At 74.2% G+C, this 84,300-nt stretch carries 78 protein-coding genes and 2 pseudogenes (1 of these 80 only partly in view); 38 read left to right on the top strand and 42 right to left on the bottom strand.

Annotated elements, in window-relative coordinates:
- Positions 1-313, bottom strand: the 5' portion of a protein-coding gene (locus ACFY04_RS20090) for a rodlin (RefSeq protein WP_389118385.1). Its footprint begins 98 nt before the window's first position; 313 of the gene's 411 nt are visible here — the first part of the coding sequence; its start codon is at positions 311-313; its stop codon lies beyond the left edge, outside the window.
- A gap of 93 nt (positions 314-406) precedes the next feature.
- A complete protein-coding gene (locus tag ACFY04_RS20095; protein ID WP_389118386.1) occupies positions 407-1,153 on the bottom strand; it encodes a class I SAM-dependent methyltransferase in 747 nt (248 codons plus the stop codon).
- On the opposite strand from ACFY04_RS20095, the gene ACFY04_RS20100 reads away from it, so the two are divergent.
- The gene (locus ACFY04_RS20100) at positions 1,152-2,705 is read left to right on the top strand and encodes an AMP-binding protein (RefSeq protein WP_389118388.1); all 1,554 of its coding nucleotides are present in this window, start codon (positions 1,152-1,154) and stop codon (positions 2,703-2,705) included. The two genes, ACFY04_RS20095 and ACFY04_RS20100, sit on opposite strands and share 2 nt — an antisense overlap.
- A 79-nt stretch (positions 2,706-2,784) precedes the next feature.
- Here ACFY04_RS20100 and ACFY04_RS20105 read toward each other — a convergent pair whose 3' ends face one another.
- The 4 genes from ACFY04_RS20105 to ACFY04_RS20120 all read right to left on the bottom strand — a co-directional run bounded on the left by ACFY04_RS20105 (position 2,785) and on the right by ACFY04_RS20120 (position 6,035).
- The gene (locus ACFY04_RS20105; protein WP_389118389.1) at positions 2,785-3,942 is read right to left on the bottom strand and encodes a serine hydrolase domain-containing protein; all 1,158 of its coding nucleotides are present in this window, start codon (positions 3,940-3,942) and stop codon (positions 2,785-2,787) included.
- A gap of 104 nt (positions 3,943-4,046) precedes the next feature.
- Positions 4,047-4,229, bottom strand: a complete 183-nt coding sequence (locus tag ACFY04_RS20110; RefSeq protein WP_266607836.1) for a hypothetical protein — start codon at positions 4,227-4,229, stop codon at positions 4,047-4,049.
- A 79-nt stretch (positions 4,230-4,308) separates the two neighbouring features.
- On the bottom strand, positions 4,309-5,622 hold the full coding sequence (locus ACFY04_RS20115; RefSeq protein WP_389118391.1) for an RNA polymerase sigma factor: 1,314 nt from the start codon (positions 5,620-5,622) through the stop codon (positions 4,309-4,311).
- On the bottom strand, positions 5,616-6,035 hold the full coding sequence (locus tag ACFY04_RS20120) for a YciI family protein (protein WP_389118392.1): 420 nt from the start codon (positions 6,033-6,035) through the stop codon (positions 5,616-5,618). Before ACFY04_RS20120 ends, ACFY04_RS20115 begins: the two co-directional genes overlap by 7 nt.
- Positions 6,036-6,236: 201 nt before the next feature.
- On the opposite strand from ACFY04_RS20120, the gene ACFY04_RS20125 reads away from it, so the two are divergent.
- The 4 genes from ACFY04_RS20125 (at position 6,237) to ACFY04_RS20140 (ending at position 8,181) form a co-directional block, all read left to right on the top strand.
- The gene (locus ACFY04_RS20125) at positions 6,237-6,668 is read left to right on the top strand and encodes a GNAT family N-acetyltransferase (RefSeq protein ID WP_389118394.1); all 432 of its coding nucleotides are present in this window, start codon (positions 6,237-6,239) and stop codon (positions 6,666-6,668) included.
- A 106-nt stretch (positions 6,669-6,774) separates the two neighbouring features.
- Positions 6,775-7,128, top strand: coding sequence for a VOC family protein (locus tag ACFY04_RS20130; protein ID WP_389118396.1), 354 nt, complete (start codon positions 6,775-6,777; stop codon positions 7,126-7,128).
- On the top strand, positions 7,113-7,349 hold the full coding sequence (locus tag ACFY04_RS20135; protein WP_389118398.1) for a hypothetical protein: 237 nt from the start codon (positions 7,113-7,115) through the stop codon (positions 7,347-7,349). The genes ACFY04_RS20130 and ACFY04_RS20135 overlap by 16 nt, the downstream gene beginning before the upstream one ends.
- A gap of 118 nt (positions 7,350-7,467) precedes the next feature.
- A complete protein-coding gene (locus ACFY04_RS20140) occupies positions 7,468-8,181 on the top strand; it encodes a hypothetical protein (protein WP_389118399.1) in 714 nt (237 codons plus the stop codon).
- Positions 8,182-8,191: 10 nt separating this feature from the next.
- On the opposite strand, the gene ACFY04_RS20145 is transcribed toward ACFY04_RS20140, so the two are convergent.
- Both ACFY04_RS20145 and ACFY04_RS20150 read right to left on the bottom strand, forming a co-directional pair.
- The gene (locus ACFY04_RS20145) at positions 8,192-8,431 is read right to left on the bottom strand and encodes a hypothetical protein (protein WP_389118401.1); all 240 of its coding nucleotides are present in this window, start codon (positions 8,429-8,431) and stop codon (positions 8,192-8,194) included.
- 112 nt (positions 8,432-8,543) lie between these two features.
- A complete protein-coding gene (locus ACFY04_RS20150; protein ID WP_373045231.1) occupies positions 8,544-9,206 on the bottom strand; it encodes a lysophospholipid acyltransferase family protein in 663 nt (220 codons plus the stop codon).
- A gap of 229 nt (positions 9,207-9,435) precedes the next feature.
- On the opposite strand from ACFY04_RS20150, the gene ACFY04_RS20155 reads away from it, so the two are divergent.
- On the top strand, positions 9,436-11,838 hold the full coding sequence (locus ACFY04_RS20155; RefSeq protein ID WP_389118403.1) for a serine hydrolase: 2,403 nt from the start codon (positions 9,436-9,438) through the stop codon (positions 11,836-11,838).
- Between the two features lie 54 nt (positions 11,839-11,892).
- Here ACFY04_RS20155 and ACFY04_RS20160 read toward each other — a convergent pair whose 3' ends face one another.
- Positions 11,893-12,711, bottom strand: a complete 819-nt coding sequence (locus tag ACFY04_RS20160) for a hypothetical protein (protein WP_389118404.1) — start codon at positions 12,709-12,711, stop codon at positions 11,893-11,895.
- A complete protein-coding gene (locus ACFY04_RS20165) occupies positions 12,711-13,988 on the bottom strand; it encodes a VWA domain-containing protein (RefSeq protein ID WP_389118406.1) in 1,278 nt (425 codons plus the stop codon). Before ACFY04_RS20165 ends, ACFY04_RS20160 begins: the two co-directional genes overlap by 1 nt.
- Positions 13,989-14,160: 172 nt before the next feature.
- Between ACFY04_RS20165 and ACFY04_RS20170 the strand changes: the two genes are divergently transcribed.
- Positions 14,161-14,529, top strand: a complete 369-nt coding sequence (locus ACFY04_RS20170) for a DUF6204 family protein (RefSeq protein WP_389118408.1) — start codon at positions 14,161-14,163, stop codon at positions 14,527-14,529.
- 4 nt (positions 14,530-14,533) lie between these two features.
- On the opposite strand, the gene ACFY04_RS20175 is transcribed toward ACFY04_RS20170, so the two are convergent.
- Positions 14,534-16,225, bottom strand: coding sequence for an FAD-dependent monooxygenase (locus ACFY04_RS20175; RefSeq protein ID WP_389118409.1), 1,692 nt, complete (start codon positions 16,223-16,225; stop codon positions 14,534-14,536).
- Positions 16,226-16,301: 76 nt separating this feature from the next.
- Entirely contained in the window at positions 16,302-16,712 is a 411-nt protein-coding gene (locus tag ACFY04_RS20180; protein ID WP_030770995.1) for an organic hydroperoxide resistance protein, read from the bottom strand.
- Between the two features lie 128 nt (positions 16,713-16,840).
- Between ACFY04_RS20180 and ACFY04_RS20185 the strand changes: the two genes are divergently transcribed.
- On the top strand, positions 16,841-17,326 hold the full coding sequence (locus ACFY04_RS20185; RefSeq protein WP_314247286.1) for a MarR family transcriptional regulator: 486 nt from the start codon (positions 16,841-16,843) through the stop codon (positions 17,324-17,326).
- Positions 17,327-17,398: 72 nt separating this feature from the next.
- Positions 17,399-18,433, top strand: a complete 1,035-nt coding sequence (locus tag ACFY04_RS20190) for a PHP domain-containing protein (RefSeq protein WP_389118410.1) — start codon at positions 17,399-17,401, stop codon at positions 18,431-18,433.
- Positions 18,434-18,488: 55 nt separating this feature from the next.
- Here ACFY04_RS20190 and ACFY04_RS20195 read toward each other — a convergent pair whose 3' ends face one another.
- Positions 18,489-19,169 carry a response regulator gene (locus ACFY04_RS20195; RefSeq protein WP_389118411.1) on the bottom strand — a complete coding sequence of 227 codons (681 nt, stop codon included), beginning with the start codon at positions 19,167-19,169 and terminating at the stop codon, positions 18,489-18,491.
- Positions 19,166-20,551, bottom strand: a complete 1,386-nt coding sequence (locus tag ACFY04_RS20200; protein WP_389118413.1) for a sensor histidine kinase — start codon at positions 20,549-20,551, stop codon at positions 19,166-19,168. The genes ACFY04_RS20195 and ACFY04_RS20200 overlap by 4 nt, the downstream gene beginning before the upstream one ends.
- Positions 20,552-20,752: 201 nt before the next feature.
- Here ACFY04_RS20200 and ACFY04_RS20205 point away from each other — a divergent pair, with 201 nt between their 5' ends.
- Both ACFY04_RS20205 and ACFY04_RS20210 read left to right on the top strand, forming a co-directional pair.
- A complete protein-coding gene (locus tag ACFY04_RS20205) occupies positions 20,753-21,469 on the top strand; it encodes an ABC transporter ATP-binding protein (protein ID WP_389118415.1) in 717 nt (238 codons plus the stop codon).
- Entirely contained in the window at positions 21,466-23,847 is a 2,382-nt protein-coding gene (locus tag ACFY04_RS20210; RefSeq protein WP_389118417.1) for an FtsX-like permease family protein, read from the top strand. The genes ACFY04_RS20205 and ACFY04_RS20210 overlap by 4 nt, the downstream gene beginning before the upstream one ends.
- A gap of 97 nt (positions 23,848-23,944) precedes the next feature.
- Here the strand turns inward: ACFY04_RS20210 and ACFY04_RS20215 are convergent, their stop codons facing one another.
- The gene (locus ACFY04_RS20215) at positions 23,945-24,829 is read right to left on the bottom strand and encodes a UbiA family prenyltransferase (RefSeq protein ID WP_389118419.1); all 885 of its coding nucleotides are present in this window, start codon (positions 24,827-24,829) and stop codon (positions 23,945-23,947) included.
- 76 nt (positions 24,830-24,905) lie between these two features.
- Between ACFY04_RS20215 and ACFY04_RS20220 the strand changes: the two genes are divergently transcribed.
- The 3 genes from ACFY04_RS20220 to ACFY04_RS20230 are packed head-to-tail and all read left to right on the top strand — an operon-like array spanning position 24,906 to position 27,585.
- Complete coding sequence (locus ACFY04_RS20220) at positions 24,906-25,967, top strand: type III polyketide synthase (protein ID WP_389118421.1); 1,062 nt, start codon at positions 24,906-24,908, stop codon at positions 25,965-25,967.
- Between the two features lie 41 nt (positions 25,968-26,008).
- The gene (locus ACFY04_RS20225; protein WP_389118511.1) at positions 26,009-26,563 is read left to right on the top strand and encodes an isoprenylcysteine carboxyl methyltransferase family protein; all 555 of its coding nucleotides are present in this window, start codon (positions 26,009-26,011) and stop codon (positions 26,561-26,563) included.
- Positions 26,560-27,585, top strand: a complete 1,026-nt coding sequence (locus ACFY04_RS20230; RefSeq protein WP_389118423.1) for an NAD(P)/FAD-dependent oxidoreductase — start codon at positions 26,560-26,562, stop codon at positions 27,583-27,585. Before ACFY04_RS20225 ends, ACFY04_RS20230 begins: the two co-directional genes overlap by 4 nt.
- Before the next feature lie 104 nt (positions 27,586-27,689).
- On the opposite strand, the gene ACFY04_RS20235 is transcribed toward ACFY04_RS20230, so the two are convergent.
- Positions 27,690-28,658 carry a hypothetical protein gene (locus ACFY04_RS20235; protein ID WP_389118424.1) on the bottom strand — a complete coding sequence of 323 codons (969 nt, stop codon included), beginning with the start codon at positions 28,656-28,658 and terminating at the stop codon, positions 27,690-27,692.
- A 175-nt stretch (positions 28,659-28,833) separates the two neighbouring features.
- On the opposite strand from ACFY04_RS20235, the gene ACFY04_RS20240 reads away from it, so the two are divergent.
- Positions 28,834-30,456, top strand: a complete 1,623-nt coding sequence (locus ACFY04_RS20240; protein ID WP_389118426.1) for a carboxylesterase/lipase family protein — start codon at positions 28,834-28,836, stop codon at positions 30,454-30,456.
- Here the strand turns inward: ACFY04_RS20240 and ACFY04_RS20245 are convergent.
- The gene (locus ACFY04_RS20245; RefSeq protein WP_389118427.1) at positions 30,440-31,111 is read right to left on the bottom strand and encodes a hypothetical protein; all 672 of its coding nucleotides are present in this window, start codon (positions 31,109-31,111) and stop codon (positions 30,440-30,442) included. The two genes, ACFY04_RS20240 and ACFY04_RS20245, sit on opposite strands and share 17 nt — an antisense overlap.
- A gap of 127 nt (positions 31,112-31,238) precedes the next feature.
- Positions 31,239-31,940, bottom strand: coding sequence for an MOSC domain-containing protein (locus tag ACFY04_RS20250; protein WP_389118429.1), 702 nt, complete (start codon positions 31,938-31,940; stop codon positions 31,239-31,241).
- 75 nt (positions 31,941-32,015) lie between these two features.
- Between ACFY04_RS20250 and ACFY04_RS20255 the strand changes: the two genes are divergently transcribed.
- On the top strand, positions 32,016-32,501 hold the full coding sequence (locus ACFY04_RS20255; RefSeq protein WP_389118431.1) for an HAD domain-containing protein: 486 nt from the start codon (positions 32,016-32,018) through the stop codon (positions 32,499-32,501).
- A gap of 73 nt (positions 32,502-32,574) precedes the next feature.
- On the opposite strand, the gene ACFY04_RS20260 is transcribed toward ACFY04_RS20255, so the two are convergent.
- Positions 32,575-33,435 (bottom strand): alpha/beta fold hydrolase, encoded by an 861-nt coding sequence (locus tag ACFY04_RS20260; RefSeq protein WP_389118433.1) that lies wholly within the window; start codon positions 33,433-33,435, stop codon positions 32,575-32,577.
- Between the two features lie 114 nt (positions 33,436-33,549).
- Between ACFY04_RS20260 and ACFY04_RS20265 the strand changes: the two genes are divergently transcribed.
- A complete protein-coding gene (locus tag ACFY04_RS20265; protein WP_389118434.1) occupies positions 33,550-34,005 on the top strand; it encodes a MarR family winged helix-turn-helix transcriptional regulator in 456 nt (151 codons plus the stop codon).
- Here the strand turns inward: ACFY04_RS20265 and ACFY04_RS20270 are convergent.
- From ACFY04_RS20270 to ACFY04_RS20290, 5 genes are all read right to left on the bottom strand, one after another.
- A complete protein-coding gene (locus ACFY04_RS20270; RefSeq protein ID WP_389118436.1) occupies positions 33,992-35,863 on the bottom strand; it encodes a hypothetical protein in 1,872 nt (623 codons plus the stop codon). The genes ACFY04_RS20265 and ACFY04_RS20270 overlap by 14 nt on opposite strands.
- Complete coding sequence (locus ACFY04_RS20275) at positions 35,860-39,948, bottom strand: DUF5682 family protein (RefSeq protein WP_389118438.1); 4,089 nt, start codon at positions 39,946-39,948, stop codon at positions 35,860-35,862. Before ACFY04_RS20275 ends, ACFY04_RS20270 begins: the two co-directional genes overlap by 4 nt.
- A complete protein-coding gene (locus ACFY04_RS20280) occupies positions 39,945-41,105 on the bottom strand; it encodes an AAA family ATPase (RefSeq protein WP_389118440.1) in 1,161 nt (386 codons plus the stop codon). Before ACFY04_RS20280 ends, ACFY04_RS20275 begins: the two co-directional genes overlap by 4 nt.
- 106 nt (positions 41,106-41,211) lie before the next feature.
- A complete protein-coding gene (locus tag ACFY04_RS20285) occupies positions 41,212-46,113 on the bottom strand; it encodes a DNA-binding protein (RefSeq protein ID WP_389118513.1) in 4,902 nt (1,633 codons plus the stop codon).
- A gap of 23 nt (positions 46,114-46,136) precedes the next feature.
- Positions 46,137-47,003, bottom strand: coding sequence for a DUF4132 domain-containing protein (locus tag ACFY04_RS20290; RefSeq protein ID WP_389118442.1), 867 nt, complete (start codon positions 47,001-47,003; stop codon positions 46,137-46,139).
- Between the two features lie 202 nt (positions 47,004-47,205).
- On the opposite strand from ACFY04_RS20290, the gene ACFY04_RS20295 reads away from it, so the two are divergent.
- Positions 47,206-47,970 (top strand): DUF1524 domain-containing protein, encoded by a 765-nt coding sequence (locus ACFY04_RS20295; protein WP_389118443.1) that lies wholly within the window; start codon positions 47,206-47,208, stop codon positions 47,968-47,970.
- On the top strand, positions 47,967-48,236 hold the full coding sequence (locus ACFY04_RS20300) for a hypothetical protein (RefSeq protein WP_389118445.1): 270 nt from the start codon (positions 47,967-47,969) through the stop codon (positions 48,234-48,236). The genes ACFY04_RS20295 and ACFY04_RS20300 overlap by 4 nt, the downstream gene beginning before the upstream one ends.
- A gap of 9 nt (positions 48,237-48,245) precedes the next feature.
- Here ACFY04_RS20300 and ACFY04_RS20305 read toward each other — a convergent pair whose 3' ends face one another.
- Entirely contained in the window at positions 48,246-49,385 is a 1,140-nt protein-coding gene (locus tag ACFY04_RS20305) for a YncE family protein (protein ID WP_389118446.1), read from the bottom strand.
- Positions 49,386-49,670: 285 nt separating this feature from the next.
- Positions 49,671-50,204, bottom strand: a complete 534-nt coding sequence (locus ACFY04_RS20310; RefSeq protein ID WP_389118447.1) for a GNAT family N-acetyltransferase — start codon at positions 50,202-50,204, stop codon at positions 49,671-49,673.
- Positions 50,205-50,352: 148 nt separating this feature from the next.
- Between ACFY04_RS20310 and ACFY04_RS20315 the strand changes: the two genes are divergently transcribed.
- Positions 50,353-51,633 (top strand): sulfite oxidase, encoded by a 1,281-nt coding sequence (locus ACFY04_RS20315; protein WP_389118449.1) that lies wholly within the window; start codon positions 50,353-50,355, stop codon positions 51,631-51,633.
- 19 nt (positions 51,634-51,652) lie between these two features.
- Here ACFY04_RS20315 and ACFY04_RS20320 read toward each other — a convergent pair whose 3' ends face one another.
- Positions 51,653-52,831, bottom strand: coding sequence for an alpha/beta hydrolase family protein (locus ACFY04_RS20320; RefSeq protein WP_389118451.1), 1,179 nt, complete (start codon positions 52,829-52,831; stop codon positions 51,653-51,655).
- 90 nt (positions 52,832-52,921) lie between these two features.
- Entirely contained in the window at positions 52,922-53,899 is a 978-nt protein-coding gene (locus ACFY04_RS20325; protein ID WP_389118453.1) for an isopenicillin N synthase family dioxygenase, read from the bottom strand.
- 244 nt (positions 53,900-54,143) lie between these two features.
- Here ACFY04_RS20325 and ACFY04_RS20330 point away from each other — a divergent pair, with 244 nt between their 5' ends.
- The 3 genes from ACFY04_RS20330 to ACFY04_RS20340 all read left to right on the top strand — a co-directional run bounded on the left by ACFY04_RS20330 (position 54,144) and on the right by ACFY04_RS20340 (position 55,692).
- Positions 54,144-54,890: a VOC family protein gene (locus tag ACFY04_RS20330; RefSeq protein WP_389118515.1), complete on the top strand. Its 747-nt coding sequence runs from the start codon at positions 54,144-54,146 to the stop codon at positions 54,888-54,890.
- Positions 54,891-55,014: 124 nt separating this feature from the next.
- Positions 55,015-55,203: a DUF6381 family protein gene (locus tag ACFY04_RS20335; protein WP_030718106.1), complete on the top strand. Its 189-nt coding sequence runs from the start codon at positions 55,015-55,017 to the stop codon at positions 55,201-55,203.
- Between the two features lie 147 nt (positions 55,204-55,350).
- Positions 55,351-55,692 (top strand): hypothetical protein, encoded by a 342-nt coding sequence (locus tag ACFY04_RS20340; RefSeq protein ID WP_389118455.1) that lies wholly within the window; start codon positions 55,351-55,353, stop codon positions 55,690-55,692.
- A gap of 251 nt (positions 55,693-55,943) precedes the next feature.
- Here ACFY04_RS20340 and ACFY04_RS20345 read toward each other — a convergent pair whose 3' ends face one another.
- Positions 55,944-57,002, bottom strand: coding sequence for a VWA domain-containing protein (locus ACFY04_RS20345; RefSeq protein ID WP_389118456.1), 1,059 nt, complete (start codon positions 57,000-57,002; stop codon positions 55,944-55,946).
- Between the two features lie 99 nt (positions 57,003-57,101).
- Positions 57,102-58,490 (bottom strand): M64 family metallopeptidase, encoded by a 1,389-nt coding sequence (locus ACFY04_RS20350; protein WP_389118457.1) that lies wholly within the window; start codon positions 58,488-58,490, stop codon positions 57,102-57,104.
- Positions 58,491-58,628: 138 nt separating this feature from the next.
- Here ACFY04_RS20350 and ACFY04_RS20355 point away from each other — a divergent pair, with 138 nt between their 5' ends.
- Positions 58,629-60,008: a tetratricopeptide repeat protein gene (locus tag ACFY04_RS20355; protein ID WP_389118459.1), complete on the top strand. Its 1,380-nt coding sequence runs from the start codon at positions 58,629-58,631 to the stop codon at positions 60,006-60,008.
- On the opposite strand, the gene ACFY04_RS20360 is transcribed toward ACFY04_RS20355, so the two are convergent.
- Both ACFY04_RS20360 and ACFY04_RS20365 read right to left on the bottom strand, forming a co-directional pair.
- Positions 59,971-61,518, bottom strand: coding sequence for an MFS transporter (locus ACFY04_RS20360; protein WP_389118461.1), 1,548 nt, complete (start codon positions 61,516-61,518; stop codon positions 59,971-59,973). The genes ACFY04_RS20355 and ACFY04_RS20360 overlap by 38 nt on opposite strands.
- A gap of 24 nt (positions 61,519-61,542) precedes the next feature.
- Positions 61,543-62,127: a TetR/AcrR family transcriptional regulator gene (locus tag ACFY04_RS20365; protein WP_389118463.1), complete on the bottom strand. Its 585-nt coding sequence runs from the start codon at positions 62,125-62,127 to the stop codon at positions 61,543-61,545.
- A 109-nt stretch (positions 62,128-62,236) separates the two neighbouring features.
- Here ACFY04_RS20365 and rpmG point away from each other — a divergent pair, with 109 nt between their 5' ends.
- The 3 genes from rpmG to ACFY04_RS20380 all read left to right on the top strand — a co-directional run bounded on the left by rpmG (position 62,237) and on the right by ACFY04_RS20380 (position 63,850).
- On the top strand, positions 62,237-62,401 hold the full coding sequence (rpmG, locus tag ACFY04_RS20370) for a 50S ribosomal protein L33 (protein ID WP_375933416.1): 165 nt from the start codon (positions 62,237-62,239) through the stop codon (positions 62,399-62,401).
- A 61-nt stretch (positions 62,402-62,462) separates the two neighbouring features.
- Entirely contained in the window at positions 62,463-62,711 is a 249-nt protein-coding gene (locus ACFY04_RS20375; protein ID WP_389118465.1) for a type B 50S ribosomal protein L31, read from the top strand.
- On the top strand, positions 62,708-63,850 hold the full coding sequence (locus ACFY04_RS20380) for a CobW family GTP-binding protein (RefSeq protein WP_389118466.1): 1,143 nt from the start codon (positions 62,708-62,710) through the stop codon (positions 63,848-63,850). Before ACFY04_RS20375 ends, ACFY04_RS20380 begins: the two co-directional genes overlap by 4 nt.
- Positions 63,851-63,939: 89 nt before the next feature.
- Here ACFY04_RS20380 and ACFY04_RS20385 read toward each other — a convergent pair whose 3' ends face one another.
- Together ACFY04_RS20385 and ACFY04_RS20390 are read right to left on the bottom strand one after the other, a co-directional pair.
- Positions 63,940-64,182 (bottom strand): DUF6158 family protein, encoded by a 243-nt coding sequence (locus tag ACFY04_RS20385; RefSeq protein ID WP_389118467.1) that lies wholly within the window; start codon positions 64,180-64,182, stop codon positions 63,940-63,942.
- A 32-nt stretch (positions 64,183-64,214) separates the two neighbouring features.
- Positions 64,215-64,912, bottom strand: a pseudogene (locus ACFY04_RS20390) (GlxA family transcriptional regulator); the annotation flags it as partial.
- Positions 64,913-64,924: 12 nt separating this feature from the next.
- Here ACFY04_RS20390 and ACFY04_RS20395 point away from each other — a divergent pair.
- The 3 genes and pseudogenes from ACFY04_RS20395 to ACFY04_RS20405 form a co-directional block, all read left to right on the top strand.
- Positions 64,925-65,254, top strand: coding sequence for a zinc-binding dehydrogenase (locus tag ACFY04_RS20395; RefSeq protein WP_389118517.1), 330 nt, complete (start codon positions 64,925-64,927; stop codon positions 65,252-65,254).
- An 83-nt stretch (positions 65,255-65,337) separates the two neighbouring features.
- Positions 65,338-65,937, top strand: coding sequence for a TetR/AcrR family transcriptional regulator (locus ACFY04_RS20400; RefSeq protein ID WP_389118468.1), 600 nt, complete (start codon positions 65,338-65,340; stop codon positions 65,935-65,937).
- Positions 65,934-67,232, top strand: a pseudogene (locus tag ACFY04_RS20405) (MFS transporter); the annotation flags it as partial. The gene ACFY04_RS20400 and the pseudogene ACFY04_RS20405, both read left to right, overlap by 4 nt.
- On the opposite strand, the gene ACFY04_RS20410 reads toward ACFY04_RS20405, so the two are convergent.
- Positions 67,200-68,108, bottom strand: a complete 909-nt coding sequence (locus tag ACFY04_RS20410; protein WP_389118470.1) for a LysR substrate-binding domain-containing protein — start codon at positions 68,106-68,108, stop codon at positions 67,200-67,202. The pseudogene ACFY04_RS20405 and the gene ACFY04_RS20410 overlap by 33 nt on opposite strands.
- Positions 68,109-68,300: 192 nt before the next feature.
- Between ACFY04_RS20410 and ACFY04_RS20415 the strand changes: the two genes are divergently transcribed.
- Positions 68,301-68,840, top strand: a complete 540-nt coding sequence (locus ACFY04_RS20415; protein ID WP_389118471.1) for a DUF6817 domain-containing protein — start codon at positions 68,301-68,303, stop codon at positions 68,838-68,840.
- Positions 68,841-68,898: 58 nt separating this feature from the next.
- On the opposite strand, the gene ACFY04_RS20420 is transcribed toward ACFY04_RS20415, so the two are convergent.
- A complete protein-coding gene (locus tag ACFY04_RS20420; protein WP_389118473.1) occupies positions 68,899-71,787 on the bottom strand; it encodes a TIM-barrel domain-containing protein in 2,889 nt (962 codons plus the stop codon).
- A 166-nt stretch (positions 71,788-71,953) separates the two neighbouring features.
- Here ACFY04_RS20420 and ACFY04_RS20425 point away from each other — a divergent pair, with 166 nt between their 5' ends.
- Positions 71,954-72,223, top strand: a complete 270-nt coding sequence (locus ACFY04_RS20425; RefSeq protein WP_389118475.1) for a hypothetical protein — start codon at positions 71,954-71,956, stop codon at positions 72,221-72,223.
- The gene (locus ACFY04_RS20430; RefSeq protein WP_389118477.1) at positions 72,214-72,576 is read left to right on the top strand and encodes an FAD-dependent monooxygenase; all 363 of its coding nucleotides are present in this window, start codon (positions 72,214-72,216) and stop codon (positions 72,574-72,576) included. The genes ACFY04_RS20425 and ACFY04_RS20430 overlap by 10 nt, the downstream gene beginning before the upstream one ends.
- On the opposite strand, the gene ACFY04_RS20435 is transcribed toward ACFY04_RS20430, so the two are convergent.
- The 3 genes from ACFY04_RS20435 to ACFY04_RS20445 all read right to left on the bottom strand — a co-directional run bounded on the left by ACFY04_RS20435 (position 72,551) and on the right by ACFY04_RS20445 (position 74,702).
- Positions 72,551-72,772: a hypothetical protein gene (locus ACFY04_RS20435; RefSeq protein WP_373040305.1), complete on the bottom strand. Its 222-nt coding sequence runs from the start codon at positions 72,770-72,772 to the stop codon at positions 72,551-72,553. The two genes, ACFY04_RS20430 and ACFY04_RS20435, sit on opposite strands and share 26 nt — an antisense overlap.
- Before the next feature lie 143 nt (positions 72,773-72,915).
- Positions 72,916-73,584: a response regulator gene (locus ACFY04_RS20440; RefSeq protein WP_373040304.1), complete on the bottom strand. Its 669-nt coding sequence runs from the start codon at positions 73,582-73,584 to the stop codon at positions 72,916-72,918.
- A 17-nt stretch (positions 73,585-73,601) separates the two neighbouring features.
- The gene (locus ACFY04_RS20445; protein WP_389118480.1) at positions 73,602-74,702 is read right to left on the bottom strand and encodes a sensor histidine kinase; all 1,101 of its coding nucleotides are present in this window, start codon (positions 74,700-74,702) and stop codon (positions 73,602-73,604) included.
- A 353-nt stretch (positions 74,703-75,055) separates the two neighbouring features.
- On the opposite strand from ACFY04_RS20445, the gene ACFY04_RS20450 reads away from it, so the two are divergent.
- Positions 75,056-77,260, top strand: a complete 2,205-nt coding sequence (locus ACFY04_RS20450; protein WP_389118482.1) for an MMPL family transporter — start codon at positions 75,056-75,058, stop codon at positions 77,258-77,260.
- Between the two features lie 84 nt (positions 77,261-77,344).
- Here the strand turns inward: ACFY04_RS20450 and ACFY04_RS20455 are convergent, their stop codons facing one another.
- From ACFY04_RS20455 to ACFY04_RS20465, 3 genes are all read right to left on the bottom strand, one after another.
- Positions 77,345-79,138, bottom strand: coding sequence for an ABC transporter permease/substrate binding protein (locus ACFY04_RS20455; protein WP_389118484.1), 1,794 nt, complete (start codon positions 79,136-79,138; stop codon positions 77,345-77,347).
- Positions 79,138-80,199: a betaine/proline/choline family ABC transporter ATP-binding protein gene (locus tag ACFY04_RS20460; RefSeq protein WP_351162064.1), complete on the bottom strand. Its 1,062-nt coding sequence runs from the start codon at positions 80,197-80,199 to the stop codon at positions 79,138-79,140. The genes ACFY04_RS20455 and ACFY04_RS20460 overlap by 1 nt, the downstream gene beginning before the upstream one ends.
- A 366-nt stretch (positions 80,200-80,565) precedes the next feature.
- Complete coding sequence (locus ACFY04_RS20465; RefSeq protein WP_389118486.1) at positions 80,566-81,339, bottom strand: GntR family transcriptional regulator; 774 nt, start codon at positions 81,337-81,339, stop codon at positions 80,566-80,568.
- A 185-nt stretch (positions 81,340-81,524) separates the two neighbouring features.
- Here ACFY04_RS20465 and ACFY04_RS20470 point away from each other — a divergent pair, with 185 nt between their 5' ends.
- The 4 genes from ACFY04_RS20470 (at position 81,525) to ACFY04_RS20485 (ending at position 84,214) form a co-directional block, all read left to right on the top strand.
- A complete protein-coding gene (locus ACFY04_RS20470) occupies positions 81,525-82,043 on the top strand; it encodes a MarR family winged helix-turn-helix transcriptional regulator (protein WP_389118488.1) in 519 nt (172 codons plus the stop codon).
- Positions 82,044-82,203: 160 nt separating this feature from the next.
- Entirely contained in the window at positions 82,204-82,683 is a 480-nt protein-coding gene (locus ACFY04_RS20475) for a hypothetical protein (protein WP_389118489.1), read from the top strand.
- A 65-nt stretch (positions 82,684-82,748) separates the two neighbouring features.
- A complete protein-coding gene (locus ACFY04_RS20480; RefSeq protein WP_389118491.1) occupies positions 82,749-83,615 on the top strand; it encodes an NmrA family NAD(P)-binding protein in 867 nt (288 codons plus the stop codon).
- Between the two features lie 14 nt (positions 83,616-83,629).
- Positions 83,630-84,214: an amidohydrolase family protein gene (locus tag ACFY04_RS20485; RefSeq protein ID WP_389118493.1), complete on the top strand. Its 585-nt coding sequence runs from the start codon at positions 83,630-83,632 to the stop codon at positions 84,212-84,214.
- Positions 84,215-84,300: the final 86 nt, after the last annotated feature.

Below are 84,300 nucleotides of genomic sequence, written 5' to 3' on the forward strand. Positions count from 1 at the left end.
ACTGCTGGTTCTGCGGGTTCGACAGGACGTTGATGTCCTGGACACCGATGTTGACGAAGGCCAGGATCGACTGGGCGTTGAGCTTGGCGGGCAGGGCGATGCAGGGCTTGTTCAGGGTGCCCTGGATCACGCCGAGCTGCGGGCTCATGTCACCGCGGGTCTCCTGGTTCCCGTAGATCTGCTGGGAGTTGTTGCCGTTGACGGTGTTGACCCCGTTGTCGTTGCCGATGGCCATGGCCGGGGCGGCCATGGCCGCGCCCGCGCCGACGATCGACGCGGTGGCGGCGGCGGTGGCCATGAACTTCTTAATCATCAGTGGTCCTTCTGTCGCACGAGCGCACGGTGATAAGCACCTTGATCAACGGTCGTTGGGAGCACAGGTTGCGACGCTTCACCCGAACAGCCCCTACCGCGTCTCACGCCCCCGGACAGCCACGCTCAGCTCGGCGACGTAGTGCTCCTCCACCCAACCGTCCGGGAACCGGTCCATGAGGAGGGCGCGTTCCTCCTCCAGGAAGTCATCCGTGCCGGGCTCGCCGATGAGGAACAGGGAGTGGGTGGACAGCTTGGCCAGATGCGTGTCGACCGGGACGCGACGCGACCACGCCAGCCGGCGGTCGGTGAAGCGCAGCCCCTCCTGCGAGAGGGCGCGCTCGTTGATGTACCAGCCCGGGCCGAACCGTTCCTCGATCCGGTTCTGCTGATCGGCGATCCAGCCGACCCCGGTGTCCGGGTCGTTCTGCCACACCGCCAGGGCCCCGCCGGGGCGCAGCACGCGCAGGGCCTCGGGGACGGCGTGCGCCGGGTCCGTCCAGTGCCAGGACTGCGCGTACGTCAGCAGGTCCAGGCAGCCGGAGGCCAGCGGCAGCCGGTTGCCGTCCGCACGGACCAGCGGGGTGCCGGGGTTGCGGCGCCGGAACTCCTGCGCCATGCCCTCGCCCGGCTCCACCCCGACCACCAGGGCCCCGCGGGCCTCCAGGAGGGCGGTGGCGATCCCCGTTCCCGCTCCGACGTCGGCGACCCGTGCTCCGGCCAGCGGAAAGCCGGCCATCTCCGCCAGCGTGTCGAAGAGCGCGGGCGGGTACGCGGGGCGATGGGCGGCGTAGCGTGCGGCCGCGGAGCTGAAGGAACGAGCACGGGATTCGTTCGTCATGGCGTCCATGATGCCGGTGTCCCGGAGCGGCGCGGAGAGGCAGTCCCCCATGGTGGCCGCGCGGTATGTCACGTCGCTGGTAGGGGCGTTGGAGCGGTACGCCGGGCAGCCCGCACTCGGCGTCGGCCCGGTCGTCCTCGGATTCCAGGACGTGCTCGACGGGGCCTGCCGACTGGCCGGGGCGCTCTCCGGGGCGGGGATCGGGCGCTGCTCGGGACTGGCCTGCGTCACGGGTTCGAACCGGCCGGAGGTGCTGCTGGTACGGATCGCCGCGCACCTGCTGGGCGCCCGGCTGACCCAGGTACTCGCCGGACCCGCCCTGTACGGGCTCGACTTCGTGCTGCGGGACTGCCGGCCGGACCTGGTCGTGCACGATGTGCCGGTGCCCGCGACCGGGGCGCCCCGGCTCGGCCTGGCCGAGCTGCTCCGCCGGGCCGGCCGGCAGCAGCCCGGGCTGGTGCCGGTACGGGCGCGGGAGGACGACGTGGCGCGGGTGACGTACACGGGCGGGACCACGGGGCGGCCCAAGGGGGTGGCCTTCACCTTCGGGGCGCTGGCCGCGCGGAACGCCGTACGGCCGGCGGCCTGGTCGGAGGCGGTGTACCTGTCGGTGACCTCGCTGGCGCAGCGGTCGGGCGGGCGGTGCCTGGAGCAGTGGCGGGCCGGGGGCCGGGTGGAGATCCTCGAACCGTTCACGCCGGCGGAGTTCGCGGCGGCCTGCGGCCGCCTGGGGCCGGTGGCCACGTACCTGACGACCTCGATGGTGTACCGGTTGCTGGACGACCCGGCGACCGCCCACGGTGTACCGGGGCTGGCGGCGGTCTCCTACGGCGATTCGCCCGTCCACCCCGAGCGGCTGCGCGAGGCGGTGACCCGCTGGGGCGGCCGGTGGCGGCAGGGCTACGGCACCAACGAGGCGGCGGTGATCTGCCGGCTCTCACCCGCCGATCACGATGCGGCGGTGGGCGGGCGGCCTGAGCTGCTGGCGTCGGTGGGGCGGCCCGTCGCGGGGGTGGCGGTGGAGGTGCGCGACGGGCGGGGCACGACGGTGGCGGCCGGCCGCACGGGCGAGGTGTGGATGCGGTCGGGGGCGATGATGACCGGGTACTGGGGCCGGCCCGGGCCGACGGCCGGGGTACTGCGGGACGGATGGCTGCGGACGGGGGACCTCGGGCACTTCGGGGCGGACGGCTACCTGTACCTGGACGACCGGATCCACGACGTGGTGATGGTCCACGGGGACAACGTGTACTGCGTGCCCGTCGAGGCCGCGCTCGCCCGGCATCCCGCGGTCGCCCAGGCCGTGGTGGTGGGGCGGCACAGCGACGTGACCGGCGAGGAGGTGTGCGCCTTCCTGGTACCTGCGGCGGGGTACGAGCCAGGCGCCGGGCTCGCCGCCGAGGCCTGTGACCTGGTGGAGAAGGAGCTGGCCCCGGCCCACCGGCCCACCGCGGTCTTCTGGGAACGGGCGATCCCTCTGACTGCGCGGGGCAAGCCGGACAAGCGCCGGCTGCGGGAGCGGGCGGCGGGGGCCGCCGGCCGGCGTGCGTAGGAGCTCCGGGTCGGCCGGGCGGTCGGGGACGGGCGGAGCGGTCAGGGACGGGCGGAGCGGTCAGGGACGGGCGGAGCGGTCAGGGACGGGCGGCGGCGTAGGTCCAGAACTCCCGCATCACCGCGGGCGAGGCCGGGCCGGCCAGCTCCCTCTGGGTGAGGAGCAGGGTGAGCGCCCCGGTGGCGGGGACGATGTGGGCGGCGGTGCCGGTGCCGCCGATCCAGCCGTACCGGCCCGGTACGTTCCACGGGTCGAGGCGCGCCACGTCGACCGATCCGCCGAAACCCCAGCCCTGGCCCTCCAGGAAGAGGGCGCCCGCCGCGCGCTGGGGCGCGGTGAGGTGATCGGTGGTCATCTGCCGTACCGAGTCCGCCGAGAGCAGCCGCCGGCCACCCCCGTACGCGCCTCCCGCGAGCAGCATCCGGCCGAAGGCGTACAGGTCGTCGACGGTGGAGACGAGGCCGCCCGCCCCGGACGGGAAGGCGGGGAGGGTGCTCCACTCGCCGTCGGGCGCGTCCACGAGCTCCAGGGCTCCGCCGTCGGGGGCGGCCCGGTAGTAGCCGGTGAACCGGTGGAGCTGCTCCCGCGGTACGGCGAACCCGGTGTCCCGCATGCCGAGCGGCTCGAAGACGCGCTCGGCGAGAACGTCCTGGAAGGGCTGTCCGGTCGCTCGGGCGATCAGCACCCCGAGGATGTCGGAGCAGGTGTTGTAGAGCCACGCCTCGCCGGGCTGGTGGAGGAGCGGGATCCGCCCCAGGGCCGCCATCCACGCGTCCGGCTCCGCCACCTCCTGCGGCCTGGGCGGCCCCTGCTTCAGCCTGCCGAACAGCGGGGCCACGGCGGGCAGCGAGAAGTCGGCGGGGAAGCCGTACCCGGCGCGGAAGGTGAGGAGGTCGGCGACGGTGATCGGACGCTCGGCGGGCACCACGTCGTCGAGCGGCGCGGACGGGGTACGGACCACCGTCGGCGCCGCGAGTTCCGGCAGCCAGCGGGCCACGGGGACGTCGAGGGCCAGCAGTCCGTCCTCGACCAGCATCATGATGGCCGCGGCGGTCACGGGCTTGGTGACGGAGGCGATCCGGAAGAGGGAGTCGCGGGCCATGGGTGCGGTGCCAGCCGTGTCGGCGGAGCCGACGGCCGCGACCTCGATGTCATCGCCCTGTGCCACCAGGGCCACCGCGCCGGGCAGTGATCCGTCACCGACGTGGGTCTCCAGGAGACTGCGCAGGTCGCTCATGGTCCACCTTCTCGTACGTGCGGATGCTCGTAGGGAAGACTGCCGCCGGGCGCCGGATTCATCGGTCCGACACGGCCGGACACGGCCGTGCCCGGCCGGGACCGCTATGCGGCCGGGACCACCGACGCGCGTATCGCCGAGGCCCACTCGCCCAGCAGGGCGGCGTGGCGGATCCGCTCCGCGTCGGAGAGGCGGCCCTCGGCTCGTGCGAAGAGACAGCGGATGTCGGCGTTGATCTCGGCGAGGGAACGTTCGGGGACGAGGTGATCGTCAGAGGTCGGGCTCACGTGATCAAGAGTAGGCGGCGCCTCTGACAACGGTGGACCATGTCCGTCATGCGGACGCCCGGAGCGGGACTCTGCCCGCTCATTCCACGAGCCGGGCGGCCCGGAACCGGAGGTAGCGGCGCTCCGGAACGCTGAGCGTGAGCCCGGCGGCCTTCGCGTAGGCGGCCTGCGCCGCCGCCCGCTCGCCCGCCATCTCCAGCAGGTGGGCCCGTACGGCTTCGAGGCGGTGGTGGCCGGCCAGGCGCTCGTCCTCGTCCAGGTCCGCGAGCAGTTCCAGGGCCTGCCGCGGCCCGTGCACCATGGCCACCGCGACCGCGTGGCCCAGGCGCTCCACGGGGCCGGGGACCAGGCGGATCAGGACCTCGTACAGGGCGAGGATCTCCGCCCAGTCGGTGTCCTCGTCGCTCGCCGCCTCGTCGTGCACGGCCGCGATCGCGGCGCGCAGCTGGTACGGGCCCAGCGGCGCGTGGGTGAGGGCGCCGCTGACCAGGGCGACCCCTTCGGTGACGGCGGCGCGGTCCCAGCGCGTGCGGTCCTGCTCGGCGAGGGGGATCAGGTCGCCGTCGGGCGTGGTGCGGGCAGCACGACGGGCGTCGGTGAGCAGCATCAGGGCCAGCAGGCCGGCCACCTCGCCGTCGGCCGGGAGCTGCGCGTGGACGGCGCGGGTGAGGCGGATCGCTTCGGCGGCGAGGTCGGCGCGCTGCAGATCACTGCCCGAGGTGGCGGTGTAGCCCTCGTTGAAGATCAGGTAGAGCACGTGGAGCACGTCGGCGAGCCGTGCGGCATGCTCCTCGGCCGGTTCCGGGCCGGTCCCGTCGGCGCCGTCGGGACCGTGGGTGCCGTGGGTGCCGTGAGGCCTGCTGCCGAACGGGGCCCCGGAGGCCTTGATGCGCCGTTTCGCCCGGCTGATCCGCTGGGCCATCGTGGCCTCGGGCACGAGGAGAGCGCGGGCGATCTCCGCGGTGGTGAGGCCGCCGACGGCCCGCAGGGTGAGGGCGATCCGGCCGGCCGGAGGCAGTTCGGCCCGGCAGCAGAGGAAGAGCAGGGAGAGCGTGTCGTCCTCGGCGGGGGCCCGGCCCTCCCCCGGCGGCGGAGCCACGAACTCGTCGCGCGGGGTCAGCGCGGCGGCCGTCTCCTCGCGGCGCCTGCGCGCGTCCTCGCTGCGCAGCTGGTCGGTGAGCCGGCGGGAAGCGACCCGGATCAGCCAGCCGCGCGGGTTGGCCGGGCGGCCCTCCTCGGGCCACTGCCGGGCGGCGGCGAGCAGGGCCTCCTGCACGGCGTCCTCGGCCGCGTCGAAGTGCCCGTAGCGGCGGACGAGCGCTCCGAGAACCTGCGGCGCCAGTCGGCGCAGCAGGTCCTCGCTCGCGGGTGCGGGTCCGGGGGTGGTCAGCACATCTCGGTCCCCGAACGGCTGTCGACGGGGTGGACGACGACCGGGTAGCTGGGGGCGCCCTCCGGCACCGGGCAGGCATAGGCGCGGGCGGCGATCTCGGCGGCGCGGTCGAAGTCCGCCACGTCGACGATCCAGTACCCGGCGAGCACCTCCTTGGCCTCCCCGTACGGCCCGTCGGAGATCACGGGGCTGCCGTCGGCGGCCGCGGTGACCAGGCGGGCGTGGCGGGGGTCGGCCAGGCCCTGCCCGTCGACCCACTCGCCCGACTCGGCGAGGTCGTCGTTGAGGGCGCCCATGTAGTCGAACATCGCCTTGAGGTCCGCTTCGGACCATCCGGGGCTGTCGCTGCTCGCGGCGCCGCCCATGGCGTCGTAGTCGGCCTGCTTGCCGAGAACCATCAGCATGTACTTCATGGGTGCCACTCCTTCTGTGCTGCGTACGCGGCGGCTCCGGGACCGGAATCGGGATCGGGGTCGGGGTCGGGAAGGGGATCGGTACCGGGAACCTTTCGTAGGGGACGTCGGAGCCGTCCCTCCCATTTCGACACGTCGGCCGCGGCCGCGCGCGACGGCTTCGGCCCAGGGCTGCCCCGTACGGCCCAGTAGGCTCGTCGCATGAAGATCATCGACCTTGAGCCCGCCGATCCCCGGCTCACCGCGGACCTGCTTCCCGTGCTGCTCGAACTGCGTCCCCACCTCACCGAGGAGCTGTTCCTCAGGATCCTCACGGAGGGGCACGGCCAGGGGCTGCGCTTCACCGCCGCCTACGACGCGGACGGCCGGTGTGTGGGCGCGGCCGGCTGGCGGATCGTCGTCAACACCTCGGCCGTCCGCTCGCTCTACGTCGACGACCTGGTCACCGCCGCCACCGCCCGTTCCACCGGGGTGGGCCACGAGCTGCTCGCGTACCTGGAGCAGCACGCCCTGGCCGTCGGCTGCACCGCTCTCACGCTGGAATCCGGCACCCAGCGGACCGACGCGCACCGCTTCTACTTCCGCGAGCGGATGGCCGTGACCGCCTTCAGCTTCGAGAAGCCGCTGGGCTGACGCGTTCACCCGCGAGGGAGTCGTGGACGTCGGGCGGGTGTGGGCGCGGGTGTGGGTGTGGGTGTGGTGCCTGCCCGTCCGGTGGCCGTCCTGGCACCATGGCGGCATGGAACGTGTGCTTGGAATCGGCGGGTACTTCATGCGGGCGGCCGACCCGGCGGCGCTCGGCGCGTGGTACCGCGACTGCCTCGGCCTGGACGCCGACGAGCACGGCCTGTGGCAGCAGGGCGCCGGCCCGACGGTGTTCGCGCCGTTCGAGGCCGAGACCGACTACTTCGGCTCCCGGGCCCAGCAGAGCATGCTCAACTTCCGGGTCCGCAACCTGGATGCGATGCTCGCGCAACTGCGTGCCAAGGGCGCGGAAGTGGACGAGGAGACGCAGGACATGGAAGGTGTCGGTCGCTTCGGCTGGGTCACGGATCCCGCGGGCAACCGGGTCGAACTGTGGCAGCCCGCCTGACCGCGTCTTCACATCGGCGGTCACCTTGCTCGGACGAGGGGGTTCCGCTGCCGGACGAGGCCGCCGTACGGGTCCTGCGGCCCGACTTCGAGGCGATCGCGGCCCTGACCCTGCGCGAAGAGGCGCGCGAGGCCATCGTCACGGCGGCGGCGCGGCCGGGGCGCGCCGACGCCCTCACCGGGAGCGCGGTCCCCGTCCTGGAGGCGAGGCTCCGTGTCTGACCGGCCCCCGAGGGAACCGTGACCGAACCGTCGCCGCCTCGAAGCGTGATCGACCTCGTCGGCAGGGGCGCCGCCTTGCTAGCTTCCTGGCGAAGCCGACCCCTGGAGGACCGATCCCATGCCAGTATCCCGAGGCCCCCGCAGCGCACTGGGCGCGGCGGCCGTGGCCGCCGTCCTGCTGGCGGGCGCCACCGGGTGCGGGGACAAGCACGGCACGGCCCCGGCGGCGGCCCCGGCTTCGCCCGCCGCCGAGGTGTCGACGTCGGCGTCCGCCTCGGCGTCGGCTCCCGCCTCGCCGTCGGCCCCTGCCTCCTCGCCGCCCGGGTCCTCCGCATCCGCGACCCCGACCGCGGCCGTGACCCGGCCCGTGACGCCTCCCCCGGCTCCGACCCGGCTCACGGTCGCGGTCGACACCCGGGGCGGTCGGCTCGCCCTCGTACGGGGCGGCGCCCCGCAGGAGTTCACCGTCACCCTGCGGAACGGCAACTCCGCCGCGTACCGGCATGTGCTGGTCGCCTTCCAGATGGAGATGCTGGTCGGCGAAGCCGGCGCCGGGGCGGGCAGCGGACCGGGGTTCCTGCTGGAGCGTTTCGACCCGGCCTCGGGCAGCTGGCGCCCCGCCGACTTCCGTATCGCCAACGACGCCAAGCCGCCGTCCCTGTTCTCGGGTGGCAGCCCGCTCGCCCGCGAGGCCGTCCGCACCGAGCGCTACCGGTTGCGCGCCACGGCGGGCGGACCCACGGGCAGCAGCCCGGTGGTGGTGTCCTTCATCGACACGGACGCCGACAGCGTGGTCGCGGCCCATGTGGTCCTCGGGCACAGCGCCCGCTGAGTTGCCCTGCCTAGCCCGGGATCGTCCAGGTGAACTTGCCGCCACTGACCCAGTGGACCACCTCGAGGTCGTCGAGGTCGTGGATCGTGATCCCGGCCTCCGCGGCGATCAGGAGCACGTCCGTCATCGACGTCGCCCTGCCGACGAACTCGCCGTCGACCTCCACGATGCGGAAGGGCGGGGTTCCGGGTTGCACCCCCAGTACGGTGATCCGCGCCGAGGAGATGTGTGGTGTCGAGCCTTCGGTCATGCGGAGACGGTCGCATGCCGTGACCGGTGACGGGCTCGGCGACACGCGAGGGGCCAATCGGCTTCCTCCGCGGCAGCATGCGGTTCCACGGCGCACGTGTGCCGGACCGGCCTCAGGCCGCCTCCCGGCCCGCCTCGCCGAGGGCGGACGCCGCGGTTCGCCAGGCGGCCGTGACCGCTTGACGGGCCCGGTCCGTAGCCTCCGGCACCCGGTCGGGCAGGTGCAGCGGCGAGCCGATGTGGACGTGGAAGCAGGGCCTGCGCAGCGGGGCGGTGAAGACGCCGGCGAGCTGCTTGGCGCCGCTCCCGGAGCAGAGGCGGCGGGCACCCGCCTGGCCGACGGGCACGACCGGGGCGCCCGTCGCGGCGGCGAGCCGGGCCAGGCCGCTGCGGAAGGGGCCGGGGGCCGCCTCCCCCGCGTCGCGGCGCACGGGCAGCCTGCCTTCGCCGTAGAGCAGCACGCTGCGGCCCGAGGCAAGGGCGACGGCCGCCGCGTCGAGGGAGTCGGCCGCGCGGGCCGTGCCGCGGTGCACGGCGATATGGCCTTCGCGGCGGAGCGCGGAACCGAGCAGCGGGACCCGCCAGAGGCCACTGGTGGCCAGGATGACCGGCTCGATCCCGTACCGGCGCAGTGCGGCGACCACGACGGCCGGGTCGGCGAGGGAGGTGTGGTTGGCGACCAGGATGGCGCCGGGCGCGGGCCGGTCCCCGGGGTCGGCGGTCACGGTCAGCCGCCCGAAGGCGGGTACGAGGGCGGCGGCGATTCGGCTGAGCATGGACAACCCCGTTCGGACGGTGAGGTGGTGGTGCGGTGCGATGTGTCCCATGGTCGGCCGGTGGGGCGGGCGGGGGCATGAGTAGGCGTACTCAGCGAATATGACCGAACGGTCACAAGATCCAGCGGATGGAACGGGCAGGGTACCGGGGACATCTGGCAGTGCGGCGAGGCCCCGCGGGGCCTCGCCGGTCGTATCGGCATGATGTGAGCAGCAAGGCGGGGCTGGGATGAAGGCGGTAACGGTGGCGGGCGGTTCCTCGGACGACCCGGAGATCGAGGCAGAAACCACCGTCCTGGAGGGGGAGCCCAAGTCGACGGCCGAGGCCGAAGCCGGCGTCGGCGTCGGCGCGGAGAGCGAGGGCCGGGCGGAGCCGGAGGCCACGGCCTCCGACACCCCGGACGAATCCGGACCGGCGGAGACCGTTGCGGCGGAGCCGAAGGCCGACGCGGAGCCCGAGGGCGAAGCCGCACCCCAGGCCGAGCCGAAGGGCCCGGCCGGCGCCGAACCCGAAGCCGAACTCACTGACGAAGCCCACCCCGAGGCCGACGCCGAGTCCGAGGCGGAAGCCGAGCAAGCGGGCGAAGCCCACTCCGAGACGGACGCCGAACCCGAGGCCGCAGCCGAACCCAAGGCCGAGCCCGAGCACGCGGGCGAGGCCGACGCCGGGCTCCCCGGCGAAACCGACCCCGAGACGGACGCCGAACCCGAGGCCGCAGCCGAACCCAAGGCCGAGCCCGAGCACGCGGGCGAGGCCGACGCCAGGCTCCCCGGCGAAGCCGACTCCGAGGCGGACGGCGAAGCCGATCCCAAAGCCGCAGCCGGACCCGCGGCGGAAAGCGAGTCCGAGCACGCGGACGAAGCAGACGCCGAACTCCCGGGCGAAGCCCACCCCGAGGCCGAAGCTGATGTCGCGGCCCGCTCCGAGGCGGAAGCGGAGGCGGAGGCGGAGGTCGACTCCGAGGACGAAGCTGACGCCGGAGACCGGCCCGAGGCGGACACCGACGGCGACGACGACCAGGTCGACGAGCAGCCCGATGGCGGACCCGAGCCGGAGGCTCAGGGCGCCGACGCGCCCGGGGGCGAAGCCGCGTCCGACGAGACGATGCTCATCGCCCTGCCCAAGCAGAAGCCCGCCGAGCCGGACGCCCCGCGGAAGGCGCCCGCCTGGGCCCGGGAGCCGGAGCCGGACCCCGAGCGGACCAGCCAGTTCGTCGCGCTCAAGGACGTCGACCTGCCCGCGCCCGTCGCGCCGCGGGCTCAGCCGCAGCCCCCCGAAGCCAAGGTCGCCGCGCCGGTCCCCGCCGCGCCGCTGCCTCCGCTCGATCTGCTGGCCGAGCTCACCAACACCCCTGCCCCGGCGGAGACCCCGCGCCGGACCGCGCTGCGCCGCGTCAAGATATGGACGCCGATCCTGCTCCTCCTCGCGGGCGCCGGCGTCGGCGCCCAGCTGCTGCGCCCCCTGCCCACCCCGCAGCTCGTCGCCGCCGAGGCCGACCGCACCATCGACGGGCAGTTCTCCATCCCCTGGCCGGTCAAGGGCCAGGGCGCCGTTCGTGTCTCCGGCTCCGGCGACATCGGCACCTTCGGTGAGCAGAAGCCCGTCCCGACGGCCAGCGTCGCCAAGGTGATGACGGCCTACGTGATCCTCAAGGGCCATCCGCTGCGCAAGACCGACCCGGGTCCGGACATCACGGTCGACGCGAAGACCGTGGCGGACGGCACCTCGGAGCACGAGTCCCGCATCTCGGGTCTGACCGCCGGGCAGAAGTTCAGCCAGCAGGACATGCTCAAGATGCTCATGATCCCCTCGGGCAACAACGTCGCCCGCCTGCTGGCGCGCTGGGACACCGGTACCGACTCCGAGGCCGCGTTCGTCGGGAAGATGAACGCCGCCGCCAAGGAGCTCGGGATGGAGAACACCACGTACACGGACCCCAGTGGTCTGGACGCGGGCACCGTCAGCACCGCCGCCGATCAGCTGAAGCTCGCCGAAGCCGTCATGAAGGACGAGGCGTTCCGCACGATCGTCGCGCTGCCGAACGCCACCATCAAGGGCCTGCCCCAGCGGCTCGAGAACAACAACACCCTGCTCACCTCCCAGGGTCTCAGCATCCGGGGGATCAAGACCGGTTCCAGCACGCCCGCCGGCGGGACGCTGATGTGGGCGGCGTACAAGTCGATCGGTGACGAGACGCCGTTGATCCTCGGCACGTTGATGGAGCAGCGCGTGGACGGGCCGGACCCGAACGCCGAGAACAGCCTGAAGCTGGTGCTGGCGAACAGCAAGAAGATCATCGAGGCGGTACGAACGGCACTCGCGTCGGCCCCGGTGGTCCGCAAGGGCGACACCGTGGGGTATGTGGACGACGGGCTCGGCGGCCGTACGCCGCTGGTGGCCACCAAGGACCTGAACGTGATCGGCGTCCCGGGCCAGCAGCTGAAGCTGTCCCTCGCATCCGGTGCCGGTGCGGGTGCGGGTGCCGGACCGCTGCCGCACACCGCGAAGGCCGGTTCCGAGGTGGCCGTGCTGACGGTGGGCAGCGGGGAGGGGGCCCGGAGCGTGCCGGTGGCGGTCAAGGGGGACCTGGCCGAGCCCTCGTTCGGAACCCGGCTGACCCGCGGCCGCTGAATCGCGGACAAGTGAGGGGAGGCCGTGGCCCGCGGGCCACGGCCTCCTCGTTTCTCAGGCGCCCGGCGGGATCCTGGACGGGCGGCCCGTGCCGCGCGTCAGGGAGTACCCGAGGATGCCCGCGAGGGCGGCGAGCACGCCGCCCGCGGCGGTCCAGATCCAGCGGTCCGTCCACCAGCCGCCGGACCAGCCGTCCTCCGGCTCGCGCAGGGTGGCCGTCACGGTGCCCGCGACCAGCGGGGTGGAGAGGGCGCCGTCCACCGCCTGGACGCCGCCGGTCTCCTTCACGTCTGCCTCGACGGCCGCGCGCACCGGCAGGCCCTTGTCCTCGTCCGGCTGGTCGACGACCGTCAGGCGTACGTAGTAGCTGCCCGGCAGCGGATCGTTGGCCCACGGCTCGGCGCCGGCACGTACAGTGCGCAGAGTGCAGGACAGTTCGACCGTGGCGGCTTCCTTCGCCGCGGCCGCGGTCTGCGTGCCGTAGGTGCAGGCCTGCCGGCGGCGCAGTCCGTCGTACACGTCGAGCTGCCAGGTCGCGGCGCCGTGCCGGGCCGCCGGATCGGGCAGGGTGACGGCGGCCTTCACCGTGGCGCGCTGCTGCGCGTCGATCGGCACCACCCAGTAGAGGTAGTCGCCGCTGGACGCGCCGGCCGTGGCCTTCTGGCCCGGGCGGAACGCCGCTGCGGTGCGGAAGCTGGTGCCGGCCTCGGTCGGGGCGGATTCGGCCTTGGAGCCGCCCCCGCCCGGGGTTGCGGTGGCGGTGGCGCTCGGCGAGGGCGTGTCCGCGACGGCCGTACCCACGGCCGTACCCGCCACCGTGAGGGCGGCGGCCGCGGCCAGCAGGGACGCGGTCAGTGTGCCTACTCTACGCATCAGTTGGTCCTCCAGACGGAGATGCGCCAGCGGGAGATCCATCCCCACACCAGACCGGCCAGCAGCCCGGCGAGCGCCAGCACGGCCAGCAGCCACCAGCCCCGCCCGAGGCCGAACGCGGCGACGTCGGAGGCCTCGTCGGGTCCGTCCACCAGGTCGATGGTCAGCTCGACGGGCATGCCCGGGGTCGTCTTGACGGAGGCGGGAGCGGAGAAGGAGTTGCTGACCTGGAGGCAGACGGTCTCCGGCACGGGCTTGGCGTCCGAGTCCTGGCCGTCGATCTCGGCCTTCGGGTAGCGCAGGCCGGTCGAGAGGACGTCGGTACGCCCGTCACCCGCTTCCGAGCCGCGCACGATCTCGCGCCCGTGGACGGTGGTGGCGCGCAGCAGGACGCCGTAGTCGTTGTTGACGGCGCGGTCGGCGCCGATGCTGACCGAGGCGCGCAGTTCCTGCCCCGGGAGGACGTCGACCCGGTACCAGCGGTGTTCACCGAAGGTCTCGCGGTCGCTGTAGAGGCCGGCCTTCAGCTGCGGGGCGCCCTCGCACTGCTTCGCGCCCTCGGTCGCCACCGGGTTGACGACCGGGTCCGCGGCCCGGTCGACGAGTTGTTTCACTCGGCTGGAGAGGTCCGCCTTGTGCTGCACCGAGGTGTAGGTGCCGCCGGTGGCCTCGGCGATGCAGGTCAGCTGGGCCCGGGTCTTGGCGTCCGGGACCAGGCCGAGGGTGTCGATGACCAGGTGGATGCCCTTGGCGGCGATGTCGCGCGCCACTTCGCACGGGTCGAGCGGGGCGCAGGTGTCCTCGCCGTCCGTGATGAGCACGATCCGCTTGGAGCCGTTGCCGCCCTCCAGGTCCTGGGCCGCGCCGAGCAGGGCGGGTCCGATCGGCGTCCAGCCGGTGGGGGCGAGGGTCGCCACCGCGGTCTTCGCCTCGGTCCGGTCGAGGGGGCCGACCGCGTAGAGCTGCTTGGTGTCCTTGCAGCCGAGGGCCCGGTCGTCCCCCGGGTAGTTGGCCCCCAGGGTCCGTATGCCGAGGCGCACCTCGGCCGGGACCGCGTCGATGACCTCGTTGAAGGCCTGCTTGGCTGCGGCCATGCGGGTCTGTCCGTCGATGTCGTTGGCCCGCATGGAGCCGCTCACGTCGAGGACGAGGTCGACCTTGGGGGGTTCCTTCGCCGTCGGTTCGTCGGCGGCGGTGGCGCTCGCCGGGAAGAGCCCGACGGCCAGGGCGGCGAGCAGGCCGCACGCCCCGGCCGCAAGCCGTTTTCTTGTGATCATCGCCGGATCGTATTGAGGATCGTCCGGCAATCCAAAACGGGCTCCCGGCCGGGGCTTTCGGGGCGTCCGTGCGGTGTACGCGGCCCTGCGCGGCCGTCCGCGAGGTGGCGGGCGGGGCGGACCGGCGGATATCCGGATGCAGGGGACGCGGTGCCCGATCCAGGCTCCGGGGATGAGTGCCACCCGTACCTTCCGTATCACCGTCCGCGGCTCGTTCGACGGTCTGACCGACGACCAGACGGCCGAGCTGCTCGCCGCCGCGCCCGAGCACGACATGCTGCGCGCGGAGTTCACCGCCGAGGGGCACCTCTCGTACGACCTCGCGGCCCGCCCCTTCTTCACCTTCCGCTTCGTGGACACGGGTGAGGCCGAGGAGGACATCCTCGACGCGACGGCCCGGGCGGAGCTGGCGGCGGAGAGCCGGCTGGCCGAGCGCGGGTACGGCTTCAGGCAGCTGAGGTCGCGGGCCCAGGACATGTCGCCGGCCCCGCTGGGCAAGCGGCAGCGCCGCGAGGCCGCCCGGGCCGGCGCCCAGACCTGACGGATCAGTTCGGCGGGCTCGCGGCGAAGACGGCTGCGAGGTGGGCGGCCAGCGGCTGCGGGGCGGGCGGGGAGAGCGGGATCCGGGCGCCGAGGTATCCGTCGGGGCGGATCACGAAGGCCGTGGGCTCCTCGGCCGCGTAGAGGCGGGCGAACTCGCCCCGGGCGTCGGTGTAGACCGGCAGTTTCGTCCCGTCGGCCTCGATGACGGCATGCGCGTCGGCGTCGGCGGCCGACGCCGCCGCGAGCACCAGGCACACCTCCATCCGGCCGCCCGAGGACTCCCGGGCCGTCCGGACGAGTGCGTCGAGCCCCGACCCGGTTTCGGACCCGGGCCCGAACGCGGCTCCGTAGAGCAGCAGTACGTGGTCCCGCTCGCGCAGGACGTCGTACAGGCGCATCGGGTAGGCGGTGCCGGGACCGGTGAGGCCCGCGCAGTCGGGTGCCCGGTCGCCGGGCCGGGGGCCCCGGCCCTCGCCGGGCGGGTCCACGGTCGGGCTTCCCCGGTAGCCGACGAGGAGTTGGGCCTCGCGCATCATCACCGTCGCCGGATCGTCGGGGTCGTTCTCCATTCCCTCGACGGCGTGCCGTACGGTGCGGCCGACGACTTCCTCGCCGACGGGCCGGCGCTCGGCGTCGTAGCCGGCGAGCAGGCCGGGATGGGCCGCGCCCGCGCAGGCCAGGGCGATCTTCCAGGCCAGGTTCCAGGCGTCCTGGATGCCGGTGTTCATGCCCTGGGCGCCGGTCGGCGGGTGGATGTGGGCCGCGTCCCCGGCGACGAAGACCCGGCCGTCGCCGTAGCGGTCCACGATCCGGTGGCTGATGCGGAACACCGAGGTCCAGCGGATGTCGAAGGCGGTGGTCGGCTGCGGTGAGAGCCGGTCCAGGACGGTCTGGATGTCGGCCAGTCCGGGGCCCCGGCCGCTCTGCAGGCCATGGGTGATGCCGTCGGAGGCGGCCGCGTCCTGCCGTGCGGTGGAGAGTTCGGGCGGCACCATCATGGACATCCGGTACCGGCCCCGGCCGGGCAGCGGGATGCAGACGAGCATGTCGTCGACCGCCCCGGCATCGTTCAGGTGCATGGCGCGCAGACTGTACCCGGGCGGCAGGTCCCAGTCGACGCGTACGTCGGCGAGCATGTACTCCTCGGCGAAGGCCCCGCCCTCGAAGGTGAGGCCGAGCCCTTTGCGGACGATGCTGTGCGCGCCGTCGCAGCCCACCAGGTACCGGGTGCGCAGCTCTTCCTCCGCCCCGGACGGGGTGTGCAGCCGGCAGGTCACCCCGTCGGCGTCCTGGGTGAACGACACGAGTTCGGTGCCTCGTTCGACGGTCGTTCCGAAGCGGCCCAGGAACTCGTCCAGGATGCGCTCGGTCTCGTACTGCGGCAGCGCCACGAATCCGTAGGGCACTTCGGGCGGCACGGAGAGCTCGGTGCGGGCCTTCTCGACGCCGTTGACGTAGAGGAACTGCCCCCGCATCGGGACGGCCGCCTCCAGTGCGGCGCGGACCATCCCCATGCGGTCCCACACCTCCAGCGTGCGCGGCTGGATGCCCACGGCCTTCGCGAACGGCAGCCTGGCCGGCAGCCGGTCGACGATCCGGCACGTGACACCCCGTCTGCGGAGTTCCGCGGCGGCGGTCAGGCCGACCGGGCCGGCGCCGACGACCAGGACGTCCGTTGCGCGGGTGTGTGCCACTGGCGCCTCCTGGCGTGCGGCCCCCGTGGAAGTGGATGCCCTTCCATGGTGGCCGCCCGCCAGGTGTCCGGCATCTTTACTCGATCACGAGGTCCACGTCGATGTTGCCGCGGGTGGCGCGGGAGTACGGGCAGACCTCGTGGGCCTGCTTGACCAGCAGGGCGCCCGTCTCGCCGGCCAGGGACTCCGGGAGCTCGACGCGCAGGGTGACGCCGAGGCCGAAGCCGGCGCCGTCCTTGCCGATGGAGACCTCCGCGGTGACCGAGACCTCGCTGGTGTCGGCCTTGGCCTGGCGGCCGACCAGACCGAGCGCGCTGGCGAAGCAGGCCGCGTAACCGGCCGCGAAGAGCTGCTCGGGGTTGGTGCCCTGCCCGTTGCCGCCGAGCGCCGGGGGCATCGCGAGGGCGAGGTCGATCTGACCGTCGGAGCTGACGGTACGGCCCTCGCGGCCGTTGGCGGTGGCGACAGCGGTGTAGAGCGCGTCCATGAGAGGTCCTCTCGCAGAAATGAACCGTGGTGGCGGCCGGTGGTCGGCCGCGCTCCACTACTAGAGCACACAATTCAGTTGTGCACAATTCAATGCCTCGCAAGTCTGCCCCGGGTACACTGGGCGTCATGACCGAGCAGCCCACCGCGACCCACGCCGACCAGGACTTCCTGCGCCTCGACGGCCAGATCTGCTTCGCCCTGAACGCGGCGAGCCGCGCCTTCGGCGGCCTCTACCGCGTCGTCCTCAAGGACCTGGGGCTCACGTACCCCCAGTACCTGGTGATGCTGGTGCTGTGGGAGCACGGCGAGATGCCGGTCAAGGAGATCGGGCAACACCTGCGACTGGACTCCGGAACGCTGTCCCCACTGCTCAAGCGCCTGGAGGCGGCCGGGCTGGTCCGCCGCGAGCGCAGCACCGAGGACGAGCGGTCCGTGCACGCCCACCTGACCGGGGAGGGCGCCGCGCTGCGCGTCCGCGCGGTGGAGGTGCCCCGGCGGATCGCGGCCGCGACCGGCTTCGAGCTCACCGAGGTCCTCGACCTCCAGGCCCGGCTGAACCGCCTCACCGCCGCCCTCGACGCCGCCGTGCCCCGGGAGGCCGGAGAGGCGTAGCGGCCTCCCGCACCGGACACTGGGTCCGGGAGGCGGGAGGCGGGCGGCGGGGCGGCGGGCAGGAGGTGCGCGATGGACCCGGTTGCGGCGCTGGACCGGATCGCCTTCCTGCTGGAGCGTGCGCAGGCCCCCACCTACCGGGTACGCGCCTTCCGCTCCGCGGCGGCCGCGGTCACGCGGATGGGCGAGGGCGAGGTGGCCGAGCGGGTCGCGGCCGGTTCCCTGGAGGCCGTGAAGGGCATCGGCCCCAAAACGGCCCAGGTCGTACGGGAGGCACTCGGCGGTGCCGTCCCGGCCTATCTGCAGGCGCTGGAGGACGAGATCGCCGCGCTCCCCGAAGGGCCGCCGGCCACGCCCGCCGCCACCGCGCTGCGGACGGCCCTCCGCGGGGACTGCCACGTGCACTCCGACTGGTCCGACGGAGGCAGTCCGATCGAGGCGATGGGGCGGGCGGCGGCCGCGCTGGGCCATGAATGGGCCGTACTGACCGACCACTCGCCACGCCTGACCGTCGCACGGGGACTCTCCCCGGAGCGGCTGCGCGAGCAGCTGCGGGTGGTGGCCGAGCTCAACGACACCTGGGCGCCCTTCCGGCTGCTCACCGGAATCGAGTGCGACATCCTCGACGACGGGGCCCTGGACCAGGAGCCGGAGCTGCTGGAACAGCTCGACCTGGTCGTCGGCTCGGTGCACTCGAAGCTGCGGATGGACTCGCCGGCGATGACCCGGCGGCTGCTGGCGGCCGTGCGCAACCCGCTGATGGACGTCCTGGGCCACTGCACGGGGCGGCTGGTCACCGGCCGGACCCGGCCGGAGTCGCGGTTCGACGCCGAGGCGGTCTTCGCGGCCTGCGCGCAGAGCGGTACCGCCGTGGAAATCAACAGCCGGCCCGAGCGGCTGGACCCGCCCCGGCGGCTGCTGCGGCTCGCCGTGGCGGCCGGCACCTTCTTCGCGATCGACACGGACGCGCACGCCCCGGGCCAGCTGGACTGGCAGATCGTCGGCTGCGAACGGGCCGTGGAGTGCGAGGTTCCGGCCGGGCGGATCATCAACACCTGGCCGGCGGACGCGCTGCTGGCCTGGACCCGTACCCGGGAGATGCCCTGACGGACGTGCGGTCGAAGGCCGCGCCGCTCGCGGCCCGGGCCGTCGCTTCGGGTCCTCAGCGGGCTCCCGGGGTGATCAGGCCCGTCTCGTACGCGGCGATCACCGCCTGGGCGCGGTCGCGCAGGCCGAGTTTGGACAGGACCCGGGCCACGTGGGTCTTGACGGTGGCCTCGCTGAGCCGGAAGCGGGCGGCGACTTCCGCGTTGCTGAGGCCGCGGGCCAGGGCTTCGAGGATCTCCAGCTCGCGCGGGGTCAGCGTGCCGAGGTCGCGGTGCAGGGGCGTCGTGCGCTCCCCGGCCGTGGCGAACCGCTCCACCAGCCGCCGGGTGATCGTCGGGGCGAGCAGCGCGTCCCCGGAGCGGACCAGGCGGACCGCGGCCGTCAGGTGTTCCGGGGTGACGTCCTTGAGCAGGAAGCCGCTCGCGCCCGCGCTCAGGGCCGCGTACACGTACCGGTCGAGGTCGTAGGTGGTGAGGATGACGATCCGGGGCGGGGTCCCCTCGTCGGCGAGGATGCGGCGGGTCGCCTCCAGACCGTCGGTGCCCGGCATGCGGATGTCCATCAGGACGACGTCGGGCCGGGTGCGGCGCACCGCGGCCACCGCCTGCTCCCCGTCGGCCGCGTCCGCGACCACGTCGATGCCGTCCGCCGTGAGGATCATGCGGAATCCGGTGCGTACCAGGGCCTGGTCGTCGACGATCACGACACGGGGTGTCCCCGGGGCCGCCTCGGTCACGTCGCCTCCACAGGGATCACGGCGCGGAGCCGGTATCCGCCGCGGGGCCCGTCGCCCGCCCGCAGCGTACCCCCGTACACCGCGAGCCGTTCGCGCAGGCCCACCAGGCCCCGGCCGCCGCCCGGGGGCACGGGGGCGCGCGGCGTCCCGCCGGTGTCGGCCACCTCGACCCGCAGTTCGCCGGGTGCGTACGCCACCGTCACCGACACCCGTGCCCCGGCCGCGTGCCGGACCGCGTTGGTCAGGCCCTCCTGCACCACCCGGTAGGCGGCGAGGTCCACGCCCGGGGCCAGGCCGGGCCGGCTGCCGCGGACCGCCAGGTCGACGGGGACGCCGGACTCCCGTACCCGGCCGACCAGTTCCTCCAGCCGGTCCAGGCCGGGCTGCGGGGCCAGGTCCGCGTCCCGCGCCGGGTCCGGGCCGCCTTCGCCGTCGCTGCCGCTGTCGCCGTTTCCGTAGCCGTAGCCGTAGCCACTCACACCGCCGCCACCGTCCGGCATCGTCAACAGCCCCATCACGTGGCGCAGTTCCGACATCGCCGTACGTCCCGCCGCCTCGACCGCCCGCATCGCCTCGCGGGCCTGGTCGGGCGAGGTGTCGAGCACCTTGCGTGCCGCGCCCGCCTGGATCGTCATCATGCTCACGTTGTGGGTCACCACGTCGTGCAGTTCCCGCGCGATCCGGGCGCGTTCCTGCTTCACCGCCCGCCGCAGCTGCTCCCGTTGCCCCTCGCGCAGGGTGCGCAGGCGTTCGCGCCAGCTGTGGATGGCGTGGGCGGCGAACCCGACGGGCAGGAGCACGAGTACCGGTACCGCTCCCCCGTCCACCTTCGGGATCAGCGGAAAGGCGGCGGTGAGCACCATCCCGACGAGCACCGACAGCACGGCGGAGATGCGGTGCGGGCTGTGCATCGCGGCGCTGTACGCCGCGACCAGCCCGGACGCGAAGACGACCGTCGTCGCGTCCTGTGTCACCTGCCCCTGGTGGAACAGCACCGTCGCGCCCATGACCGCCCAGTACACGGTCAGCGGGAACCGGCGGCGCAGCAGCAGCGGCGCCGCGGTGAGCACCGCCGCCAGCAGCTCCCACGCATCCACCGGCGGCAGCGTGTGCTGCACGAAGGGCACGAGCTGCGCGGCGCCGGGTACGCCGGGTACGCGTACGGGCGGGGGCGGCGGGTAGGGCGGGGGCTGCGGGGCCCCGGGGCTGCCGGGCAGCGGTTCCCCGATGTCGACGTACGAGCGGTCGAGGTCGCCCAGGACCGTGGCGACGGCCAGCGCGAGCGCGATGAGCACGTCGACCGACCGGGCCCAGCGCGACAGGTGCGGCCGGATCCAGTCGGCCCGGGCGGCGCGGACCCGGCGGACGGCTGCTTCGATCATCGGGCCAGTCTGCCAAGGGGCAGGTCGCCGCGGGTCCGCCCGGGGGCGGAGGAGCACCGCCAACAGGCGTACGTCGCAGGGATGATGCGCCGCCGGGTCCGCCCGGCACGGTACGGACTTTCCGCACTGCGGCCGACGTGCCGATCCGTGTCGTCTCCCTAGCGTCGGGGCGTACCCGACACCCCGTCATACGGAGGAGCCGTGACCGACCGGATCACCGACCGGATCGCCGACCCGCTCATCGACCTGCGTGAGGTGACCAGGAGCTACGACGGGGGCCCGCCCGCCCTCGCCGGGATCAGCCTCCAGGTGCGCCCCGGTGAGGCCCTCGCCGTCCTCGGCCCCTCGGGCAGCGGCAAGTCCACGCTGCTCAACCTGATCGCCGGCCTCGACCGGCCCACCGCGGGCGGCGTCACCGTCGACGGGGTGCGCGTCGACACGCTGAGCGAGACCGCCTCCGCACTGCACCGGCGCGCCCGGATCGGCATGATCTTCCAGTTCTTCAACCTCCTCGACGACCTCACCGTCGCCGACAACGTGCTGCTCCCGGCCCAGTTGGCGGGGGTGCCCCGCGCCCGGGCGGCGGACCGCGCCGCCGAGCTCCTCGCGCGCCTGGGCATCGAGCGGCACGCCCGCGCCTACCCGGGCCGGCTCTCCGGCGGCGAGCGGCAACGCGTGGCCGTGGCACGGGCGTTGATGAACCGGCCGCCGCTGCTGCTCGCGGACGAGCCCACGGGCGCGCTGGACAGCGCCTCGGGCGCCGACGTACGGGAGCTGCTGCGCGGTCTGAACGCCGACGGGCAGACGATCGTGCTGGTCACGCACGACCTGGCGCTCGCCGAGTCCTGCGCGACGCGGACGATCGAGGTCGTCGACGGCCGGATCGCGCGCGACGTCAGCCGGGTGGTGACCCGATGAGGCCGGGACGCGGCCCCCGGCAGCCGGGCGGGCTCGGGCGGGTGGTCCGGGCCGGCCTCGGCCGGCGCCGCCTGCAGACCGCCGTGATGGCCCTGACCACGCTGATCTCGGTGGCGGCCGCGGTCCTGGCGCTCGGATTGCTCGTCAGCTCCCGCGGGCCCTTCGACCGGGCCTTCGAGGGCCAGCACGGAGCGCACCTCACGGTCCGGTTCGCCGGGTCCGCGGGCGGCACGGGGCAGGGACAACTCGCGGACAGCGCCCGCGCGGCCGCAGTGGCCGACGCGGCGGGCCCGTACCCCCTCGCGTCGGCCCGCCTGTGGCCCGTGCGGGAGACCCCGCCCGGCTACACGCCGCCGCCCTCGACCCTGGTGGGGCGCGTCTCCCCGGACGGTCCGCTCGACCGGGTCGCGCTGGTCGACGGCCGGTGGGCCGCCGCCCCGGGTGAGATCGTGCTGGAGCGGGCGACGCTGCCCCCGGGCATCCTGCCGGGCGCACGCGTACGGGCGGAACAGGTCGAGCTCACCGTCGTCGGGATCGCCTCGTCGGCGGGGCGGAGCGCCGATGCCTGGGTGGTGCCGGAGCAGGTGGCCGGGCTGACGACGGCCGGGCCCGATGCCCAGATGCTCTACCGGCTCACCTCGTCCGGCACCGCCGAGGACGTACGCGCCGGACAGGAGGCGATCACCGCGGCCGTACCGGGCGCCGCCCTCACCGGCGCCCGGTCGTACCTCGACGTACGCCAGGTCGCCCAGCAGAACACCGCCGCGTTCATTCCCTTCCTGACGGTCTTCGCCCTCCTCGGCCTGGCCATGTCCGTCCTGGTGATCGGCACCGTGGTGAGCGGGGCCGTCGTCGCCGGGACCCGCCGGATCGGGATCCTCAAGTCCCTCGGATTCACCCCGCTGCAGGTGGGCCGCGCGTACGTGGCGCAGGCGCTGCTGCCCGCATCGGCCGGGGCGCTGCTCGGCGCCCTGCTCGGCAATGCGCTCGCCGTACCGGTGACGGCGCAGGTCGCGCAGGTGTACGGAACGGCGGCGGTGCTGGTCCCCGTGTGGGTGGACGTGGTGGTACCCGCCGCGGCGCTGGCGGTGGTCGCGGCGACCGCGTTCGTACCGGCGCTGCGCGCGGCGCGGCTGCCGGCCGCCCTGGCGATCGGCCGCGGCGCGGGGGTCACCGGAGCCCGGCGGGGCCTGCGGGCGCGGCACGCCCTCGGGAGGCTGCCGCTGCCGCGGTCGGTGGTCCTGGGGCTGGCGGGTCCGCTCGCCCGGCCGGCCCGTTCGGCGACGACGGCCTCGGCGGTGGCGTTCGGGGCCCTCGCGGTGACGCTCGCCGTCGGTCTGGGGGGCACCCTGGTGGCTGTGCAGACCGAAGGTGACCCGGACCGTTCCGGCACGGTCACGGTGCGAACCGTGCTCCCGCCGGAGGGCGGTCCCGGTGCGTCCTTCGCCGCGCGCCCGGCCGGTCCGGCCGCCGTCGCGCGGGTTCTGGAAGGGCACGCCGGCACCCGGTCGTTCCTGCGGACCGCCCGTACCGAGGTGGACGTGGCGGGGCTGACGGGTGGCGCGCCGCTCGTGGCGTACGAGGGGCAGGGCGCGGGCGCCGGTACGACGATGACCTCGGGCCGCTGGTTCGCCGCGCAGGGCGAGGCCGTCGTCGCCGGCCGGTTCCTCCGGGCCACCGGGCTGCGCGTCGGGGACGGCGTCGTCGTCTCCGAGCAGGGGCGTTCGGCCCGGCTGACGATCGTCGGCGAGGTCTTCGACCTGGGCGACGACGGGATGACGCTGCGCACCGCCCGGGAGTCCGTCGCGGCGCTGGAGTCCCCCTACCTGCCCGCCGTTTTCGGGGTCGAGCTGACGACGGGGACCGACCGGGACCGCTACCTCGCGGAGCTGAACGGGATCCTGGAGCCGCTGGGCGCGCAGGCCTCGGCCACCGAGAGCCCGTCGTCGAGCGTCCTCACCGCGATGCGGGGGCTGATCGCGATGCTCACCCTGATGCTGGTCGCCGTGGCCGGCCTCGGTGTCCTCAACACGGTCGTCCTGGACACCCGTGACCGGGTCCGGGACCAGGGGGTGCTCAAGGCGCTCGGGATGACTCCCCGGCAGACCGTCGTCCGGGTCCTGACGGGCGTGGCGGCGATCGGTCTGGTCGCGGGGGCGGTCGGGGCGCCGCTGGGCGCCGCCGTGCACCGCGCGGTGATGCCGGCGATGGGCCGGGCGGCGGGGTTCACGATCCCGCAGGCCTTCATCGACGTGCACGGTGGGGTGCTGCCCGTCCTGATGGCCCTCGCCGGAGTGCCGATCGCCGTGGCCGGCGCCCTTGCACCCGCGTTCTGGGCGGCACGCACCCGTACGGCGCGGGCCCTGCGCGCGGAGTGAGCCGGAGGACGGAGTGAGCCGGAGCGCGCGGCCGCGCGGCCGCGTCGCCCTGGCGACTCACGGGCGGAGGCGGTGGCTCACGGGCGGAGGCGGTGGCTCACGGGCGGAGTTCGACGACCAGCAGGATCACATCGGCTCCGGCCACCGCCATCGTGGCCAGGAACGGGAGCCTTCCGGCGGGCCGGCGGGCCGCGAGGAGCAGCGCCGTCGTGGTCGCGGCGAGCAGCATCCAGCCGTACGCCGTCACCCGCCCCGGTGGTCCGACGACCAGGGTGGCGGTCGAGCCGAGGACGAGCAGCCCGGCCAGCGCGCCCGAGACCCGCAGGCCCAGCCGCTGCGGCAGCCCTGTCACTCCGGTGGCCAGGTCGTCGGCGATGTCCGGCAGCACGTTGGCGAAGTGCGCGCCCGCGCCGAGGAGGGCCGCGGCGGCCGTGAGCCAGGGGGGCGGCCAGGGGGCGCCGGGCAGGCCCAGGGTGACGAAGGCGGGCAGCAGGCCGAAGGCCAGGGCGTACGGGACCCAGGAGGCGGCCGTGCTCTTCAGCCGGAGGTTGTAGGCCCAGGCGGCCGCCACGCCGACGAGGTGCGCGGCGCCGGCGAGCAGCCCGCAGGCCAGGGACAGCGGGACGCAGAGCAGCAGCGACACGGCCGCGGCCCGGGTCACGGCCGCGGCCGTGACCGTCCCGGCGACGAGCGGTTTGTCCTGTCGGCCCGTGGCCAGGTCGCGCCGCAGGTCGGCCCGGTCGTTGCACCAGCCCACCGACAGCTGTCCGGCGGCCACCGCGCCCACGGTGACGGCCGCCCGCGCCGGGCTCTGCCCCGCGGCGGCCGTCAGGGCGGCGGCGAAGAGGGTCACGGCGGCCGCGGGCAGCGGGTGGCACGCGGCGGCCAGGCCCCGTACGAGGGCGGGGCCTGAGCCGGGGCCGGGCGCTGCGCTCCCGGTGACTCCGGTGTTCTCGCGGGACTGCGTGGTTCGCGCGGGCACGGCGACACGCTACGCGGCGCCGCGCCCGGTTCGCCTGATTCATAACGATGTGTCAGTTATTTTCTATGGTGAACGAATGACACGTGTTCTGGCAGTGCGCAGCGTGTTCCCGCCTCATCGCCACCTCCAGTCCGAGATCACGGAAGCGCTCGCCCGCTTCCTGCCACCGGGCTCCGACACCGCCCTGCTGCGCCGCGTCCACGGCTCGGTGCGCGTGGACGGCCGACATCTCGCGCTGCCGCTGGAGCGGTACGGTCCGGGGAACGACTTCGGCGCGACGAACGCCCTCTTCATCGAGACGGCCCTGGAGCTCGGCACCCGGGCCCTCGAACTCGCCCTCTCCGACGCCGGCCTGGCGGCCCAGGAGATCGACCTGGTCATGTCGACCACGGTGACCGGGCTCGCGACGCCCTCGCTGGAGGCCCGTCTCGCCACCCGTGCGGGCCTGCGTCCCGACGTACGGCGGGTACCGCTCTTCGGTCTCGGCTGCGCGGCCGGTGCCGCCGGAGTGGGCCATGTCCACGACCATCTGACGGGCCGCAGCGGCCACGCGGCCGTGCTGCTGTCCACCGAGCTCTGCTCGCTCACCCTCCAGTCCACCGACGCCTCGATGGCCAACCTGGTGGCCGGAGCCCTGTTCGGCGACGGCGCGGGCGCCCTGGTGGCGGTGGGCCGCGACCATCCCCTGCACGCCACCGGCGCCGGACCCGAGGTGGTGGCCGCCCGCAGCCGCCTGTACCCGGGCACCGAGCACCTGCTCGGCTGGGACATCGGCCACTGGGGGATGCGCATGGTGCTGGGCCGCGAACTCCCGGACCTGGTCAGGCTGCACGTGGCCGAGGAGGTCGACTCCTTCCTCGCCGCGCACGACCTCAAACCCGCGGACGTCGACGCGTGGATCTGTCATCCCGGCGGCCCGAAGATCCTCGACACGCTCTCGGACGCCCTCGCGCTGCCGGAATCGGCCTTCGCCGCCAGCCGGCGCTCGCTCGCGGCCGTGGGCAACCTCTCCTCCGCCTCGGTCCTGCACATCCTGGACGGCGTCCAGAGCGCGGGACCGCCCCCGCCCGGATCGGTCGGGCTGATGCTCGCCTTCGGTCCGGGCTTCGCCTCCGAACTCGTCCTCCTGCGCTGGTGACCCCGATGACCTCGATCCCCGCCATGACCGTCCCCACCTCCCTGACCCTGTACGTGCTGCTCATCGGGCTCGTCTCCGCCGAGCGGCTCGCCGAGCTGATCACGGCCCGCCGCCACACCGCGTGGAGCCTGGCCCGCGGCGGCCGCGAGTACGGCCGCGGCCACTACCCGGCCATGGTCGCCCTGCACACCGCGCTGCTCGTGGGCTGCGTGGTGGAACCCTGGGTGGCCGGGCGGCCCTTCGTCCCCCTGCTCGGCTGGTCGGCCCTCGCCTGTGCCGTGGCCGCCCAGGGCCTTCGCTGGTGGTGCATCGCCACCCTCGGGAAGCGCTGGAACACCCGGGTGCTGGTCGTTCCCGGGCTTCCCCTGGTGGAGGCGGGACCGTACCGGCTGCTGCGCCACCCCAACTACGTGGCGGTGGTCGCGGAGGGCCTCGCGCTGCCGCTGGTGCACAGCGCGTGGATGACGGCGCTCGGCTTCACCGTCCTCAACCTGGTGCTGCTGCGCGTACGGATCGGCTGCGAGGACGCCGCCCTGACCGACGGCGGCCGGCTGCGGGCGCCCGCAGCCGTCCACTCGGCCGGCGCCGCCTCGTGATCGACCTGCTGATCGCGGGCGGCGGCCCGGCCGGACTGGCCACCGCCATCCACGGCGCGCTCGCCGGCCTCGAGGTCGTGGTCGTGGAACCGCGGCCCACCCCCATCGACAAGGCCTGCGGGGAGGGCCTGATGCCGGGGGGCGTACGCCACCTCCGGGAGCTGGGCGTCACCGTGGCCGGGCAGCCGTTCCGCGGCATCCGCTACGTCGACGGCGAGAGCGGCCGCCGCGCCGAGGGGCTCTTCCGGTCCGGCCCGGGGCTCGGCGCCCGGCGCACGGAACTTCAGGCCGCGCTGGCCGAGCGCGCCGTGCAGCTCGGCGTACGGGTGCTCCCCGGGCGCGTCGACCAAGTACGCCAGGACGTGCACCAGGTCAGCGCGGCCGGGCTCACCGCCCGCTACCTGGTCGCCGCGGACGGCCTGCACTCCCCCGTCCGGCGCGGGCTCGGCCTGTCGGCGCCGCTCGCGACCCGCCGCCCGGCACGCTACGGGCTGCGCCGCCACTACCCGGTCCCGCCGTGGAGCGACCTCGTCGAGGTGCACTGGTCGGCGCGGTGCGAGGCCTACGTCACCCCGCTGGCGCCCAACCGGATCGGCGTGGCCGTCCTGACCTCCGATCAGGCCCCGTTCGACGTACAGCTGGCCCGCTTCCCGGTGCTGTCGGCGCGCCTGGCCGCGGCGGCCGGAACGCCGGTGCGCGGGGCCGGGCCGCTGCGCCAGGGGGCCCGCGTACGGGTGGCGGGGCGCGTGCTGTTCGTGGGGGACGCGGCCGGGTACGTGGACGCGCTGACCGGTGAGGGACTCACCCTGGCCGTGAAGGCGGCGGGCGAGCTGGTGCGGTGCGTCCGGGCGGGGCGTCCGCAGGCCTACGAGCAGGCCTGGCGGGACCTGTCGCGCAGCTACCGCACGCTCACCGCGTCCCTGCTGTGGGCCCGTCACCAGCCGCGGCTCGCGCCACGGATCGTCCCGCTGGCCGCCCGGCTCCCGCGCGTGTTCACCCGGGCGGTGAACCTGCTCGCGTGACCGGGCCGCCCGCGAACGGCAGCGAAGGACCGCGCCCGGCCGCGAACGGAGCGGCACCCCGCGCACGGGGCGCGGGGTGCCGCTCCGGTGGAGCCTGCGGCCCCTCAGGCCGAGGGCTCCCGGCGGTTCCGCAGGGCCAGGCCGGCGAGGACCGCGCCGACCGCCGCGCACAGCACGACGGTGACATCGGCCCAGGCCAGGGTGCCACCCAGCGCGCCCGCCAGCGGGTCGTACCGCAGCGATCCGCCCAGCACGTGCAGGGCGACCACGCCGAGGGCGGTGGCCGCGCCCGCCCGCCACCCGGCCGTGGTGTCCCGGAGCGCCACCAGCGCGCCGCTCACCAGGCAGAGCACGGCGACGAGGAGGGGCAGGCAGTCGACGGGGGCCGCGAACTGCAGGGCCGTCAGGTCGTTCGGCAGGTGCAGGGCTGCGCTGACCAGCAGGGCGATCGCCACGGGCCAGCGCAGGACGCGCCGCAGCGCCCGGTCGCGGGACGCGGCGGGCGGGTCCACGGGAGCGGTGCGCCGGGGCGGCTCCTGGTACGGGGCGTCGTACAGCGCCGGGTATCGCGGCTGCGGCTCGTACCTCTCCTCGTAGGGCTCGGCGGAGGGCTCCGGGTGCGGGCCGGACGGGGCGGCGTACGGGTGGGCCGGACCGTCGGGCCCGGCGCGGCCCCGGCGCTCCGCCTCGGCCGCGTCCTCCTTGCCGAGGGTGGTCACCAGCAGGGCGACGTCCTCGATGGACCGTCCGACGGCGGCGGCGGCGCGCAGCGTGAGGTCCGCCTCGGCCACCTCGTGCGGCGACTCGCCCAGAAGGGCGACCATCCGTCGTACATCCTGCATTGGTCGGGTCACGGCGGCCGTGCGCAGCGCGTCGTGTCCGGCGTCGGGCAGCGGGCCGCCCTCCTTGAGGAGGCTCACGAGCGCGGTGACCTCCTCGACCGGACGGCAGGTGGCCGCCGTCTCCAGCAGGGTCCGCATGGGTGGCGTGGTCGGCTCGTCCGGTGCGATGGGGTCGGGGGTCCCGTGGCGGTCTTCGTACTGTTCCGCCGCGAGGGTGACGGGGTCATCCATGGAAAGCTCCGTTCGCCGACGCGCGGGTCTGGTCTACGCAAATCGCGCGCCGGTCATCGTGCGTCATGGGAAGCGCACGCTTTGTTACATTGAGTGCCACTTCCGCCCACTGCGCCATTCGGGGCGGGCAAACGGGGGTCTCCACCCGGGCCCCGAAGGGGAAAGGGCGTCGGCCGTGACCGACTTTCGCCAGTTCCGTCGCCGGTGGGCCCTGCTGCTGCCCGTCGTATTGCTGCTGCTGGGCGCCGCGCCCGGTCCGGACCGGCCCGTCGTGGACACCGACCGGGGTCCGGTGCGGGGCATCGGGCACGGCGCGTACGACACCTTCGAGGGGATCCCCTTCGCCGCTGCCCCGACCGGTCCGCTGCGCTGGCGGCTGCCGGAGCCGGCGCCGCGCTGGGAGGGCGTACGCGATGCCGGGGCGCCCGGTTCGCGCTGTGTGCAGCTGCCCGCGAGCCGGCCGGGCGGGCCGACCGGCTCGGAGGACTGCCTGTACCTCAACGTCACCGCTCCGGCGGGCCGGGCCACCGCCGGGGGCGGGGGCGGTCGCGGGCGGCCCGTCATGGTCTGGTTCCACGGTGGCGGCTTCTTCAGCGGCGCGGGCGACGCGTACCTGCCCGACCGGCCGGCCGCACAGGGCGGCGTCGTGGTCGTGACCGTGAACTACCGGCTGGGCGTCTTCGGCCTGTTCGGCCATCCGGAGCTCGGCGGGGCGCCCGGTTTCGCCCTCGCGGACCAGCGGGCGGCACTGCGCTGGGTGCGGGCGAACGCGGCGCGCTTCGGCGCGGACCCGGACAACGTCACCGTCTTCGGCGAATCCGCCGGGGCCCTCAGCGTCTGCGCGCACCTCACCTCCCCGGCCTCGGCGGGCCTGTTCCACCGGGCGATCGTGCAGAGCGGATCGTGCTCGACGACGACACCGCCGTGGTCGCTGCTGCCCGGCCTCGGCACGTACGAGCCCTTCGTGCCGGAGCGGCGCACGGTCGCGGACGGCGCCCTGGCGGCGGCCCGGCTCGGCTGCGACCGGCCCGGCGCGGTGCTGGACTGCCTGCGCGGACTGGACACCGACGTCCTGGCGACCGCCGAACTGATGCAGCGCTTCTCGCTGGTCTCCTACGGCAACAGCGTGCTGCCGCTGGAGCCCCGGCGGGCGCTGGAGGCCGGCCGGTTCCACCGGGTGCCGGTCGTCCAGGGCACCACCCAGGACGAGATGCGCCTCTTCCTCGCGCAGACCCTGGCGGCGTATCCGATCCCCGACGAGGCCGCCTACCGGGCCCGGCTGGAGCTGTCCTTCGACGCGCCGACCGCCCGCGCGGTGGAGGCCGGCTATCCGGTGTCCGCCTTCGCGACCCCGGCGGTGGCGTGGGCCACCGTACTGACCGACGTGTCGTTCGTCTGCCCGACGCTGCGGGACGGCGCGGCGATGGGCCGGCACGTGCCGGTGTACACGTACCGGTTCAGCGACCGGGGCGCACCCGACTTCACGGGCCTGCCGGAGCCGCCGGACCTGCCGTACGGCGCGGCCCACGGTTTCGAACTGCCCTACCTGTTCACGATCGCGCCGCTGACCGGACCGCAGCGGCAGCTCGCGGACCGGATGACCGGCTACTGGACCGGATTCGCCCGCACGGGCGTTCCGGCGGCGCCGGGAGCACCGCAGTGGCCGCGCGACCGCACTTCGGCCTCGGTGCTGTCACTGGCGCCGGGGGCGGGCGGGATCCGTACGGTGGACGCACGGGCGGAGCACCACTGCGCGCTCTGGGACGCGCAGTGGCCCGGGGTCACCAGGGCTCGGTGACGTTCAGCCTCGGCCCCGTCGAGGTCTGGAGCGTCACCGTGCCCGTGTCCCCGTAGACCTCGTGCCGCCAGGCGGCGAACAGCTTGGCGATCCCGCGTGCGGCATCGCCCCGGCTCTTGCCCACTTCCTCGGTGGTGAAGGTGATCCTCGCCTCGCCGACCGTGCGTACCTTGCGGACGCGGACCTCCTTGATGACCTCGGAGTCCGCGTACCCGTCGTCGGCCTGGTGCTTCACGTAGTAGGCGGTGAAGTCGCGGGTCATGTCGAACCAGTCCGCCGGGCCGCAGGGGCCTCCGCCGTTGGCCATCTGACCGTCGGTCGGCGGGCCCACGTAGGCACCGGTCTCCTGGTCGGTGGGCGGACCCGCGTACCCGCCCGTCTCCTGGTCGGTCGGCGGACCCGCGTATCCACCCGTCTCCTGATCCGTCGGCGGACCGGCATAACCGCCCGTCTCCTGATCCGTCGGCGGACCCGCGTACCCGCCCGTCTCCTGATCCGTCGGCACGTCGAGATCGCACTCCGCCGGGGCGAGCACGGGTACGCCCGCGGGCGGCGCGGCCTGTCCCGCCCGTGTGGTCCCGCACGCTGCCAGGGCTGCGCACAGGAGCCCCGCCACCACCAGCCGCCCGGTCACGGACACCGCTGTCTTCGTCATGGCCATCCCCCCTTCGGCCACCAAGAGGCGATCGTGGCAGCCGGGGTTCCACCTCGCGGCCGCGAGCCGTCCCACACCGGCTCACGTGGGCGGTCGTATCCGGCCGTCCACGCGCGCGTCGGCGCTCTCAGCCGAGCACGAGGCGGTCCCCGACCCGGGCCGTTCCCGGTGTGACGATCCCGGCGAGCGCGTCGAGCCGGTTGTCGTGCGCCCTGGCGATCGTCCGCAGGATCAGCGGCGAGTGCGGCAGGTCCTGCTGGGCCTGGTTGGTCATCACGCACCGCTTGCTGGAGCGCAGGAACTCGATACGGAGGGTGTCCCCCACGGTGGCCTCGCGCCCGATCCACTCGTCCTCGACGAAAGGCGGGGTGCCGGGCGGGGTACGCACGAGGATGTTCGGACGGAACCGGCGCTCGTCGACCGGAACGCCCGGCACCTCGCGGCGGATCCAGTCGAGGGTGGCCGTCGTGAGAACGCTGAGCGGCAGTTGGTCGAAGTGCGAGATCTCCCCCTCACGGGCGAGCTCCACGTCGTCACGGCCGAGGTGGGTGCGCAGGTACGCCGTGGGGTCGGCCACCGCGTTGCCGTGCGGGTCGAGCAGTTCCGGCGGACCCGGCTCCGGGGTGCCGCGCGGGTAGCGCGAACTCAGCTGGAGCAGGCCGTCCATCCGCCGGAAGCGCCGGGTGTTCTTGCCCGAGCCGAACTTGCCTTCCGCGTCGCGTACGGCGAACAGCCGGTCGCCCACCAGGCCGCGCTCGTCGACGTCCACACTGTGGAGCCGTTCGCCGCCGGTCGACTTGATCGGGTACCGCCACAGCCGCTCTGTCACGCCCACGTTCCCCGCCACCCCCGGCCTCCGCCCACCAAGATCATTCTTCATGCACAGGAGGACTACGCTGGGCTCATGACCGGTTCCACCAGCCCTGTGCTGCTCTACCTCGATGTCGACGGACCGCTCATCCCCTTCGGGGCCGGCCCGTACCCGTCCGGCGCGGACGAGGAGGCCAATCCCCTGCTCGCCCGGGTCGATCCGACGCTCGGGCCCCGGCTGGCGGCACTGCCCTGCGAGCTGGTGTGGGCCACGACCTGGATGGCGGACGCCAACGAGTGCGTCGCGCCCCGGCTCGGCCTGCCGGAACTGCCCGTGGTGCGCTGGCCGGAGCCCTCCGAGGAGGGCGGGCGGGGCGGAGTCCACTGGAAGACCCCCGCGCTCCTCGACCACGCCGCCGGGCGGCCCTTCATCTGGGTCGACGACGAGATCACCGGCGCCGACCGGGCCTGGGTGGCCGCCCGCCACCCCGGCCGGGCGCTCCTGCACCGGGTCGATCCGGGACGGGGCCTGACCGAGACCGACCTCGGCGTGCTGCGCGCCTGGTTGGGCTCGGAGTAGCCGCCGGAGCTCCCCCCGCGCCGCGCCAGGAGACCGCTGGGGGGGATCACGGGGATCACAGGGATCACGGGGATCACCGGCCGAGGACGGTCTTCAGCGTCTGCGCCGTGGCCCGGGGGAACGCGGTGTTCCCGTTGTGGCCGCCGGGGAACCCGACCGGCTCCGTGCCCAGTCGCGCCGCCAGCGCCAGCGCGCAGCGGTAGGTGTGGACCGCCGGCCGGGTCGTCCGCCCCGTCGCCGCGATGATCCTCGTGCCGGTTCGCGCCGCGGCCCGTACCGGTCCCGCCGGGTCCAGGGCGTCCGTGGTGACGGCCGTGAATTCCGTTCCGATGAAGAAGCCGAAGTTGGCCCTTCGGCGCGGGGTCAGCGGCTGGGGGGTGAGGCCGTCCTCGCTCTCGTCGTGCGCCGGGTCGATGCCCAGGTGCCGGGCGATCGCCGGGAACGCCGCCGTCAGGCCCCCGGCCGCGTAGACGTCCTGGATGGCCGTCAGCTCGGCGAGGTGCTCGGCGCGGTCCGCCTCGGCCAGCAGGTTCGGCATCACGGGCTCGTGTGCGATCAGAGTGCTCAGCAGGCCCGGGTGGCGGGCCACGGCCTGGAGGCCGATCGCGGCGCCCATGCTGAACCCGGCCATCAGCGCCGGCCCGTCGGTGACCTCGGCGAGCAGCCGGGCGACGTCGTCCGCGTGTTCGGCCATGGTGACGGGCCCGGCGGGGTCGTGGAGGGTGCTGCGCGACAGGCCGCGGCGGTCGTAGGTGACGACCGTGAAGGTGTCGGTCAGGTGCGGGACGAGGTCGACCGTGCGGTCCGCGTCGCCCTCGCCGCTCTGGGAGAGGAGGAGGACAGGGCCGCGGCCCTCGACCCGGAAGTGCAGGGTGGCGCCCGGGACGGCGAGGGTGCGGGTGACAGCGGTGGTGGAGGCGGCGGTCGTGGGCATGGTGAGTCTCCCTTGCTGAGGTGCCATCGGTAGGTCCGGCTGACGACACGACAGTAATCCATCTCAATGGATGCATCAAAATAGATGCATCCATTGAGATGTACTCTGCTGCCCATGAACGGAGTCGAAGCGTTCCTCCTGGGACGCGCCCTCATGAAGATCGGCGAACAGGCGATGCCCCAGCCGAAGTCGGGACCGCCGGGATCGGTCCGCTCGGTGGTCGTCGTCCTCGGCGACGTCGTATCCCACCCGGGGACCACGGTCGGCGAGATCGCCGCGCGGACGGGCCTGCCGCAGAGTCAGGTCTCCACGTCCGTCGCCCGGTTGGAGCAGGCGGGCTCCGTCGACACGGAGCCCGACCCGGCCGACCGGCGCCGCCGGCTCATCAGGCCCGCCGCCGAACCCTCCGCCCGGGTCGCCGAGGTCCGGGCCACCACCATCGACGACGCTCTTGCCGCGGCGCTGACCGGTCCCGACGGAGCCGCCCCGGACCCGGACACCGTCCGGGAGGTCACCGCGGCCCTGGACCTCCTGGCCCGCAGACTGACCCCGTCCGTCACCGCCCGCTGACCGCGCCGGCGTTCGGAGCCGCCGCCCAGGAGGCGGCGATCAGGCAGCGTTCCGCCGCCGCCAGGTGGGTGGCCGCGGCGAGCCACGCCCAGGCGTAGCCGTCGGGCGAGGGGTCGGCCAGCCGGCCGAAGACATCGCGGGGACGGCGGTCGGCCTCGGCGGCGAGCGCGGCGGCCAGGTCCGCCGCCCCGGTGAGCCCGGCCCGGCGCAGCGGGCCGTACGAGGCGGCGGCCAGGGACTCCGTGCCGCGGGCCGCCTCGGCGACGGCGCGGCGGCCACCGGCGACCCCGGTCTCCAGGAGGCGGCGCACCCGCCACAGCGGGGAGTCGGCCAGCGGGTCCGGCCCCTCGGCCGCCGGGAGCGGTACGGTGGCGGCGGCGGCCCCCTGCGGGAAGTGCGCACCCTGGAGGCGGTCGTAGCCGAGGTCGGCCCGGCCCAGCCATTCCTCGGGCAGCCGCAGCGTGTACTCGGCGCCCGGCACCGGGCCCACGGCCAGGGGGCGCAGCGTGGCGGTGCGGTCCAGGTCGGGGCGGCCCAGGACGCGCAGCAGGAGCCCGGGGTACGAGGCGATGCGGCGCAGGTTCTCCGTGTGCGCCAGCTCCGGATGCGGATGCGCCGGCAGCAGCCGCAGCAGGGGCGCGTCCGGGCGCGTCTCGCGCACGAGGAGGTGTTCGCCGGCCGCGCCGACGACGGTGACGTCGCAGCCGAGCAGTGCGGACTCGGCTGCTTCCGGGGCGGCGAGCAGCTCGGCGACGGCCTCGGCGGCCGGCCGGGCGAAGAGCGGCGCGGCGGGCTGTTCGGTCCAGGCGATCCCGGGCAGCGGGGTCGCCCTGACCCCGCGTCCGGCGCCGAGCCGGCCTTCCGGGGAGACGGTGGCGCCGACGATACGCAGGCCACCGCGGGCGAGGCCGGCATGGTCGAGGGCGGCGCCGCCGAGGGCCACGGAGGCCGAACCGGCGCCGCGGGCGCGGGCCAGGCCGCCGGGTCGGACGTCGGAGACCGAGTAGGGGGTGCCGCCCGGGGCCAGCAGGTGGGTGACCACGCCGCCGTATCCGGTGGCGGAGAGGACGGGTTCCCGGCACAGGCCGTGCACCTGGAGGCTGCCGCCGGGCGCGTAGGCACGGCGGGCGGTGCCGGTCAGCGCGGGGTCGGCCGAGCCGGAGGCCAGCATCCCGGCGGTGTGGAGGAGCTCGCGGAAGGCCCCGGTGAGGTCGCCGAGCCGCTGGCCGGCCCGGCGTTCGCGGGCGGCGCGCAGGCCGCGTACGACCCGCAGGGCGGCCGCTTCGGCGCGCGGCAGCCCGGCGAGGCGGGCGGTGTGGGCGGCGCGCAGCAGTTCGGCCTGGACCACCGCTCCCCCGGCGGTGACCCCGGCGGCGAGGGCTTCGGCGGCCACGTACCAGAGGGCGCCGGCGGCGCGCAGTTGGGCCGCGGTGAGGGCCGGAGCGGGCTCGGTGGTCTCGACGGGCGCGACGGGCTCGACGAGCTCGGCGGGTTCGACGCGTTCCGGGGACCCGATCGGATCGGCGGACTCGGCAGGCCCGGCCGCCGTGGCCGGCTCCGGCGGGCTGTCCGCGAGCGGAGCCGCGCCCAGGGCGGCGGCCCGGTGCAGGCAGCGGGGTGCCAGCAGGCAGCTGCACGTGGCCTGTTCCGCCGTGGTGATCGTGCCCGCCGGACCGGGGCTCAGGGTGACCAGGGCGTCCTCGCCGAAGCGGAGGGTGACCGTGCCGTCGGCCGCGAGGACGGCGCCCGCCGCGCAGCCCTCGGTGGCGGCGTCCAGCTTCTTGCGCAGGCGGGGGGTGAGGTGCTCGACGGCTTCGGCGAGCACCTCGGGGGCGACGGGCGGCAGTTCGGTGCTCAACGGGACTCTCCACGGAGGCGGTCGCCCACCCAGCGGGCGAGGGCGAGGGGACTGAGGGCGGCCACCGGCATACCGGCCGCCACGAGTTGCCGCGCGACCGGGACGGAGTACCGGGGCGTCCCCTCGTCGTCGAGCGCGGCGCAGCCCAGCAGGTGGGCGCCCGAGGCGGCCAGCGCGCGGACCTCGCCGAGGAGCCCGCCGATCGGCGCGCCCTCCTCGAAGTCGCTGACCACGACCACCAGGGTGCGGCTCGGGACGGTGATCAGGGAGCGGGCGTGCGCAAGACCGGCGGCGATGTGCGTGCCCCCGCCGACCCGGACCTCCAGCAGCAGGGAGAGCGGGTCCTCGACCCGGTCGGTGAGGTCCACGACCTGGGTGGAGAAGGCGAGGAAGTGGGTGGACAGGGTCGGTACGCCGCCCAGTACGGCCGCGGTCAGGGCCGACCAGATGACGGAGGCCTCCATGGAGCCGGAGACGTCGACGACCAGGATCAGCCGCCAGTCGGCCTCGCGGCTCGCCCGGGTGCTGAAGACGGGCCGCTCCGGGACCACGACCACGCTGCCGTCGGCCCGGCGCCGGGTGTGCGCGAGGTTGGCGCGCAGGGTGCGGGCCAGGTCGAGCCTGCCGCCGGGCCGCCGGGTGGGGCGCGGCGTGGCGAGGCCGGAGAGGGCCGGGCGCAGCCGGGTGGCGAGCTCCTTGGCGAGTTCGTCGACGAGCCGCCTGACCAGGGGGCGCAGCCGGGCGAGCTGGGCCTCCGGCAGCCCGCCGGCGAGGGACAGTACGGAGCTCAGCAGTTCCACCGAGGGCCGTACGGCCGCCGGATCGAGCTGGGTGAGGACGTCGGTGCGGCCCGCTTCGGCCGCTCCCGCCAGCACCTCCTCCCGTACGTCGGCGCCGAACAGCGCCTCCAGCTCCTGCGACCACTCCCGGGCGGTGGGGAAGGAGGCCTCCTGGCCGCCGCCCTGGCCGCGCCCCTGGCCGAGGTCGAGGTCGGAGGCGCCTTCGCCGCGCCCCGCTCCGTACAGCTCGTCCAGCGCGTGGGCGTAGCGGCGGGCGCCGGCGGGGAGCCGGTCCCGCTCGCGGCCGAGCAGCAGCCGCCAGCGGTCGGCGGGGGCGAGCCGCGGGCCGTCGGCCCGGGGGGACTGCGCGCGCGGGGCGTGAAGCGCCTCGGCGGCCGGAACCGGCGGCGGCGCTTGCGTTCCGGGCAGCGGCAGGGCCTTGAGGGCGTCGAGTCCGGCCGCGTCGGCCGCGGCCCAGAGGGCGAGCAGGGCGGGCGACGCGTCGAGCGCGAGGTCGATCCGGTCGCCGAGCCGCTCGGTGACGGTGTCGAGCAGCCGGTCCCGGGCGGCGGGCGACAGGGCGTCGAAGCCTCCGCGCAGTGCCGGGAGCCGGTCGAGGAAATCCTGGTCGGCGAGGTGCTCGACGCGGTCGAGGAGCGGGGTGAGGGCGGCCGGCGAGGACTGCAGCAGGGGCCCGGCGGCGGTGATGAGTCCGCCGAGCCGCCGGGTCAGGGCGCGCCGGCTGTCGGCGGTGCCCGCGCTGTCGATCCATCCGGCGGCGCGGCCGCCGAGCTCGGCGGCCGCGTCGAGGTCGAGCAGGACCCGTACGGCCAGGGCCGCGCCCTGCATCATCGGCGACGCGGTGGCTGCCAGGTCGGCGAGGGCGTCGTCCGTGCGCAGGCCCAGGTGGTGGGCGGCGGCCCGGTCGGCGAGGGCCACGAGGGCGGCCGCGTCGGCGGGGTCCTCGCTCCCGGCGAGGCCGGGCAGGCAGCGCACGGCCGCTTCGAGGAGGTCCCCGGCGAGGTCCGCGGCGGCGGCCCGGGCCGCGGCGGAGGTACCCGGCAGGTGACCGCGGTGGAGGGCCTCCAGGAGGTCGAGGGCGTCGAGGAGTTCGGGCAGGGTGGCGGTCTGCGGCAGGGCGGTGGCCGCCTCGTGCAGGCGTACGTCGACCAGCTCGGGCAGATCGCACCGCGCGGCGGCGGCCAGCCCGGCGAGGATCTGCGCCGGGGTCGGCCCGCCGTCGGCGGCGGCGCGGCGGGCGGTGTCCCGCAGCGTGCCCGCGGCCGCCTGGGCGGCGGTGACTCCGCGCACCCCGGCGAGATCCAGCCGGGCCGGGACGGAAGGCGTCCAGGACAGCCGCCATTTGGTGCCGAGGGCGGTGCCGTCGCCGGTCGCGGCGACGGTGAGGGGCTCCCCGTAGGAGGCGCCGCACACGAGGAGCCGTTGCAGCAGGACCTCGCGGCGGCCGTCGAGGGCGGAGCGGAGCGGGTCGAGGCGGATCTCGCGGGGCGCCGGGTCCTCGGGGGACGGCAGCCGCAGCGCGGCGAGTTCGGCCTCGACCGAGGGGCCGAGGCCGGAGCGGGGGGCGTGCGGGGTGATCCGGCCGCGGGCGGTGCCGACGAGCACGGCCTCGAGGGCGCGGGCCAGCGCCCGGCCGCGGCCGAGCGGTTCGCCCTGGCCGAGGACGGTGGTGACGGCTTCGAGGAGCTCGCCGCGGCCGGGCGCGGGCAGCGCGCGCAGGGTGGCGAGGTCGCAGGCGAGTCGCAGGGTCTCGGCGGCCTCGCCGGTGCCGGCGGTGTGCCCGGTTCGGCGCAGCTCCCGGCAGAGCCCGGTGACGGCGACGGAGGCGGCCTCGCGGACCCGGTCGGGGTCACCGTCGGCTTCGAGGACGGCCTGCTGCCAGCGGGGGTCCCGGATTCCGGCGGGGTACCCGGAACGGGAGTCGAGCAGGTCGAAGGAGTACGGCACGAAGGAGGTGACCGCCGGGGCCGCGTCCTCGGCCGGCGCCCCGGAAGCGGCGGTCCTGCCGTGCCGGGGTCCCGGGACGACCGGAGGCCCGACCGGCTTCGGCCCGAGGGCCTCGACTGCGCCGGAGCCGGAGTCGCAACCGTGGACGGAACCGAAGTCGGAGCCGTGGCCGGATCCCGAACCGGAACCGGCGCCGGAGCCGTGGCCGGAGCCGACGCCGGAAGCCTCGCCGTCGCCGGAGCCGGCACCCGAGCCGGAACCGTGGCGGGAAGCGGAACCGGCGTCGGAGCCGCCGCCTGGGGCGGAGCCCGGGCTGGAACCGAGGCCGGAGGCGGAACGGGACCCGGCGCCAGGACCGGAACCGTGGCCGGAGCCGACGCCGGAGCCGTTTTCGGCCGAGCCGCCAGCCGGCGTGCCCGGGAGGACCGGGGCGTGGAACGCCCCGATCACCGCTGCCACGCGGTGGCCCGCGGCGACCGCGCCCGCGATCACGCTCCGCATGTGCGCCTCGCGCGCCAGGTCCGTCGCCGGGACGGCGCCCGTGTCCGCGCGCAGCGCCCAGCCGACGCCGAGCGCCGCACGGCGTACGGCCTCCGGGGAGCACCCCGGTGCGAGGACCTCGACGGCCCGGTCCCACAGGTCGTCGCCGTCGCGTCCCGTACCGGCGGCGGTCAGAGCGTCCGCGAAGGAGCCACCGGCAGGGGCCCCGCCCCGGTCCGTGGCCGGGGACGAACCGAAGTCCGAGCCCGAGTCCGGGCCCGTGTCCAGGGCCGAGTCCGGGCCAGGAGCCGGTCCCGAAACCGCGTCCGGAGCCGCGTCCGGAGCCGTGGCCGGCACCCGGGCCCGGCCCGAGGTCGAATCCAGGCCCGCGGCCGTGGCCGCGACGGAGTCCGGGGTCGGGGTCCGGTCCGGCGCCGCGGCGGGGTCCGGGACCGGGGCCCCGGCCGGGGCCGGGGCCGGGGCCGGGGCGGCCGGCCGGGTCCAGCCGCGGTCCGCCAGTGGGAGGTCGCAGCAGATGACGGCCGCGCCGGCCGCACGGGCCCAGCGGATCGCGGCCAGTTCCGGGGAGAAGTCCGCGAACGGGTAGAAGGCCAGGCGGCCGTCCTCCCCCGTGCCCGCGAGGGCGACCGGGGCGACGGTCTCCGGGTCGGCGAGGTGCTGCAGCCAGGACTGGAACTCCGCCGGGAGCTCGACGCAGACCACGTCGGCGCCCGAGGCGTCCAGCAGGGCCGGTACCACCGCGGCCAGCGCGGGGCTGTGGTGGCGCACCCCGATGAGGTACGGCTCACGGGCCGCGGCGAGGGCGTCGACCGCGGCGCGCGGGTCGGTGTGCGTCAACGCAGGCTCCCGCGCAGGTCCCAGAGGCGGCGCCACATCGGCGAACCGTCCTCGGCGCGGCGCCGGACCGGGCCGTCCCAGTACCCCAGCAGGCGTCCGTGGTCGGCCGGGTCGTCCTTGCGTACGACGCCCAGCAGGTGCCCGGGGAGCAGGTCCAGCACGTCCCCGCCCGGCAGGTACGCGGCGGCGACCCCGAGCGAGGCCGCCACCTGGACGGCTTCGGCGGTCGACATGACCGTACCGGGGCGTTCCACGTCCCAGCCCTCGGCGGAGCGGCCGGAGCGCAGGTCGCGGAAGACGGTGACGAGCGCGTCGAGCACGGCGTCGTCGACCCCGAAGGCGGCGCCGGCCCGCTGGACGGCGGCCACCGCCTGGCGGCGGATCAGGGTGGCCTCCGCGTCCGCGTCGGCGATCGGGGCGACGGTCTCGAAGTTGAAGCGCCGCTTGAGGGCGGCGGACATCTCCGAGACGCCTCGGTCGCGCAGGTTGGCGGTGGCGATGACGGTGAAGCCGGGAGCCGCGGAGACCACCGCGTCCTCGGTGGCGGTCAGTTCGGGCACGCTGAGCCGCCGGTCGGACAGGATCGACACCAGCGCGTCCTGCACCTCGGGCAGGCAGCGGGTGATCTCCTCGACGCGGACGACGCGTCCGGTGCGCATGGCGGAGAGCACGGGGGAGTCGACCAGCGCCTGCGAGGTGGGGCCCTGTGCGAGCAGCAGCGCGTAGTTCCAGCCGTAGCGGAAGGCGTCCTCGGTGGTGCCGGCCGTGCCCTGCACGGTGAGGGCGCTGGTGCCGCTGACGGCGGCCGCCAGCAGCTCGGACAGCATGGACTTGGCGGTGCCGGGCTCGCCGGTGAGGAGCAGGCCGCGCTCGCCGGCCAGGGTGACGACGCAGCGTTCCACGAGGGCGCGTTCGCAGACGAACTTGGGCGCGATGACCAGCTTGGCGGGGAGTCCGGCGCGGCGGCGCCCCGGCAGCGCCAGTTCGGCTCCGTCGCTGCCGCAGACGAAGGTGACGACGGCGCGCGGGGTCAGGGCCCAGCCGGGCGGGCGGGGGCCGGGGTCCTGGGCGGCGAGGAAGGCGAGCTCGGCGGCGTGGCGTTCCTCGGCGGGCAGCACCTGCCGGGCGGCGGGGGCGGTTTCTTCGGTGACGGTCATCGGGTCCTCTGGAATGTGTGGCGGGAGATCGGTGCGGGGGCGCGGCGCGCCTGCGGGCAGGTGCGCCGCGCCGTACGGGGGTCCCGGGCGGCCCGGGACGGCCGGCTCAGCGGCGGCGGGCGCGGGTGCGCTTCACCTTGAGCTCCTCGAAGCGCGGCAGGTCGCCCTCCTGGACCCGCTGCCAGGCCCGGCGGTAGAGCTCCGCGGCCGGTTCGGCCGGGACCAGCACGCCCAGCGGGGGCCGGCCACCGGCGCTCAGGCCGTACATCGGGAGCTTCCACTGCTCCACCGGCAGCGTCGGGGAGGGCATGTCGGCCCAGCCGCCCGGCAGGAACAGCGAGCGACCGGCCCGGCTGCGGCCGGCCGTCACCACCAGGTCGGTGGCGGCCAGTTCGGCGCGGGCGGCCCTGAGGCGGGCCGGCTTCCAGCCGGTCCACCGCGCGGTGTTGCGGTCGGTGGGGTCGGGCATGGCGAGCAGCATGAGGTAGACGGCGGCCGCGTCGGCGCCCAGGCCGTGCCGGGCGCCGGCCTCCTCCACCAGTTCGGGGACGGAGCGGCTCGGGTCCTGCGGCCACCAGGTGCCGTCCGCGTCCGTCGCACCGGCCGCCGGGGCGCCCGGGTCGGCGAGCAGCGCGGCGAAGCGCGGGTCGTGGGCGGTGCGCAGCGCCGTCTCGGCGGCGGAGGGCCGCTGGTCCTCGCCGCGCAGCGCCGGCAGGTACGGGTCGGAGCCGGTGGAGTCGAGCAGGGCCGGGCGCAGCGCGGGCTTGGGCTGGTCGTCGTGGGTGGCCATGACGACGGCGCCGTACCGCTCGTAGCCCTCGCCGGTCTCGGTCGGGGTGCCCGCCGCCTTCCGGAAGTCGGGAAGGCTGGTGTAGTGCCCGATCTCCAGGAGCAGTTCGGGCGCGGCGAGCCGCTGCCGTACGGCGGTCAGTACGGGCGGCAGGGCCGCGCGTACGGAATCACCCGCGGGCAGCCGGTGGGCCAGCCAGGACGCCATGGCCAGGGTTCCGGTCAGGACGGACCCGGTGAAGGGGTCGGTGGCCGGCTCGGCGGGCTCCACGTGGTCGCCCTTCACCGTCCAGGCGACGTCGACGGAGAGCTCGCGCGAGGCGGCCGGGTCGAGCAGCGCGGCCAGGGCGCGGTGCGCAGGCCAGGTGCCGCCCACGGCGCGCGCGGCTTCCGTGGCCAGCCAGTCGGGGACGGGGGTACGACGGCCCACGCGCCGGTTCCAGAGCTCCGCGGCGGCGGCGACGTCGGGTCCCTCGCTCCACAGCTTCGCCGGATCGGCGGGGAGCAGGGCCCCGACGACGGCGCGCCGCAGCTCGGTGTCGAGGTTCTTGAGCTCGTCGCGGGCGTACGCGGCGTCGGTGGCCTTGATGCCGAGGGCGGTGCGCAGTTCGGGGGTCAGGAAGTTGCGTTCGTAGCTGTCGACGCCCGGGAGTCCGGCGACCACCAGGCGGGCGAGGGCACCGGAGACTCCGGTGAGCCGGGAGAACTCCTCCGCGGCTTCGGGGCGGAAGGGCGCGGGGCCGTGCTCGGCGGCCGCGCCGAGGAACGCGGTCAGCCAGCCGGCGCCGCGTTCGCGGTCGCCGAGCGGGGCGTCGCCGCGCACGGCGTAGGGGCCGGGGACGGTGAACCGGCCCGTGGGGTCGTACAGCAGGGCACCGAACTCGTGGCCTTCGGGCACGGATTCGCTGTGCTCGGTCAGTGCGAGGACGGCTCCGCCGCCCAGTGGCAGCAGGCTGCGGTGGTGGACGTTGCGTTCGCCGTCCGGCGTCAGCAGGTGCTGCCGGTCGAGGCGGAGCAGGACCCGGCGCCAGCGGTCCGCGGATCCCTCGGCCGAGGCCAGGCCGAGGGCGTCGACCGTGCCGAGCAGGGTGAGCAGCCCCTCCCGCTGCTCGTCGGTGGGCGCGACGGTGACGGCGCGGTAGGCGACGGCCGCGGGCTGGTCCAGCAGCGGGGTCCACGTGAAGGACCAGTACGGCAGCGCGGGTGTGTCGAAGTGCAGCAGGCCGGGCACCGGGGCGGCGTCGGTCCGTGTGCGGGCGGCGGCGAGTTCGCTCAGCGTGTAGTGGGCGGCGTCGCTCTCGCCGCCCCAGCGGTAGTAGCCGGAGCCGATGAGACCGCTGAGCCCGTCGGCGATCAGGCGGTCGCCGGGTCCCTGCTCGCGCTCCTCGGCGGGGGTGTTGTCCGGGTGGAGCCGAGCGGCGATCGCGTCCAGGGTCTTCTGCTGGGTGAGGGTGAAGCGGAGGACCTCGACGATGCCGCCGATGATCTTGGGGTCGGTGATCTGCGGCAGGGCCGCGCTGACCAGGTCGGGCAGGTCGGCGGCCTTGTCGGCGGCGGCGGCCGTCTTGAGCAGTGCGGCCACGGTCTCCCGGTCGGCGGCGCGCAGGACGGCCGAGCTCTCGGTGTCGCGGGGGCGCAGGGCGTACCAGTGCGACAGCGGCGGAAGGTCCACGCTGCCCGTGCCGAAGGCGGAGCGGCGGCGGTGGCCGTCGCGCGACTTGGCGGTGACCACACCGTCCGGGTCGGTGATGCTCAGCTCCTGCCAGTGCTGGGACAGCGCGCGGGGCCGGTCGTCTCCGGGAAAGGTGAGGGCGGCGACGGGCGCGTTGCCGCCCTCGGGCACGGTGACGGTGCGGCCGCCGGTGTCGGTGCCCTCCCAGCCGTGGTCGCGGACCCATACGGTGCGCCAGCCGAGCAGGCCGTCGGTGGGCTCGCCGAGGACCGAGCCGGCCACGGTGGGCGTCGGCCGCAGCCGGTTGGAGGAACCGCCGCGGCGGCCGGTGTCCGGGTCGGCGCGCAGCGCGTCGGCGAAGAAGGCGGGCATGGACGGCCGACCGTGGGTCCCGCCGACGGGGTCGTACTCGAGCCAGCCGGTTTCGTTCTGCTCGTCGCGGCGCTGCCACACCCAGTACGAGGTGCCGTCGGACAGCAGGGGCCGCTCGTCCGGCAGCTTCGTGTCGCCGCGGTACAGGACTCCGCCGCCGGTGGCGCGCCCGCCGCCGGGGAGCGGCAGGGAAAGGTGGTCGCTGCGCAGCGACCAGTGGCTGCGGTCGGTTTCCAGGGTGACGACGGTGCCGGGCGAGTGGTGCCAGTAGCCCTGGGTCCCGTTGGTGCTCCAGGAGGACCAGAAGACGAGCAGTTCACCGTCGACGTAGTGGAAGCCGTGGTTGTACGAGGTCCCGGTCGGCACGCGCAAGTCGTGCGTGAGGACGGTGGAGTCGGCGTCGATGACCCGGACCTGGGTCTGGTTGGCGACGATCAGGTACGGCCAGGCCTCCGTCACGTTGAGGGCCTCCCGGCCCTGGCCGGGGCTCAGTTCGGCGAGGGCCTCCTCCCAGGAGGGCCAGGCCAGTTCCTCGAAGAGGCCGCCGCGCAGGGTACGGGCGAGGGTTTCGGCGAGGTCCGCGGCCGCGGCGGCGGCCACTTCCCCGGGGGCGAGTTCCAGGGCTTCGGTGGGCAGCCACCCCAGCCGCGCGATGGCCTCGGGAACTCCGGGCAGACCGGCGGCGGTGGAGGCGACGGCGACGTCGCGCATCCACTCGGCCAGCAGGCGGCGGCCGCCGGGCGAGGCGGCGACGCACCGGACGACATCGGCGCAGCCGTCGCTCAGGTTGCTCAGCGCGCGGCGGAAGGCGGGGTGGAAGCGCTGGTCGGCGGCGAGGGCGAGCAGGTCGCGGCGCTGCTCGCCGTCGGCCCACTCGGACAGGTTCAGGTGGTCGTACCGGTGCCGGCGGTGCTCGCTCTCGGCCTCGGGGTCGGCGACCGGGACGTCCAGGGCGAGCAGCAGGTCGAGGAGGTCGGTGTCCTCGACGCCGATCCGCAGTCCCGCTTCCCGTTCGGGCCGGGCGAGTTCGGTGCGCAGCTGCTCGGCGCACCGCTCCACGAGGTCGAGGAGGAGCGGGAGCGTGGGGCGCCGGCCCCAGCCGGAGTGGCGGGCGGCGTGGAAGCGCTCCAGCCAGCCGGCCGTGCCGTCGGAGCAGCGCTGCTCGGCGGGCAGGTCCCCGTCGACGAGGCCGGCGGTGGCGCCGGACTCCTCCAGGATCTCCAGCCACAGGGTGGTGAACTCGCCGCCGTCGCCGCTGGGCGGGGTCAGTCCGAGGAGCGTGCCGCGGACGGCGGGAACCCGGCGGGCGAGCGCCACGAGGGCGCCGCGGTGCGCCTTCCACCAGCCGAGCGCGGCGCGCAGGGTGGCGGGCAGGGGCAGCAGTTCGGCGAGGTAGTCCTGCTCGGGTTCGGTGCCGGTCAGGCCCGCGGCGCGGGCGAGGCGGCGCAGTTCGGCGGCGGCCTGGGCGGAGGGCGGCAGCCCGCCGGCGGTGCGGCGTACGCACAGGCGGCGGAAGCGCTCGTAGGCCTCGGCGGGGGTGACGCGGCCGGCCAGGGCCTTGCCGTAGCCGGTGAGCACCTTCACCGGCAGGGCGCCGACGAGGGCGAATTCGAGGAAGACGGCGTCGAGGCGGTCCTCGTCGATGCCCAGTCCGTGCTGGGCCTCGGCGTCACGGGCCCGCCCGAACAGCTGGGCGGCGTAGGTGGTGTTCTCGACGGCGAGGAAGAGGCGCGCGGCCTGCTCGTGGAAGAGGGGCAGGAAGTGCGGGACGGACGCGGCGAGGCGGCCGGCCAGTTCGAGGCAGGCGTCGAGGGCGGCCTTGGGTTTGGTCTTGGCCTGCCGGGCGATCCGGTCCAGTTCGGGGACGACGGCGAGGGCGTGGTGGCCGTCCTCGGGGTGGTGCACGAGGACCCATTCGGGGAAGCCGAGCGCCTGGCGCCGGCTCAGGCCGACGACGGGCGGCTCGCCCTCGTCCCGTACGAGTCCCAGGAAGCCGGCGGCGAGGTCCTCGGCCGCGCCCAGTTCGCCGGGAGCGAGCCGGACGACGACGCGGTCGTCGCCGAGGCCGGGGTGGCGGTAGGAGCGCGCGGTCAGTTCCACGACGTCGCTGCCGGCGCCGGTGGTGTCCCGCGGCAGTACGGCACCGGCCTTGAGCAGCAGTTCGGCGTTGTTCATCTCGGTGTCTTCCTGGTTGGTGCTCACGCGTCCCCGCCCTCCTCGATCTTGCGCCCGGCGTAGAGCGCCGCGGCCATCCGCATGCCTTCGGACCAGGCCACCGGTCCGACCTCCGTCAGGCGTACCGCCCGGCCGTCCTCGTCGTGCCAGCTCAGCGCGCCGGTGGTCATCTCGTCCTCGTAGTACGGTTCGCCGATCCACACGGCGGCCTCCGTCCCGGTGCCCGAGTCCCGGACCTTGCAGGTCGCGTAGCCGCCGGAGACCCGGTAGCCGAGGCTCGTGGCGCGGGCCGCGAGGCTGAAGCGGGTGGGGAAGACCCCGCCCGCGTAGTCGCGGACCTCGGTGGCGGTGGCGGCGATCTCGGCGGGCTTGCGCCAGGTGGCCCGGTGGATCTGCTCGACCCGCTGCACGATGCCCAGCTCGGCCGCGAAGTCCCGTACGTCGTCCAGGTCGGGCAGCAGCACCGGGTGCGGCAGGGTCACCGTGCGCGGGGAGAGCCGGACGGTCTCGCCGTCGAGGTTGACCACCTTCAGCTCACCCGAGGCGGTGGCGTCCCGCAGGAAGCCCACCTCGTCCGGGTCGTCGCCGACGACGGCCACATCGCGCAGGGCGCTCTGCCAGGCCTCGTCCGGCCAGACCCGGGCGAGCAGTTCGGTCGGCACCGGCAGCGAGGAGACCATCCAGCTGTCGACCTGGGCGGCGCAGGCCGCCTCGTGCCGGTCGAGCCATTCGGCCAGCCTGCGCAGCCGGTCCACCTCGGGATGGTCCTTCAGGGCCTTGGGCAGTGTCTTCAACTGCCGTCCCGCCGTCCGCCCGGTGGCGGACCTCGCCGCCACCCGTCCCTCCACCAGGGCGATCTCGTACCCCTCGCCCGCCGCCAGCCATGCCATCAGACCGTGCCCCTCCGCCTGTCCTGTCCGGTTCCGCGCAGCCCTGACAGGGGGGAGCCGACCCCCCTGAGCTGCGGTATGCCGGGAGACTAGCGAGAGCCACTGACAACGCCCGCCGGAGGGCCCTTGGTAGGTTGATTGTCCTGTTCTGGGTAGTGTTTCCGGGACAGCGTGCGGAGCGGTACCGGCTCGGGGTGGGGTTATGGGACGTCAGATACGTGTGCCGGGTGCGGTGCTGGTGGCGCTGCTGCTGGCCGCCGCCACCGGGTGCTCCGGTCCGGCCGCGCCGGACGGCGGGGATCCGAAGGCGTCGGCACCCGCGGGTTCGCCGTCCGCCGCGGCGCCGAAGTCCCCGAAGTCACCGGACTCACCAGACTCACCGGGCGGCGAGGCCAAACCGGCCGGTGGGGACGTACTGCCCGGTATGGTCACCACCGCTGTGGCGCGGACCCAGTTGGCGGCGCTCAAGGTGGCGCCGGTGGGCACGATGGCGGGCTACAGCAGGGACAAGTTCACGCACTGGGCGCAGCAGGGCAACAAGTGCGACACGCGTGAGGTGGTCCTGAAGCGCGACGGCACCGAGGTCACCCGGGACGCCGAGTGCAAGGCCGTGTCCGGCAACTGGAAGAGCCTCTACGACGGGGTGGCCGTCACGGACGCGGGGAAGATGGACATCGACCACATGGTGCCGCTCGCCGAGGGCTGGCGCTCCGGCGCGGCCGGCTGGGATTCCGCGCGGCGCAAGGCCTTCGCCAACGACCTGACCCATCCTCAGCTGCTGGCCGTGACCGCGGCCTCGAACCGTTCCAAGGGCGACCAGAGCCCCGACCTGTGGCAGCCGCCGGACAAGACGAGCTGGTGCCGGTACGGGCGGGCCTGGACCACCGTGAAGTCCACGTACGGACTGACCGTCACCGAACCGGAGAAGAAGATGCTCACCACGATGCTGGACACCTGCGCCTCATGACGCAGGCGCACCGGTGGCAGGACGAGGTGCTCGCCGGACCGGGCGGCGCCATGACCGACGAGGTCGGCGTGATCACCGGCCCGCTCACGCTGCGTACCACGGCGGCGGCCGGGGACCTGGTCCGGTTCGAGGTCCAGTACAAGGACGCCGACGAATGGTACACGCTCACCGGGAGCCCCCGGACCCACCGGGGTGCCCCGGCCGCCCTGCACGCCGCCGCCCTCGCGGCGATCCGCGCGGGCGGCGGGGCCGCGGCGCCGGGCTGAGACGCCTGCTCAGAGGACGGCGATGCCCAGGGGCCGGGCGCCCGCCGCGAGTCGGCGGGTGGCTCCGGTGCCGAGGTCGACGACCGTGATGCCGTTCCAGTAGCCGTCCCGGGTGTAGCCGCCCGTGACGTAGGCGGTCCGGCCGTCGCGGGAGACGGCCACGTCCTCGTGCGGGCCCTGGAGCGGATACACCCGCTCGGCGCCGTCCGGGGAACGGACCGTCAGCGAGGGGCCCCTGCCGTCGCCCGGCCGCACCGCGCCCGTGCCGACCACCAGGAGCCGGCCGTCGGCCGTGACGGCGGCGCCGTGCTGGTGGGTGTCGGCGGTCATCGCCTCGATCCGGGTCTGCCCGGTCCGCGGGTCGACCACGGCGAGCCGCTCGCCCTCGAAGGGGAGCAGCAGTTTCCCGTCGGAGGGGCGTACGACGGCGTAGTGCGGCTTGAGCCAGGAGGCGAGCCCGCCCTCGGTGCCGTAGGGGGCGGCCTCGATCCGGCGGGGCCGCAGTGAGCCCGCCGCGACGACGGTGACGTCGAAGGAGTCGTGGCCGGTGACGTAGACCTCGGCGCCGTCCGGCGACACGTCCACGTCGAAGGCACGCCGGCCCACCGGTACGACGGCGGTGACCTCGCGCTTCGCCGTGTCGAGGACCTCCAGGACCCCGCCTACGCCGGGGACGTTGACCCCGGCGTAGGCGTGCGCGCCGTCGGGCGAGAGCGCGATGCCCATGCCGCCGCCGCGGTACTCGCCGTCGGTGACCGGGCCGGTTCCGGTGCGGTACGGGATCAGGGCCAGCCGTACGCGGGTGCGCGTGTCGACGACGGCCACGCCCTCGGCGGTGGCGACCCACGCCCGGCCGTCAGCGCCCACGGCCAGTCCGTACGGGGCCCTGCCCACGGTGACCGAGGCGACCGCGCCGCGTGCCGGATCCACGAAGGTCACGGTGTCGGCCCCGAAGTCGGCGGTCAGCAGCAGCCCCTGCGGGGTGGGGGCGCCGGCCGGCAGCGGGGAGGCGGCGGAGGGCGCCGGGCCCGGCGGCGCGGGCGCCGTGTGCTGGGCGCAGGCGCCGAGCAGCAGGGCCGCGGCCATCGCCGCGAGGGCGCCACGGATGCGGGTGCGGGTGCGGGTACGCAGTCGCGTACGGCGGTTCATCGGCCGGTCCCGGCTTCCGCCGCGCCCACCGCCGCCGCGTCGCCGCGGCGGGCCCCGTCGAGGAGGAGTCGGTCGTGCGCGTTCATGGTGTCCCCCTCGGCTCCGGGCGGGGAGGGCCGGGTACGCCCTCCCGCTCCCCCCGGTCCATGCTCGCCGCGCCCGAGCCCCCGGCGGGTCCGACCGCAGGACGGAGCGTGCGGGCGGTCCGGAGGATCCCGGGATCGGCCGATCGGATGATGCGGCCGCGCGGGAATCGTAGGACGGCCCTCAGGCCCCTCAGGCTCCTCAGGCCTCGTACTCGGTGAGGTCGATGCCGTGGACCCGCACGGAGGTCCCGTACCGGGGGTCGGTGGTGTCGCGTTCCATCACCATGCCCAGTTTGCGGATCACGTTCTCGGAATCGGTGTTGCTCATCCGGCTGATCGCGACGACCCGGTCCAGGCCGCGGTCCTGGAGCGCGAACTCCAAGGTGGCGTGGGCGGCCTCGGAGGCGTAGCCCTGGCCCCAGTACTGGCGGCCGAGCCGCCAGCTGATCTGCACGTCCGCCCGGGCGTCCGGCAGGTTCTCGAGGACCGAGAGGCCGACGGCACCGATGAGCTCGCCGGAGCCGAGGAGCTCGACGGCGAAGAGCCCGAAGCCCTCCTCGTCCCACTCCTCCTCCCAGCGCTCGATCTCCTCGGCCGTCTCGTCCAGGTCGAGGGTCTCGCCCTCACCGATCCAGCGCATCACCTCCGGGTCGGCGTTGATCTCCGAAAGGGGGACGAGGTCGTCGTCGGTCCAGCGGCGGAGGAGGAGTCGGGGGGTAAGGATCTCGGTCATGCCCACATCCTGCCGAAATTCCGCCGACCAGCGGTAATCGGCCGTTGCGGCAGTGTTGCGGGTTCGTGGACATCAGCGTGGGAAGGTTCCCGCGGCCCGCCCCGGGCCCTACGGTCCGTGGGAACCGCGACCAAGGAGTGCTCCAGCCATGCCCCTCGATCTGTCGGACGAGAGCCGGTACGACCACACGCGCCTGCGGCAGTGGGCGCGCGGCCGCGCCCGCTCCGCCGGAGTGGACCGCCGTGATCTGCTGAAGCTGTTCGCGGTGGGGGCCGCCGCCGGATCGCTGGGTGTGGCCGCGGGCGGCGGCACGGCCTCGGCCGCGCCGGGCCTGCCCGTCGCCGACCCGGTGCCGCGCACCGTCAAGCCGCTGCCGCCCGAGCTGTTCACCCTCCGCGGTACGAACGCGGAGACGAACTTCGCGGCGCTGCGCGACACGGGCCCGCTCACGCCGATCGACCGGTTCTTCGTGCGCAATCACACCTCCACCCCGCGGATCGATGCCGCCGGCTGGCGGCTGAAGGTGTGGGGCGACGGGCTGGCGGGCGGCCCGCTGGAGCTGTCGTACGAGCGGCTGCGCGCCCTGCGGCCGGTGGAGCGGACGCTGTTCATCGAGTGCGCGGGCAACGGCCGGAGCTTCTACGCCACCCAGCAGGGCCAGCCGGTCACCGGAACCGCCTGGACCCTGGGCGCGATCGGCGTCGCGCGCTGGCGCGGCGCGCGGCTGTCGGACGTACTGCGCCTGGCGGGCGTGACCCGGGGCGCCGTGGACGTCCTGCCGCGCGGGCTGGACGACGAGGTGGTGGCGAACGGGGTGAACCTGGGCCGGGTGCGGCGCCCGCTTCCGGTCTCCAAGGCGCTGGACGACGTACTGCTGGCCTACGAGATGAACGGGCAGCCGCTGCCGCCGGACCACGGCGGGCCGGTCCGCCTCGTGGTTCCGGACTGGGTCGGGATCTCGTCGATCAAGTGGGTCGGGGACATCGAGGTGAGCGGGGAGCCCCTTTACTCGCCCTGGAACACGGACATGTACCGGCTGTTCGGGCCCGGGCACCCGGCGCAGGGCGGTGCCCCGCTGACCCGGCAGACCCTCAAGAGCGCCTTCGAACTGGAGCTGGGGGCCACCGTTCCCGTGCACCGGACCCAGCTGCTGACCGGCCGTTCCTGGTCGGCGGCGGCACCGGTCACCCGGATCGACGTCAGCACGGACGGCGGCGTCCGCTGGCGGCGGGCCCGGCTGCACGACACCCCCCGCCGGGGCGGCTGGGTGCGCTGGTCGGTGCCGTGGACCCCGCGGGCCACGGGTGCGGCCTCGCTGCTGGCGCGGGCCACCGACGCGACCGGGCGGACGCAGCCCGACCGGTCGGTCCACAACACGCAGGGCTACCTCTTCGACGCGGTGGTCCGCCACCCGGTGACGGTGGTCTGACCGGCCCCGCACCCCCGGGTCAGGGGGTGTGGAAGCGGACCTCCGGCGCATCGGGGGACGGGCCGTCGAGCACAGGCTGCGGGCTGCCTCCCAGGTGCTGGTCGAAGAAGGCGGCGACGTAGCCGCGGGTCAGTTCGACGGAGCGGGCGCCGGGCAGCGGAGCCTCCTCGTCGGGCAGTCCCAGCTGTTCGCCGATGGCCGGGAAGTCGGAGAAGGTGAAGTGGCCGGAGTCGGCGAAGGTGATCCAGCGCTTCCAGCCGTCGAGCAGCGGCCAGTCGCGGTCCCAGCCGGCGTTGCCGCCGGGGCCGCGCTCCTGCGCGCCGAGCAGCATGAAGGGGCGCCCGCCGAGTCCGGCCGCGGGGACCGGCGTGGAGAAGCCGCCGTCCATGTTGATCCCGGCCCGGATCCTGGGGTCGGCCGCCATCGCGGCCGCGGTCGAGGCGCCGCCGATGGAATGGCCGGCCATCGCGATGCGGCCCTTGTCGATGAGTCCGGCGTGGCGCCAGGCGGGGCTGCGTCCGGTGAGACGGTCCAGGAGGAAGGACACGTCTCGGGACCGGGTGTCGCTGACGGTCCGGTAGCCGGCCTCGTCCTTGACCTTCTCGCAGGCCAGGCATGTGAGCACGCGCCCGCCGGGGAAGGCGGTGCCCACGCTCTCGTACGCGTGGTCCACCGCGGCGACGACGTAGCCGCGGGAGGCCAGGTCCTCGGCGAGTGCGGTGAGCGTGGACCGGTGGACGGTGAAGCCCGGGGAGAGCACGATCAGCGGGTACCGTCCGGCGGCCGGGCGGGCGCCCGTCCGGCCGTGGGTCCGGGTGCCGGTCAGGGTCTCCACCGGGATCACCTGGTCCAGCCCGCGGTCGACGAGCAGCAGGCGGGCCTCCTCGGAGGTGAGGTAGCGGGTGGTCCGGCCGGTGTCGTGCCGCGCCGGGTAGCGCATGGTGACCATCAGCTCGCGCGGACCGGAACCGGCCCAGGGGTCGGTGCGGCTGCGGTCCACCAGGTGCAGGTCCTCCCGGCCGACCGCGAAACGGCCGGTGGGACGCGGGAGTTCCACCGTGGTGCGGCGGTTGTCGGTCCCCGCCGGTCCGGCGCTGACGGCGGTGTCCGCGGCGACCGAGGTGCCGGCGGTGGCGAGCGGGAGGGGCAGGAGGATCGCGGCCAGGGTCAGGGCGGCGGCGGTTCTGCGGTTCTTCATGAACGTCACGCTATGCGCGCAGTTCTGGTGGATCGTCAGTCTGTGAGGCGGATCCGCCGTCAGCCCCCGGAGGGAGGTGAGGGCGCCGGGTCACTCCTGAGTCGTAGCCACGCTGATGGCGTCGAGTTTGCCCCGCAGGTACGTGTGGGAGTCGACGGGGTCGTGCACCACCCGGCCGACGGGGGCGGGCAGGGACTCCACCCGGGTGTGCGGATCGCATTCGTAGAAGTAGACGAGGGAGATCAGCTCCTCGGCGGGTGTGTCGGCGGGCGGCGGCAGTACGCGGTGGCGGCCGGCGCGCCAGCGGTCGCCCGTCCAGCGGGCCATCAGGTCGCCGATGTTGACGGTGAGCGCCGCGGGGTCGAAGGGCGCGTCCTGCCAGCCGTCGGCGTCCGTGTGGATCTGGAGCCCGCCCGCGCCCAGCTGCCGGTCGAGGACGGTGACGGTGCCGAAGTCGGTGTGGGCCCCGATGCGGAACTGGCCGGGCAGGGGCGGGCCGACGACCTCGGTGCCCGGGTACCAGTTGAGGTTGAACCCCCAGGTGGGGTGTGAGGTGTGGCGGGTGAAGTGGTCCTCGGCGAGGCCCAGCGCGACGGCGAGGAGTTCCAGCAGCTCGTCGGAGAGCGCCCGCATCAGGCGCAGGTACTCCGTCACCAGCGGCCTCAGCTGCGGCACTTCGGCCGGCCAGGCGTTGGGCGCGAACCATTCGGCGTCCACGGAGGGGATCCCGGTGGGGTCCTCGGCCGCGAAGGACCACGATTCCTTGAGGTCGGGCGGCGAGGCCGCGCCCTCGGCGTAGCTGTTGGCCTCCGCCCCGGGGCCGAGCCAGCCCCGGCCGCCGACGGTGACGGCGTACGGCGCCTTCGCGCTCGCCGGCAGCCGGAAGAACTCACCCGCCGCCTTCCGGATCCGCGCGGGCAGCGAGGGGTCCACGCCGTGCCCGGTCACCAGCAGGAAACCCGCCGCGCGCAGGGCCTCGTCGACGCGGGCGGCCGTACGGGCGCGCGCCTCGGGTCCGCCGGACCGCCACGGCCCGAGATCGATCACGGGAATCTGGGATCCGGCCATGGGAGACCTGCCTTCCGGGGCTGCGGGCGCGTCCGGGACCGAGGCTATCGCCGCGTGCCACCGGAGGGGATCGCCACGGAGCGTGATTCTTGGACACCTTCTGTGCGCATTCGCCGCCGTGGAACGCGAAGATCGTCACGATAAGCACCAGAATGGTAGGGGCAGCGGTGGCTCACCAGGGACGGAGCGAACGGTGGAGATTTCGACGAAGGAAGTCTTCGGGGCCCCGTGCTGGGTGAGCCTGATGACGCGCGACCTCGGCACGGCCCAGCATTTCTACGGCGCGGTCGCGGGCTGGAGGTTCCGCCCGACCCGCCTCGGCGAGGCGTTCTCGGTGGCCTTCCAGGGCCGGGTACCGGTCGCGGGCATCGGGGCGCTGGCCGCGGACCTGGGGGTCGCGGCGGCCTGGACCCCGTACTTCGCCGTCGACGACGCCGATGTGGCGGTGGACCGGATCCGGGAGCGGACGGGCACGATCGCGGTCGGCCCGGTCTCGTTCGAGTCCGGCGGCCGCGCCGCGCTCGTCGCCGACCCGGACGGGGCCGTCTTCGGGATCTGGGAGGGCAATGTGGAGGCGGACTGGCGGGTGGGCAGGGGCCCGTCACCCGCCTGGCTGGAACTGCGCACCAGGAACGCGCTGGACGCCGCGATGTTCTACGGCGCGGTGCTGGAGTGGGCCACCGGCCGGGCCGGCTGCTGCGAGGTCTCGTACGAGGAGGACCAGGTCGTGCTGCGGCAGGACGGCGAACCCGTCGCCCGCCTGAACAGCGGCCCCGTGGAGATCGCCTCCTACTCCCCGCACACCCGGCCGCGCTGGCACGTCCACTTCCGGGTGCCGAAGCTCCGGCCCGCGGTGGAGGCCGCCGTCTCGCTGGGCGGGCGGGCCGTCTCCGACGTCACCTCGAACGCCGTGGAGCGCTGGGTGACGCTCCGCGACCCGGACGGGGCCCTGTTCACCCTCACCACCGCCCTCGGGTCGGACACGGACTGACCGCCCCCGTCCGTCGTCGGCGTAGGGGGGCGACTCACACTCGGTGACCCTTCGAGATGCGGGGGCACGGCAGGACTGGTTCGCTGAATCCGCCCGCTCTCCCCCACAGATCCAAGGAGCGATCATGAGCGTTTCAGGTGAGTCCCGCGGCCGGTCCCAGCAGATGCGCGCCAAGGCCAAGGAGCTGAACGACGCGGCCGAGCGGTCCACCGACCCGGAGGAGCGCCGCCGGCTGAAGGAGAAGGCCCGCCGCCTCCAGGAGCAGAGCGAGCAGGAGGGCCGTATGGACGACCGGGGCATGGACCCCATGTAGCCCGTACGCCTCCCCCCGCACCCCCGCCGGCCGGTGTCCGCCGCGATCCCCGTCGCCGCGGCCACCGGCCGGTGCCGATGCCGCTTGGACCGCGGGGATCATGGACCTAAGCTGCTGCCCCGGATCGCCTTCCTCCAGGAGTCACCCGTGGCGCGCTCACTCGACGGCCTCGTCTTCGCCCCCGTGGCCGACCAGTCCCCCGGTCAGGTCGGTCGGCAGACCCGGTTCGAGTACCACGAGCAGGACGACCGGGTCTGGGCCGAATACCGGGGCGGGGACGTGGCCATGGGCTACCTCGTGGGCACCCGGGCCGGCCGCACGATCGACTTCCGCTATGTCCAGCTCCGCCTCGACGGCACGACCGCGTCCGGGCACTGCACCTCGCTCCTGACGGAGCTCCCCGACGGTCGCCTGCGTTTGGAGGAGACGTGGACCTGGGAGTCCCAGCAGGGCAGTGGCACGAGCGTGGTGGAACAGCTGCCGCTCTGAGCGTCGAACGGCCGGGAAGCATAGGATGATCCGCTGTGCAGACCCCGCCGCACCTTCCGGTCCCGGTCCATCTCCACGAGGTCCTGGAGGGGCTGGCCGAACGTGCCCGCCCCGGCCCTTCTCCTGCTGCTCGGGGACACCGACGTACCCGCGGCCCGGGCAGCGGCCGGCTCGCCTCCCCCACGAGGCCATGGAGGCGATCCTCGCCCTCGCGGACCTGTGGGGCCCGGCCCGGTGACGGTCGGGCTCCTTCAGAGCATGATGAGCAGACGCGTCCTGGGCTTGAGCTTCCGGTTCACCGAACGGCTCTGCACGTACACCTCCAGCTCGGGATTGCGTCCCGCCTTCACGGAGACGGTCCCCTGGATGCCCGTGCCGAACAGGAGACTGCGTGCCGCGTCGCCCGTGTAGGCGCGGTCGGTGCTCTTCTCGACCACGATGACTTCCTTGTCGGGCTGGACCTGGACCCGGGTGCCCAGCTGGTAGTAGCAGGACCCGCGTTCGTACGTCACGCCCGGATGCGAGTCGACGAAGGACCGGATCCCGACCTCCTCGTCGACCTTCAGGAGCCGGTACTTGTCGGCCGGGACCGGTTCGAGGTTCGCCCGTACGTCGTCGACCGAGATGTCCTGGCCGACCGCGAACAGGTTCTTCGTACCCCGTACCCCCTTCTCACGGCCGCGGAGGAAGCTGGTGGCGGCGGCGCGGACGGTGCCGATCGCCTCCTCGACGCCCTCCTGGGAATCCGCGTCCCATATGGCGATGTTTCCGGCCGGGAAACCGTAGTTCTGGGCGGTCCGCTTCGCCAGGGAGTTCGGAACGAGGATCGCGGACGTCCAGTGGCCCGGAAGAGCCCCCATCTTCGCCGCGATCCTGTCGAGCCAGGGGCCGAGGATGGTCATGTCGCCGTCGTGCCGCCGGTCGCCGCCGGAGGCGTTCTCCTCGCCGTCCGTCACCACGATCTGGAGGAAGCTGTGCTCGCCGTACTCCTCCCAGATGTGGCCCAGGTCGTCCAGTGACTTCAGCGAGGCTTCGATGAGGGCGGTCGCGCCGTTGTTCACCTTGTACAGACCCCGCATGGACGGCAGATGCTTCACGTCCATGTCCCAGACCAGGTTCTCCACCTTGTGGTCGAAGGAGTAGAGGCTGATCCGGGTCTCGTGACCGAGACTGTCCGACTCGGCCTTCAGACCTGCCACGAACTCGTCGACGACGCGAATCAGTTGACCCTGGTGCTGACGCATGGAACCCGAACAGTCCACTACCAGCGCGACGTGGTTCACCTTGTGCTGGATCCTGTTGGCGGACATGCTTGTGCTCCTTCTCAGAGGCTCCCCGAGTGATGTGTCCACACTAGGAGGAGCCACTGACAACGGAGCCTGACGGACGATCACCCCGCGGGAGAGGGATCAGAGCCGGACGTTCCAGTCGACCGAGGAGCGCAGGGTGCGCACCACCTTCGGGTCGCGCACCGACGGGGTGCGGTCCTCGGCCGTGACCGTCAGACGGTGCGTGCGGAAGTCGAAGAGCCACAGTTCCGCCACCGACACCTCGGTGCGGCCCTCGAAGCGCTTCAGCTCCCGGCCGTCGAGGTACCAGCGGACCACGAGCTGTCGGCCGTCCGCGCCGGCCAGCTTCGGCACGGAGGCCTTGGCCTTGTGGCGCAGCCGCAGGGTGCGGTCGGTCGGGGTGAGCGGGGTGACGATCCGCGCGTGCTGGTAGAACCCGGCGATCATCGACTCGACGCCGGGCAGGTTGAAGGGCTTGCCCAGGACCCGCATGAGGGAGTTGTCGGTGGGCCGGTACAGCCCGGTCACGAAGTAGTTGCCGCCCTCGTACGCGCCGACCGTGCCGCCGTCGGGTGATTCCTCGCCGAGCCAGCGGTACCACTTGGCCCGCTGCGCGGCCATGCGGTCGGCCGGCAGGGCCGAGCTGTTGGATTCGCCGGGCTCGGGGCCGGTGTACTTCTCGTAGTCCGGGACGCCCGGGTAGAAGTACTCGTCGGCGAGCTTGCCGAGGGAGTGGCCGGTCTCGTGGATGGCGACCTGGCCGGACTTCGGGTGGCCCGCGGAGGCCGTCGATATCCCCTCGTAGCCGAGGGTGGCGCTGGGCTCGTTGTAGCCCGCACCGCCGTACTTGGCGCTGTTGGCCAGGACGATGACGAGGTCGGCGGCGGGCGCCTTCGCCACGTACGTGTCCACCTTGGGCTGGTCGACGCAGAGCAGCCGCTCGATGTTCTCGCACCAGAAGTACGAGCCGAGGGCGGTGTCGCGGACGGTGGCCGGGTCGGGGTCGCCGGAGACTCCGGAGTCGTGCGAGACGGCGTCGACCGTCCAGACGTTGAAGAGGTTCCGGTACGTGGTGTAGGGCTCGACGGCGGTCACCTCGGCCCATTTCTGCTCGGCGTCGGTGTGGAACCGGGCGAGTTCGGCGGCGGTGTACCCGTCACCGATGACCACGACGTCGAGGCGGTCGGCGGTGGAGCCGTTGTCGATCATCTTGGTGACCTGTCCGTCGGCCGACCGCTCGGCCGGTGACAGCCGCCCCGAGGCCTTGGCGGGACTGCCGGCGGCCGGTACGCGGGCGTGGCCCGATCCGGCGTCACCACCGTGCTCCGGACCGGGTATCTCGACCTCGATCCGGGGCCCCGCCGTGGCGTCGGCCGCGCCGGCCGCGCCGGCGGGTCCGGCGGCCACCAGCGCGGCGGTCGCGCAGATCGTCGCGACGGCCGCGCGCAACGCCGAGCGCACGGCCGGACGGCTGCCCGGACGCCTGCCCGAACCTCTGACTGGATCCATGAAGTACTCCCCCGGGAACGGAAGTTAAGTGATTTGTTAAGCACGATGAATCGGTTGCTTAAACTAGGTGGCGCAGGGGACGTGCGCAATGCCTGCTCCCGCTGAATACTGGGGAGTTCGAGCGACCAGGGGGATTTCATGGACGAACCGGCCCGGATCGGCCGCAGGGTGCAGCGCATGCGCGGTGAACTCGGCCTGACTCAGCGGCAGTTGGCGGAGCCCTCCTACACCTCGGCCTATATCTCCACACTGGAGTCGGGCAAGGTCCGGCCCTCCGAGACCGCGCTGCGCTTCCTCGCCGCCCGCCTGGGCACCTCGTACGAGGAGCTCACCACCGGCCGCCCCGCCCACCTGGCCACCGAGCTGCGGCTCGCCCTCACCGACGCCCAGCAGACGCTCGCCACGGGCGCGGCCGACGAGGCCGCCGCACGCTACCGGCGGCTGCTCGCCGAGGCCGAGGAGCTCGGGCTGGTCCCCGAGCAGGCGGAGGCCCGGCTCGGGCTCGGCGACTGCGCACTGGAGTCCGGCGAACTGCCGGACGCGATCGGCCACTTCGAGGCGGCGGAGCGCCTCCTCGCGGACGAGCCGCTCCCCCGCAGGGCCCGGCCGATCCGCGGCCGGGCCGTCGCGCACCTGCTCGCCGGTGAGCTGCGCTACGCCTGCTACCTGCTCGAATCCACCATCGACGAGCTGGGCGCGAGCGGGCTGGCCGATCCCGAGGCACTCGTGCTGCTCAACGCCGCGATCATCGGGCCCTACCTCGACATGGGCGCCCACGCCCGGGCCGCCCGGGCCGCCGAGCTCGCCCTCGCACTGGCTCCGCAGGTCGGCGATCCGGCGCTGGTGGCGGGCATGCACCGGCAGGTGGCCCGGACCTTCCTGGCCGGGGGGCGGGTGGCCGATGCCGACGCCTCACTGGCGAAGGCCCAGGAGATCTACGGCCACCTGCGGCTGCGGACCGACCTGGCGCACTGCCACTGGATGCGCGGCTACGTACAGGCGCAGAACGGCGAACTGGCCTCGGCGGAGCGGGAGCTGCGCATTGCCCGGGACATGCTGTCGGCCCGTCGCGCCGGGCTCTACACGGCGCAGGTGGAAGTGGAGCTGGCCGACGTACTGCGCCAGCTCGGCCGGTACGAGGAGGCCGCCGGACTGCTCTCGGCGCTGCTGGAGCTGGGGGACAGCCACGGCGCCGTGCACGCGGGCGGCGCGCACCGGCTCCTCGGCCTGATGGCCGAGGAACGCGGTGAGCCGGAGTCGGCCGAGGAGCACTACGTACAGGCCCTGGCGCTGCTGGAGCGCAGTGGGGCGTCGGGTGATCTCGCGGACCTGTGCCGGCTGCTGGGCGATCTGCTGCGGCGTACGGGCCGGGTCGAGGCGGCCATGGACGCGTACCGTACGGGCCTGGGGCACCGCGCGGCGCCCGGCACCACCACGCTGGGCCCGGCGCCCGCCGCGCCCGCGCTGCGGCCCGCCCCGGTCAGTGGTTCTCGGTGGGCTGCAGGTCCCGCGGAATGAGCGTCCAGGTCGTGGCCGCCGCGGCGACCGCGAGTACGGCGGCCAGCAGGAAGGCCGGAGTGATCGCCAGCGTGTAGGCGTGCGAGGCGGTGTCGAGCAGCGCCTGGCCGACGGCGCCGCCGATGCGTTCGGCGGTGTGCGCGGCCTCGCCGACGGAGCCCTGTACGGCGGCCGCGCTCGGGCCGTCCAGCTCCAGGGCGGGCAGGTTGCCCCGGTAGAGCGCCGCCGCGGTGGAACCGAGGACGGCGACACCCATGGCCGAGCCGAGTTCGTAGCAGGTCTCCTCGATGGCGGCGGCGCTGGAGACGTCGGCGGCGGGCGCGGCGGAGACCAGGGTCACTGAGGCCACCGTGGTGGCGAGGCCGGCGCCCAGGCCCATCACGGTCAGGGCGGCGGCGAAGGCCGGATAGCCGAGGCCGGTGAACTGCTGGAAGATCCAGGGCAGCGCCATGCCTGCGGCCAGGACGACCAGCCCGGCACCGAGCACGTGGCGGATGGCGAAGCGGTGCATCAGCGAAGGGGCCACCATCGAGGCGGCGATCAGCGCGAGCGGGGCTGGCAGCAGGCGCAGTCCGGCCTCCAGCGGGGTGTAGCCCTCGCCGTACTGGAACCACTGGGTGACGAGGAACAGGATCGCGCCCATGCCCACCATGGGCAGGAAGATCGCGGTGGCCGCGACGCTGAAGGCGGGCTTGGCGAACAGCCGTACCTGCAGCAGCGGGTGGTCCAGGCGCAGCTGGCGGCGTACGAAGACGGTCAGCGCGCCGGCGGCGACCAGGAGCAGGGCCCAGGGCAGCGGGTCGGCGATTCCGCTCTTGCCGAGCTGCTTGATTCCGCCCGCGAGGGCGAGCATGCCGACGACGGACTGGCCGACGCCCCACCAGTCCCACCTGCCGCTGCTGCGCGGGGAGCGAGATTCGGGCAGGTAGCGCAGGCCGGCCGCGACGATGACGGCGGCGACGGGGAGGTTGAGGAGGAAGGCGGAGTGCCAGCCGTAGTCCTGGACCAGGAGTCCGCCGACGACGGGCCCGAAGGCCATGCCGCCGCCGAAGACGGCCGCCCAGACGGCGAGCGCGAAGGCGCGCTCCTTGGCGTCGGTGAAGACGGTGCGCAGGATCGACACGGTGGAGGGCATGATGGCCGCGCCGCCGATGCCGAGCAGGGCGCGGGCCGCTATGACGTGCCAGGCCTCGGTGGAGAACACGGCGATGAGCGAGGCGAGCGAGAAGACGCCGAAGCCCGCCATGAGCAGCCGCTTGCGTCCCCAGCGGTCACCGAGCGCGCCCGCGGTGACCAGCAGTCCGGACAGGGCGAGCGCGTAGACGTCGATGATCCACAGCTGCTGTACGGCACCCGGCTGGAGGTCGCCGACGAGCGAGGGGAAGGCCACGTTGAGGATCGTGGTGTCCATGGAGATGAGCAGGAGGCTGCCGGAGAGGATCGCCAGGACGATCCACCTACGGGGGGCCTGCGCGGGGGTGTGCATGAGGTTCCGTTCAGAGGTGCGCACGGTGCGCACGGGTGGCGGGGAGCTTCAGGGCGCGGGAGCGCCCGCGGGGGGCTGCGCGAGCGGCCGCGTCCCGCTGAGGAAGGAGGTCAGCACGAGGTGGCCGATCTGGCGCGGGGCGAAGTGGCCGTCGCGCACCCCCTCGGCGGCCGCGTCGAGCAGGCCCCAGAGCGAGTACCAGATCCAGTACGGCGGCAGGTCCGCGCGCAGCCGGCCCAGCCGCTGGCCGAGGGCGATGAAGGCCACGGCCTGCTGGTCCTGCCGGTCCACGCCGGCCCGGAACTCCGGGTCCGCGAGGACGGTGGCGTCGCGCGAGGTGAAGCCGTAGAGGTGCGCGGCGGGCATCAGGGCGACGACCAGTTCCTCGATGGCGGCGTCGAAGGCGGCCGCGTCGGCGCTCCGCGTCAGGTCGAGCGGGGCCAGGCACCCGTCGACGACCTCGATCGCCCGGACGGCGACGGCCTTGAGCAGGGCCTCACGGGTCGCGTAGCGGCGGCTCAGCGTGGCGCGGCTGGTGCCGATGCCGGCGGCGATCTGCACCATCGAGGCGCTGTGATCGCCGGCGAGGACGCGGGCGGCGCCGTCCAGCAGTTCTTCTTCGTTCAACACCATGAGTGAGCCTCCTTAGCCTCGGACGATACAAGATTGTCTCATTCGAAGCAAAGAAGGCTCCCGCGTGAGCCTCTATTGAAAATGGCATTCATTTCCGTATACTGCCTTCATGGCACGCAACGAAGTACGCCCGATCGTCAAGCTCCGCTCCACCGCGGGCACCGGCCACACCTACGTCACCCGCAAGAACCGGCGCAACGACCCCGACCGCATGGTGCTGCGCAAGTTCGACCCGGTCGTCCGCCGGCACGTCGACTTCCGCGAAGAGCGCTGACCCCGCCCAGCCCAGCCCCGCCCCTCCCCGCCCCTCCCTGCCCCTCCCCAAGGAGCGCACCGTGAAGCCCGGAATCCACCCCGCCTACGGCCCCGTCGTCTTCCGCGACAAGGCCGCCGACTTCGCCTTCCTCACCCGGTCGACCGCCACCAGCGACAAGACGGTCGAGTGGCAGGACGGCCACACCTACCCCGTCATCGACGTCGAGATCTCCTCGCAGAGCCACCCCTTCTACACCGGCACCGCCCGCGTCCTGGACACCGCCGGCCGTGTCGAGCGCTTCCAGCGCCGCTACGGGAGCAAGCCGTGACCCTGCCCGTCGTCATCGTCGGCGGGCTCCACGGCGACGCCCGCCGCAGCGCGGTGCGGGAGCTGCTGGCCGCCGTGCCGGGCAGCGTCGCCCTGCACCACGACCTGTCCACGGCGGCCGACGGGACCGTACGGCGCCTGGTACGGGACGCCTCGGGCGAGCTGTCCCGGGGCGAGGCCCCGCTCGTGAACGACTGCGCGTGCTGCGCGCTGCGCGAGGACCTGCTCCCGGAGCTGTGGCGCCTCGCCGCGGACGGACTCACCCGGCTCGCCGTCGTCGAACTGTGGGACTCCGTCGAACCGCGCGCCATGGCCGAGGTCGTGGCCGCGCACGGCGGCGAAGCGCTGGACCTCACCAATGTGATCACCGCCGTCGACCCCGCCCTCGTCCTGGCGTACCTCGCCAACGGGGACGACCTGGCGGAGGCGGGGCTCGCCGCGGCGCCCACCGACCGGCGGACAGTCGGGGACACCTGGGCCCGGCAGCTGGAGTACGCACCCGTCCTCGCGCTCGTCGACGGCGCGGACGCGGACGACGAGGACCGCGCCCTGCTGGCCCAGCTGCACCCGACCGCCCGCCGGGTGGAGACGGGGTCCGGCGAACTGGCGCGCGCGGCCTTCGCCGGATTCGACACCGAGGCGGCGGCCGCCGCCCAGCATCCGGCCTGCGCGCTGCTGCCGCAGGAGGCGGACGAGGCCGGGGTCGCCACGCTCGTCTGGCACCGCCACCGCCCCTTCCACCCGGAGCGGCTCTACGAGGCTCTGGAGGTCCTCGCGGCCGCGGCCGCCCGCAGCCGGGGCCGCTTCTGGCTCGCCGACCGCCCCGACACCCTGCTGGCCTGGGACGCGGCGGGCGGCGCGCTCCGCGTGGAGAACAGCGGCCCGTGGCTGGCCTCGCTGCCGGACGCCGCGTGGGAGATGGTGCCTCCCGTGCGCAGGGCGGCCGCCGCGCTGGGCTGGCACCCCGAGCACGGCGACTGCTGCCAGCACCTGGTCTTCACCTCGCCCGGCCTCGACCGCGAAGGGCTGGCGGAACTCCTCGACTCGTGTCTGCTGACCGACGCCGAGTTCGCCGCCGGGCGGGAGGCGTGGAAGCGACTGCCGACCGCCTTCGGCGCCTTCCTCGACCCCGTCTCCTGACCGTCCGGCAGACCGGGTCCGAGGCTGCCCGCCGGCCCTGGCCGCCGCTCCTGGTCCCCGGGCCTGCCCGCCGGTCCTCGTCCCCGGTCCTAGTCGCCGGTGCCGCGCGCGCGGGCTCCCGATCGGGTGCGGCCCGGGGTCTGGGCCCGCTGCGGGTGGCGGCGTACGTACTCGTGCTCGAGCTCGTTCATCCGCTTCGTGTGGGTGACCAGGGCGTCGTCGGACCCGTGCAACAGGGTCTCGTGGCGTGTGCGGTGGATGGCCTCCAGCTCCTTGAGCAGCCGGCCCTCCTCCAGTTTCTGCGCCGACGGACCGCCGTCGTGCTCCGTCATGGCACGTGCACCTCCTCCACCGGGCCGCGGGATCACACTTGGCCTGCCTCCCCGGCCACTCCATCATCCCCCGCTCCACGGGACAGGGCCTCCGGGGCCGGGCGTGCCGTGCGGAAGGTACGGCGGTACGCGTGGGGAGAGACCCCGATGGCGGTGCGCAGGTGCTGGCGCAGCGAGGCTCCGGTACCCAGGCCCGCGCGGGCGGCCACCGTGTCGACGGGCCAGTCCGTGGTCTCCAGCAGGTACCGGGCCCGCTCGATCCGCTGCTGTACGAGCCATCGTCCGGGGCTCGCTCCGGCCTCGTCCCGGAAGCGGCGGGTGAAGGTCCGGACGCTGACCTTCGCGTGAGCGGCCATGTCGGCCAGGGTCAGGGGTTCACCGAGCCGCTCCGGTACCCAGGCGCGCGTGGGCGCGGTGCCGCCGGCCGTGGGGGCGGGAACGCGGCGGCGGATGTACTGCGCCTGCCCGCCGTCGCGCCACGGCGGAACGACACAGGCGCGCGCGACGTCGTTGGCGATCGCGCTGCCGTGGTCGCGGCGGACGATGTGCAGGCACAGGTCGATGCCCGCGGCGACCCCGGCCGAGGTCAGTACGTCGCCGTCGTCGACGAACAGCACGTCGGGTCGACGCGGACCCGGGTGAACGTCCGCCGCAGCCGGTCGGCCTCCCGCCAGTGGGTGGTGGCCGGACGGCCGTCGAGCAGGCCCGCGGCGGCCAGGACGTAGGTGCCTTCGCGGAGGCCGTGAGCGACGTCGACGTCGTCCTCGACGCCGTCGGGCCCGCCTACTGGTCCCGCTCCCTGAGCACCCTGCGGCCCGGCGGGACACTGATCTCGATCGTGCCCCCGGACGGGACCTTCCCCGCCGAACGGGCCCGCGCGGCCGGGGTGCGCGCGGTGTTCATGCTCGTCGAGCCCGACCAGGCCGCGCTGCGCGCGATCGCCGCCCTGGTCGACAGCGGCCGGCTGCGGGTCGGGGTCGACGCGGTGGTCCCCCTGGAGGAGGCGGCCAGGGCGCACACGCTCGGCGCGGGCGGACCCACCCGGGGAAAGATCGTCCTGTCCGTGGCCTGACCCGCCATCGACGCCGCCGCACTGGCGTCCGCGGCACGCCAGGGTGAGTAGACACTGTCTACTCACCCTGGTAGACAGTGACCATGGACCAGGAGAGACCGCTCCGGGAGCGGCTGATCGACGTGGGTGTGGAACTCGTCATGAGCGAGGGCGCCGGCGCTCTCGGGCTGCGGGAGATCGCCCGCCGGGCGGGTGTCTCGCACGGGGCGCCGCGCCGGTACTTCCCCACCCACCAGTCCCTGCTGTCGGCGATCGCCCGGCGCGGGTTCGAGGATCTCGGGGTGCGCATCGCGGCCTCGGCGGGTGCGCCGGAGCCGTCCCCGCGGGAGCGGGTGCGGACGATCGGGTGCGCGTACGTCGGCTACGCGCTGGAGCACGCGGGGATGTTCGCGCTGATGTTCCGGCACGACCTGCTGGACAGTACGGGCCAGGGTCCCTCCGAGGGGCCGCGGCTGCGGGAGTCGACCCTCCCGATGTTCGATCTCCTCGTGACGCTCGTCCGCCGGTGCGGGGCGGCCGAACCCTCCGTCACCGCCGCCGCGTTGTGGGCCAACCTGCACGGCGTGGCGCAGTTGTGGCGCTGGGGCAGCCTGCCCCTGGTCCTCGGCGGCGCGCCGGCCGACGGCGTCGAACGGCTCGTCGGCGCCGCCGTCCACGCCCACCTCGGTCCGGAGCCCGTATGAGGCAGCGGATCTCACTGCTCGTCAGTGTGGCGGGAGCCATGCTCGTCGCGCTGGACGGCACCGTACTGACCGTGGCGCAGCCGAGTCTTCGGCGCGACCTCGGGGCGAGCGTGGCGCAGGTCCAGTGGACCAGTACCGCCTATCTGCTGGCCGTGGCCGCGTTCCTGGTGGTGGCCGGGCGCCTCGGCGACCGGTACGGGCACCCCCGGCTGCTCTTCGTCGGCGTACTCGGCTTCGCCGCCGCCTCGGCCGGCATCGTGTGTGCGCCCGGCGTGGGCTGGGTGATCGCCCTGCGCGCCGCGCAGGGCGTGTTCGGCGCGCTGCTGCAGCCCGCGACGCTGGCGCTGCTGCGGCTCGCGTATCCGCCCGACCGGCTCGCCGCTCCGGTCGCCGTGCGGACCAGCGCGATCGGATTGGCCGCGGCGGCCGGTCCGCTGCTAGGGGGTGTGCTGGTGGCGCAGTGGGACTGGCGGGCGGTGTTCGTGATCAATGTGCCGGTGGCGCTGGTGATCGCCGCGCTGACGCTCGCCGTACGGGCCCCCGCGCCGCCGCGGACGGAGCGCGGGCGGCTGGAGCTCACCGGCGCCGCCCTGCTCGCCACCGCCCTCGCGGTGTTCGTGCACGCGCTGGTCGGCGTGCCCGCGTACGGGTGGACCGCCGCGCCCACCGTCATCGGCTTCGGGGCCGCCGCCGGGCTCGCGGCCCTGTTCGTACGCCGCGAGCGGCGGGCCGCGCAGCCGTTCGTACCGCGCGCGGTGGCCCGGTCCACGGCGGTGACGGCCTCGATGGGGCTGTTGCTGATCGTCTCCGCGGGCATGTTCGGGGCGCTGTTCACGGCCACGTTCCAGCTCCAGGACGTCGAGGGGCTGGATCCGCTCGCCACCGGCGTGCGGGTGCTGCCGCTGACCGCGCTGATGGTGGCGGGGGCCCCGGTGGCGGGCCTGGCGCTGCGCCGGTTCGGTGCGCGCCGGACCGCGCTGGCCGGTACGGGGCTGGTCGTCGCCGGGATCGCCGGGCTGGGCTCCGCGTCCGCGGTGGCCTTCGGGGTGCTCGGCGCCGGGTTCACCACCGTCATGGTCACGGCCACCGGGGCCGTGGTCGGCGAGGCCCCGGCCGGGTACGCCGGGGTCGTCGGGGGGCTCAAGCAGACGGCCATGAACGTCGGCCCGGCCCTCGGGATCGCGGTCGCCGCGAGCGCCGGGCCGCACGGCTCGCCGCTGGTGGCGCTGGCCGCGCTGACGGCCGTAGGACTGGTGGCGGCGTCACTGCTGCCCGGCGGCGCGCGCCCGGCAGCTGCGGGCGACCTCGTCGGCGAAGACCAGGGCGGGCGGGGCGAGGGCGGCCCAGCGGCGGACGGCCCAGCCGACCGCGAGCGGCGGCAGGGCGGGGATCGGCACGAGGCGCAGCGGGCCGTCGGAGCCGGGGACCCGCCAGCCGGGCAGCGCGGGCACGACGGCGTGGCCGAGGCCTAGTTCGGCGAGCAGCAGGGCTGTGTCCCAGTCGGCCACGCTGGTGTCGGAGCTGACCCGGATGCCGGATTCGGCGAAGGCGGCGTCGAGGTGGGCACGGGAGGCGGAGTTCTCGGGCAGTCGGATGTGGCGGATGCCGGCGAGGTCGGCGGGGTCGATGCGGGCGCGGGCGGCGAGGGGGTCGTCCGCGCCGACGGCGAGCACCCAGGGCAGTTCCATGACGGGGCGCAGCTCGATGCCGCGGACGGGGCCGCCGATGGTGATCCAGGCGAGGTCGAGGTCGTCGGCGGCGAGGGCGTCGAAGCAGCTGCGGCTGGAGTTCTCGGTCTGGAACTCCAGGCTCACCTCGGGGTGGCGGCGGCGGAAGGTGACGACGGCCTCGGACATGAAGTGCCGCACGGTCGTCGCGCCGGTGGTGACGCGGACCGTGCCGCCGCCGCCCCGGACGAGGTCGTCCACGCGGCGCAGGGCGCCGTCGAGTCCGGCGATGCCGTCGGCGGCGGCCGCCTGGAGGATGCGGCCAGCCTCGGTGGGTACGACGCCACGGGCGTGACGCTCCAGGAGGCTCGTGCCGGTCTGCTTCTCCAGGCGGCGGACGTGCTGGCTGACGGCCGACTGGGTGCAGCCGAGGTCGCGGGCCACGGCACTGAGGCTGCCGGCGCGGCATACGGCCACGAACACACGAAGATCATCGAGGGTCATGAACCCCAAGGTATCGCTTGGAGGTGGGGAGTAAATCGGAGGATTGACTTGGGTGTTGGATGGGATCAAGATCGATGCAGGGCCCGGGCGGCAACCCGCCCCTGCCCGCGCCACGGGGTCCGGAACCCAGGCACGGGTGGGGCCGGGTGTCGACCCGTCCGCCCCGTCCACGTCGACCGGAGGGACACGCCGGTGTCGGATCACGCCGTCGCATGGCTGCGGGAACTCGGTGCGCAGGAGATCGCCCACCCGGGCGGGACCCTCCTCGCCCACCTTGAACGCGTACAGGGGCTGCTCGCGTCCTGGGGAGCGCGGCCCGCGCTCCGACGGGCCGGCCTGTGCCACGCGTTCTACGGTACGGACGGTTTCCCCACCGCCCTGCTGCCGCTCGCCCGGCGGGCCGAACTGGCCGCGGTGATCGGCGACGAGGCCGAGGAGATCGTGTACGGGTACGCCGCCTGCGACCGCGCGGCTTCGTATCCGACGCTCGCCTGCGCGGAGGCGGCCTTCCGGGACCGGTTCACCGGCCGCGTCCACTCCCCCGCCCTGGAACTCCGGCGGGACCTCGCCGAGTTGTCGGCGGCCAACGAGCTCGACCTCGCGCGGATCGATCCCGTCTTCCGCGAGGCGTGGGGAGCCGAACTCCGCGCCCTGTTCACACGGTTGCGCGGACTGCTGAGCGAGCCGGCCCGGCGGGAGTGCCGGGCCGTGCTCGGCGGTCTGGAGGGCTAGTGGGTGCCTTGCCGGCCGCCGCGAGCCCGGCCTGACCGGCGAGACACCCCCTGGGCGGTCAGGAGGCGGGCCGACCGGTGAGGGTGATCTCGGCGGCGCTGGTCCAGGGGCCGCGGCCGCCCGCCTCGGTCAGTGCTTTGAGGCGGAGATAGCGGCCGCTCTTCGGGGCGAGGGCCGCCGTCTTGGCGGCCGCGGTGTCGGCGAAGGTGCCGCTCGCCACCGGCGGCCCCCAGTCGGCGGTGGTGTCGGAGACGTAGACCTCGTAGCCGCCGATCCGGCCGTTGACGCCGCCGTCCTGGCGGGGCAGGTAGCCGAGGCCGTCCACCGCGTAGCGGGCGCCGAGGTCGATCTGGATCTCGTGCGGGAGCGGGGCGGGCTTCGCCGAGGACCAGGCCGTGTGCCACAGGGTGGCCGGGTTCCCGTCGAAGGCGCGCGCGGCCGCGCCGTTCTCGGCGGCGGTCTCCTGGCTGTCGGCGTGGACCAGGGACCAGGCCGACCGGTCGATCGGGGCGGATGAGGGCAGAGCCGCCGCCGCGGGGACGCTGGTGCCGGTGGCCGCGACGGTGAACGCGCCCGCCGTGCCGGGCGTCTTGATCCACAGGACTCCGGAGCGGTCCGCCGGGTCGAAGTACCAGCCGGACGCGGCGGAGTCGTAGGCGGCCTTGGAGGCCAGGCCCGGCACGGGGGTCCCGTCCAGGGTGACGGTGGCGGGTGCGGTGGCCACGTGCAGGGTGAACTCGTGGCCGCGGGAAGCCGGTTTGCCGGTGTAGTCGCCGGTGGGGGCCCCCACGGAGACGGTGACCGTGCCGGTGCCGGCCGCCGGGGCGGTGACGTCGACCCGCTGGCGGGCGTAGGCACCGGTCCGGTACGCGCGGGTGCGGCCGTCGTCCTCGTAGAGGCTGAAGGAGGAGGTGCCCCGCGGGTGGATGTCGTAGGTGAGGGTGGAGACGGGCTTCTCCCCCGTGTGGTTCATCTGCGGCCACATCGGTACGACGGCGCCGCCCTTGACGAAGAGCGGCAGGGTGTCGAGCGGTGCCTGGTACCCGTTCAGCCACCCCGGGCCCGCGTACGCACGGCCGGTCCAGTAGTCGGTCCAGGTCCCGGCGGGGAGGTAGATGCCGTCGCGGACCGGGGAGTCGGAGACGACGGGCGCGACGAGGAGGGAGTCACCGGCCATGAACTGTCCGCTGGTGAGGTTGCCGCGGGCCACCGGGTCGTCGGGGTACTCCAGGACCATGGCGCGGGTGCTGGGTACGCCGCTCTCGTGGGCGACGCGGCTCATCGTGTACAGGTACGGCATCAACCGCATCTTGAGCTGCAGGTACTTGCGGTTGATGGACAGGTACGGCTCGGCGAAGCGCCAGGGCTGCTTGTCGTGGTAGCCGGCGGACGGGCCGGTCGCGCCCCAGCCGGACATGGTCATGAAGGCCGGGGTGAAGGCCTTCCACTGCAGGTCCCGGGTGTACGTCTGCGGGCTGCCGCCGAAGATGCCGTCGATGTCACCGGCCGCGTAGTTGAGGCCGGAGAGACCCGCTCCGGTGATGGCGGGGACGTGCCAGCGCATGTCGTCCCAGGTGCCGTACGTGTCGCCGGTCCAGACGACGGCGTTGCGCTGGGTGCCCGCCCAGCCGTCCACGGTCCAGACGAAGCGGCGGGCGTCGGAGTTCTTCTCGATCCCGTCAACGGCCTGCCGCACGCCGTCGAAGGCGTACTTGTAGCCGCTGCCGATCCAGGCCACGTCGGTCTTCACGCCCCGGCTGCCGGCCGTGCCCACCTCGTCGGCGATGGAGCCGAGGCCGGTGGAGGTCCACAGGCCCGTCTGGAAGCCCTTGGCCTTCAGGGCGTCCACCGTCGCCTTGAGGGGTGCGGTGTAGCCGCAGCCGTAGCCGTCGTTGGGCAGGAACCAACCCGAGGGCATGTCGGCGGCCCGGGCGTCGGCCGCGTAGCCGACGACGTCGGGGGTGGTCTGGTGGCGAAGCCGGTTGTGATCGCCCTGGTAGTCGGGGTTGGAGGCGTTGAAGCAGTCGGCGTTGCCGAGCTCGAAGCCCCACATCGGCGCCATGAACGGCTTCCCGCTGACGTCGGTGTAGGCGTCGAGCACGGACTTGAGGGAGTCGCCGGTGAAGTACCAGGCGTCGAAGCGCTTCTCGTCGTGGGTGAGGGTGGTGGGCGCGTCGAAGCCGTAGGAGCCCGGGGCCCAGGTGTTGCGCATGACGCCGTAGCCGTTGGTGGACATGTAGAAGGGGGCGGGGCTGGCGTTGTCGTTCTCGCGCCACTTGTTGTCGACGGCGATCGGTACCGTCTTGCCGCGCAGCGCCCACTCGCCCAGGCGCAGGCCGGTGCCGTAGAACTGCTCGTCCGCGCCCCGGGCCAGGTACTGGGTGGTCCGGCCGCCGGTCCAGCTGGTGGGCCGGGTCTCCTGCCAGACGGGTGTGGTGTCGTCGGCGCGGAAGACGGAGAACTGCAGGGGCCTCTTGTTGACCCGGATGGAGAGGGATCCGGTGGTGATCCGGTAGTACGCGCCGGCGTCCGACCAGCTCGTGGCCACGGGGCCGAAATCGGTGGTGGGCGCGAGGTCGGTGCCGGCCGGGTCGTCGGTGAAGGACCCGTCGGGCGAGAGCCAGAGGCGGAAGATGTCGGCGCGGGCGACGACCACGCGGGCCTTGGCCCCGCCGGAGGCGGTGACGGTGAAGGTGTTCCCGGACCGGGTGAAACCGGTGACGTCGCCGGCCGTCGCCGTGGCTCCGGCGGGGGCGGCGGCTCCGGCGGGGGCGGCCGAGGCGGGTAAGGCGACCGGTCCGGCGGCGGCCAGACCCGCCACGGTGAGGGCGGCGGCGAGCAGGGCGACGGCCGGGGTGCGCCGCCTGCGCCGCCGTCGCGCCGCGTGAACTCGGCTGCCTGACGGGCCTTGCCGACCCTGGCTCCTGCGGATGCTTGGCAGTCTCATGGGGCAGCTCCTCGTGCGGTCCGGGACACGGACACAGCTCCTTGGCATGCTCCCGGCAAGATAGCGCTCCGATGGGCCTCGGTGAAAGATGATGCTCGAAGTCGACTTCTCTCACGCATCTTTGAGCATCTATCAGGTGGCGTGCGGCCTGGATAGAGTGCGGGGCATGGTGGGCGACGACCCGGCCCGGGTCCACATGGTCGGCGGTCCACGCGGCCTGCTCGTCGTGCTCCCGATGCACCTCGACGGCTGGGCCCGGGTCGTGCTGCACCTGCCGCACGGCCGGGTGGCGGGCGGCTGCGGGGGCGGCCCGGAGGGGATCGCCGCCGAGGCGGCGGCCCGGGGGTGGACGGCGGCGGTCCGCGCATGCCGCTGGAGCAGTACCTTCCGCACCCACCGGCGCCTCGCCGCGCACGACGGCGGCGGGTGCTGCTGATCGGTGACGCCGCCCATGTGTGCAGCCCGATCGGCGGTCAGGGGCTCAACCTGGGGCTGCGGGACGCCGTCTCCCCGGCCGCGGCGCTGCCCGCCGCCACCGCCCGCGGCGGCCCGGCCGACGCGGGGCTCGCGGCCTGGCGCCGTACCCGCCGGGCCGACGCACTGGGCGTCCTCGCCCGTACCGACCTCGCCACCCGTGCCTGGACCCTGCGCTCGGCACCCGCCCGCGCCGTACGGGACACGGCGGTACGGGGCGCCCTCACCACCGCGGCCGGCCGCCGCCTGCTCGCCGAGGCGGTCGCCGGGCCCCGGCCGAACCAGGCAGTCAGGTCCGCGGGGGCGGTGGGTTGACCGCCAGGACCGGTGGGGCCGGGGAGGACCAGCGGTGGCCGCAGGGGTCGAAGACCAGGATCACCGGCCGCCCCGGGCGCTGGCGCCAGGAGATGCGTTCCGGTGCGTCCGCGCACACCGGACAGCAGGGCAGCGGGCGCGGGTCCGGCAGGCACTCGGGGGCGGCCGTGAGCGGCGTGGCGTGCTGATCGCGCATGAAGGCTCCCTCGTCGTGCGGTTGGGCTGATCGCACTGTGCCATGGACGGGCCCGTGTGCGCACGGGCGAATCGTCCAGTGTTCTGGCTGGTCAGAGGTGCGGTCAGCGGGAGGAATCCGGTCCTCTTAGGGGCACTTGGTGATCAACCGCTCGCGCCACCGGCCTCCACCAGGCCCGATTCGTACGCCGCGATCACCGCTTGCGCGCGGTCGCGGACGCCCAGCTTGCCGAAGATGCCGGTGATGTGGTTCTTGACCGTGGAGATGCTGATGTCCAGTTCCGCGGCGATCTCGGCGTTGCCCCGGCCGGTGGCCATGAGCCGCCAGATCTCCAGCTCGCGCGGAGTGAGTTCGAGGGGGGTCTCGGCCGCCCACGACCGCGGCCGCGCTGGGGTCCGTACGTAGGCGGAGAGGAGCCGGCTGAGCAGCCGCGGCGCGACGGCCGCCTCGCCGGTGTGGACGATGCGGACCGCGGCGATCAGCTCCTCCGGGGAGATGTCCTTGGGCAGGAAGCCGTACGCGCCGGCGCGCAGGGCCGCGACCACGTACTCGTCCATGTCGAAGGTGCTGAGGGCCAGGACGCGGGTCTCGGGGAGCGTGCGCGCGAGTTCCTCGGTGGCCTTGACCCCGTCCATGACCGGCATCCGGATGTCCATGACGACGACGTCGGGCCGTACCTCGTGGGCGAGGGCCACGGCCCGGGCTCCGTCCTCGGCCTCGCCGACGACCTCGAACTCCGGGTCGGGGCCGAGGATCAGGGCCAGGCCGCGCCGGACCAGCGGCTGGTCGTCGGCGATGAGTACACGGATCATCCGTGCGGTTCCTCTCTTCAGGCGGTGTCTTGGACCGGGAGAGGGATCCGGGCCGCCACCCGGAATCCGCCACCGGCGAGGGCGGCGGCCTCCAGGGTTCCGCCCTGCAGGGCGACCCGCTCGTGCATACCGATCAGACCGTACCCGGAGCGCGCCGTGGGGCGTGCGGGCGGTGCCTGCGCTCCCGCTCCGTCGTCGCGCACCTCCACGCCCACCCCGTCCCCGTGGTACGTGAGCCGTACGTGGGCCCTCGCCTTGCCCGCGTGCTTGCGGGTGTTGGTCAGGGCCTCCTGGACGATCCGGAAGACGGTGAGGCCCACGGTCGGCGGGAGGGGGCGGACCGGCCCGTCCACGGTGAACTCGGTCTCCGTTCCGGCCAGCCGGGACTCGGTGATGATCCGGCCGAGATCGTCCGCCCCGGGCTGCGGCGCCGGCGGGGTCTGTTCCGGTTCCTCCCCGGCCCGTAGCACGTCGAGGAGTTGGCGCATCTCGCGCAGCGCCATCCGCCCGGAGTCCTCCAGGGTGACCAGCGCCTCCCGGGACACCTCGGGGTCGTACGCCAGGTTGGCCCGGGCCCCGCCGGCCATCAACTGCATGGTGGTGATGTGGTGGGCGACGATGTCGTGCAGTTCGCGCGCGATCCGGCGGCGCTCCTCGGCCACCGCCCGGTCGGCGAGCCGCGTCCGCTGGGCCTCGGCCTCCCGTTGCCGGCGGTTGACCACCACGGCCGCGGTGACGGTGATGAGGGCGGCCACCGCGTTTCCGGCCAGACCCCACCAGCCGTAGGGCAGCGGCCAGCCGCGCTGGCCCGCGGAAACGAGCGGGACCATCGCGACCACCGTCACGGCGACCACGGCGGGGCGGCTCACCCTGACCACCGAGTAGAGGGCGACCGTGAGGCTGAGGGTGAAGTGCGGGGACAGCGGGGCGGCCACGTTCAGCAGGGCGCCCAGGGCCAGTACGGCGCCGAGGACCGGCAGCGGGTGGTCGCGCCGGGCGAGCAGGGTCATCGCCGAGACGACCAGCAGGGCGGCCGCGGTCACGCCGAGGGACCCGCCCTCGGTCAGGGTCGCCAGGGAGAAACCGACGAGGTCGGTGGCACCGGCCGCTATCGCCACGAGCGCGTCGTTGCGCGTCCACGGCCCCCGCTCGCCGCCCCTGTCCGCACCCGCAGTCGCAGCCGCAGCCGTATTCGTTTTCGTCTTCGTGTCCGCACGCGTACCCGCGCCCATGCCCGCCCCCATGCCGCCCGTCCTGTCCCCCGGTGATCCATTCTGGCACCGGCCGCCGCCCGTGCCACCCGACCACGGTCGTGGCCCGTACCAGGACCGGAGTCCTGGTCGGCGCGTACGGCCGGACCCTGGTCCCGGGGTGCGGATCCTCCCCGGACCCGACGTTTCGCCCGCTCGCCCCTGATGGTCTGGAGTCAGGCCGGGAACCCCTGGCCGACAGTGCACAGACCGGAGGAAATGTGATCCGCGCCCTGACCGGATTCTCGACGAGGAGTCCCTGGAAGGTGATCGCCCTGTGGGTGGTCCTGGGATTGGCGGCGGCCGTCCTGGGCCAGGCGTTCGTCTTCCGCGCCGTCCAGACCGGCAACGCCGGGTTCCTTCCCGCGCAGTACGACTCGGCGGCCGCTCTGAAGATCGCCGAGGAGCGGTTCGGGGCGAAGCCGGACGCCAACCTCCTGACCGTACTGGTGGCCCGGTCGGACGAGGCGCCGCTCACCGCCGCCGACGAGCAGCGCATCGACGCGCAGGCCGAGCGGTTGTCCCGGAAGCGCATCGCCATGCCCAGGACCGAGGAGACGATGCCGCTCGCACAGGACCACTCGCAGGTCCCCCGGGTCAGCCCGGCCATGACGGCGCCCGACCGCTCCTTCCGGCTGCTGTCCGTCGAACTGACGGGGAACCCCGCCGATCCCGGGGTGCAGGACACCTACCGGGCCTTCCGGGAGGCGGCCCGGGACGCTCTGGCGGAAGACGGACTGCGCACCGGCTTCACCGGCGGGATCGCCGACCGGGTGGACACGACGGACGCGGAGAAGACCCGTTCTACGGTCGTCGGCATCGCCATGCTCGCGGTCATCGTCCTGCTGCACGTACTCGTCTTCCGCAGCGCCCTCGCGGCCCTGCTGCCGCTGCTCGCGGTCAGCGTCATCGGGGGCGCCGCGGCGGGGGCGGTGGTCGGCGCCGCGCTGCTGACCGGGATCGGACTGTCCGAATCAACACCGAGCCTGATCAGTGTGGTTCTGATGGGCATCGGCATCGACTACTTCCTGTTCCTCCTCTTCCGCTTCCGGGAGCAACTGCGCGAACACCCCGAGCAGTCCGGGCGCGAAGCGGCCGCCCACGTCGCCGGGCGGGTGGGTACGGCCATCACCTCCGCGGCCCTGACCATCGTCGCCGCCTTCGCCACGCTCGGGGTCGCCTCCTTCGGCCAGTTCCGGGTCCTCGGACCGGCCATCGCGCTGTCCGTGCTGGTGATGCTGCTGGGCAGCCTGACCCTGATGCCGGCCCTGCTGGCGGTCACCGGCCGCAAGATGTTCTGGCCTTCCCGCGCCCTGAAGCGAGAGCCCCGCGCGGGGTCCGCCGCGCGGATGGGCGACCGGGTGGCACGCCGTCCGTTCGTGCTGGTCCTGGCTTCGGTGGCACTGCTCGGCACGCTGGCCGCCGGGGTCGTGGGGATGCGCATGGACTACGGCCAGAGTGGTGGGGGCGGCGAACGCACCGCCGCCGTGGCCACCGCGGCCGAGATATCCCGCGCCCTGCCGGCCGGGGTGTCGGACCCGACCAGCGTCTTCGTCACCGCTTCCGACGGCGCCGCCCTGACAGCCGAACGCCTCGGCGGACTGTCCAAGGCGCTCGCCGGGGTCGGCGGGGTGGGCCAGGTCGCGGACACCGTGCTCAGCGAGGACCGGCGGGCGGCGCGGATCGACCTGTTCCTCACCTCCGACCCGCAGCGGCAGGAGGCGCGCGACCTGGTGACGGGTCCGGTCAGGGCCACGGCCCTGGCTCAGGCCCCCGCGGGTACGCAGGCGTACGTGGGCGGCACCGCGGCGGTCTTCGCCGACATCGCGACGGCGGTGGACAAGGACCTTCGGGTGGTCTTCCCGGTGGCGGCGGCGCTCATCGCGCTGATCCTGCTCGCCCTGCTGCGCAGCCTGCTGGCACCGGTGATCCTGCTGGCCTCGGTCGGGCTCGGCTTCGCCGCCACCCTCGGTGCCTCGACCCTCGTGTTCCAGCACGCGCTGGACCGGCCCGGGGTGGACTTCACCCTGCCGCTCGTACTGTTCCTGTTCGTGGTCGCGCTGGGCACCGACTACAACATCCTGATGAGCGACCGGATCCGGGAGGAGATGGCCCGGCCCGGTCCGGCCCGCGCCGCGGTGGGCCGCGCCGTGCGGCACACGGCACCCGCCATCGCCACGGCGGGCCTGGTGCTGGCCGCCTCCTTCGGGAGCCTGGCCGTCACCCCCGCCCCGTCCACGCAGCAGATCGGTTTCGCGACGGCCCTCGGGATCATGCTCTCCGCCTTCGTCCTGTCGATCGTGCTGGTGCCCGCGCTGGCCACCCTCCTGGGCCGGTCCATGTGGTGGCCGGTGCGCCCGCGCCGCCGCACTCAGGACACCGACCCGGACCCGCGGCGTACCCCGGACCGGGTGCTGGTCGGCTGAGCCGCCCCGCACACACGAAAGGCGCCGCCGGGCGCAGGACCCGTACCGTCGTACGGTCCTGCGCCCGGCGGCGCCTTCACAGCACTAGGCGAGCCGGTCGATCTCGGGGTGGTCCTGCAGCCAGGCGCGGACCGCCTGCTGTTCCTTGCCCTTCCCGGTCGCCTGGATCTTCGCTTCCAGGCCGGTCAGCTGCTCCTCGGTGAGCCTGAAGGACTTCAGCCAGGCGGCGACCTTCGGCTCGTCCTCCGCGAAGCCCTTGCGGGCCAGGGTGTGGATCCCGTCGCCCTTGCCCCAGGCTCCCTTGGGGTCCTCGAGCTTGGTCAGCTCGTAGGAGGAGTACGCCCAGTGCGGGGACCACAGCACGACCGCGACGGGCTCCTTCTTCTCGTAGGCCCGCTTCAGCTCGGCGAGCATGCCGGGCGTGGAGCCGTCGACGACCTTGTACTCGCCGTCGAGGCCGTAGTCCTTCAGGACCTTGTCCTTGAGGATCGACATCTCGCCGGCGCTCGGCTCGATGCCGATGATCCGGCCCTTGAACTGATCCGCCTTGCCCTTGAGGTCGGCGAGCGAGCGCACGTCCTTCATGTAGGAGGGCACGGACAGCTCCAGCGAGGTGGGGCCGTACCAGGAGCCGAGGTCCTCCAGCTTGTTCCCGTACTTCTCCCAGTACTGGGCGTGGGTGACGGGCAGCCAGGCGTCGGTCTGGAAGTCGAGCTGGCCACCGGCCAGGCCGGTGTACAGCGCTCCGGCCTCCAGCTGGCGGGCGTCGACCTTGAAGCCGCGGCGCTCCAGGAGCTCCTTCCACAGGAAGGTGGAGGCGATGCCCTCGTCCCACGGGATGTAGCCGACGGAGAGGGTGCGGCCCTTGCCGATGTTCGCGGCCCCGGCCGGGCCCTCCTCGGCGGCGGAACCGCCGAAGGTGTTCAGGCCGCCCGCGACGAGCGCCAGGACGACGGCGCCGCTGATGGCGTACGCGGGCTGGGGGCGGTGGTTCCACAGCTTGGCCGCGCCGGTCGCGGCGGCCCGCGCCTTGGCGAGCGTACGGCGGCCGATCGGCGAGACGTGGCGGCCGAGCGCGCCGGTCATCCGGTCCAGGTACATGGCCAGGATGACGATGGAGACGCCCGCCTCGAAACCGAGGCCGATGTCGACGTTGCCGATGGCCTTGTAGACGGCGCCGCCGAGCCCGCCGCCGCCGACCATGCCGGCGATGACGACCATGGACAGTCCCAGCATGATGACCTGGTTGACGCCCGCCATGACGGTGGGCAGGGCCAGCGGGAGCTGGACGCGTACGAGGGTGTCGCGCGGGCTGGTGCCGAAGGCCTCGGCGGCCTCGACCAGTTCCCCGTCGACCTGGCGGATGCCGAGCTCGGTCATCCGCACGCCCGGAGGCAGCGAGAAGATGATGGTCGCGATGATTCCGGGCACCACGCCCACCCCGAAGAAGATGATGCCGGGGATCAGGTAGACCATGGCCGGCATGGTCTGCATGAAGTCCAGGACCGGCCGCAGCAGGGCGCTGACCCGGTCGGATCTGGAGGCCCAGATGCCGAGCGGGATCGCGAACGCCAGGGTGACGAGCGTGGCGACCAGGACCAGGGACAGGGTGGACATGGCGTCCTCCCACAGCCCGAGGGAGTCGACCAGCGCGAAGCCCGCGAAGGCGAGCAGGCCCGCCAGCAGGCCGCGCAGCCACCAGGCGGCGACGGCCAGGATGCCCGCGAAGAGCAGGGGGGCGGGGGCGGAGAGGACGGCGTCGATGCCGTCGTAGAGGCCGGTGACGAGGGCGCTGATGGCCTCGAACAGCCAGGAGAGATGGCTCTGGAGGAAGTCGACTCCACTGTCGACCCAGGCGCCGAGGTGCAGGCGGGGCATCAGGCGGCCACCTCCGCGCAGTACATCGGGGGCCGCTGCTCGTCGCCGATGAAGGCGATGAGGCGGTCCTGGGGTACGGAGCCGATGACGGAGCCGTCCGCGCCGGTGACGGCGACCGCGTGCGGGACGCGGGCGCTGACGGCGCACAGGTCGGCGAGCGGGGTCCCGGCGGTGACGGTGGGGCAGTCGCAGGCGTCGGCGGCCGGCTCCGGATCGTCCATGACGGCGTCGGCCGTCAGGACCCGGGAGCGGTCCACGTCCTGGATGAAGGAGGCGACGTAGTCGTCCGCGGGGCGGGTGAGGATGTCCTCGGCGGTCCCCTGCTGGACGATGCGGCCGTCACGCATGACGGCGATGCCGTCGCCGAGGCGCATGGCCTCGTTGAGGTCGTGGGTGATGAAGACGATGGTCTTCTTCAGGCGCTTCTGGAGCTCCAGCAGCTGGTCCTGCATGTCGCGGCGGATCAGCGGGTCCAGCGCGCTGAAGGACTCGTCCATCAGCAGGAGGTCGGCGTCGGTGGCCAGGGCCCGGGCGAGGCCGACCCGCTGCTGCATTCCGCCGGAGAGCTCGTCGGGCCAGGACTTCTCCCAGCCTTCCAGTCCGCACAGGGCCAGGGCCTCGGCGGCGCGCCGCTCGCGCTCGGGGCGGGGCACGCCCTGCACCTCGAGCCCGTAGCCGGCGTTCTCCAGCACGTTGCGGTGCGGGAACAGCGCGAAGTGCTGGAAGACCATGGAGATCTTCGTGGACCGTACGTGGCGCAGCTCACTCGCGCTCAGCGCGGTGAGGTCCTGGCCGCCGAAGAGGATGCGTCCCGCGGTGGGTTCCAGCAGGCCGTTCAGCATGCGCAGCAGAGTGGACTTGCCCGATCCCGACAGACCCATGACGACGAAGATCTGGCCGGGCCGGACGTCGAAGGAGGCGTCGATCACGGCAGCGGTGGTCCCGTCGGCGCGCAACTCGTCGCGGCCTGCGCCGCTTTCGAGCGCGCGGACGGCGGCAGCGCTGTCGGCGGGACGCCTCCCGAACACCTTGTAGACGTGCTCGGCCTGGAGCGTGGACACATACACCTCACGGGTCGTACCAAGTACGGCGCGCACCGGCGGACCGGCGGGCCGTGGAGCGGGACGGGATCTGCCCGTGTGCGCCACGCCCTCCGCCCCGATGGGCCGGAGGGCATGGTTCCGCTCCAGCAGCGCCGATGCCCTGCATTCACCTGAGCAAACGCCGGGGTGACCCTCCTCACGTACGGGGTACGGGAGCCCCGTAGGCGGATTCGCGTGCCGGGGCGGGAGGTCGCGGATGGCCGTGGCCAGGTACGCCCCTCCCCGGGAGGGGAGTTGGGGCGACGGCCCGGCGGCCCCTCCGGCCGCCGGGCCCGGTGCGCCGCCGCCCGGGGTGTGGCCGAGGCCACAGCGCGGGTCCGGGAGTTACGTGATGCGGAAACCGGTGGTCGCGTGGTCGCGGCGGTCACGATGGAACGTGAGGCGGTCCCAGGTGGGGAAGGCCAGGTCGGTGACGGCCAGCAGCCGGCCGGAGCTGTCGTGCAGGGTGCGGCGCACGGTCAGGCCGCAGGCGGGGGCGGTGGACTGCGGGTGGGTGACGCGGGTCATGGTGAGGGTCTCGGCGACCCGGCCGACCGCGGCGGCGCGGTCGAGCCAGCGGTGCAGGGGGGGCAGGTCCTGTTCGCGGGCGGTCGTCGTCGCCACCGTCCGGTTCCGGAGGGCCGCCAGCTCCGGACTCCGCGCGACGGCCCCGGGGCTGAAGTAGGTGACGGCGTCCCGGAGGGTCTCACCGGCCGGGTCGCGTTCGCGGTGGTGATGGACCAAAGTGCGGTCTCCGCCGGCCATGCCGAGGAGCGTGCCGAGCGAGGGCGGGACGGTGACGAACGCGACCCAGCTCCGGGCCGGCGCGGGCCCGGCGGAGGGCACCGCGGCCGGGACGACGGAGACGGCGGCAAGGGCGGGGACGGCGGGGCGGGTGCCGCGGCGGCCGGTGACGACGAGGCCGTCCTCGCGCAGGTGCTGGAGGGCCGCCCTGATGGTCTGCCGGTTGACCTGGTAGCGGGCGGCTAGGCTGCGTTCGGACGGCAGTCGGCCGCCGGGAGTGTGCGCGGCGCGGTCGAGATCGCGGCGCAGCGCTGCGGCGATCCGCTGGTACTTGGGCATGGCGGCCTGGCCGCCGCCCCGCGAAGGGGAGGGCATGGCTTCTCCTCTGACGGGTGGTCAAGGACTGCGCGGTTGCCCGACCAACGTAGCATTGGTCTATACCTTTCTGTCAGGCGGATCGGGGCGCGTGGCCCGGATTGGCCGATTCCGCCCCCACGCACGCCCATCCCGGGAGTCCGGGCACCTTGACAAGGCAATTGATTAGTTGCCATATTACTTTCATGACGAGGGACGGCATCGACGGCGAGGCACCCACGCTGGACCAGGCCAGACGGCAGGTCGAGCACTACGGCCTGGAGGTCGATCCACAGGCGGTACTGGTCGCGGTGCGCCTGATCTCGGCGGGTGCGCGGGTCGGCCGGGCGGCCGAGGCGCACTTCGCCCGGTTCGGCCTGTCGACGGGGCGCTACCGCCTGCTCGCGGACCTCGAGGACCACGGCGGGGAGAAGTCCCCCTCGCACCTCGCGGTCGACCTCGACGTCTCCAGGGCCACGGTCACCGGCCTGCTGGACGGCCTGGAACGCGAAGGCCTGATCGCCCGCCGCCCGTCCACGGAGGACGGCCGGGGCACGGTGGCCGTCCTGACCGCGCGCGGGGCGCAGCGCCTGCGCGACATGGCGTCCGAGCACTTCGGGCGGCTGGAGGCGATGGTGGGCGGGCTTTCCGTCGAGGAGCGTGCGGTCTTCCTGGATCTGCTCGCCCGCGTCGTACGCGGCAGTGCGGCCCTGGCGGCAGACTGACCCGACCCACAGCCGTTCCGGCCCCGCTCTACGGGCAGGGGCCCTTTTTACGCCGTAATAGTTAGCCACCTAATTACTTTGCCGAAGCAGGTCTGCGGTTCCACCACCGCACCGCACCGCACCGCACCGCTTCCCTCACCCGAACGAGAAAGAGGCCAGCATGCCCGCGCCGAAGCACGGAACCAGAACCAGCCCGGACCGAGCAGCCTCCCAGCCCTCCCGGCCGCCTCGGCCGTTCGCCCTGTGGCGCGAGGTGCTGACCGCGTACGCCGCGCCCGCGCTGACGGCCGGTGCGGCCGGAGTCGTCACCGGGCAGCGGGACCTGGCCGTGGCCGCCTGCACCTCCATCGCCGGCACCTCCGCCGTGGTGGCGTTCCTGGTCGGCACCTGGCTGCGGCACGGCGGGCAGCCCCGACGGTGGACCCTCACCACGCCGCGCGGCGTCCTGACCGCCGGACTCGTCATCACCGCCGTCGGCGCGGCGGCCCTGCTGGGGTGGTTCACCGCCCAGTGGCTGCCCGCCCACACCCCGGTCCCCACCACCCCGTGGCTGGAGCGCCTGCGCGTGGACCTGCCCGTCTCCGCCGCCCTCGCCACCACCATCGTCACCCTGCGCTGGCGCAGCACCACCACGGCATAGCCCGCACAGTCCGCCCGGCGACATCCGTCGCCGGGAAGTCACCGTCACGAAGGAATGAGCACACGATGATCGTCGTCATGGGAGCGACCGGAGCGACCGGGAACGCCCTGCTCCACAGCCTCGCCACGTCCGGCACGCCCGTCCGCGCGCTGACCCGTACCCCGCACCGGCCGATCCCCGGCACAACCGGCGCTCACCAGCCTCCCGTCGAGGTCCAGTACGCCGACGCCACCGACCCCCACTCCCTGCACACCGCCTTCAAGGGCGCCGGCCAGCTCTTCCTCGCCATGGCCAACGGCCCCGCACAGGTCGAACTCGAAACCCGCGTCATCGACATCGCCGCCCACGCCGGCATCGGACACATCGTCAAGATCTCGGCACCCGCCGCCGAGCCCGACTCCCCGGTCGCCGTCTCCCGCGGACACCACGCCGTCGAGGAACACCTGCGCGCCGGTGGCCTCAGCCACACCATCCTGCGCCCCTACGCGTTCACGCAGAACCTCCTGCGCCTGGCTCCCGCTGTCGCCCAGGGCGTCATCCTCGGCACGACGGGCGACGCGCCCTGCAACTACATCGACTGCCGCGACATCGGCGACGTCGCCGCCGCCGCCCTCACCCGGCCGGACATCGTCGGCGGCACCTACACGCTGACCGGACCCGAAGCCGTCTCCTCTCCCGAACTCGCCTCACGGCTGACCGCCCTGACCGGCCGTCGGATCCGCTACGTCGACCTCACCCCGGACGAACTGCGTGACCACCTCATCCGCAACGCCCACATGCCCGCCTGGCTCGCCGACCACGTGACGGAGATCCAGCAACTCTCCGTCACCCGGCCCGAAGCCCCCACCACCACCGTCAGCGACATCCTGGGCCGCCCGCCCCGCACCCTCGACGCCTTCCTCCACGAGCACCGCGCCCACTTCCACCGCTAGGGGGTGTCGAAGCCGTGGCGCCGGCCCGTGCGGCGAACGACGCGTACGCCGAGCTGGTGGCCCGTTTCCCGGGACGGTTCCGGGCGTTCGCCGCGCTGCCCCTCCCCCACGTCGACGCCACGCTGCGCGAGGTCACCCGTGCCCTCGACGGGCCTCGGCGCGGCCGGCGTCGGCGTGACCACGACCGTACTCGGCCGCACCCTGGCCGATCCCCTCTTCCACCCCGTCTACAAGAGCTCGAACGGCGCGGCGCCGTCCTGTGCATCCACCCGGCCGGTGCGGGCGCCGCCGGCCAGCTGATCACCGAGCGCGACATGACGTGGATGGTCGGGGCGCCGGTCGAGGACACGGTGGCGATCATGCGCCTGGTCCTCGCGGGCATTCCGGCACACAATCCGCGGATGCGCATCCTGGCCTCGCACCTGGGCGGCGCCCTCCCCCTGCTGCCCCGTCGGCTCGACGACCATCTGACCTTCGAGTCCCCCGGACCTGCTGGGCCTCTCCGAGCCGTGACCCGCAACGATTTGCCTAGTGCAGTGGCCGGAAAGGTCCACCGGGTCGACGCCCGCCAAACCTTCCCGGCCACGGCACTAGTGTGATGCGCCGGAAATCTCAGGGCTAAGTCTGTAGCCTGTTTTTATGCCCCCGGGTCCTCGTGCTGTTGAAGTCCGCTTGTCTGATGAAG

The sequence above is a fragment of the Streptomyces sp. NPDC001549 genome (assembly GCF_042894025.1).
In the GTDB taxonomy this organism is placed as follows: Bacteria; Actinomycetota; Actinomycetes; order Streptomycetales; family Streptomycetaceae; genus Streptomyces; species Streptomyces kutzneri.

What these genes read in the sequence shown, in the direction of transcription:
- ACFY04_RS20100 (WP_389118388.1), top strand. Translation starts at nt 1,152, where the DNA reads ATGGCGTCCATGATGCCGGTGTCCCGGAGCGGCGCGGAGAGGCAGTCC.
- ACFY04_RS20095 (WP_389118386.1), bottom strand. Translation starts at nt 1,153, where the DNA reads ATGACGAACGAATCCCGTGCTCGTTCCTTCAGCTCCGCGGCCGCACGC.
- ACFY04_RS20105 (WP_389118389.1), bottom strand. Translation starts at nt 3,942, where the DNA reads ATGAGCGACCTGCGCAGTCTCCTGGAGACCCACGTCGGTGACGGATCA.
- ACFY04_RS20120 (WP_389118392.1), bottom strand. Translation starts at nt 6,035, where the DNA reads ATGAAGTACATGCTGATGGTTCTCGGCAAGCAGGCCGACTACGACGCC.
- ACFY04_RS20125 (WP_389118394.1), top strand. Translation starts at nt 6,237, where the DNA reads ATGAAGATCATCGACCTTGAGCCCGCCGATCCCCGGCTCACCGCGGAC.
- ACFY04_RS20130 (WP_389118396.1), top strand. Translation starts at nt 6,775, where the DNA reads ATGGAACGTGTGCTTGGAATCGGCGGGTACTTCATGCGGGCGGCCGAC.
- ACFY04_RS20140 (WP_389118399.1), top strand. Translation starts at nt 7,468, where the DNA reads ATGCCAGTATCCCGAGGCCCCCGCAGCGCACTGGGCGCGGCGGCCGTG.
- ACFY04_RS20145 (WP_389118401.1), bottom strand. Translation starts at nt 8,431, where the DNA reads ATGACCGAAGGCTCGACACCACACATCTCCTCGGCGCGGATCACCGTA.
- ACFY04_RS20150 (WP_373045231.1), bottom strand. Translation starts at nt 9,206, where the DNA reads ATGCTCAGCCGAATCGCCGCCGCCCTCGTACCCGCCTTCGGGCGGCTG.
- ACFY04_RS20155 (WP_389118403.1), top strand. Translation starts at nt 9,436, where the DNA reads ATGAAGGCGGTAACGGTGGCGGGCGGTTCCTCGGACGACCCGGAGATC.
- ACFY04_RS20160 (WP_389118404.1), bottom strand. Translation starts at nt 12,711, where the DNA reads ATGCGTAGAGTAGGCACACTGACCGCGTCCCTGCTGGCCGCGGCCGCC.
- ACFY04_RS20165 (WP_389118406.1), bottom strand. Translation starts at nt 13,988, where the DNA reads ATGATCACAAGAAAACGGCTTGCGGCCGGGGCGTGCGGCCTGCTCGCC.
- ACFY04_RS20170 (WP_389118408.1), top strand. Translation starts at nt 14,161, where the DNA reads ATGAGTGCCACCCGTACCTTCCGTATCACCGTCCGCGGCTCGTTCGAC.
- ACFY04_RS20180 (WP_030770995.1), bottom strand. Translation starts at nt 16,712, where the DNA reads ATGGACGCGCTCTACACCGCTGTCGCCACCGCCAACGGCCGCGAGGGC.
- ACFY04_RS20185 (WP_314247286.1), top strand. Translation starts at nt 16,841, where the DNA reads ATGACCGAGCAGCCCACCGCGACCCACGCCGACCAGGACTTCCTGCGC.
- ACFY04_RS20190 (WP_389118410.1), top strand. Translation starts at nt 17,399, where the DNA reads ATGGACCCGGTTGCGGCGCTGGACCGGATCGCCTTCCTGCTGGAGCGT.
- ACFY04_RS20200 (WP_389118413.1), bottom strand. Translation starts at nt 20,551, where the DNA reads ATGATCGAAGCAGCCGTCCGCCGGGTCCGCGCCGCCCGGGCCGACTGG.
- ACFY04_RS20210 (WP_389118417.1), top strand. Translation starts at nt 21,466, where the DNA reads ATGAGGCCGGGACGCGGCCCCCGGCAGCCGGGCGGGCTCGGGCGGGTG.
- ACFY04_RS20220 (WP_389118421.1), top strand. Translation starts at nt 24,906, where the DNA reads ATGACACGTGTTCTGGCAGTGCGCAGCGTGTTCCCGCCTCATCGCCAC.
- ACFY04_RS20235 (WP_389118424.1), bottom strand. Translation starts at nt 28,658, where the DNA reads ATGGATGACCCCGTCACCCTCGCGGCGGAACAGTACGAAGACCGCCAC.
- ACFY04_RS20245 (WP_389118427.1), bottom strand. Translation starts at nt 31,111, where the DNA reads ATGACGAAGACAGCGGTGTCCGTGACCGGGCGGCTGGTGGTGGCGGGG.
- ACFY04_RS20255 (WP_389118431.1), top strand. Translation starts at nt 32,016, where the DNA reads ATGACCGGTTCCACCAGCCCTGTGCTGCTCTACCTCGATGTCGACGGA.
- ACFY04_RS20260 (WP_389118433.1), bottom strand. Translation starts at nt 33,435, where the DNA reads ATGCCCACGACCGCCGCCTCCACCACCGCTGTCACCCGCACCCTCGCC.
- ACFY04_RS20265 (WP_389118434.1), top strand. Translation starts at nt 33,550, where the DNA reads ATGAACGGAGTCGAAGCGTTCCTCCTGGGACGCGCCCTCATGAAGATC.
- ACFY04_RS20280 (WP_389118440.1), bottom strand. Translation starts at nt 41,105, where the DNA reads ATGACCGTCACCGAAGAAACCGCCCCCGCCGCCCGGCAGGTGCTGCCC.
- ACFY04_RS20285 (WP_389118513.1), bottom strand. Translation starts at nt 46,113, where the DNA reads ATGAACAACGCCGAACTGCTGCTCAAGGCCGGTGCCGTACTGCCGCGG.
- ACFY04_RS20290 (WP_389118442.1), bottom strand. Translation starts at nt 47,003, where the DNA reads ATGGCATGGCTGGCGGCGGGCGAGGGGTACGAGATCGCCCTGGTGGAG.
- ACFY04_RS20295 (WP_389118443.1), top strand. Translation starts at nt 47,206, where the DNA reads ATGGGACGTCAGATACGTGTGCCGGGTGCGGTGCTGGTGGCGCTGCTG.
- ACFY04_RS20300 (WP_389118445.1), top strand. Translation starts at nt 47,967, where the DNA reads ATGACGCAGGCGCACCGGTGGCAGGACGAGGTGCTCGCCGGACCGGGC.
- ACFY04_RS20305 (WP_389118446.1), bottom strand. Translation starts at nt 49,385, where the DNA reads ATGAACCGCCGTACGCGACTGCGTACCCGCACCCGCACCCGCATCCGT.
- ACFY04_RS20310 (WP_389118447.1), bottom strand. Translation starts at nt 50,204, where the DNA reads ATGACCGAGATCCTTACCCCCCGACTCCTCCTCCGCCGCTGGACCGAC.
- ACFY04_RS20315 (WP_389118449.1), top strand. Translation starts at nt 50,353, where the DNA reads ATGCCCCTCGATCTGTCGGACGAGAGCCGGTACGACCACACGCGCCTG.
- ACFY04_RS20320 (WP_389118451.1), bottom strand. Translation starts at nt 52,831, where the DNA reads ATGAAGAACCGCAGAACCGCCGCCGCCCTGACCCTGGCCGCGATCCTC.
- ACFY04_RS20325 (WP_389118453.1), bottom strand. Translation starts at nt 53,899, where the DNA reads ATGGCCGGATCCCAGATTCCCGTGATCGATCTCGGGCCGTGGCGGTCC.
- ACFY04_RS20330 (WP_389118515.1), top strand. Translation starts at nt 54,144, where the DNA reads ATGACGCGCGACCTCGGCACGGCCCAGCATTTCTACGGCGCGGTCGCG.
- ACFY04_RS20335 (WP_030718106.1), top strand. Translation starts at nt 55,015, where the DNA reads ATGAGCGTTTCAGGTGAGTCCCGCGGCCGGTCCCAGCAGATGCGCGCC.
- ACFY04_RS20345 (WP_389118456.1), bottom strand. Translation starts at nt 57,002, where the DNA reads ATGTCCGCCAACAGGATCCAGCACAAGGTGAACCACGTCGCGCTGGTA.
- ACFY04_RS20350 (WP_389118457.1), bottom strand. Translation starts at nt 58,490, where the DNA reads ATGGATCCAGTCAGAGGTTCGGGCAGGCGTCCGGGCAGCCGTCCGGCC.
- ACFY04_RS20355 (WP_389118459.1), top strand. Translation starts at nt 58,629, where the DNA reads ATGGACGAACCGGCCCGGATCGGCCGCAGGGTGCAGCGCATGCGCGGT.
- ACFY04_RS20365 (WP_389118463.1), bottom strand. Translation starts at nt 62,127, where the DNA reads ATGGTGTTGAACGAAGAAGAACTGCTGGACGGCGCCGCCCGCGTCCTC.
- rpmG (WP_375933416.1), top strand. Translation starts at nt 62,237, where the DNA reads ATGGCACGCAACGAAGTACGCCCGATCGTCAAGCTCCGCTCCACCGCG.
- ACFY04_RS20385 (WP_389118467.1), bottom strand. Translation starts at nt 64,182, where the DNA reads ATGACGGAGCACGACGGCGGTCCGTCGGCGCAGAAACTGGAGGAGGGC.
- ACFY04_RS20400 (WP_389118468.1), top strand. Translation starts at nt 65,338, where the DNA reads ATGGACCAGGAGAGACCGCTCCGGGAGCGGCTGATCGACGTGGGTGTG.
- ACFY04_RS20410 (WP_389118470.1), bottom strand. Translation starts at nt 68,108, where the DNA reads ATGACCCTCGATGATCTTCGTGTGTTCGTGGCCGTATGCCGCGCCGGC.
- ACFY04_RS20420 (WP_389118473.1), bottom strand. Translation starts at nt 71,787, where the DNA reads ATGAGACTGCCAAGCATCCGCAGGAGCCAGGGTCGGCAAGGCCCGTCA.
- ACFY04_RS20425 (WP_389118475.1), top strand. Translation starts at nt 71,954, where the DNA reads ATGGTGGGCGACGACCCGGCCCGGGTCCACATGGTCGGCGGTCCACGC.
- ACFY04_RS20435 (WP_373040305.1), bottom strand. Translation starts at nt 72,772, where the DNA reads ATGCGCGATCAGCACGCCACGCCGCTCACGGCCGCCCCCGAGTGCCTG.
- ACFY04_RS20440 (WP_373040304.1), bottom strand. Translation starts at nt 73,584, where the DNA reads ATGATCCGTGTACTCATCGCCGACGACCAGCCGCTGGTCCGGCGCGGC.
- ACFY04_RS20455 (WP_389118484.1), bottom strand. Translation starts at nt 79,138, where the DNA reads ATGCCCCGCCTGCACCTCGGCGCCTGGGTCGACAGTGGAGTCGACTTC.
- ACFY04_RS20465 (WP_389118486.1), bottom strand. Translation starts at nt 81,339, where the DNA reads ATGCCCTCCCCTTCGCGGGGCGGCGGCCAGGCCGCCATGCCCAAGTAC.
- ACFY04_RS20470 (WP_389118488.1), top strand. Translation starts at nt 81,525, where the DNA reads ATGACGAGGGACGGCATCGACGGCGAGGCACCCACGCTGGACCAGGCC.
- ACFY04_RS20475 (WP_389118489.1), top strand. Translation starts at nt 82,204, where the DNA reads ATGCCCGCGCCGAAGCACGGAACCAGAACCAGCCCGGACCGAGCAGCC.
- ACFY04_RS20480 (WP_389118491.1), top strand. Translation starts at nt 82,749, where the DNA reads ATGATCGTCGTCATGGGAGCGACCGGAGCGACCGGGAACGCCCTGCTC.